Origin of the sequence: Lutimonas saemankumensis (assembly GCF_020171465.1) — a bacterium.
Lineage (GTDB): Bacteria > Bacteroidota > Bacteroidia > Flavobacteriales > Flavobacteriaceae > Lutimonas > Lutimonas saemankumensis.
The window spans coordinates 519,044-634,386 of record NZ_JAIUZR010000004.1 but is presented as its reverse complement, the minus strand read 5'-3'; the positions used below and the strand labels follow the sequence as shown (position 1 = coordinate 634,386).

Below are 115,343 nucleotides of genomic sequence, written 5' to 3'. Positions count from 1 at the left end.
CTTCATGGCGTCCAGCTTTTCAGCCGACTCTCCCGAACCTACGTCACCTTCAAAACTTACATTTGTATTATTGATATATGACAGTTCCGTTTTCAGTTTAAAGTGTTCACTAAAAAATGAAGATCCACTTCTCCAGTTGTACTGACTGCCAAAAAATTTCAAATAATAAGAAACCCCAAACGCAAGTGTAGCCTGGTTTGCAGCAGCAAATTCAGTGCTCAAACCCATATCAGTCTGAAAAGATGCCGGTCCAAAAAACACTCCAACTTCATGACTAAAACTAGTCTGCGCACGAGAATTCGTAAAAAAGAAGAACAGTAATATTACATAAAGTTTAGGTAAATGTTTCTTCATGGTTCAGTTAAAATTTATATACAATGTAGCACAAATATAAAAAAGAAAATGCTTAATTCTTTTTTTTATAAACAAAAAACAAAAAAAACAGAGAATTATTGTTCACGAAGCTCAATATTTGGGTCCCAGAATAATTCTTTGAACTTGACAATCTGATTTTTTTCGACCCTAATATTTTCATTTTCCAACAGTTGCTGCATTAGATTTGTTCCTTCAAAATGATGTTTTCCGGTCAAAATACCATTACGATTAACAACCCTGTGGGCGGGAATGGAATCATCTGTATGTGAAGAGTTTAAAGCCCAGCCAACCATTCTTGCAGATCTAGGTGCTCCCAGGTATTTGGCAATTGATCCGTAACTGGTAACACGGCCAAACGGAATCAATCGGGTCACCTGATATACTCGATTAAAAAAATTATTCTGTTCTGAAGAGATAGTGCCGGACATCCTAAATTATTTAATCCATAAACCGTAAGTTAATACTTAATTCGGAATTTAGTATAGGTAATTGATTTGCCAATTTCAAGATATTGATTTTCATAAAAAGTTTGAATGGCCGTTGCTTCCTCCGGAGGACTCGAACTGTTGTAAATATCATGATGGGCATAAAGGACTTCATGATTTCCTTCGTGCAAAAGCCCCAACAGATAGCCATGAAGAAATTCACTATCTGTTTTCAGGTGAATAACGCCTTCATTGGCCAAAATATGCTGGTATTTTTCGAGAAAGGGCCTTGTGATCAGACGGTGTTTGGTTCTCTTGTATTTGATCTGCGGATCTGGAAAAGTAATCCAAATTTCTGAGATTTCGTTTTCTCCAAAACAGGAATCTATCAATTCAATTTGAGTTCTTAAAAAAGCCACATTTTCAAGATTATTCTCAATTGCTGTTTTCGCACCTCTCCAAAAACGGGCTCCTTTTATATCAACACCAATGAAATTTTTTTCCGGATATTTTTCCGCAAGAGAAACCGAATATTCTCCTTTTCCACAACCTAATTCAAGAATAATTGGATTATTATTACCAAAAAAAGAATGCCATTCTCCCCTGATTGACAGTCCATCAAGAACTTCTTCACGACTTGGCTGAATGACATTTTTAAAAGATTCGTTTTCTTTGAATCGTTTTAATTTGTTTTTGCTTCCCAATTGGGTATGGTTTTGAATTCGGATTAGTCGGCGTTAGCCTTTCTGTATTTTCGAAGCTGGCCCAGCCAGTAAATGAACAAACCTGAAGTTATTACAAAAAGAACCATGTTGAACAAATTTGACATCCACCATCCATCTATTGACCTGATTGCCTCATACGGGTAGAATAATACCTCTGTAAAGAAATTTCCAAGGGCTCTGAAAAAATTATTTGAAATCATATTAAATTTTTTAAAATCAACTTTAACCTTAAGGCTTATGTTGTAAAAGTTTTTACATTAGCTTATTCTTAAATAATGGATAAAAACCATTATCTGAGCGGCAAAATTAAAAAATATCATCATGATTGCCAATTTTTTTAGCAAAACGAAGCCAATTAACTTTTTGTTGCTTTCAATATTGGTCGCCCTGATTTTTATCGTTGCTGTTATTAATTTGAATTCTGAGCCACTAAGCTTTTATCTTTTCGCTAAAAACGGACTTTTCCTTTTCTTTTCCATCCTTACCCTGTTTATTTTTAATTTTATTATTCGAAAAAACGGATTGACAGAAGATAATTCACTGGCAATACTTTTCTATATCTTAATGATCAGCTATTTTCCGGATATCTTTATGAACGATGGTTTATTTCTATCAAATTTCATATTGCTATTCGGTTTTAGGCGTATTTACAGTCTTAGGTCCTCAATAGAAACCAAAGAAAAAATCTTCGACAGTTCATTCTGGATAGGGATAGCCAGTCTTTTTTATGCGTGGAGTGTTCTTTTCATTCTTATCGTTTATGCCGGAATCGTAATATTCAGGAAAACGGACTGGCGCAATTTCATAATCCCATTGATCGGATTTATAACACCGGTTTTCCTTTCTTACACATACCTTCTAGCGTTTGATGACCTCGAACGTTTTTATAAACTGTGGGATTTTGAGTTTAATCTCGATGTTTCAATTTACGTTGAGGAAAAAATGATGGTGCCCTTAGCCTTGATAGGATTTTTAACCCTTGCCGCAATTTATCCAACAACGAAAAGATCTTTACTGGCAAAGATCGATTTCAAATCAACCTGGTCCTTACTGTTAACCCATATTTTGGTAGCTCTTCTGGTAGTCATCATTTCTCCTTTAAAGGACGGATCCGAGTTTCTTTTTTTATTCTTTCCCTTAAGTATTTTGTTCACGAATTATCTGCAGCTGATTGAGAGGTATTGGATAAAGGAATCGATCATCTATATTTTCATTATGACCGTATTTAGCAACTTTTTTTAAAATCAGAGTTTGTTTCCGAAGGCTAAATCACCAGCATCTCCAAGACCAGGAACAATATAGCCTTTTGAATTGAGTTTTTCATCGACTGTTGCAACCCAAAGATGAGTGTCTTGCGGAAAATGATTTTGAACAAATTCGATTCCTTCTTTGGCCGCAATTACTGAAACCAAATGGATCTGTTTCAACTTGCCAAGACTTTTTAAGGCCTCAAAGACAGCCACCAAAGAGCTTCCGGTTGCAAGCATGGGATCCGCCAGGATCAAGGTTTTTCCATCGAGAGAAGGCGAAGCCAGATATTCGACTTTTATTTCAAATTTCTCAGGACTACTATGTTTTCTGAATGCTGAAATAAAGGCATTCTCAACATGATCGAAGTAATTTAGTATTCCCTGATGAAGTGGTAATCCTGCCCTGAGAACCGAACAAAGAACAAGATTGTCCGCCAGAACAGATATGTTCTTGCTTCCCAGAGGGGTGATGACCTCTTTGTTTTCGTATGACAAGGATTTACTTAATTCGTAGGAAAGAATTTCTCCAATTCTCTCAATATTTCTTCTAAACCGCATTGAGTCCTGTTGAATCTTTACGTCTCTTATTTCACTTATGAAATGATTCAGTACGGAATTATCAATGTCTAAATTATGTATGGTCATTTTTGAAAGGTTCGATTGTTTTCAGTTCTTTCGAATTTTTTGATTCGAGCACCTACAATAATGCCGGAAATAAAAAATTCTTTGAGATTCTCGAGTAAAGATAAGAATCCCAAAGAATAATTTTTTGGATTTAAGAATTTATTAGCCGTTAATAATTTTTTCCTGATGGGCAATGGATTCCTGATGGATAGCTTTGAAAATTCTCTCGATAAATATTTTAGAAAGGCCTTGGTTTTTCCCCTGGTCCACTACCTTTTCCAGAATTTCATTCCATCTGGTGTTTTGAAGTACCGCAACATTGCTTTCTTTTTTGGCCTTTCCAATATTCTCAACAATTTGCATTCTTTCCGATAGGGTTTCCAGCAACTGTTCATCTTTTGCATTTATTTCACTTCTCAGGGCGTTTAATTTTGAAAGCGACTCTTCTCTCTCAAACCTGGGTTTTCTTACCTTGAGATCCTCCATAATTTCTACCAGTCGAGAAGGCGTAATCTGTTGCATAGCGTCACTCCATGCGTCATCAGGATGGCAATGTGTCTCAATGATCAGTCCATCCATTTTTAGGTCGAGAGCTGTTTGGGACACATCGAAAATACCTTCTCTGTTGCCACAGATATGAGACGGATCATTGATTATCGGTAAGGTTGGATACTTGCTTTTAAGGTCAATCGGAATTTGCCAGCTTGGGATATTTCTGTAATTCGATTTTCTAAATGAGGAAAATCCTCTGTGAATCGCCCCAAGGTTTTTAACTCCTTTTTTATGCAATCTTTCGATGGCGCCTATCCATAAGGCAAGATCGGGGTTTATAGGATTCTTAACAAGCACTATTTTATCTGTGTTGGCGATTGCATCTGCAATCTCCTGAACTGCAAACGGATTAACCGTTGTACGGGCACCGATCCATAATACATCAATATCAAATTCCAAAGCAAGTTTTGCATGTTGTGCGTTTGCAATTTCTACCGCAGTCATCAATCCAGTTTGTTCTTTTACCTTTTTTAGCCATGGAAGAGCAACAGCACCGTTACCTTCAAATGATCCAGGCCGGGTTCTTGGTTTCCAAACACCAGCTCTGAATACGGTGGCATCGGTATCTTTTAACTCGTGTGCAATTTCAAGCACTTGTTCTTCACTTTCGGCACTACATGGACCGGCAATTACCAGCGGATGAGACAATTCCATTTCATCCAACCATGTTCTAAAATTTTTATTTTCCATTGTCATTGTTGTTTAATTCCCGCCAATACGTCTTTGATTCTATTCGTATCTTCCATGATTTTTAAAACGTCTTCGGCTGATTTTCTAGTTAAAATATCTTTAAATTTATTTAAGTTCTTTATGTATTCTTCAAGTGATTTAAGCAAGTTATCCCTGTTTTGCATAAATATGGGGGTCCATGTTTCAGGGTTACTTTTGGCCAGTCTTACCGTTGAAGCAAAACCACTTCCGGCCATGTTAAAAATGTTTTTTTCGTCTTTTTCAATTTCAAGTACTGTTTTTCCCAGCATAAAAGAGCTGATGTGAGATAGGTGTGAAACATATGCGATATGAATATCGTGCTGAACGGCAGATTCCATAAAGACATTTTTCATTTTGAGTTTTTCGAAAAGGTCCCGTGTTTGTTCTATCTTTTCCCGACTGCTTAATTCCTTTTCACATATAATATTGACTTTGTCGGTAAATAGGTCATAAATGGCCGCCTGAGGACCTGAAAACTCTGTACCGGCTATCGGATGCAGTGCAACAAAGTTCTTCCTGTTGGGATGCATTCTAACTGATTCGCATACCTTGGCTTTTGTGGAACCAACATCAAAAACAAGGGCATTTTCATTAATAAGATCAAGAACTTTTACGGCTATTTCGGGAATAACATTTACGGGTACCGCTATAATGACAACATCCATTTCATGAATCTTGTCAAAAGCAATTTCTTCAAATATTATGCCTAATTCAAGAGCCTTCCTGATATGATCCTTATTCTTATCAATACCATAGATTGTGGCCCAGGTTGTTTTCTTCAATTCGAGGGCAAGCGAACCGCCAATAAGACCTAAACCAATGACAGCGACTTTTTTCATAGCTTTTCAAATTTGGTTAAACGAGATAAGACTTCTCTGATCTTGTCTTCAGAAAGGCATAGAGAAAATCGAATGTAGCCTTGGCCCTGTTCTCCAAAAACAGTTCCCGGAGTAACAAAAACGTCATGCTTGTATAAGATTTGATCGGTTAATTCTTCTGAGGTTCTATTTTCAGGAATTCTGGCCCAAACAAAAAGACCGGAGCTATCTTTGTCATAGGTACAACCTAAAAGATCGCAGATTTCCCAGATAACCTGTCTTCTTTTCTTATAGACTTCATTCATTTCTGAAAACCAGTCTCGAGAAATATTGAGCGCGGCAATAGCCCCTTTTTGAATCCCGAAATACATGCCAGAGTCCATGTTGCTTTTTACTTTTAAAATAGAATCCAAAAAAGTTTTCTGGCCCACTACCATTCCAACTCTCCAGCCAGCCATGTTGAATGTTTTACTTAACGAATTCAGTTCAATGGCAACATCTTTTGCACCTTTAACCGAAAGGATACTTCTTGGGTCATCATTTAAGATAAAACTATAAGGGTTATCGTTGACGATTAAAATACTGTGTTTTTTTCCAAACTCAATCAAAGCTTCAAACAAGTCTTTGTTTCCATTACTCCCGGTTGGCATATGAGGATAATTAACCCACATGATCTTTACCTTGCTTAAGTCGAGTTCTTCGAGAGCTTCTAAATCAGGCCACCAGTTATTCTTTTCTGCCAGTTTGTACTTTACGGGCACAGTCTCAATCAATTTGCTTACCGAAGCATATGTAGGATAGCCAGGATCAGGAATAAGAACGTGATCACCTTTATTGAGAAAAGCCATAGAAATGTGCATGATGCCCTCTTTTGATCCCATCAAGGGTAAAACTTCAGCATCAAATTTTAAATCAACATCATAATATTTCCTATAAAAATCAGACATAGCTTTTCTGAGTTCTGGAAGGCCCTGATAGCTCTGGTAACCATGAATGTCGGCTTCATAAAGAGCCCTGGTTACTGACTCCGGAGGGGAAAGATCAGGACTTCCTATTCCTAAATTAATAATAGGTTTGCCTTGTTCGATAAGTGACCTGACTTCTTTCAATTTGATGGAGAAGTAATACTCTTTTACGTCATTAAGTCTATTTGCAACAGGTATCATACGGCATTATTTTGATGGTATTCCCCAAGAATTTTTAAATGGGTAACTTTTTTTGAAATAAGATGAAGTGCGTTTTTATAAAGCACGAAATCATCAATAACAAGATCGATAAAAAAGGCATAATTCCAAGGTTTCTCAATGATTGGTAATGATTGAATCTTTGTAAGGTTCAAATCGTGCTTCCCAAAAATATCCAAAATTTCAGCCAGGCTTCCGGCATCGTGTTTTGTTACGAATTTTAGGGAGGCTTTATCTTTTACTTCACCCAGTTTACTGGGATGATACGGACTGTCATTGTTCTTTTTCAAGATGAAAAACCGTGTTGAATTATTCTTTATTGTCTGAATGTCATCAGCCACAATCTTAAGTCCGTACATGTCAGCTGCCAATTTACTGGCAATGGCCCCAACACCTTTAATGTTTTCTTTCTGGATCCTTCTTGCAACTTCTGCTGTATCCTTTTCCTCGATCAATTTTATTTCAGGACGTTCACGAAAAAACTTTCTGCATTGCAACAAGGCCATAGGATGAGACCAAACCTCTTTGATATCTTCCAGTTCCTGGCCATCCAATGCCATTAAATGATGATGAATATTGGTAAAATATTCTCCCTCGATGCTTAAATTGTATTCATCAATCAAGGCGTAATTTGGAAGAATTGCCCCGGCGATTGAGTTTTCTATGGCCATAACAGCACTATCCACCTCATCATTTTCAAGCAATGGAGGGATCTCAGTAAAAGACATGCATTCCACGAGGTCGATATCATTACCAAAATACTTATTGGCAACGATATGATGAAATGAACCCTTTATTCCTTGAATTGCTATTTTCATTGTTCCTCCCTGATCATAAAAAAAAAAGCCTCGAAAACGAGACTTAATATGTTATTATAAACGATCTATACATCAAAAGTCTCAGCCTTTATTTTGTAAAAAAATAAAAGTAAAACCAGTTTAATATTTGTACAGATATTGTCATTAAAATCAAAATTAGTCAGCAAATCTATGAATTAATTTGTCAATTACAAGAGTTTTTTAAAAAAGATTAACGATAATTCAAATATATTGGTGGGATTTGGGTTAAGAAATGATCCTTATCATGAATAATTAAGATAAATTTTATTTACTTTGCCCCGTTATTTAAGTAATTTTAAATGTCAATCGAAGTTGATTCCGTAGTAAAACAGTATGGATCCCAAACGGCTCTGAATTCTGTAAGTTTTCAAATTAGTACAGGAGAAATAGTTGGTTTCCTGGGGCCAAACGGGGCGGGAAAATCAACTATGATGAAAATTATCACAACCTATGTTGAGCCAAATAAGGGAACTGTTCTGGTCAATGGGTTCAGGACTAAAGATCAAAGCCTTGAAGTTAAGAAATCAGTGGGCTATCTTCCTGAACACAACCCTTTGTATCTTGATTTTTATGTAAAAGAATACCTTAAATTTCATGCTGAGATACACCGTATAGGAAATAAAAGAATAGAAGAAGTCATTGATAAGGTAGGTTTGGTTGATATAGGAGAAAAAAAAATCGGACAGTTATCAAAAGGATATAGACAACGAGTGGGATTGGCAGCTGCTTTACTCCATGATCCTGAAGTTTTAATTCTTGACGAACCCACAACCGGACTAGACCCAAATCAATTAAGAGACATAAGAAATCTGATCAAAGAAATTGGAAAGTCAAAAACCATCCTGTTGTCAACTCATATCATGCAGGAAGTAGAAGCCATGTGCGATCGAGTGATTATTATAAACAAAGGAGATATTGTAGCGGACGAAGAGCTTGAAAACCTGTTAAGCGGGCAATGCCAGACCATACTGGTTGAGTTTGACAAGAAAGTTGAGGAAGCTAAGATCAGAAAACTTGCTCATTTAATAGAATGTTCAAATCCCGAAGGAAATATTTGGAACCTGAGTTTTGAAACAGATGAAGATATGAGGGCAAATGTATTTGATTTTGCAGTTGAGAACAGATTACGAACCTTGGAGCTAAATCAGAAATCAACAAATTTAGAATCACTATTCCAAAGTTTAACCAATTAGAACCATTTAGAAAGAGGTAGAAATAATGAAAAAATATTTTTTTACAGCTCTTTTTTTGATTGTGGCAATTGCCTATTCTCAAGAAAAAGAAGCCACCGACACCAAAGATTTTTATTTAAAGAAGGGAAAAGGTTTTGAATTTCATTTTGATCAGGATAAATACATGTTCTACATTGATTTCCGCGGTCAGTTCAGAGCTTCTTATCCGCACCAGAACTTTCCAACCAACGAGGATGATTTTAGCGATGATGATATTAATATGGGTATTAGCAGGGCCAGGATCAAATTTGGAGGCTATGTAGGAGAACCTGGTTATAACTTTTATCTGGAACAGGATATTCGTGGTGGTAACCTTCTGGATTTCAGAGCTCAAATTGAAAAATTACCTTACTTAAAATTCAGAGTTGGACAATGGAAGGCAAGGTATTCAAGAGAAAGGGTTATTTCCTCAGGGAAACAAACCGGTTTGGAACGTTCCTTGATCAACAGAATATTTACAATTGATCGTCAGCAAGGAGTTTCCCTATACGGAAATCTTGATGGTGGGGGAGCGGCTAATTTCAACTATTGGGCAGAGATTCTTACCGGTAGTGGACGCGGAGGTGCCGTGGGGGATGATGAAAACCTGATGTATATGATGAGGCTCCAATGGAACCCGAATGGGAAAGAATTGGGCTTCTCAGGTTCGGATTTAAAATTCCATGAAAAATTTGTGGGTTCAGTTGCTATTGCCGGGGTAACCAATACTTCTAAATATACCAGATTCTCCACTAGTGGAGGTGGGCAGTTGTACGGATATGAACCAGGTGTGGACGGGCAATACAAAGTTGATCAGTTCCTGTTTGAAACTGCATTTAAATACAGAGGCTTAAGTTTCGATCAGGAATTACATTTCAAAAACATTGATGATAAAGTAAACCTGGAGGAAACCCTTTTGATTGGTAATTATTTTCAGGTAGGATATTTCTTTCATTATCTTTTTGATAAATTCCCTAAACCCCTGGAGGTGTTTGCCCGTCAGGCATTCTTTGATCCCAATGCAGATATTTCGAGTGATTTGAATTATGAATATACGTTTGGGTTAAACTGGTTTTTCAAGGGCCACAAAAATAAATTGACCATTGATTATTCATATCTCAAATTCAATCAATTTGACATTGAGGATAATGTAGACCACATGGTAAGACTTCAATGGGATGTATCAATTTTCTAGTGATGTGCCTCGTATAGTTTATATTTGCAAAAAATATACAACCCATGAAATTGTCTTCTGTACCTAAATTAAAACATGTAAACAGCGGAAACTTTTTTCTATTGGCAGGTCCCTGCGCCATTGAGGGTGAAGAGATGGCCCTTCGGATTGCGGAAAAAGTTGTGAAAATTACAGATAAGCTAGAGATTCCATATGTGTTTAAAGGCAGTTTTAAAAAAGCAAACAGGTCCCGCATAGACAGTTTTACAGGTATAGGTGATGAAAAGGCATTGAAGATACTGTCAAAAGTTGGTCAGGAATTCGAGATTCCGGTGGTAACAGACATCCACGAGGTTTCCGATGCACAAAAAGCTGCTGAGTATGTTGATGTTCTTCAGATTCCGGCTTTTTTAGTGAGACAAACAGATCTTGTAGTTGCTGCAGCAAAGACGCATAAGGTTGTCAATTTGAAAAAAGGGCAGTTTATGAGCGCGGAAGCCATGAAGCATGCTGTAAAAAAGGTTAAAGATTCAGGGAATGAAAAAGCATGGATTACGGACCGCGGAACGATGTTTGGTTATCAGGATATGATTGTCGATTTTAGGGGTATTCCTGTAATGCAGGAATTTGCACCAACTATTTTGGACGTCACCCACTCTCTTCAACAACCTAATCAAAGCAGCGGGGTCACCGGTGGTAAACCAGAATTGATTGAAACCATATCTCGAGCTGGTATTGCCGTGGGTGTTGATGGAATATTTCTAGAAACTCATCATGACCCTGGTATTGCCAAATCAGATGGTGCAAATATGCTGAAATTAGATTATTTGGAAGATTTGTTAAGCAAGCTGGTTTCCATCAGAAGGACAATTAATCAATTCTAATCATCTTCTGAATTCGCTTAGGAATATGGCTGCAGCCATGGCTACGTTGAGGCTTTCTGTTTTTTGAGTTTCACCAAACTGCGGGATAGTTAGTTTTTGCCGGATCATTCTTTTTACCTCTTCTGAGATCCCATTTGCCTCGTTGCCTAAAATAAGAACGGCATTTTCTTCCGGAGTTAGCTGGTAAATATTTTCTCCGTCAAGTAAAGTGCCATAGATCATGCGTGTTTCCAATCTGAGGTATTCAGCCAGATCCAGGTAACTGACGGATACTCTTGTCAAAGATCCCATACTGGCCTGGACAACCTTTTGATTGTAACAATCCACCGTATTTTCAGAGCAAACAATCTGCCTGACCCCAAACCAGTCGCATAACCTGATAATTGTTCCCAGGTTTCCCGGGTCATTTACCCCGTCAAGCACCAAGGTCAGACCCTCTCTTGTAAGATCTTTTTCAGAAGGAATTTTGAATATTCCAAAAACCTGGTTGGGATTTGTAAAATCGCTGATCATTGCAAGCTCTTTTTCCTCAATAATAGTGAGGTCCTTTATTTTAAAGGGGTTTTTATATGAGGAAGTTGCATAAAGTCTATGAAGCTCAAAAGCAGAAGCCAACAACTCTTCAACTACTTTGATGCCTTCCGCCAAAAACAGCTTTTCAGCCTGACGAAATTTTTTTTTCTTCAAACTTCTGATAAACTTAATTTGATTTTTGCTTAACATTTAAATAGTGTTACTTTTGAATAACTTAAAATACTGCGATTGCCATCTTCTACCACCAAAATACTGCTATTTGTATTGATACTAATACAATTGGTGTCCTGCAATAGTATTAAATATGTGCAAGAAAATGAAAAATTGCTGAAAGAAAATAAGGTACTTGTTAATGGAGAAAAAAACAAAGACCAGGAAATCAACAAATATCTTGCTCAAAAACCGAATCGAAGATCCCTCGGGATGCCGCTGTCTCTTTATTTTTATAATTTTGGCAACCCCGATTTTGAGATGACTTTTGATGAATGGATCCAGAATCATCAAAAAAAGTACGACCGCTATGAAAGATTTTTCTCTAAGAAACAAACTTACATTATTTACAGCAACAAGAAAGCTGTCAATAACTGGTTTTTAAATAAAGGAGAAGCTCCGGTAATTTTTGACGAAAGCAAAGCGAGGAAATCGGCAAGTACATTGAAGGACTATTATATATCAAAAGGGTTTTTTGAAGCTGATGTAAAATACGACACCCTGAGCCTGGGAGAAAAAGAAGTTTCGGTCAATTATAATGTCACTACAAAAACCCAGTATAGAATTGATTCCGTAACTGCGGATATTGAATCTCCTGTGCTTGATTCCATTTACAAAGCAAACTTAGACAAGACGTTTCTCAAGACCGGATACCCGTTTATTTTTGAAGATTTTGAAAGGGAAGAAGCCAGACTGGTAAGGTTATTCAGAAATTCTGGCGTTTATCATTTCAAGAACTTCAGTATGGGATTCTGGACAGATTCCATAAAAGAATCTTACATGAAAGATGTACTCCTGAAAATACCGGATCGTTTGATCACCAGAAATGACACGTTGATCAAAGAACCTTACAAAGCACAAATTGTTAAAGAGGTTAATGTTTACACGGATGCCACACCGGCGAACAGAACTAAAAAAGTTAAGGATTCTGCCACCTATAAAGGATACAGGTTCTACAGTTATGATAAATTAAAGTTTAAACCAAAGTATTTGGTCAACTCCCTGTTTATAACTCCCAACGGACTTTATAAGGACTCGGAAAAGGCACAAACTCAGAGTTATATCAGAAATTTACAAACCTTTTCTTCCTCAGTAGACATTGCGTACACGGAAAATGAGGACGAGTCTTTGACTGCGGACGTATATCTTACACCCTTGAAGAAATATGCCATAACCGTAGATCTGGATGCAACTACCTCTAATATAAAGCCCTTTGGTATTTTGGGAAAATTCTCTTTTCTGGGAAGAAATATGTTCAGGGGATCAGAAATTATGGAACTGTCTTTTCAGGGATCCATATTCAATCTGGCAGAGGACCCCTCGGACAGCAGGGGGTTCTTTAATGGTTGGGAAATATTATCGAGTGCCTCACTGAGGTTTCCAAGAATATTATTCCCTGTCAATACTGACAAGATAATTCCAAAATATATGGCTCCCACTACTAATTTTGACGCAAGTTTAAGCTTTCAAAAAAATGTAGGGCTTGACAGACAAACCACAACAGCAGGGATGGCTTATGGCTGGAAAAGTTCCAAGAAAGTGGCACACAGAGTCGATCTGTTCAATTTACAATATATAAAAAACCAGAATGTTGATAACTATTTTGTGATCTATAAATCGGAGTACAACAAACTGGTTGATGTTCAGGAATCAATTGGTGCTGATCCTCTTCCTGAAAATAAACAGGAAAATTATTTGGAAATTTTAGGTATTATGAATGATTTTCTTGCGGATCCGGATAATTCAGAACTATATCCGGATGAATATGATACTGTTTCAGATGTTGATGAAAGGCATGATATCTTGATTGAGGATTCCTTTGTACCTGCCATTTCCTACTCCTTTGTTTATAATACCCGGGAAAATATTAATGACAATGATTTTTCTTATTTCACCGCACGGTTGGTTTCGGCAGGAACCTTTTCCGAGTTGATATTTCCAAATAAAGATGAATTTGGGAGAAGAACTTTAAGAGATGTTCCTATTGCCCAGTACATCAAGACGGAATTTGAATATAAAAAGTACTGGGAACTCAGAGATGAGAATATACTGGTATTCAGAAGTTTTATCGGGGCGGCCTTTCCCTATGGTAATTCCTCTGATATACCTTTTAGTAGAAGTTACAGCGCCGGTGGTAGTAATGAGATAAGAGCCTGGAGAACTTTTGACCTAGGGCCCGGAGGGGAGCTCAATAATTTGGAATACAAGGTAGGGACGTTTAAATTAGTAGGAAACCTTGAATACCGATTCAAACTGACCAACAAATTTAACAGTGCATTGTTCATTGACGCCGGTAATATTTGGGATATCACAAATTCAAATCTTGTTAGTGAGGAAGGAAAACTGACAAGTTTGAGTTCTTTACAGTACACCGCTGTAGGATCAGGTTTTGGATTGCGGTATGATTTTGGATTTCTTGTATTCCGTTTTGATATCGGGTTTAAAACTTATGAGCCTTACCTTCCGGCCGGTAGCAGATGGTTTGTCAATTATAATTTTGGTAACGCGGTCTATAATATTGGTATAAATTATCCATTCTAATGCTAATATTTTCGTACTTTTGAGCATTAGTTATTTTAAATAAAATCAAATAAAAATGTCACAAAAAATCAAATCAGGAGTAGCTACCGGAGATGCGGTTCAGGAGATCTTCAAACTTGCCAAAGAAAAGAGTTTCGCATTACCGGCGGCTAATGTTATTAGTTCAAGTACCATAAATGCTGTTTTAGAAGCGGCCAAGGAATTGAATGCACCGGTTATTATTCAGTTTTCAAATGGAGGAGCTCATTTCAACGCTGGAAAAGGTTTGAGCAATGAAGGTCAGAAAGCTGCTATTGCAGGTGCTGTTGCTGGTGCAAAGCACGTACATGTTATGGCAAAGGAATATGGTGTTCCTGTAATTCTTCATACTGATCATTGTGCTAAGAAATTGTTGCCCTGGATTGATGGATTGCTTGATGCCGGGGAAGCTTTCTACAAAGAGAACGGAGTACCATTATTCAGTTCTCACATGATCGATCTATCTGAGGAGCCAATAGAAGAGAACATCGAGATCTCAAAAAAGTACCTTGAGCGCATGGACAAGCTTGGAATGACACTCGAAATAGAATTGGGAATCACAGGAGGAGAGGAAGATGGTGTTGATAACACAGATGTAGATGTTTCCAAACTTTATACTCAGCCTGAAGAAGTAGCTTACGCATATGAAGAATTACTAAAAGTAAGTCCTCGTTTTACAGTTGCAGCTTCTTTTGGAAATGTACACGGTGTTTATAAACCAGGAAATGTTAAACTGACCCCGAAAATTCTAGACAACTCTCAAAAGTTTATAGAGGAAAAATACAAAACCGACAAGAACCCGGTTGATTTTGTGTTCCATGGCGGTTCAGGTTCTTCCTTGGAAGAGATCAGAGAAGCCATTGGCTACGGGGTTATAAAAATGAATATTGACACCGACCTTCAATACGCCTATATGTCTGGGGTAAGAGATTATATGTCGGAGAAGACGGATTATCTCCAGGGCCAAATTGGTAACCCGACAGGAGAAGATTCTCCGAATAAGAAATTCTACGATCCAAGAGTATGGGTAAGAAAGGGAGAGGATGCTTTTATCACAAGAATTAAGCAGGCCTTCGAGGATCTTAATAATGTGAATACGCTTTAATTACAGTTAAATAAAATCGGAGTGGCCGGTATCGAGCCACTCCGATTTTTTTATTGATTTGCCATTTTCAGTTAATTTTTATAATCTTTGTCGGTTCAAATGACAATGTAAAACAGCTAACTATGAGCTCTTGGTTTAAAAGAAAGAATAAAGGGATCCAGACGCCAACAGACGAGAAGAAAGATACCCCGAAAGGACTTTGGTATAAAACACCCAGTGGAAAAATCATTGATTCTGATGATCTAAAGACACATCTTTATGTCAGCCCTGAAGATGGCTATCACGTTAGAATAGGAAGCGCCGAATATTTTGAGATACTGTTCGATGATAATAAATTTAAAGAACTGGATGCAAAGTTGTCGGCTAAGGATCCATTGAAATTTGAGGACACAAAAAAGTATACTGACCGAATCAAGGAGGCCCAAAAAAAAACGAATCTTCACGATGCAGTCAGAACCGCAGTGGGAAAGTCATTAGGTAAGGACCTAGTTATTGCTGCCATGGACTTTAGTTTTATCGGTGGATCCATGGGAAGCGTAGTTGGTGAAAAGATCGCACGCGCCATAGATTATTCCATTAAAAAGAAAATTCCGTTTTTGATGATTTCAAAATCTGGAGGAGCGAGAATGCAGGAGGCATCTTATTCGTTGATGCAACTCGTAAAAACATCAGCAAAACTGGCCCAGCTTGCAGATGCAAAAGTCCCTTATATTTCGCTGTGTACAGACCCTACCACAGGAGGAACTACAGCTTCATACGCCATGTTGGGAGATATCAATATTGCAGAACCCAATGCTCTTGTGGCCTTTGCAGGCCCGAGAGTTGTGAAAGATACAACTGGTAAAGATTTACCTGAAGGTTTTCAGAGATCAGAATTTTTACTGGAACACGGTTTTCTTGACAAAATCGTGGAAAGGAAAAAACTGAAAGAGCAGATAAACCTTTTCATTGATTTGATTCAGAACAACCCTATTAGAAAATAAAAAAAGCCTCCAATCAGTTGGAGGCTTTTTTTGAAATATAAGTTTCCAGTTACTTTTTTCTTTTACGTATTTGGATTTCTGTGGTTTGATCACCCACCGTCAGATAGGCCAGGCCATCACATTCTCCATTGCCGTAGTCTAAAACGGCATCCCCTTTGTCGCTGGATATTTTTTTGGTACCACTCACGATGAATTTACAAGACATTTCTCGTCTCAATGGTTTGGTAATCAAAACCGATCTGGATTTTCCGCCTCTTTTTTGAAAGCTACTCTCACCTGTTATGAGAAAAACATTATCAGACCAGATCATGTTTTCATTTCCTTCTATCCATTCTCTTTTCTTCTCTGCAGTCATTGTCATATAGCTATCATCTTTCCAGGTTACCTGAATGTTCTTGCTCACCGTTGAATAAGGATTCGTATTTTCTGTTCTACCAAAACGTTGTTTTGAAACCCTCCCTTCCATTTTTTTATCATTAAAATAGAAATTTTCATAGATCCTTGTAGTCATCATGGAGGCATTTTGAAGCATAAATCTGAACTTCATTATAATTTTTCCGGATAAGACATTTTCTTTTTCTGTAACGCATTCATCACCAAAATCAATGGTTATTGTTGTAACATTGGATGCAGTTTCAACAAATATATCAGCGCAATCAGGAATTCGTCGATTTTTAAAATCCTTAGTCAAGTCTTTTCCCAGGTCCTTTTCGTTTGTTGATTTCATTAAGAAGGACAGGCCCTCGGTCATTTCATCAATGGATTCTTCTGCATTCTCAATCTCCGTAAAGTCAGAAACCTCAGCCAGGCTGATGTCGGCCATGTTAGTTTCTATATCCTGACTGTCCGAGTCACAGCTTAATGTTGTAAAAAGAAAAAAGAATGATAGTGCTGAGATCCCTAAAATACTTTTACTGTAATATTTACTTTTCATAATAATTAGAGGTTTATATGAAACATTCAAATTTACAAGAATGTTTCGGTTAATATATGTTGTGACAGTAATTCGATACAATGGTTTAATCTGGCCACAAAAAAACTTATTCAATCAGTGCTATTGCTAATCAATTAAATAATAGTATCTTTGCCGCCTAATTAAATTATTAGTACATAAAAATTATTAATTTTAAACTTAATGTTAGCATGTATTTAACAAAAGAGAAAAAAGAGGAGATTTTTGCCAAGCACGGCAAATCTGCTGCAGACACAGGTTCTTCTGAAGGACAAATTGCCTTATTTACTTACAGAATCAATCACTTGACGGAGCATTTAAAGAACAATCGTAAAGACTTTAATACGCAGCGTTCATTGGTAAAACTGGTTGGTAAGCGAAGAGACCTTTTGAACTATTTGATCAAAACGGATATTACAAGATACCGTGCGATCGTTAAAGAACTTGGATTAAGAAAATAAAATCAGAGAGGCAAAGAGCCTCTCTTTTTTTTAGTTTTTTATTCATTAGGATTTGGAATAAAAGTTATTTAATTTCGTTAAAAAATCCAATATGTCATTCTTTGTGATAAAGAAATGGCGAACTAAAGTAATTCATTGGCAAACTATTGTCTCCGTCCGGAGATTCGACAACACAACTACAACAAGTTTAACCATGAATTAACTGATTTGCCTTATTGGGCAAATTCTAAAGAAAAATTATGATTCCAAAAGTTTTTAATGAGGTCATAGACCTTGGTGATGGAAGACAGATTTCCATCGAAACCGGAAAGTTGGCAAAACAGGCCCACGGATCGGTAGTAGTACAAATGGGTAACGCCATGTTGCTTTGTACGGTAGTATCAAATTATGAAGCCAGTCCGGTAGACTTTCTTCCACTAACAGTAGATTACAGAGAAAAGTTTGCAGCTGCAGGAAGATATCCAGGTGGATTCTTTAAAAGGGAAGCAAGGCCCAGTAACGATGAAATTCTTACCATGAGATTGGTAGACAGGGTTTTACGACCACTATTCCCTAAAGATTACCACGCAGAGACTCAGGTGATGATCCAGTTGATGTCACATGATGATGACGTGATGCCGGACGCTTTGGCAGGGCTGGCAGCTTCAGCCGCAATTCAGCTGAGCGATATTCCTTTTGAGACTCCTATTTCAGAAGTAAGAGTTGCAAGAATTGATGGAGAATTTGTGATCAACCCAAGCAGGGCTCAGCTGGAGTTATCTGACCTTGATATGATGATTGGTGCATCTTCAGATTCTGTAATGATGGTTGAAGGTGAAATGGATGAAATTTCTGAAGAAGAAATGGCAGAGGCGATAAAATTTGCGCATGAAGCTATTAAGGTTCAGTGTGAGGCACAAATTAAATTGGCTGAAGCATTTGGTAAGAAGGAAACAAGGGAATACGAACCTGAAGAAGAAAACGAAGAATTAGCTTCAAAAATACATGAAGCAGCATATCAGAAATGCTATGATATAGCGAAACAGGGAACCTCTAAACATGAGAGGTCAACGGCCTTTGCTGAGGTTAAGGAAGAAATCATGGCTTCTTTTTCTGAAGAAGAGCTTGAAGAGTTTGGGGGATTGATTGGAAAATATTTCGGTAAAGCACAGAAAGAAGCTGTAAGAGAACTTACCCTGTCAGAAGGCCTTAGGCTCGATGGTAGAAAGACTACGGAAATTCGACCAATTTGGTGTGAGGTTGATTATTTACCATCAACACATGGTTCGTCAATTTTTACAAGAGGAGAAACTCAGGCTTTGGCAACGGTAACTCTTGGTACCTCGAGAGAATCGAGTACAATTGATCTACCGAGTTATCAAGGTGAGGAAACTTTTTATTTACATTACAACTTCCCTCCATTCAGTACGGGAGAGGCCAGACCTTTGCGAGGGACTTCAAGAAGAGAAGTTGGACATGGTAATCTTGCACAAAGAGCTTTAAAAGGAATGATCCCTGAGGATTGCCCATATACAGTTCGTGTTGTGAGTGAAGTGCTAGAGAGTAATGGATCTTCGTCTATGGCAACAGTGTGTTCAGGAACCATGGCATTAATGGATGCTGGTATCAAATTGAAGAAACCGGTTTCAGGAATCGCAATGGGATTGATATCCGACGGAGACAGATACGCGGTTCTTTCGGATATTTTAGGAGATGAAGATCATCTTGGAGATATGGATTTTAAAGTTACGGGTACTGAAGACGGAATTACAGCTTGTCAAATGGATATCAAGATCAAAGGCCTGTCCTATGATATTTTGGTCAGCGCACTAAAACAGGCGAAAGACGGGCGATTACATATTCTTTCGAAGTTAACTGAAACAATAGCTGAACCTAATGCTGATGTCAAAGCTCACGCTCCGAAAATGGTTACCAGAACCATTCCGGGAGATTATATTGGTGCTTTGATAGGGCCTGGAGGCAAAGTAATTCAGGAACTTCAAAAAGAAACGGGCACAACTATTGTGATCAATGAAGTTGACGAAGACGGTGTTGTTGAGATCCTTGGAACGGAACAAGAAGGTATTGACAAAGTACTTGCCAAGATTAAGGCAATTACTTTTAAACCGGAAAAAGGAAGCGTGTACGAAGTAAAGGTTATTAAATTACTTGACTTTGGAGCAGTAGTTGAATATACTGAAGCACCAGGTAATGAGGTTTTACTTCATATCTCTGAACTTGCCTGGGAAAGGACCAATAATGTAACCGATGTCGTCAATTTAGGTGATATCATCGATGTTAAATATTTTGGGGTTGACCCAAAAACCAGAAAGGAAAAAGTTTCGAGAAAGGCTTTGCTCAAAAGACCTGAACGCGAAAACAGAAAACCTTCAAGAGACGGTAAGTAGTCTGTAAAACAAATAGTTATAGAAGGCCTCGAGATATTTCTCGAGGTTTTTTTATGATGTTTTGTAACATTTATCGAGAATCGTACGTATAACAAGTACACGACAAAACTTTTTAAACTAAAATTCCAATTTTTTAATGAGACAACTAAAAATAACTAAGCAGGTTACGAATAGGGAGACTGCTTCTTTGGATAAGTATTTGCAAGAAATAGGTAAAGTTGATTTGATTACAGCTGATATGGAGGTTGAACTTGCACAAAGAATTAAAGCAGGAGATCAGGTAGCTTTGGAAAAATTGACAAAAGCAAATTTAAGGTTCGTAGTATCTGTTGCCAAGCAATATCAGAACCAAGGGTTGACTTTACCTGATTTGATCAATGAAGGAAATTTGGGTTTGATCAAAGCGGCAAAAAGATTTGATGAAACAAGAGGATTTAAATTTATTTCATATGCAGTTTGGTGGATTAGGCAATCTATTTTACAAGCATTAGCTGAACAATCCAGAATTGTCAGGTTGCCATTGAATAAAATTGGATCGATCAATAAGATAAACAAGACTTTTGCCAGGTTAGAACAGGAAAATGAAAGGCCTCCATCGGCGGAAGAGATCGCAAAAGAACTGGATATGACCGTTAGTGATGTAAAAGAGTCTATGAAAAACTCCGGAAGACATGTTTCCATGGACGCACCTTTGATCGAAGGAGAAGATTCGAACTTATATGATGTATTAAATTCTGGGGAATCGCCAAATCCGGATAAAAGTTTGCTGCATGAATCTCTTAAAGTGGAAATTTTGAGAGCATTGGAGACACTTACACCAAGAGAAGCTGATGTGGTTAAATTGTACTTTGGATTAGGAGATGCGCATCCCATGACACTTGAGGAAATCGGGGAGACTTTTGATTTGACGCGTGAAAGAGTCAGACAGATCAAGGAAAAAGCAATCAGAAGATTGAAGCACACCTCGAGAAGCAAGATATTGAGAACATACCTTGGATAAAATGAAGAACAAATAGATTTTAAAAAGCCTGTGATTAATCGCAGGCTTTTTATTTTTTGTCTTAGTTTTGTAAAAATTTTGATTCATGTCACACATTATTGCACCTTCTATTTTGGCGGCAGATTTTGCCAACCTTCAACGAGATATCGAACTAGTAAACCGAAGTGAGGCGGATTGGTTTCACATTGATGTCATGGATGGGGTTTTTGTTCCCAATATTTCATTTGGTATGCCGGTAATTTCAGCCATCAAGAAACATGCTTCAAAAACCATGGATGTTCACCTGATGATTGTTGATCCAGACAGATATATTGCCGATTTCAAAAGAGTTGGCGCCGATATTTTAACGGTTCACTATGAAGCCTGCAGGCATCTTCACAGAACGGTTCAGGCCATAAAACAGGAGGGAATGAAAGCAGGGGTTTCTTTGAATCCACACACTCCGGTATCTGTACTCGAGGATATTATATCAGATCTTGATCTTGTGCTGATAATGAGTGTCAATCCGGGCTTCGGAGGCCAGAGTTTTATTGAAAACACCTACAAGAAAATAGCCCAGTTAAGACAGATGATCGAAAAATCTGGTTCACAGGCCATTATTGAGATCGATGGCGGGGTTAATGATAAAAATGCGGAAAAGCTGGTTGCTACTGGAGCAAATGCCTTAGTGGCGGGAAGTTTCGTCTTTCGAAGTGAAGATCCGGAACAAACCATCCATGACCTTAAGCACCTGAAGTACTAAAATTTTAATCATCGTCTGGTTTCAAATCCTTTATATTTAGTTGAATTGAGGTAATTCCATTCCAATGATTCTCCTCAATGGTAAAGGCAGCTTTAAAGGGTGCGCCTGAGGTGACCAGTTCATATTTTTCTGAAAGTCGGAACCCAATGGCATTATAGGTCTTTTGATCCGCTCCACATATGATGTTGAGTTTCAAATGATCCTGTTTTGCACCAATTTTTCGGGCATATCCATTATCGCGAAGGCCCCTGGCCATAAACACGGGCTTCATATTCTGCGGCCCAAAAGGCCCCATCTGTTTTAATATTCGATTAAATTTTGGTGTTATATCTGAAAGGTATATTTCCGAGTCAATTTCAATTTGAGGTTCCTGAGAGGCAAGTGGTATTTCCTTGGCAACAACTTTTTCAAATTCTTCCTTAAATGCCAGGTAATTTTCAGGTAAAAGTGTAAGTCCGGCTGCATATTTATGTCCTCCAAATTGTTCTATGTAATCACTGCATTGGTTCAGCGCCGCATAGACATCGTAACCTTTTACAGACCGCGCAGAAGCAGCCAGTTTATTTCCACTTTTGGTAAAAACTATGGTGGGCCTGTAATATTTTTCAATCAACCTAGAAGCCACAATTCCAATAACTCCTTTGTGCCAGGTATCTTTTCGGACCACGGTCGAGGATCTGGTTTCTTCTCCATTTTCCATGATCTGTGACAATGCCTCTTCAGTAATAGACTGATCCAATTCTTTTCTTTCTAAATTATAGGAATCAATGGCAGCTGCGTATTTCATTGCCCTGGAGAAATCATTTTCAGTTAGTAGTTCAACAGCATATGACCCGTGTTTCATTCTGCCCGCTGCATTGATCCTTGGAGCTATTATAAATACCACGTCTGTAATATTTAACAAAGGCTTCTTAACACCATGAAGCAATGCTTTTATCCCAGGACGGGGCTGACTATTGATAACCAGGAGACCATAATGAGCAAGAATCCTGTTTTCTCCTGTCAACGGAACAATATCTGCTGCAATTGAGGTGGCGACCAAATCGAGGGAGGAACTCAGATTCTCGAGTCCGTTCCCCTTTTTTTGCTCAATCGCCTGAATTAGCTTAAAGCCAATCCCGCATCCGCAAAGTTCATTATAGGGATATTGACAATCGCCCCTCTTTGGATCTAGAACGGCAACTGCCCCAGGAATAATTTCTCCGGGCCTGTGATGGTCACAGATTATAAAATCAATTCCTTTTTTCCTGGCATAATCAACTTTTTCTATGGCTTTTATACCACAATCAAGGGCAATAATCAGGCTGACTTCATTATCATCCGCATAATCTATTCCCGTATAAGAGATACCATAACCTTCCTTGTATCTGTCCGGGATATAGGTAGAGATTTTTTCATATGTCCTGCTCATATAATCATAAACAAGACTCACGGCAGTGGTGCCGTCTACATCGTAATCCCCGTAGATCATGATATGCTCAGAATTTTGAATTGCCTTTTCAATTCGCCGGACTGCTTTGTCCATGTCTTTCATTAAAAAAGGATCATGCAATTGGTCCAGGGATGGCCTAAAAAAATTTTTAGCCTCCTCAAAATTCTCTACACCTCTCTGTATCAAAATAGTACTTAAAACAGGATCTGTTCCCAAGGCATTTGAAAGAAGTTCAATTTTTTCTTTTTCAGGTTTTCTTTTTTCAATCCAGCGCATATATTCAGATTGGATTCACTATTTACAGGACAAATTCTTAAGTGAATATAATAGAATTTGCCGAATGGCAATGTTATATTTATAAATATCCAGAACCTTCATTAGTGAGATTTTCAAGGTACAGGAAAACTTCCTTCAACGATTCTTTTTTTTTTTGAATTCAAAGAAAATGGCCAAGCTTATGCTTGACCATTTTCGAGATTAGACAAAAGTATGATTAAATTAAATGAGGATCATATTATTCGTATTTAAGCGCATCAACTGGATCTGAATTTGCAGCCACATAGGATTGGGTGCTTACCGTTATCAAAGCTATGATCAAAGCAATCAGTGTCGCAAAAACAAAAGGAAGCAGAGGCATATCAATTTGGTATGAAAAATTGGACAACCAGTCCTTAGCCAACAAATATGAGATCGGCCAGGCAAAAATATTAGCAATCAGTACAAGTTTCATAAAGTCGCGGTTCAGCATATTCATGATCTGACCTACAGATGCACCCAGAACTTTTCTCACACCTATCTCCTTGGTTCTCTGTTCTGCAGTGTATGAGGCAAGACCATAAAGACCCATTGAAGAAATTATAATTGCAAGTATGGTAAGGTAGAGGAACATGGAACCAAAGTTTTCCTGTTGCTTCAAAAGTTCGCCAAACTTATCATCAAGGAATCTGTATCTGAAAGGATGCGTAGGCTCCAGTTTGTTCCATTCCGTTTCTATATAGGTTATTGTGGCGTTCATATCTTCAGGAGCTATTTTGAAGGCTGTAAACCAGACATTATTACTCACAGATAAGATCATAGGACGTATTGGCTGGTCGAAACCTTCTACATGAAAGTCTTTTACGATACCGATAATTTCACCGTAGCCTATATTACCTTCCATGTCTATAAAAGTTCCCATTCTTTTACCAATAGGGTTTTGGATGTTAAAATTATTGACTGCCGCTTCATTTAAAATATACGTTGGAATGGAATCATTATCCTTTTCCAAGTCGAATAATCGACCCTCTGACAACTGAATGTCAAGTGTTTTGAAAAAGTCAAAATCTACGAACATATTCCAAAGAGGGATCTGATCTTCGGTTCCTTCGAGAACATACATGTTTTGCCAGGGGTTATCTCCCGGAAAATAGGATGCACGTGAAACCCCATGAACATTGGTGTTTTTAAGAAAAATATCCTTGTAATTTCTGAAATTCTGCTGCATCTGGTCTGTCTGTATTGGTACGATCAAAACCTGATCTCCTTGGAATCCAATGTCTTTGTTGTGCAAATATGAAATTTGCTGGAAAATGATGATCATTCCAATAATGAGTATAATTGATGCCGCAAATTGAGTCACAACAAGAGACTTTCTAAGAAAAGCACCTCCCTTTGTTTTGGTTAAGTCACCTTTTAAAACTGAAACAGGTTTGAAGCTGGAAAGGAAAAATGCGGGGTAGCTTCCTGCAAAAATCCCGTAAAATAGTGTTACACCTACAGAAAATAGTACGGTTTGCCACAGATAATCATTGAAAAGGTTTAGCTCGGTTCCCATGACATTATTAAATCCGGGAAGAAATAATTCCACTAGGATAAAGGCAAGGAATAAGGCCAGTACACTTTGAATTACAGATTCAGTTAGGAACTGAACGATCAACATTTTTCTTGAGGCTCCTGTTACTTTTCTTACACCAACTTCCTTGGCTCTTTTACCCGATCTTGCCGTTGAAAGGTTCATAAAATTGATTCCGGCAATCAGGATGACCAAAACAGCTATTCCGATAAAGACATATACATAAATAATATTTCCGTTTTGCTGAATTTCCCATTGCTTTTGTGAATGCAAATGAATGCTGGTAATAGGCTGGAGCTGGTACTCAAAGGAGTTTCCTTGCTTGAAAAATTCTTCAATGTTAATTTTTAAAAAAGCTTCAACATTAGGCTCAATTTTTTTCATGAAATTAGCCTTCATTTTCTCTTCAAAATCGGCAAAATTTGTATTCTCCTTCAACCTGAAGTAAGTATAAAAATTATTGCTGATCCAGATATTTTCGATTTGATTCTGTGCCATGAACATGTCGAAATGAAAATGTGAATGTCCTTTAGGCTCTTTAACAATGCCTTTTACAATATAATCTCTTCGATTGTCGTAATTCACAACCTCCCCGATGGCACTTTTATCACCAAAAAGTTTTTTGGCGGTTTCTTCGGTCAGTACAATGGCATTGGGCTCATTCAAAGCCGATTCTGCATTTCCATGGGCGAATTCATAATCAAAAACTTTAAAGAAGGAACTATCTGCATATACTCCTTTTTGAATATAAACTTTGTTTTGTTCCTGTCTCATCATAATTTCCTGACGAACAGGCTGAAATCTTGTTGCCGTTTCCACTTCATTGAACTCTGTTCTGAAGGATTGGGCCATAGGGCTCGGAGATGAAGGTCCATCCATTTTTTGCCCCATCATGTCTGCCTTAATACCTGTGCGGTATATACGATCATACCCATGCCAGTGTTTGTCGTAGCTTGTTTCATCTTTTACGAACATAAAGACCAGAATTGTAATGGCCAATCCTAATCCCAGGCCGAGTATATTGATAAAGGCATATACCTTGTTTCTGCTAAGGTTTCTAAGGGCAACTTTAAAATAATTCTTTAACATCGTTGAAAAGTTTGATTAAACGGCAGCTTGACTCAGTTTGTTCCTTTTTTCAGAAACGATCTGACCGTCTAAAAGGTTGATAATTCTTTGAGAGTAACTCGCGTCGTGCGAAGAGTGCGTCACCATTACAATGGTAGTTCCCAATTCATTGAGGTTACATAGTAATTCCATAACTTCATTTCCATGTGAACTGTCTAGGTTACCGGTAGGTTCATCAGCAAGAATCAATGGTGGCTTGGTAACAAGCGCCCTTGCTACTGCAACTCTTTGTTGTTGCCCACCGGATAATTGCTGTGGGTAATGTGAAGATCTGTGTGAGATACCTATCCTATCGATGAGCTCATTTACGCGAGCCTTTCTTTCGGAGGAACTTACTTTTGTATAGATAAGAGGTAATTCAATATTTTCGAAAACAGTTAATTCATCAATTAAATTGAAGTTTTGGAAGATAAAACCGATATTTTGTTTTCGAACCGAAGAACGGCCTTTTTCATTTAAATTACTCACTTCCTTACCCAGAAACTCATAACTTCCGCTCTCAGGTTTGTCGAGCATTCCTAGTATGTTAAGTAGGGTTGATTTCCCGCAACCCGATGGTCCCATTACTGAAACAAATTCTCCTTTTTCAATTTCAAAGGACACCTTGTTCAGGGCTGTTGATTCTATTTCGTCAGTTCTGTAAACTTTGCTGAGGTTTTCTAATTTGATCATAATTTTAGTATTATTTGATTTCGATTGTTTCATAATTTTTAAAATCCTGGTAGGACGAGCTGATAAATCTTTCTCCAGCCTCAAGTCCTTCAAGAACCTGATAGTAACCAGGGTTATTGTTTCCAAGTTTGATATACCTTTTGTGCGCTTCTCCCTGATCGTTCAGAACAAAAACATATTGACCACCTGAGGCCTGGAAATAATTTCCTCTTGGTATCATCACGGAGTGCTGGGCCTTTGAAAGCTCTAGTCTGACCTGAACGGATTGACCTATGGTAATTGCCTCAGGCACTTCACCAACAAATTCCAATTCAATTTCAAACTGTCTGTTGTTAACTTCAGGAAGGACCTTTTTAACTTTTAGGTCAATCAACTGGCCATCAAAAGAAAATCTTGCAAGTTGGCCCGGTTTAACGGTGCTTAAATAGTATTCATCCACTCTTCCCTTTATCTTAAATCCTGATTGAATATCTATTTTTGCTACGGTCTGATTTCTGCCGTAAGATTCTCCAATAACAGGATCGAAAGATGATAACATACCGCTTACGGGTGCCCGAACTAGCATTTTTTCAATGTTTTCATGAATCAGTTCAAGGTTTCGCTGCATCATTTCAATGGATTTATTGATCTGCTCGATCTGAACTTTATTATCAAGACTGCTTTTTCTCACATTGTTACTCAATAGATTTCTTTTTTCTCTTTCATAGCGATAGCTTTCCCTTATATCTATAAAATCGTTTTTAGCGATTACATCTTTTCCATAAAGAATGGAATCTGTTTTATAGCGTCGGGTAGTTTCAGCAAGACTGTTTTCACTGTCAATCAGGGATTCGTCCAGATTTCTCTGGTCCTTCTCAAGAGATAATTTTAAATTTCTCAGGTTATTGATCTGTTCTACAATTGCCGTCTCCTGATTTAAATAGCCCAAGGTTGCTGTTGGGTTGCTCAGGTGAATCAATGGTGTTCCTTTCTCAACGAATACACCATCTTCAACAAAAATTTCCTTTACAGATCCTCCTTCCAGTGTGTTGACAAGAACCAGGTTTATGGGTTCAATATCACCATCGATCAATATCATGTCCTGAAACTGGCCTTCTATAACTTCCTTAACTGTAATTCTTGAAGCATCAGCCTTAAAGATTTTTTTGTTGAAAGATTTAAATCCAAAAAAAGCCAGTAACACAAAGAGAATGGAACCAGTGATATATGTAATCTTTTTTCTGGTCCATTTCTTTTTTTCAATCCTCTTATCCATACCAAGTTGTCTCATTTTTAGACATTCTGCTTTTTAAAGTTTGTAATTTCTGTAAGTTGACCACTGAACTCTTCTGCTGTTTCTAAAGAGTAGGTGTAATTCGTGACTTCTGCTTTCGGTTGTGGTGTTATATAATATCGTTTTCATATCTTTTAATTTAAGGGGTTTCAATTTTGGTTTCAACATTAATGCTACATAAGAATCGCTTCGAGAGCATTAATTATACTTATTACTATATTTATTAAAATACCTATCATAACTTTTGAATTTTGGGGTCTGCCCTTTTTAGTTCAATCTACGTGCCACAACTTTTACATTTTTTAAACCCCTGTAAAACAACTATTTAAGATTTTTACAAAAATTTATAAGTGTTCATTTTCGGACAAAACGTTGTTCGTTTTCGAACATTTCGTACTTTAGGCGAATAATTTATGCGTTGTGTAAAATGGCAAAAACAGATGCGACAATACTTATAATCGATGATGACGAGGATATTCTTTTGTCGGCTAAACTTCTCCTGAAAAAGCATTATTCAAAAGTTCTTATAAAAGACACACCCAAGGAACTGAACCAATTATTGTCTTCAGAGCCTATTGATGTCATCGTTCTGGATATGAATTACAGAATTGGTTTCAATGATGGAAAGGAAGGAATGTATTGGCTGAGGCATATATTGGATGTAAGGCCGGAGATGGTAGTTATTTTGATGACGGCTTATGGGGAAGTAGAATTGGCTGTCAACGCTATAAAAAAAGGTGCTTTCGATTTTATTCTGAAGCCCTGGACCAATGAAAAATTTCTTGCTACTATTCAAGCAGGACTTAAGTTAAGCAAAAGCCGTAACAAGGTAACGCTGCTTACGGGAGCAAAAGAAGTTCTGGAAAAGGATATTGATCAGAAGTTTGGCCCCATAGTAGGTAAATCAAAAGAAATGATGAAGTTGATGGAAGTGGTGGATAAGGTGAGTGTGACCGACGCAAATATTTTGATTCTTGGCGAAAACGGAACGGGAAAACAGCATTTAGCCCGTGAAATTCACAAAAGATCTCATGTGAAAGAAGGGCCATTTGTACATGTTGATTTAGGTGCCTTATCGGAGAATTTGTTTGAAAGCGAACTGTTTGGACACATGAAAGGGTCCTTTACAGATGCCCATGAGGATAAGCCAGGTAGATTTGAACTTGCAGAAAACGGAACCCTTTTTTTGGATGAAATAGGAAATCTTCCCTACAATCTGCAGTCTAAATTGCTTACGGTTTTGCAGGACAGAAAAGTTTCCAGGATCGGAGAAAGTTTGGAACGACCCTTTAATGCCAGATTATTATTTGCTACTAATGCTCCCTTAAAGGAATGGGTAGATGAAGGTAAATTCAGACAGGACCTGATGTTCAGGATCAACACTGTTGAATTAGAAATACCTCCGTTAAGAGTCCGACCGGAGGACATTGAGGAATTTGTTTTTCACTTTCTGGAAATATTCAAGCGCAAATACCATAAATCGAATCTAAGCATTAACAAGGACGCAATTGACCTCTTAAGGGAACACAGCTGGCCGGGGAACGTCAGGGAAATTCAACATACCATTGAGAGGGGTGTGATTATGTCAGACGGTCATGAAATTAGAATTACGGATTTCAACCTTTCTGCTGCTCCTCCCGCGGCTTCTTCCCCTGTGCATGAAATAGAAAACCTCAATATTCATGAAATAGAAAAAATGTTAGTGGAGAAAGCACTCGAAAAGCACGACGGAAATATTTCAAAAGCTGCAAAGGAACTGGGCCTTACCAGAGCGGCCTTGTACCGAAGACTGGAAAAATTTAATTTATAAGGATTTATATGATTAAAAGATTTACCATACAAGTTACCCTTCGAATTTTTATAATTCTTTTGTTCTGTGTTTTGTTTTCTTATTTTCTTGTTAAGAATTTCTGGTTCAGCAGCGCGGGAATCGCGGCTTTGATTATCCTGCAGGTTTATTTTTTGATCCGTTACGTGAACAACACAAATTATTCGCTGGTTAAGTTTTTAGACGCCTTAAAAACGGAGGATTATTCGGTTTATTTTTCGCCTACTAAAAAAGGAGATTCTTTCTCTAAAGTCTACGATGATTTTAACCTGATCATCAAGATCTTCAAACGAAATAAAATCGAGAAAGAGGCTCAGTATAAATATTTCAAATACATCCTTGAACATGTGAACCTCGGGATTATTTCAATTAAAAAGGAGGATTTATACAACCATCATTCAGCTTCTGAAATCTTGTTTTTAAATAAGGCTGCATGCGATATTTTACAACAACCCCAGCACAAATACTGGCATAGAATTGCATCAAATTTACCCTGGCTGGAGAGCGAGATCAAAAAACTGGAAAACGGAGGTAAGTCCCTGATTGATTTTGGAGATGATATCCAGAGAAAGCAATTGTCACTTGAGGTCATGGAAATTCAGTTGCTAAACGCTCCGTATTTAATTATTGCATTTCAGGATATCAGATCAGAGATCGAACAGAAAGAAATTGAAGCCTGGCATAATGTAATCAGAATTCTGGCTCATGAAATGCTTAATTCCTTTACCCCGGTGAGCAGCCTGGCTTCTACCATTAAAAGTATAACAGAAACAGAGAGCGGTGCCACAATCGGTTTGAATGATCTGGATAGTGAGGATATAGAGGATATTAATACAGCGGCATCTACCATAAAAAAAAGATCTGACGGATTGTTGGCTTTTGTCCAGGATTACCGCACAATTGCCAGCATACCGGTACCAAAAATGGAACCCGTCAATGTGAAAGGTTTCTTGTCCGAAATGGAGTTGCTTATGGCCTCGGCATCAAAAGAGGCAGGAGTTGAAGTCAGTTTACTTCCGATTCCTGCGAATGCCACTGTACATATGGATAGAAAGCTCATTGAACAAGTGATCATTAACCTTATCAATAACGGTCTTCATGCTTTAAAAGGAATTGAGAACCCATGGATTAAATTGAGCTGTCTGGTAGAACAGGACAAGAGTATAATCATGGTTTCGGACAATGGTAAAGGGATCGAGGAAAAAATATTGAATCAGATTTTTATTCCATTTTTTACTACTAAGAAGAATGGCTCGGGAATTGGCCTGAGTCTTTCCAAAAACATCTTAAAAAAACATGGAGGCAACCTTCTTGTGAGTTCTGAACCAGGAGTTAGAACTACATTTTCACTGATATTCAAGAATTGACAGGTTGCAATTTACGGGTCTTCAATCTTGATTTTTAATTCGTTAAAGTTTTTATAAAATTGTTAATTCGTCATTTTGGAGTGGTGATAAAATATAAATTTGTTGAAACGAACCCTCTGAAATGAAGTATTTTATCATTGCATTTGTCTTATTATTGTCGTTTTCTTGTTCTAAGAAAGAGAGCCAGCAAGGAACTAGTTTTAAGGTTGAAAAAGGTGAAAAACAAGAGAATACGGATATTGAAGTCTATGATTTTAATGAGCTTGAAAATTTCCTTAAATCAGAGGATGATATGTTACTCGTAGTTAACTTCTGGGCAACCTGGTGCAAGCCCTGCATTGAGGAATTACCCTATTTTGAAGCTCTTCAGGAAAATCATAAATCAAAAGTAAAAGTTATTCTTGTAAGTCTTGATTTTCCAAATAAACTGGAAAGTCAACTCAAACCTTTCGTGAATAGAAAAGAGTTGAAGTCACAAGTGATATTACTGGATGACCCTTACGAAAATGAATGGATTCCCAAGGTCGATGCTTCTTGGAGCGGAGCCATTCCTGCAACACTTATGATTTACAAGGATAAAAAGGCCTTTTACGAAAGGTCATTTACTCAGGAAGAACTCGAATACGAACTATCAGAATTTATAAAAACCTAATATTATGAAAAACAAACATTATATCTTGTTGTTGACCGTTATTTCCCTTTCAACAATAATCTCAGTATTTGCCTTCTCCGGAATTAATGCCGGGGTCTCAGATTTTATTTTTAGTTATAAAATAGGTGACAAAGCAGACGATTTCAGGTTAAAAAATGTAGATGGGAAAATGGTGTCACTTTCCGATTTTAAAGAAGCCAAAGGGTTCATTGTTATTTTTACCTGTAACACCTGTCCTGTATCTGTAGCTAACGAAGACCGAATCATTGAACTGAACAAGAAGTATAAAAGCAAGGGCTTTCCTGTTATTGCCATTAATCCGAATAATCCGGAGGTTTCAGGCGGAGACAGTTATGAACTTATGAAGGTCAGAGCCAAGGAAAAAGGATTTGACTTTCCTTATTTATTCGACGAAGGGCAAAAAGTTTATCCAAAGTATGGCGCGTCAAAAACTCCTCATGTATACGTGTTGGAGAAGCAAGACAAGGATCTGATCGTTCAATATATTGGTTCAATTGATGATAGTGCCAGAAATGAAGGAAGTGTGAAGACCAGATATGTTGAAAATGCAGTTGATGCCCTGTTGAAAGGAATGCCTGTAGAGTTGGCAAGTACCAAGGCAATTGGCTGTTCTATTAAAAAGTAACTCTTTTTAATTTAAGATATTTAAAAGCCCATTTTAAAATGGGCTTTTTTTGGATCAATTCTAAATGTCAAGATTATCCAGTAAATTCTCTTCAACTAGATTAGGAAGGGTAACCTTAAGATCCGGAGACCTGTCCATTTCTCTTTTGATAGCGAACAACGCCTCTTTATTCCTGGCCCAGCTGCGTCTGGCAATTCCATTATTGACGTCATAAAACAACATGGAACGGAGTTGTTTTTCTGCTTGCTGAGAACCGTCCAGTACCATTCCAAATCCTCCGTTACTCACTTCTCCCCAGCCTACGCCACCGCCATTGTGAATTGACACCCAGGTAGCACCTCTGAAACTATCACCAATGACATTGTGAATTGACATATCAGCTGTAAACTGGCTTCCGTCGTAAATATTACTGGTTTCCCTGAAAGGTGAGTCTGTTCCGCTTACATCGTGATGATCCCTGCCGAGAACAATAGGAGCCGAAATTTTTCCATCAGCAATGGCATCGTTAAAAGCAGAGGCAATTTTTGCCCTTCCTTCGGCGTCAGCATAAAGAATTCTCGCCTGCGAGCCTACAACCAATTTGTTCTTTTTTGCATTTTTAATCCAGATGATATTGTCATTCATTTGCAGCTGAATTTCTTTAGGGGCACCTTCCTGGATTTTTCTCATAACCTCCAAAGCAATCTGATCAGATTTATCAAGATCTTCTGCATTACCTGAGGTGCATACCCACCTGAACGGGCCAAACCCGTAGTCAAAACACATGGGGCCAAGAATGTCCTGTACATAAGTAGGATAAATGAATTCTCCTTCTTTTTCACCCATAATATCTGCTCCTGCCCTTGAGGCTTCCAGAAGAAACGCGTTCCCGTAATCGAAAAAGTAAGTTCCTTTTGCAGCATGCCTGTTGATGGCTGATGCCTGTCTTCGTAACGATTCCTGAACCAATTTCTTAAACCCATCCGGATCTTCGCTGATCATTTTGTTGGCATCATCAAAACTAAGTCCAACCGGGTAATAACCACCAGACCAGGGGTTGTGAAGTGAAGTCTGATCAGACCCCACATGGATAAAAATATTTTCTTTATCAAACCTTTCCCATACATCCACAACGTTCCCGTGAAATGCGATTGATAAAACTTCGAGATTTTCTTTTGCCTCTTTTACGCGCTCAACGAGCTCATCCATATCGTCAATAATGACGCTGGCCCAGCCTTGCTCATACCTTTTTCGAGCCGCCTTTTCATTGACTTCGGCGCATATAGTGATACATCCAGTTATATCTCCGGCTTTGGGTTGAGCTCCGCTCATTCCACCAAGGCCAGAGGTCAGAAACACCTTGCCTTTTGTGGTTTCACCTTCTTTGAGAATCTTTCTAAACGCATTCATCAGGGTAATGGTTGTTCCGTGCACAATTCCCTGAGGGCCTATGTACATAAATGAACCGGCAGTCATCTGACCGTATTGAGTAACACCAAGTGCATTGTATTTTTCCAGATCATCGGGTTTAGAATAATTGGGAATCATCATTCCATTGGTTACAATGACTCTGGGAGCCTTTTTATCAGAAGGGAACAAACCCATGGGATGGCCTGAGTACATATGAAGTGTCTGCTCCTCTGTCATCTGGCTCAAATATTTCATGCAAAGCAGGTATTGTGCCCAGTTTTGAAATACAGCACCATTACCACCGTAAGTAATGAGTTCTTCGGGATGCTGAGCCACGGCTGGATCAAGGTTGTTCTGAATCATGAGCATTATGGCCGCAGCTTTTCTGGATTTTGAGGGGTAGTCTTCGATGGGCCGGGCATACATCTTGTAATCCGGTTTAAAGCGATACATATAGATTCTTCCGAAATCTTTAAGTTCACTGAGGAACTCTTCGGATAATTCTTTATGCCAGGCTTTTGGGAAATATCGCAAAGCATTTCGGATGGCCAGTTTTTTTTCTTCTTTTGTTAAAATATCTTTCCTTTTAGGAGCTCTGTTTACTCCTTTGGGATAGGTTTTTTTACCAGGAAGTTGTTCCGGAACCCCCTGAATAATCTGATCTTTAAAGGTCATTGTATTTTTTTCTGAAATCATACGTCGTAGAAATTAATAGGATTCAAATAATTCGTCATAATCACCAAAGCCCTCGCAATGAAAAGCTACGGTCGATAGTAATTCTCTTTCCTTGATAAGTTCGATGGCTTTTTCAATATCCAGTGAAAATATTCTGTCTTCTGAAGCAAAACTTACACACTCTCTAATCGTATCGTGGACATCATCGAGCACTTCACTTGACAATAAGGGCTTTCTGAAATCAAAAGCCTGAGCCGCACAAAGAAGTTCAATCGCAAGAATTTTTTCGAGGTTATCAATAACACGCAGGGCTTTTCTGCCGCCAATTGACCCCATACTTACATGATCCTCCTGACCTAGTGAGGTAGGAATGCTGTCGGCACTTGAAGGGAAACAAAGTCCCTTATTTTCACTGACCAGTGCAGCTGAAGTATATTGCAGGATCATAAATCCTGAATTTAAGCCCGAATCCTCAAACAACAGCCTTGGGGTGCCTTCATATTTTCCTTCAAGTGAAAGGTACGTTCTTCTGTCTGAGATGCTGCCTAATTCGGCGGCAGCCAGACAGGCATAATCTAATGGGAGGGCCAGTGGCTGCCCATGAAAACTACCACCGCTAATGATCAGATCTTCGGATATGATTACCGGGTTATCGGTTACCGAATTCATCTCGGTTTCCACAGATTCTTTTAGATGTAACCAGGCGTTTCTTGAGCTTCCGTGTACTTGAGGCATGCAACGCAAAGAATAAGGATCCTGGACTTTGCCACAAAACATATGGGATTTTCCGATCTGGGAGTCTTTCAGGAATTGACTGATCCTTTGAGCCACATGAATGTTCCCCTTGAATGGCCTGGTCTTGTGAAGTTCTTCATGAAAAGGCATTTGCGATCCCATAAGCCCTTCGATCATCAGGCTTCCAATGATATCAGCATGAGAGAGGCAGTTGTAAAGTTTATCCACACACATCACTGCATGAGCCAAAATAAACTGGGTTCCGTTGATTAAGGCGAGTCCTGCTTTAGGATGAAGTTTTAAAGGCTCTAAATCGTGATCTTTTAATGCCTCTGAGGAATTCATGGTTTTATTTTTATACATCACTTTACCCTCTCCGATCAAGGGAAGAAAAAGATGGGAGAGAGGAGCCAGATCACCCGAAGCCCCGACTGATCCTTGCTCAGGAACAACAGGAATCACATCTTCCTCAATATGCCAAAGTATTCTGTCTAAAACAGCTAAAGAAATTCCGGAGTATCCTTGGCAAAGCGAATGCATTTTTAAGATGAGCATCAATTTTGCGAGTTCCTTATCAATGGAATCTCCGACCCCGACAGAATGACTGAGCAGAATCTTTCTTTGAAGCTCTGTGGTGTCATTTTTTGAAATGATCGTATCGCAAAGTGGCCCAAAACCTGTATTGATGCCATACACGGCCTTATCTTTTTTTACAGTTTCCAAAACAATATTGTGGGAGGCTGAAATTTTCTCTCTGGACTTGTTGGATATGCCTGCTTTTAACTCTTTTCGGAGTATAGCCAGTGCCTTACCGGTAGTCAAAGTATCTGATCCGTATTTGAACATGATTGCTGCTTTTCAATTGTATCAAATTTACGATTATATTTGATGCTTTATAATACCATTATTATCATAAATCAATAACTATGAGTTATCAAATAGAATTGAGACATATGAGGTATTTTCTGGCAGTTTCAGAAGAACTTCATTTTAGAAGAGCAGCTGAAAGGCTGTTTATCTCACAACCTGGACTAAGCCGTCAAATTAAACAAATGGAAAAAACCATGGGCATTGATCTCTTTGAGCGAAACAATCGTAAAGTCATTTTGACCAAGGCAGGAAGGTACCTACAGGAGGAGATCAAATTATTGATAAAACATCTTGATGACAGTATTGAACATGCTCAGATGATTCATGAAGGTATGGAAGGGCAGATTAGTTTTGGCTATGTGGGTTCTGCGATGCAAAACGTAATTCCCGAGTTGTTGCTGAAAATCAGGGAAGAGCACCCTAATGTACATTATTCACTAAGGGAAATGGAAAACCCTGACCAGGTTGATGCCCTGATGCGCAAAGAAATCGACCTCGCTTTTGTAAGGCTTGACAAGGTGCCCAAGGGGCTCGAAATAGCACCGGTTTTTGAAGACACATTTTCCCTGGTATTGCCCAAGGATCATCCTGTTGACCAAAAAAGTTTCAGTTCTTTGAGACGATTTAAAGAAATGCCTTTCATTCTTTTTGAGCAATCCTATAGCCCCGCCTATCACGAACAAGTAATGGAACTTTTTAAGAAGAGTGGTTTTCAACCTGTAATTTCCCATAACACCGTCCATGCAAGTACCATATTTAGACTGGTTGAAAATAATCTGGGCATTTCAATTGTGCCTACCTCCCTTCAATTGGGCTATGACATGAATGTAAAGTTTATCGAACTGGATAAGTTTAAACAGCGTACCCTGTTGTCTGTTGCCTGGAATAAGGACAACAGAAACCCAATACTCAATAGGATACTTTCAAAAATAATCCCGGGGAGAGAGTTGGAGGATATGGGGTAATGGTGACTATACAACTTCTGGAAAAAGTATAAATCAAAATCTCCTTCCCTAAAAGCCAATAGTTTTGTACATTCGTCGGAAAATTTAAAAGCATGGGAACCGAAAAACCAACCTTGGTGATCCTGGCGGCAGGAATTGGAAGCCGATACGGAGGATTGAAACAATTAGATACTTTTACCCCAGAAGGAGACACGATCATAGATTTTTCCATTTATGATGCGCTTCAGGCCGGATTTGGAAAGTTTGTTTTTATCATTCGAAAAAGTATTGAAAAGGATTTTAGAGCGGAGATTGACCCGAAGTTAGCTGGAAAAGCTGAGGTAGCGTATGTCTTCCAGGAACTGGACAGAGTACCCGAAAAATATTTCAATCCTGATCGTGTCAAGCCCTATGGGACGGGCCATGCCATGTTGATGGCGAAAGATGCTGTAAAAGAAAACTTTGCCATTATTAATGCGGATGATTTTTATGGTAGAGAAGCTTTTGTAGAGATGGCTGCCTATTTGCGATCTATTGATAAAAATTCACATGATTTTGGCACCATGGCTTACCTGCTGAAAAATACCATTTCTGAACACGGATTTGTCTCAAGAGGAGAATGTGCTGTAAGCGAGGACGGATATCTTACAAATGTTGTTGAGAGGACTCATATTGAAAGAATTGACGGTGTTTTAATGCGCAAGGATGATAACGGGAGTTTTATTCCAATTGATGAAGACACTGTGGTTTCAATGAATTTCTGGGGATTTACGCCGAGATGCTTTGAGTATACTGAAAGCCTGTTTGAAACCTTTCTGGAAGACAATAAGGACAACCTTAAATCGGAGTACTACATTCCTTTAATTGTCAATGGCTATATTGAGAATGGAACTGGATCGGTAAAGGTACTTACTTCGGATGCCAAATGGTTTGGAGTAACGTATAAAGAGGATAAGGAATCTGTTCAGAAGGAGATTCAGGCCCTGAAGGAGAAAAACGTATATCCAAGACATTTATGGTAAAATGAAGTCAATATCTGAAGATGTTTTTAAGTTCTTCTTACCGGAAGAAAACCTGGTTTCAGCAGAGGAATTGACATCGGGGCATATCAACGACACCTATCTTGTTAAAGGCGCTTCAGATAAAAGATATATTTTCCAAAAGATCAATAAGGATGTGTTTCCGGATGTTCCCGGCCTGATCATGAATAAGGTTCAGGTAAGCCGGCATTTGCATAAAAAACATACTCATCTTCCCGTATCTGAGAGGGAAAGAAGGGTTTTGACTTTTGTGCGATCCCATCAAGGAAGCTATCATTATTGGGATAAGAACGGAAATTACTGGAATGTTACTCTTTTTGTTGAAAAGAGTCAAAATTTTGAATCGGTGGAGGATAAATCAATTGCCTACGAAGGAGGCAAGCTCTTTGGATCCTTTATAAGGGACACAGAAGATTTTGATCCGGGCAAACTCATCGAAGTGATTCCAAAATTTCATGATATGTCTTTCCGATTTGATCAATTTGATCAGGCTCTTAAGGATTCCTCGGCGAAGCGCAGAGAAAGAGCTAAAAATTTGATCGAAAAAGCCCTTGCCTTAAGAACCGAAATGCAGCTTTTGGAAAACTTAAAAGATGATGGAGCAATCAGGATCAGGGTCACACATAACGACACGAAAATATCCAATGCCTTATTTGACCATGATGGAAAAGGTTTGTGCGTCATTGATACAGACACCATCATGCCCGGAATCATTCACTATGATTTTGGAGATGCGATAAGAACCATTTGTAATACAGCCCGGGAAGACGAAACCAATTTGGATCTTGTCAACTTTAACAAGGAATATTATGATTCCTATTTAAAAGGGTATCTGGAGGCTCTTGGAAATTCAGTTTCAGCGATGGAAAGGAAATATTTTCCACTGGCGGCCAAGACCATGATCTTTATAATGGCTCTTAGATTCCTTACAGATTATCTGAATAATGATGTCTATTATAAAACCAGCTATCCGGAACACAACCTGGACCGGTCAAAAAATCAATTTAAACTAATCGATTCTTTTGATTCGGTAATGGGAAAAGTATCCTAAGGCTGTCAGGATCTATTCCTGTTTGCTCCTGATCATAGTAAGCACCATTTTGAATTTTTGGATTGCCTTTAGTGCATGGGGTATATTTGCCGGCATTACAATGGATTCTCCCTTTTTTACAGATGCCGGGTGGCCATCGATCGTAATTTCAGCTTCTCCTTCAACAATGTGTACCAAAGCATCAAACGGTGTGGTATGCTCACTTAACCCTTCATCCTTATCGAAGGCAAAAAGTGAAATATTTCCGTTGTTTTTTTTCAGTATATGTTTACTGACAACAGCATTTTCTGCATAATCAATACTTTCATTAAAATTAAATTTTTCTCCTTTTTTGAACTCGTTTGCTGCCATATCGATGTTGTATTTATTGGAATGACAAAAATAAGATCTTGAGTCTTTAAATAAATGATATTTGTCACCTGGAGGATTAATATTGGATTACTGGCGTGATCCAGAGAAGATCCTCTTCTGCAAATACGATCCCGAGAGCTCCGCTCCTTTGGGATTTTTTGCTTAATCCCCTTAAAAGTGTAAACACTTTACGGGTCTAAAACAAAAAATCCCAGTGCCTGCGGCACCGGGATCGTATTCGATGTGGGTCATACTGGATTCGAACCAGTGACTTCTACCCTGTCAAGGTAACACTCTAAACCAACTGAGTTAATGACCCTTTATTCGTTTAAAAACGAGTGTCCAAAACTACAAATATTTTTGATATTTAAGGTTCAATCCCAACTACTTTTTGCCGGGTTATTTCTGGGAGGATTATTTACACTTTCAAGCAGGTTTTCCACTCGCCATTCACTTAGCTGTTTTATTCGGTTAAGGACATTGGCAGTCACCCGATTGTGCACTGCTTCCCATAAAGAACTTAGAAACCTTCGTTTTCCCTGCCATTCTTTTCGGCCAAAGAAATTGAAACCCACTCCAAAAACCAACTGTGATTTGGATGTCTCCCCCATTTCCGGAATAGAGGACCGGACATAGATGGCTAAAAACCCTATTGGATATCCTCCTGAGCATTCATAAAGCACATAGCGGGCATTGTCAAAGTCAAAATTATCCGGAACATCTTTTACTCTGACCGCTTTTAACAGAAACAATGGAATCAACGGTAATCCAAAGAAACTTTTCATCGATTTGAATGGATATCGTTTCCAGCCAAAAGGAAGCATTCGAATGTTTTTGAAATCATTATTAATTCGATCCACATTAGCGATATGGTTTGGCCAACAGCGCGGATTGCCGTCAAAGAGTATTAACTCATTGAAGATATTATTTACCGGGGCATCAATTCCAATTTTATTGATGTTTAACACAGAGTATTGATCGGAATCAATACCGATTCTTTGTATGATCCTGTTGTTGTATTGGTAGCGCTCTTCTGATGTATCAAATTTGATAAATGTATCATATTTTGGTTTATTTATAAAGAAGTTCGCAATATCTGATAGAATCCCTCTGCTGGGCATAGGAGGTTTTTTCTCAGAAGTATGTTCTTTAGAATTCATCTGTTGTGAATAGAGTATTAAGTTACCTATAAAATAAATGTTAATCAAGTGTGATGTTTCATAATGTTATTTTTATAATTTAGTTCAAGAGATGTGAAGCTTGATGAAACAAAATCCTGAGGCCTGAAAAGGTTCGACCTGACAATTTCTAAATTTATCCTATGTTCAATACCAAACCACGGATCCTGTTTATTTTTGTAAGTCTACTTTTGATTAGTATTCCTCTGTTGTCTCAAAATCAACAAGACTCAGTATCAGTCAAGACCCCTTTTCGCAAAGGCAGATGGATTACGGGACTTTCAGGATCCATTAGCTCAGGGTCCAATAGTCTTAAAAGCAGCAATTCTGGCATTAACAGGAACCAGTATTCCATTGATTTCCGGACTGGGAAATTTATAAAAGATAGATTATTAGTAGGCGGGCTTATATCTTTCTCAAGAGACAAATCAGACGAATTTGTGAAACGAACTGCAGAAACCCTTTTTGCTGCACCAATGGTAATGTGGTATTTGGCAGATGGGGAAAAAGGCTCCTTATTTTTGAATGGCGCCGGGGGATATGTAAGTTTCAGGGATGAATCAGGACTTGCCCAGGGGGAAGACCCCCCTCTAATTCTTATCGACGGAAATGGATTTGGAATTCTGTTAGGATTCGGATATTCCTATGTTTTGCATGACCGAGTGGTTTTTGGGCTTGGCCTGAATTACAATAATTCGTGGTTGTCCGCTGATGTGACTGAAACCCCTGAAAATAAAAAGTCAAAGGAGAACTTCACGGTTGCAGACCTTTCCTTTTCGTTTGGGTTTAGTGTCATTCTTGATAAATTCTTTTTTTAGATGAAATTACGAGTAAAATTTTTTATGTTTCTTTTCCTGAGTACAACTCATATTTTTTCTCAGTTTTCAGAGGAACCCTATGTTCCTATTGATTCTATTAAAGCCAAAAAGGTAAAGATCATTGGCCTTCCCATTGCATTTTACACGCCTGAAACCAACGTTGGATTTGGAGGGGGAGGACAGATATTTCTGCTTCAGAATTCTAATAAATACAATTTTCGAAAGTCCAATATTCTTGTGAGTGGAATCTATACCTTGAATAATCAGCTTCTCATTGATATCAATCCCGAAATATACCTGATGAAAGGAGATTATCTCCTTGACATGGCATATCAGTTCAAGATTTTTCCGAACTCCTTTTGGGGAATTGGTGGAGATACCCCTGATGAGAATATGGAAAGTTATAATATGACTTCCAATGAGTTCTCTGTGGCATTTATCAAAAGGTTACCACCCTTCCTGAATTTCGGTTTTGAATATTTTTTCAATGACTATGATATTACGGAAGTCGAAGAAGGAGGTATATTGGACGAGGGTGATGTTTTGGGTGCTGAAGGAGCCAGAATCACAGGGCTGGGAGTGATCTTCAACCAAGATAAACGGAATAATAACATATCTCCCAGCAAGGGCAATTTACTTCAGTTAAAAGCACAATTTTCAAGCCAGAATTTTGGAGCCAGCTCAGATTTTAACAGGTTCACTTTTGATGCAAGGGTCTTTGAGAAGGTTGGAAGGTCCAATGTGCTTGCCTTTCAGCTTTATTGGGAAGGGGTTTTTGGAGATGTACCATTTCAGGCCAAGTCATGGTATGGAGGAGGATCAAGGGCTAGGGGATACTTTCGTGGTCGATTTATAGATGACCTTCTGTATGTGTTTCAAGCGGAGTATCGATATAAATTTCACCAGAGATGGAGCGCTGCCGGATTTTTACTTGCCGGAGAAGTATCCGACAGGGTGGACAATTTTTTTCAAAATATAAAGCCGAGTGTTGGAGGAGGTATAAGATATAAATTCAATAAGAGTCAAGACACGCTACTTCGTCTGGATATTGGGGTTGGAATTGACGGAAACAGCGGATTTTATTTTGGAGTCAATGAAGCTTTCTGATTATTTGAAGGATAAGAAAAATATATAATATCTTTTAAATAGGTTTAAAATAGACCAAAATATGATACGGGTTTCTCAATAAAACTATAAATATGATTGAATACATTAAATATTTAGGCCTCATAGGAGTTCTGGGATTAGTTCCGTTTAAGTTTAAGATTCCGAAGGAAACTGATGGAAAAAAAATGCGCCTCCTTGGAGTATTGGGGCTGCTTGGATTACTGGGTATCTGGATAGGTCCTCTTGCGGCTTGTGGAGCATTTGGTGCATTCAGTTTGTGGAATCATCCGAACACAATTTTATCTAAATCCTCTTACCTGGGCTTTTTAGGGTTTATTGGTATTCTCACCTTTCTTTTTGTTTAGTTTGTTTGAACCAGAAAAGGACTAAAGGTTTCAGTCAATTATCACACCAATTTTATCAAATCCTTCAATTAAATGATCGACGAGAGTATCTTCTCTAATGTGAATTTTATGAAGGTACCTTCCACGTCTTTTAAAGTCTGGTCGCAATTTCAGCAGATTCTTCCATTCCTTTTTTGCCTCTTCTATACGTCCTAATTGTGCTAATGGAGGAATTCTGTACATGGGCCCCATGAAAGTTCCAGGCAATTGGAATCTACTAGCCTCTAAGCATGCATTTTTATAATCTCCATTTCTATAATGATTTAGGCAGCGGACCCCACTATACCAAGAGGGAATAAATACATTATCTTCGTATAGGTTGTCAATTAACTCTTTGCCAAACTCCCATTCACCAAAGAGAGAAAACCACATACCAAATAATCCTATTCCCATAGGGGTGTTGGGTAGCCACTTTTGTCCTTCTTCGAACAGTCGGTTCAAACGATCCCTTTCTCCATAGTAAAAGCTTTTGCTGGCCAGGGTAGTAAAAGCCAATTTATGGTTAGGGTTTAAGTTATAGGCCTTCTCGGACAACTCCCCCATGGTGACGTAGGCTTGCTCTGCTCCTGGTAAATCTTGAGAGTAAACGGTAGAATTGACGCTGGCTACAAGAGCATTGGCCAAAACAGAATTTGGCTCTTTTCCAATAAGGTCATAGGCTAGTTCATAAGACTCCTTAACGGATTCTGGAGTCAAGATAGTTTGGGCATGATAATGTTTTAAGAGAAGTTCCTGTTCATTTAGAGAAGCAGGTTTGCTGGCTAACAGAATTTCAAATCGTTTTTTATTCACACGACCATAGGCACCACCAAGGTTACCAGCAATATCTTTACTTACTTTTTCCTGAATTTCAAACATGGCGTCTTCATCTTTGTTGAAAACACAGCTGCTGGCCCAAACTTTTTCATTCTCCGGCACATGGATCAACCGAAAGCTTATTTTGATTTTTGATCCGATCCCTGCCAACTCCCCAAGAACCAGGAATTTGACACCATTTGCTTTTATTTGGTTCATAAGCGCCTCCTCAGAAACCGAACTATCCGGTTTCTTATTGATCCCGACCACTTTCAATTCATAGTATTTGGTCAAAACATCAGATAGTTCATGTGCAAATCCGAAAGCAAGATAATCGAGCTCTTCACTCCTTGAAAGGTTTTTAAATGGCAATACTGCGATAGAGTTTTCGCTCGTCTCGATGTCCGAAACCTGACTTGTTCTGATATCCTTTAATTTAGTATCTCTTTTAATGACAGTCGGACAATATCTCCCTTTTGGAATTTCAATTATTATGGGATCATCTTGTCCTTCTTCCAGGTAATAGATTTTAAGAGATCTTCTCAATCGACCTGCGTAGATCCTTACAAGAGTGTTTTGATCGGGGTCAAAATGCTCACCTTGTTCCAGCAGTTCAATAGCAATGGTATAACCTTTGAGCCGATCCCCTCTTCCTTTCAGGTACTCTTGCACGAGATAGGTCAAAAACTTGACCATAAGTGGTTTGCTGCTGAATTCCTTACTCTTGCAAATTCGTGACAGCTCTTTATGGACTTCATCCTTTTGAATATTTCCTTTTTGGCATGTTTCCATGTCTGATTTTAATGTTTAAAGTTACCGTAACACACGGTGTGTTACTAACATCATCTTCATTTTGTTACGACTTTTGTAGAACAATATACAAAATTACAATGCAGCAATATCAAGAACAAATTTGAATTGCCTCTTAAAAAATTGATTTTTCAGAAAGTAAGGAAGTCATCGAGCTTCTGAACTTGAACTATGCAATTTTTAATTTGTAATACTCAAAAGAATTCAAAGTTTCAATCAATAAAATAAATTACCATGACCAAACTATTTTTTAAGTTATTCTTAAATTCATTCATAGTTCTTTCATTTCTCCCCTGTGGTGCGCAAAATTCCTCAGATATGAACACAAATGTCTTGATTGCAAACGGGATTTCTCCAAGAGTCCTTGATTTTGCAGCGAACAGTGCTCTTCAGGATGGTTGGTTTAAAGAGAATGTGAAAGTGAAAGTAAGCTATTTGGGAAATGAAGAAGAATATTTTCTTCAGTCGATTTATGATCCTTCCTATACTGAGGGCCTTGATATTAGGATGGTAATTGACAGTGAAAATTCTTCCAAGAAGAGTAACAAGTTATTGAAAGAATCGATTAAGAACCTTCATCACTTCAGCAGACTCGTCGAGCAATATTTATACGATGAGACAACTATGAAAATTTTGAAAAATGAGGGAGGAGAAATAGTGGTTGAATATTTTTACAGAAGAATCTCAGTTGATCCGAGTATGACTCATGTCAAAAGGTTGAAGGGAGAGGTCTACCTGAAAAACGGGGAGCTGGAAATGGTCAAATTAACGAATACTCGGCCATTGAAAAAGGGAGTAGACAACTATGTGAAGATGGTGCATTTTGAAAAAATCCCCAATGGAATTGGGCATTTTGTCTCAAAGGCAGAAGAGAGTTATCAAGTCAGTCAAAAAGGAGAACCTTTGACGTTGCGGATAGAAACAGAAACTTTGACTTATGGCGAAAGAGATGGCGAAGTATTGTTTAACTCACAATCAAAAGAGAATGTGAGTATGTTTGAGAAACCAGACACATTGACGGTTAAACTAGGTGGAGTATTGCCATTTTTTGGAAAACCTGCAGCAAAACTGGGATATCAGTTACCCAGACCTGTTGGGGTGAGTCTCTTAACGCATGGTCAATCCCAAGAGTTACAATTTACAGGATTATCACTTGGACTGAATGGTGGAGATCTTGTCGAATTGGATGGGGTATTCTTACTGGAAGAATCGAGTTTAACACAATCTACATTGACTTACATCGCAAGGGCCGACGTTTGGATCTTTCCTTTCCTTAATGTAATGGGATTGGTTGGTCGAGCTGAAAACAATGTCAATGGGAATCTGGTGCTTACAGACGAAATCAAAGCCCTTCTGGAATTATTGGGACAGGATGTTCCGGATGCATTAAATCTCAATGTAGATGCTACGGCAAATTTGATAGGTGGAGGGGCCACCATGGCAGCAGGAATAGAGGACATTAACTTGACACTGAATTATCAATACTTAATCGCTGATGTGCCCGATGTGGGAGCTCGAACAAATGCGCAGACGCTAACCGCAATGATAGGTTATATGTTGCCTTTCGGAATGAATATTATGGCAGGTGCACAGGGACAATTTTATGATACTGAAATAGGTGGATCTATTAGTATTGGGGAGGATCAAACCCTTGATTATCTCGTGGATTTCGAACCAAGAAACTGGAATTTCTTTGGTGGAGTTTATAAAGGATTTGCAAAGCACTGGGAGATTACCCTTCAGGCTGGTATTGGTTCCAGGAATTCACTTACAGCAATGTTAGGATATCGATTCTAATTAAATCAAAAAGCACCCATTTTTGGATATCAATATAACTAAAGAGAATGCAAAAAAAACAAAAACAAATTTGGATTGAATCTTTGAAAATTGAATTTCCGGAATACAAGGAGGTCATCGAGACGCTCAACTGGGAAATAGATCATTATATAGAGCTTATCGAAGATTATCATATCTGCAAACAACAAATTAAAAAGTTGGAGGAGAAGAACGGATCAATTTTATTCCTCAAATTTAGTCAAGCCCAAAAGGACCTAGCAGAGGAAATCCACAAGATGCTTGCTTCCAGAAAACCGGAGTAACGATCAAATGTCCTCACTTTTTAAGAGCACTAATTTTTAGTCATCGATCAATTCAGTCAGGAACACAAATCAAAAAGAACCAATAAATAAGAAACATTATGAAACAATTAAAAGCAAATCAGTACACGCACGAATATGTTGCGGACAGGCTTCAAATTCAAGATTTAGGCACTCGATATGCCGTAGGTGTTGACCGTAGAGAATGGGATATCCTACGTTCATGTTTTACAGAAGATGCCATGATTGACTATACAGCGATGGGAGGTATAAGAGGCAATGTAGATGGTATTATTGACTTCTTAAGTACAGCTTTAGTGCCATTTGTAGGCCACCAGCACTTTATGCTTAATCATGAGATTGACATCCAGGGAGACAAAGCAATCGGTAGAGTTGGGTTCTATAACCCAATGCCGATCCAAACTGAAAATGGCGTTGTATTCTACATTTGTGGTGGTTGGTACATTGATGATTATGTGCGTACCGAAGATGGATGGAAAATCGCTGCTCGTAGCGAAGAGATGTCATTTGACACTTCAAAATTTCCAATGCTTCAGAATTTTCCTGAGCCAGGTCAACCATTAGAAAGTAATGAGTCCGTTCAATCCAAAGAAAGAAGAACTGCATTTAAAGAAAAATTCTACAAATAAACTATCAATCATGAAAATTGAGAAAATGTTAAAAAGTATTTCAATAGGAAAGAAAGTCCTTGTCATTGGTGGTACTGGTTTACTTGGCTATCATACTGTTAATCACCTTATTGAAAATGGGCATTTTCCTAGTGTTTTAACCTTACCTTCAGACACATCCAAGCCTTTTCCTCAATCAGTTCCTATGCACTATGGTAACATATCTGAAATGAGTGACAGCCAGCTTCAGTCATTAATGAAGGGGTATGATTGGCTAGTGTTTAGTGCCGGAGGGCATGATACTTATCCTCTTCCAAAAGATGAACTTGAAACGCTATTAGAAGAAATTAATGTTGTTTCTACAAAACGAGTAATGGAAGCAGGTCGTTCAGCAGGAGTGACTAGAGCCGTTATTTTTGGTTCCTATTTTGAATATTTCGCCAGAGCGTGGCCAAGTTTAAAAATGGCTGAAAAACACCCATACATAGCCAGTCGTATACGTCAATCAGAAGTTGCATTTGATCTTGTTACAGATGATTTTGGTGTAGTGGTTTTAGAATTACCATATATCTGGGGTACTATGCCTAACCGAGAGCCACAATGGAAAGATTTGATTCATACCTTAAGAGGAGACGGAAAAACAATCAATTACGAAGGTGGTGGTACCATCATGACAAGTGTACTTCACGTTGCTGAAGCAGCTTTAGGAGCATTGGAAAGAGGAATCTCAGGTCACCGTTACCCTGTTGGAGACCAAAATGTAACATGGACTGAACTCATTTCTAAAATTGCTGAGATTGATGGTGTAGAAAGAGAAATCAATACCCTAAGTCATGATCAGTTAATGGTAACAGCTAAAGAAAATCAAAATAAACTTGATGAAGCTGGTTTGGTTACTGGGATAAACCCGGTCTCTTATGTTCAGATCGCAAGTGCTAACGCATTTTTCGATCCGGAACCAACGCGCATTGCCCTTGGTCTTACATCTGGTGGACTGGATGAAGCGATTAGAGAACAGGTTAAGATGGTTCCAATCGATAATAATTAACTGCCGAGAAAAGAAGGTCTCCGATTAATAATTTTCGAAGGAAGACTTCAATAAATGAATTAACAACAATCAAAAAATAATAATAATGAGTACTAAAGAAAGAACATTGAACAGATTTGAAGGCAAAAAAGTGTATTTAACAGGTGCTGCATCAGGTATTGGTCAGGCCACAGCTATTCGTTTGGCATCCGAAGGAGCTTCTCTATATCTTACCGATTTGAATGAGGAAGGATTAGCTGGCACTGCTGAACAATGCAAAAAGTATGGTGCAAAAGTAGTTACCGCTAAATTGGATGTCTCTAGCCAGACTCAGGTAAAAGCTACTATTGCAGATTGCACCAAACAATTGGGAGGAATTGATGCGGTATTAAATATAGCAGGTGTCCTCTTAATTGAGCATTTTGAGAAAACAACACTAGAGCAGTTTGACTTTTTAGTGAATATAAATATTAAAGGCACTTTCATGGTTTGTCAAGAAGCTATGCCACACCTACTTGCATCAGGTGGTAACATTGTAAACTGTAGTTCATCTTCAGCTTATTGTGGTGTAGGGTATGGAGTGCTTTATGGTGCCACAAAAGGTGCAGTGAGCGCTATGACCAGAGGGATTGCCGTGGAATTTGCTAAGAAGGGTATCAGATGTAATACTATTATTCCCGGTGAGGTGTCCACTTCAATGACGGCTCAACCAGCTATGCCTGATCCAGAAAGTTTAGATTTCTCTCTAATGTCCCGTGGAAACCCGCTTACTGGTCAAGCCGCAACCCCAGATCAGATTGCAAGTGTTATTGTAATGTTGGCGAGTGAAGATGGTGCATACATAAACGGTGCAGAGATCCGTGCTGATGGCGGAGGTCTTTCATAATTCAAGATTCATAAGATGTTCATTAAAATATTTTCAGGGGTCTATGGTCATTGACCCTTTTATTATTTTGACCTTTAAATCGGAGTAAAGGTGAAATCTAAACTTAATATAAATTCAAAGCTCCTATCAAGAGTTCTCCTTCTTTGATAAACTCGGGAAATGAGCTCTACTCACATTTGCTTTAAAACAAAACAGTAATTACAAATTATAAAAATGATAGAATATATTCCAATTTTAGGTGCCGTAGGATTACTAGGATTAATTTCATTTGTAAAAAAAGTTCCAAAGGAAACATCTGGATCAAAAATGCGAGCATTAGGTGCTTTGGGTCTGCTTGGATTACTGGGTATCTGGATAGGTCCTCTTGGAGCTTGTGGCGCATTTGGAGCATTCAGTTTGTGGAATCATCCAAATAGAACCTTGGCAAACCTGGCTAAACTAGGTTTCTTAGGTACCATTGGACTAGCTACTTATTTAATACAGGTATTGAACTAGAACTTAAAGAACAATTTTATTTGGAACGATTTATTTCTTGGAAATCCTTCCTTTAAGCTTTGCTTAGTCGAATTCCTTAGAAATAAAAAAAGCCTTCTGAACATTTCGAGGGATTAGCTGCGCTGATCCCTGAATGGTGCGCCTAACAACAAAAAAGAAAATACTGCAAAGCAGCATGGTTTTTATTTCTTAGAAATCCTTCCTTTAAGCTTTGCTTAGTCGAATTCCTTAGAAATAAAAAAAGCCTTCGGATGAAGGCTTTTCTTTTTTGTTGTGGAGCTACGGGGATTCGAACCCCGGACCTCTTGACTGCCAGTCAAGCACTCTAGCCAACTGAGCTATAGCCCCGGTAAATTTAAGAACGCAAATTACGACATTCCTTTTAAAACAAGCAAAGGAATCTTGCTTTCAAAATCAACTTTTTTCACGCGGTCATCTTCCCAGAGCTTTTTAAAGAACCCTCTTTTTCTTCGTATCACGCAAATCATATCCGGGTTTTCTTCATGTAAGAACTCCAGCACTCCCTGATAAACAGTTGCATTTGTTGTTGGAACCAATTTACTGATATGGCTTTCCAGGGTTTCATTCAGTTCCATGTCTTTTGCTTCCAGTTTGGGCGTTTTTACCTGTAGAAGATTGATCGTTGCACTAAACTTCTCTTTTATATTTATCAAAAGATCCAGGGTAGAAACAGATTTTATCGACCCCGATTTAATGGTCATTAAGATCTTTTTCATGGGTTTAAAGGCCACTTGAGAAGGTACGATCAAAACCGGAACTTTCGTGTCCTTAATTATATTTCCTGTAATTTTTCCAACAAAAATGTTTTCATCAGCCCCGTCATTCTTGGTAGAGGCTATGATCAGGTCTATATTCAGTAATTTATTCAGTTGTTTTAAGGTATCAATGATCGAATATCCTTTTAGGGTACTTGTCATGATATCAACATTTTTTTTATCAACTTTTTTCAAATGATCCTTTAAAATCGCTTTGCTGTCCCTTTCCATGATCTGATCCACATTAAGGATGCCTCCACTGATCTTTGGACTGCTGTAAACATGAACCAAGTATATTTTTGCATCAAAAACCTGTGCAAAATCAATTGCGTATTGTAAGGTGTTCGTGGCATGGTCATTACTGCCAATAGGAACCAAAATATTTTTCATGAGTTCTTGAATTAGAAATAAGGAAAGTTAAAAATAAATAAAACTTCCAAGTTTTCACCAGGAAGTCTTATTTATTTGGTCATCTTCGATTTTTAGTATCTGTAGTAATCAGGTTTAAACGGACCCTCAACTTTTACCCCAATGTATTCTGCCTGATCGGGTCTGAGTTCTTCAAGTTCCACACCTATTTTTGCCAAATGAAGTCTTGCTACCTTCTCATCCAGGTGCTTTGGAAGCATATAGACTTTGTTTTCATAATTCCCAGCATTGTTCCAAAGTTCGATCTGTGCCAAAGTCTGATTCGTAAAAGAATTACTCATCACGAAACTAGGGTGTCCTGTTGCACAACCTAAGTTAACAAGCCTTCCTTCAGCAAGCACAAGAATTTCATTCCCGTCAATGTTATACTGATCTACCTGGGGCTTGATCTCAACTTTGGTTGATCCATAATTTTCGTTTAACCAGGCCATGTCAATTTCATTGTCAAAATGCCCGATATTACATACAATGGCTTTGTCTTTAAGGGCTTTGAAATGACGGGCCTGAACAATATCCTTATTGCCTGTAGTTGTGATCACAATATCTGCTTTCCCCACAACATTATCCATTTTCCTGACTTCAAATCCTTCCATTGCGGCCTGAAGCGCACAAATCGGGTCAATTTCAGTTATAATCACCCTTGCACCCGTTCCTTTAAAAGAAGCTGCAGTACCTTTTCCAACATCACCATACCCTGCCACAACGACAACTTTACCTGCCATCATCGTATCAGTAGCTCTTCTTATGGCATCAACGGCACTTTCTCTACAACCGTATTTGTTATCAAATTTAGACTTGGTCACAGAATCATTCACATTGATTGCCGGCATAACCAAAGTTCCTTCTTTCATTCTGTCATACAATCTGTGAACCCCTGTTGTGGTTTCTTCAGAAAGACCGCGAATTCCTTTTACCAATTCAGGGTAACGATCAAAAACCATATTTGTAAGGTCACCTCCGTCGTCCAGAATCATGTTTAAAGGCTTTTTGTCCTCACCAAAGAACAGTGTCTGTTCTATACACCAGTCAAATTCTTCTTCAGTAAGGCCTTTCCATGCATATACCGATATTCCAGCTGCGGCGATTGCGGCGGCAGCCTGATCCTGCGTGGAAAATATATTACATGAACTCCAGGTTACCTCAGCACCAAGTTCAACTAAAGTCTCAATAAGAACTGCAGTTTGGATCGTCATATGCAAACATCCTGCAATTCGGGCTCCTTTTAGAGGTTTTTCACCTTTGTACTCTTCCCTTAAACTCATTAGTCCGGGCATTTCAGCTTCGGCCAAATGAATTTCTTTTCTACCCCATTCTGCAAGGTTGATATCTTTAACCTTATATTTCACATAAGTTGATGTTTCTGAACTCATAATTTTTATATTTGTTTTCGGCGGTAAAAATACAAAATAGATTTTAAAGATGTTATGGCACTTTATAAAACCATTAATTCAGAAGGTGGAACTGCAATTTATGTTTGGAAAATAGAAGAGTCTTTAGCGGAATTAAAGGACGGGCTTCAATTGACTGAGAATAGTATCAACAGGATAAAGGGCATGAAATCTGAGTTGCATCAGAAAGGGTTTTTAAGTGTCAGGAATTTGCTTGTTCTTGCCGGATATGAAGATGCAAATCTGCGATATAATGAATATGGCAAACCACTTTTGAACAATGGTAAGCATATTTCAATAACACATTCGTTTGAGTTTGCTGCCATTTTGATCAGTGATCGGGAAGCAGGTGTGGACATTGAAAAAAACAGGGAAAAGATCGTTAAAATTCAGCATCGATTTGTGAATACGGAAGTTGATTCGCTCTCAGATGAAGATCTGGTAAAACAGCTTACGGTTATCTGGGGGGCTAAAGAGTCCATGTACAAAACCTATCCTTATGGGGGCCTGAGCTTTCATGACCATATCGGCATAAATCCGTTTTTATTTGCCGATGGTAGGTCCTCTGGAAGAGTTATCTTTGGAAACTGGAAAAAGGAATACGAAATTAAATTTGAGTTTTTCAGGGAAGGATTCACCTTAGTCTATGCCATTGAAAAAGTCAATTAAAAGCAGAATCATAAACTAAATCCAAATCGTGCATTGCACTTGAACAGGAATGAGGATATACAATCAAATAGTCACTTCGAGTAGGAATGGGAGAAAGCTGTTGGCCATCTTGCTGGACCCTGATAAAGTAGACGAAAGCCATTTGGAGCCAATTTTTAACAGGATCAGAAATACTTCTGTTGATATGATCTTTGTTGGTGGGAGCAGTGTTCAGGAAAAAATGACCGACAACCTGGTTCTTAAAATCCGTAATTATTCTGAATTACCAATTGTATTGTTTCCAGGAAATTATGAGCAAATCTCTGATCATGCAGATGCCATTTTGTTTTTATCGCTAATTTCCGGAAGGAATCCTGAGTATTTAATTGAACAACAGATCAAAGCAGTACCTCAATTACAAAAATCAAATCTTGAGGTCATTCCGACGGGATATATTCTCATCGATGGAGGAAAGGAAACAGCTGTTCAAAGAGTTAGTGAAACTAAGCCAATCTCGGCGAAGAATGTGGAGGAAATAAGTCAAACTGCCTTGGCCGGTATGTACATGGGTAAAAAGCTTATTTATCTGGAAGCTGGGAGCGGGGCCCTGAACCCTGTTTTACCTGAGGTTATCAAATCTGTAAAAGAGACCCTTAATATCCCTTTGATCGTTGGAGGTGGAATACGTTCAAAATCGGCCTTGGAACAGGCTTATGAAAATGGTGCTGACCTGGTTGTAATCGGAACTGCATTTGAAGAAAATATAGAGTTTTTAGAAAAAAATTTGAACAATGAACATATCTGTTGATATATCCATGTATCCTCTTCATAAGGATTTTGAGGAACCCATTATTAACTTTATAAAATCTTTAAGGACATCCGGATTTCATATTGAGGAAAACGGTTTGAGCACTCAAATATTTGGAGCGTATAAGGAAGTAATGAACTTTTTAAACGAGAATATCCATAGTGCCCTGTTGGATGAAAAAAATTGTGTTTTTGTATTAAAAATAGTCACTGACGACCGCAGACATCATGCAGCAGATTATTGATTACTTGTTTGAACAGTATCAGGATTACCATTACTTAGATATTGTTTTAGAGATTGTCGCCGTTGTTTTTGGATTTTTATCTGTTTGGTTTTCCAAACAAAACAAGGTTCTGGTCTTTCCGACTGGAATGATCAGTACTTCTATTTTTGTATACCTTTTGTTTCAATGGGGTCTTTTAGGTGACATGATGATTAACGGGTATTACTTTATCATGAGTGTTTACGGATGGTATATTTGGACACGAAAAGTTGACGCATCTCACGTAACACCTATAAGCAGAACCACTTCTTTAGAAAAAAAGAAGTCGGGACTGATCTTTTTAGCCACCATAATATTTGTGTTTATTGTCTATTATTACAACGATAAATGGACGGGCTGGACTGCCTATGTTGATACGGTTACCACTGCTATATTCTTTGTTGGAATGTGGTTAATGGCAAAAAGAAAAATTGAAAACTGGATTTACTGGATTATCGGGGATGTTATTTCTGTACCCTTGTATTTATATAAAGGGCTTGCTTTTACAGCTTTTCAGTATCTTGGCTTTACAATTATCGCTATTTATGGATATCTGGCATGGAAAAAGCACTTGAACAATTACCAATAAATTTAATCAAAGTAGTCTTGTTTGGTCCCGAATCAACGGGTAAGACAACCATGTCAGAACTTCTTGCCAAACATTACAATACGGTCTGGGTTCCTGAGTATGCACGTGAATACCTTCAAAACAAATGGAACAATGAGAGGAAAACCTGTGAAGATACTGATTTACTGCCTATTGCCAGAGGGCAGATAAGACTTGAAAACGAATTGGCTCTTAAGGCGGATAAAGTGCTTATCTGTGACACGGATCTTTTAGAAACCAAGGTGTATTCTGAGGAATATTATGGAGGAATTGTTCATCCGGAACTGAATTTGTATGCCCTCAAAAATCAATATGACCTTTACCTGCTTACGAATATTGACACGCCGTGGGAGGCAGACGATTTGAGAGACCGTCCTGAACAGCGGGAGGAAATGTACAAAGCATTTGAAAATGCCCTGATCACAAATAACCGCCCGTTTATCCGATTGAACGGAGACATTAAAACAAGGTTTAAAGTAGCTGTAAAAGCTATTGATGAATTAATGAACCAACGGGATAATCTGAGTACCTATTCAGGGAGTCTCTAAAATAATCTAGATTCTAAAAAAGATGGATACAGATCTTATTAAGGAAGAAATAGAATATACAGCCGTAAGATCTGGCGGTCCGGGAGGGCAACACGCCAATAAGGTTTCATCCAAAGTTGTACTGACTTTTGACTTGTATCATTCAATGGCCCTGAACGGTTCGGAAAAAATTAAGATATCTGAAAGGTTGTCCACAAAACTTAATAAACAGGGAAAACTGATTCTAACCTGTGATCAAAGCAGAAGTCAGCATAAGAACAAGGAAACAGTAACCCATCGATTTTTAAAATTAATAAGCAGCGCATTAAAAAGTGAAAAAAAAAGAATTCCTACCAAAATTGGACGACTTAAAAAAATGAAAAGGCTGGATGAAAAGAAAAGGCATTCTTACAAAAAATCACTGCGTCAGAAGCCAGGGCTTGATTAAATCAAAATTTCATTTTTTAATTGGTTATTGTTGCTTAAATTTGCGGCAATCTTAAAAGGGGTGCCAAATATCGGCTGAGATTAAACCCGTTGAACCTGGAACAGGTAATGCTGTTTAGGGATGGCTATTCATAAGAAATGAATGGTAGTTTAGAAAGAATCGGATCTTACCTCTTTAATTCGATTATCATCAATTAAATATCCTTTAAGGAATAGAAAATGAAACAGTTAACTGTAATTTTCATCTTGTGCTTGTCTACGGTTGTATGGGCACAGGAAAAAAGTATTTTAAAAGACACCATCAATTTGGACGAGGTTCTGGTAAAGGCTACCCGGGTTGATGAAAAAGCACCTTTTGTTCGAAGTAATGTAACCAAAGAAGAAATAGAATCAAGAAATCTCGGTCAGGACATACCGGTATTGTTGAATTTTCTTCCGAACGTTGTTTCAACTTCAGATGCCGGTAACGGAATTGGTTACACAGGTATTCGTGTTCGGGGAAGTGATGCAACGAGAGTTAATGTAACCATCAATGGTATTCCGCTAAATGATAGTGAGTCACATGGCGTTTTTTGGGTTAACCTTCCGGATTTTGCAACTTCAACGCAGAGTATGCAGCTTCAAAGAGGTGTGGGTTCTTCGACCAATGGAGCAGGAGCATTTGGGGCAAGTCTGAGTTTGTCAACCAATGGAATAAGAGATAATGCCTTTGGAGAAGCAAGTTTTTCGGGAGGTTCGTACAATACTCTAAAGGCCAATGTTCAGTTTGGATCAGGCGTTATTGGTGCAGAAGGAGGTTGGCAGTCAGAATTTACAGGCAGGGTATCCACAATTCAATCTGATGGTTATATTGACAGAGCAACTTCAGATCTTAGGTCTATTTACCTGTCAGCTAGTTTTTTTAATGAAAACACCTTGATAAAGGCCCTGGCCTTTGGAGGCCATGAAATAACCTATCAGGCCTGGTATGGAATTGATCAGGAGACTTTAGAGACGGACAGAAAGTATAATCCGGCCGGGGAAATTTACGATGAAAATGGAGAGTTGGTTGGGTTTTATGACAATCAGGTTGACAATTATAAGCAGGATCATTATCAGTTGCATATCAACCATGATTTTGGGAATGACTGGACAGGGAATCTGGCTTTTCATTATACGTATGGAAGAGGATTTTATGAGCAGTATGAAAATGATGCTGACTTTTCCGTATACGGATTTGATCCGATCAATGTAGACGGTGAGGAAATAAGTTCCACGGACCTTGTACAGCGAAAATGGCTGGATAATGATTTTTACGGAACTACCTTTTCGGTTCTAAAGAATTTTGAAAATGTCAATGTTATCATTGGAGGAGCGTTCAATAAATATGACGGAGATCATTTTGGGGAGGTTAAATGGGCCAAATACGGCAGTGAGATGATCAACCAGCGTTTTTATGACAATACAGGCGAAAAGACAGATTTTAACCTTTATGCCAAGGCAGATTATGCTTTAAATGAGCGATGGAGCCTGTTTGGTGATTTACAGTATCGCAATGTGGATTACAAGGTTGAAGGAATTGATGAGGGGCCGTTAGAAATTTCGATAAAGGATGAAAATAATTTTTTCAATCCTAAATTTGGTGTTAGTTATTTTCTCGACAAGAGTAATTTCTATTTGTCTTACGCCAAGGGAAACAAGGAACCCAAAAGAGCGGATTATCTGGCTAACCCTGATGTAAAACCAGAATCTTTAGATGATTTTGAACTGGGATGGAATTATAATGCTGAAAATTTCAGGCTTAGAACCAATGTTTATTATATGAACTATATCGATCAGCTTGTGCTGACAGGAAATATTGATGATGTAGGAAACCCAATTGCGGACAATATTGGTAAAAGTTACAGACTTGGACTTGAAATCGATGCGGTGTTTAGATTCAGTGAAAAATTAACCTGGCAGCCTAATCTGGCGCTAAGTACCAACAAGAATATTGATAAATATTATGAGTTTGACGGTGAGCTGGTGAATTTTGGAAATACCGAACTGTCATTTTCTCCAGGTGTTATAGCAGGAAGTAATATTAGATTTGAGCCTTTGGAGAAACTACAGTTCAGCTTGCTTTCAAAGTACGTTGGTGAGCAATATATGAGCAATATAGAGCTAGAGGAGTCTAAACTTGATGCCTATTTTGTTAATGACTTTCAAGTCAGTTATGAAATCATTACCAATAAGCTTTTTAAATCCATCGTGTTTAGCGGCCTTGTAAATAACCTTTTTAATGTGAAATACGTTTCTAACGGATATTTTTATACCTATGATGATACCTGGACGGACCCTGATAATGTAACAACAATAACCGGAGCCGGATATTATCCGCAGGCCGAAATCAATTTTCTGCTAGGGGTTAACCTCAGGTTCTAGAAGATCTACAAGGGCTGCAGGGATGAGCGGATAATGGAAAAACGATTCTTGACTGGAGCATGGATATTATGTCAGGGAAATGAAATGCTCCAGATTCCTCTTAAGTCTCCCTCGCTAAACCCCGTGGCGAGATCGTTGGGATAAAACGACTTTATTATGGAGTCAGCTTGTTTTGAGACCTCCTTGTCAAGGCTTCCATGACACATAAGGCACTTTTTTTCAACCAGTATAGGTGCATAATAATGGGGTTTGCCCGATTCATCCAATTCAATAATGGCTTCAAGGGAAGCATTTTTATTTATCCTGGAGGAATACTTTTTCAAAACCTTTAGTTCCTCTTCATTGGGTTTGTTTAACGGATTTCTGGTTTTTAGGCTAGTCCTTTTTATGGTTACTTTCTCGGTTTCTGATACTTTTGAGGTAAGTGGAATGGCCGCCGTATTACAATACTCCACAGCCAGCGGAATACCACCTTCTTTCATTTTTGACATGAGATTTCCAGATAGTTCTTTTGCTGTTTTTTGAACAATTAGATTTCCTCTTTCTTTAAAGAGTCCAGCTTCTTTCTTGGTCAATTTTTTAGAACAGGAATATAAAACTATTGACAGAAGCAGAAGAAAAACATACCGGATCATTTCATTTAATTATTTAAAGTTTTATTTTACGGTTTTCAGCCCTTCGTCTTCCCATGCAGTAATTCCACCTTTCAGGTCATAGATTTTTTCAAACTCCATATCCTCTATCATCTTTGCGGCACTGTTACTTCTGCCTCCTTTTTTACAGTAGAGGTAAATTTCCTTACCTTTTTCAAGGGCAGCGATTTGTTCTTTAAAATCATCGGATCTCATATTGATATTGATGGAGTTCTCTATATGACCTGAAGCAAATTCTTCTGGTGTCCTCACATCAATCAGGAGGATTGAATCGTTTAATTTGTGAAGTTCCTTAGCAGTAATCAGTGAAATTTTTGACTCTTCCACCTCGCTCATTCCAGATTTGGTTTTTTTATCCTGGCCACATGAAGACAGTATTCCACTAAAGATCAAGGCAATAAAAACTATTTTTTTTAAGTATTTCATCATTCAAATAATTAGATTATCATTTACAATGATACGAAAAAAGGGAGTGATTCACTCCCTTTTGAACTATTGCTTAAATCAAATTTACAAGAGGGTCGTAGGACAAACGTAATCTGTCAAAGGAGCGTCAGTTTCTTTTAGGTCCTTGAATCCACCTCTTACATCCGTTACCTTTTCAACGCCATTGGCCTTGAAAATTGAGGCTGCTACCAATGAACGATATCCACTGGCACAGTGAAGAAAGTATTCTTTTTTAGGATCTATTTCAGCAAAATTCGAATTGATGAAATCCAGAGGGAAATTTTCTACACCAACAACATGCTCCGACAGATACTCTGATTCTTTTCTCACGTCTAATGGTTTTTCCATTTCACCTTTCGCGAGTTTCTCTGCAAAAAGATGAGCAGAAATAGAACCTATCGTGTCTACTTTGAAACCATGGCTTTTCCAGTTTGCGATTCCCCCTTCCAAATACCCAAGAGTATTATCATAACCTACTCGTGAGAATCTTGTTACAATTTCATTTACCCTGTTTTCACTATCTGCAATAAATATAATTTTTTGGTTAATGTCTTTGATAAGAGCTCCAACCCAAGGTGCGAAACTGCCATCAATACCTATGTACCAGGCTCCAGGAACCGTTCCTTCCTCAGCATATAATTCTTTACTACGCGTGTCCACAACAAGAATATCCTTCTGTTCACTCATCTCTTTAAATGTGGCTGCATCAAGAGGAGTCGTCCCTTTGTGAAGAATGTCTTCAATACTTGTATTGATCGTTTTGTTCATTCTTACATTATTAGGGAAATACTGTGGTGGTGGTTTTAGACCGGTTGTTACCTCATCTATAAATTCCTCTTTGGTCATGTCTGCACGAAGTGCATAATTGGTTTTCTTTTGATTACCCAGGGTGTCAAAAGTTTCACTACTCATATTTTTACCACATGCCGAACCAGCGCCATGATTTGGATAGATAATGATATCATCAGGTAGTGTCATAATTTTATTTCGCAATGAGTCATACAAGTAACCAGCCAGATCTTTTTCTGTCAGTTTACCTTGCTTTACAGCTAAATCAGGTCTTCCCACATCACCGATGAACAGGCAATCGCCAGTACAGATATAAGGCGTGTTTCCTTCCCCGTCAGTAATCAGGTAAGAAGAAGATTCCATAGTGTGCCCCGGAGTGTGTAATAAGGTTATTTTACCTTCCCCAAGAGGGAATTCTTCACCATCCTTAGCATTGTATATATCGTATTCTGCAGTCGCATTTGGACCGAAAACTATTTTTGCTCCGGTTTTTTGAGCCAGGTCATATTGCCCGGAAACAAAATCTGCGTGAAAATGAGTTAAGAACACATATTTAATTTTCGCATTGTCAGCCTCCGCCATTCTTAAATAAGGTTCAGTTTCTCTCAGTGGATCAATGATTGCAGCCTCTCCATTTGACTCAATATAGTAGGCCATTTCAGCAAGACATCCTGTAAATAATTGTTCAACTTTCATCATTTTTTGTTTTAAATTTACTCAAAGTTAAGCAAAGGATTATTATCATATGTAACTCTTGTTACCTGAAATATTTTTTATTTTAACGATTCGATTGTTTCGTATATTCCTGATAACTATACCGTTTCGGTAATTCAAAGCAGTTTTCTTTATAGCAATCTACTGCTTCCTGTATACTCATAAAGCAATGATCGTACCGAATTTTTTTCATCAGTTTTGACTTCACTAAAGTATCTCTTACCGGACCTTTTAATCCAGAAAATACGATGGTAATACCTTTTGCGGTAAAATAATCATGAATCTCCTCGAGCGCATAAATTGCACTACTGTCAAGTGCATTCAGGCTTTCTCCGTCAATTACCAGAAGCCTGAGATCATTTCCTTTTTCAGACGAAAATTCCTTGAGCTTATCTTTGAAATATTGAGTATTTGCAAAATACAACTGGGCGTCAAATCTGATAATAAGAATTTCTTTATGAACGATCACATCTTTAAAGCGCCTGACATTTCTGTAGAAATGAGTACCGGGGACGTTACCCAGAACAGCGATGTGGGGTTTGGTTGTTTTGTAAATCAGCATAACCAGAGAGAGAATAATTCCAAACATAATCCCTTCCTTGATCCCAACAAAAATGGTTACCATTAAGGTACTGTTCAAAATAATGAGGTCTCTTATATTGTAGGTCAATATTTTTTTGGGCATGGAAAAATCCAGCAGGCCATAGGCAGCAACAATAATGATTCCTGCAAGTACGGCTTTGGGTAGATAGAAAAATGCCGGTGTTAAAAACAGTAATGACAAAGCGATGACCATGGCCGCAAATAAAGAAGATAAAGGTGTCTTTGCTCCGGATTGGTCATTAACCGCAGACCTTGCGAAACCCGCTGTGGCTGGATAGGTTTGAAAAAGGGATCCCACCATGTTGCCAAATCCAAGGGCAATTAATTCTTTATTTGCATCTACTCTGTAACTATTGTGTTTTGACTCAATTGATTTGGCTATTGAAATGGCTTCCATAAAGCCAATTAGTGCAAGTGTCAAAGCCAGTCCTGAAATTTCCTGCATCAGATCGGTATCAAAAACCGGGATGATAAACTGAGGCAAACCGGCTGGAATCTCACCTAATATAACTACCCCTTTTCCATCCAGATCAAACATGTATACGACTAGAATTGAGAGAATAACCGCTATCAATGCGGCAGGAATCCGATTATTAAGTTTCTTTATTCCAACAACCAATAGTATCGAGATGATTCCTATCAATGCTGAGTAGAGATGCATGTTATTGAATTCGTTAAAAACTGCCTTTATCAATTCCTGAAGCTGGTTACTTCTGTTTATTTCAACGCCAAGCAAATTGCCAATCTGATTCATTCCGATGATTATGGCAGACCCTGATGTAAAACCACTGATTACAGGTTTTGACAGGAAATTCACCAGAAATCCCATACGGAATATCCCGAAAATCACTTGAAAGAACCCAACCATAAAAGCAAGTAATATAGCTAAAACGATAAAATGTTCGGATCCAATCGTTGCCAGTGTGGCAATCCCTGAAGCCACGATCAACGAGTCCATAGCTGCGGGCCCAATGGCCAGTTGCCTCGAAGTCCCCAGAAAGGCATAAACCACTTGCGGTATTAAAGCCGTATAGAGGCCATAAATAGGAGGTAGCCCCGCAATAATGGCATATGAAATTCCTTGTGGTATAAGTATGACTCCAATGGTAATACCTGCAAAGAGGTCATTTTTTAACCAGCTCAACTGATATTCTTTGAGCCATTGAAGAAAAGGAATATGCTGTTTTAAACGCATAAGACACTAGTAATAAAGGTATTGAGAAGTTATTGTATAAATAAAACTGCAGAATTTAACATTCGTGAAAGATACGAACTTTACAGGTCTCACAAATGTTTTTGTCCAATTTGGAATAAATATCACTGATCGCCGAAGGTTTGTCAGGGTAAAAATTTTCTTCACCAATTTCGTTTCGAAAGCCTCCTTTCTTTAGAATTTGCTGACTGACAATTTTCAAACCGCTAAAATAAATTCCGCCTCCTCGATCCTGCCATTTTTTTGCTTCATAAGCGAGCCAACTTGCACCGGATAGATCGATAAAGTTAATTCCCTTGGCAATGACCAACACATGCTTTACTTCGCCTTTTTCATAAAGATTTGAAAAGAATTCCGACACCACCTCCAAAGCACCAAAATAAATAGAACCATCGATTCGAACTATTTTTAGCTGAGGACATTCCTTTACTTCCGGATTTCTAATAATATTGATAAAACGATGAGCTTTAGTGGTTCCAAGAATCGCAATATTAGGTTTAGCCGTTTTTTCGAGATAGAAAAACAGAGAAAGCCCGATTCCGGAAAACAGGGCAGTTTCCAGTTCAAAAAATAATGCCCCAAACATCGTTGTTCCCAAAACAATGATCTCGCGACCGCTGCTTTTTAGAACCTGATGAATATGATGAAAATCGATAAGGTTATAACCAACCAAAAGAATAATTCCGCCCATAGCGGATTTGGGAAGGTAGGAAGCATAAGGTGAAAAAAGCAAGAGAACAATCATCAAAAAAACGGCGGCAAAAATGGCAGATAAGGGAGTTTTTGCTCCTGCCTGATAATTAACACCTGATCTTGTGAAGGAACCGGATCCCACATAGCTGGAAAAAAAACTGGCTATCATATTTGACAATCCCTGTCCTTTGAACTCCTGATTTCCATCTATTCTTTGGTGAGATGACAAGGCAATTGACCTGGCGATGGCAACGGCTTCAATGAGTCCAAGTAAGGCCAGGGTTAATGCTCCGGTACTAAGTTCCTGAATATTGGTAAGAGAAAATGCAGGAATACTAAACGGGGGTAAATTTGAGGGAATTGTACCGATGTTTTCTATCCCTTTTGCTTCTCCCCCTAGTAAAAAGGCCAAAATACTTCCAAGAATCATTGCAATAAGCATATAGAACCTGGAAAGGGGGCGAATATATTTCTTGATGATAATTGCAATCACCATGGTTCCAATAGCAACCGTAAAAACATACCAGTTGGTTTGTTCAATGTTTGATATGATCGTTTTCAGAATGGTATAAAACGAACTTCCTCTTGGAATTTCCATTCCAAATACATGTTGTAACTGCTTAAAAGCAATCAGGACCCCGGCACCCGCAGTAAAACCTATGATCACAGAATGCGACACAAAATTTACGAGTTTTCCCATTCTTGCCAGTCCCATGGCAAACTGAATCAATCCAGCCATAAAAGTGAGCACAAGGGTGAGGGAAACATAGGTTTCGATTTCAGTCATAGGGTCTGCCATTTCACTTACCGTGGCAAAGACTACAATAGAAATGGCAGTGGTAGGTCCGGAAATCAAGTGATATGAGGATCCGAACAAAGCAGCAATGATTGGAGTAATCATAGCCGTATAAAATCCATAAACTGGTGGGAGCCCTGCAATAATGGCAAAAGCCACAGCCTGAGGAATAACAATAATGGTACCGGTCAATCCGGCAACTAAATCATCTTTCCATGACTTTTTTGCCTGTGGTAACCATACGAGAAAAGGAAATAATCGTTGTAACATTACTCAGAATTACAATAATCTATAAACAGCATTACTTCTTTTAAAAAGGTAAAAAAAGGCCTCTTTGCAAGACAATTTTCCAACATAGACCAGGCCTATGTTTTTTGCTGAATATATAGAAAGGAGAGACTTTGCTCTCCTTATTTTATTTTTCCTGATGCATTTAGATTTGCTCTTCATTGAAGAGCTCTATCAGCGCTTCACTTGATGGTCTTGGCGCGCTAGGGGTAACAATGTTACCTTCTGGGTCGATAAGAATAAAACGAGGAATACCGTTAATTTTATAGGCTTCCACAAATTCAGATTTCCAACCATTAGGAGCGAACAACTGAATACCTCCTAATTCTTTTTCTTCAACCATTTTTCTCCAATCTTTATTTGCCTGTTCCCATGACCCTCCATGTGATCTGTCATCATCTATAGAGACACTTACAAAAGCAATATTCTTATCGTGGTACAATTTTTCAACTTTTTTCAAAGATGGTATTTCAGCCTTACATGGTCCACACCAGGTTGCCCAGACATCAACATAAACATATTTTCCTTTAAGATCTGAAAGAGAGGTTTTACCACCTGAAAAATTTTCGTAATCCGTGAATGTAGGAGAGGCAGCTCCTTTTGGAAGGTCCCTTTTCATTGCAAGATCATTATTGATATACCTTCTATACGAATTCAGCATGGGCTGAATTGTTCTGATACTGTTATTTACCACTGAGGTATCGATTGCTTTGTCAGAATTATAAAATTCTGTAAGTTGATTTTCTATTGAAGAAAATTCTTCTTCTCTGGAAACTGAGTCCATTGCCATTAGGGCATCAAGATCTAATAATTCTTCCTGAAGCAAGGCTTTTTTAGCCAGGAAATTACTGTGTTCTGCACCAGTTCCTGAGTATTTTACTGTTTCATCAAACATCTTGGTGTCCAGTGAAATAACAAGATCAAATCCGTTTTTCAAAAAGATCGAAGTAGATTCTCCCCCGTCATAAAAGTTATAGGTACCCGTTTCTACCTTCAGGGTATCTGAAAAACTTCCGTTTTCATCAACAGGAATAGTTTTAGAATAGGTCCTGCTTCTGATCACTACCGAATCGCTATTTTTGTCCGTAATCTGTCCTGAGATTGTAACGTAATCCTTGGGTTCATTTTGACAGGCTGCAAGGACTATTACAGCCAGTAGATATACAATTTTTTTCATTAGTAAGCTTTAAATTAAAATTCTAAAGCCAAATATAGAACTAATTATAGATTTCAGATTTATTTTTTCTCATCTTTTATATAATAAGTGGATTCATCGGGTTTAAAAGCACGCTTAAACCAAAGAGGCCTTCTTAAGCCATCGGGGCCAGGCGCCGGCCTAGTCATGGATAACCACTCTTTATAAACTTCATGAGACTTATTTGTATCGACAAAAATATCGCCGTAACTGTCATCGGGACCCGGTTTTTCAATACGTACCCTTTGATGCCAGGTATGCATTCCACTTATCGGATCAGGATGAACCGCATGTGTTATGTTCTGATGAACTCCGCCGTCTTTCCAAAAAATTCTCTTTGAATCTTTGTCATCAGAATCAAAAGGCTTTATCCCTCTTTTTGTAGTCATTTTCCACTCTCCCTTGGCTTCGTTTTTAATGTCAACTGTATTGGTTGCCCATCGGTTTCCGATAGTATCCTGCTCACGGCGCCATCTTCCAATATGATGAGAACAGGCTACAACTCCTGGTTTCATTGACTGAGTAACCCAGACCTTATCTACAAAGTAACCGATATCTGTATTCATCTTAACCAGATCACCCGTTTTAAAATTCCATTTTGCTGCATCATCAGGGTGCATCCAAATAGGGTTTCGGTTAGAGATTTCCACCAGCCATTTTGCGTTTCCTGATCGGGAATGAATAAGGGTAGGTAAACGGAAAGTAGGTACCAGGACATATTCACCATTTGATTTATCAAGCACCTCATTATGGATATGACTCTTTATATATTGTGGAATTGCGTATTCGGGCCAGTTCCAGTCTACCATGGTTTGAGAATAAAATTCATTTTTCCGCGAGGGCGTAGGAAAACCAACCATAGCTTTGCCCTGGATCATCACCCCGATATCTTTTCCATTTTTTCGGATGACTCCCGTGTCTTTGTCAACAACAGAATCTTTGAGTTCTTCTTTCGTCAAAAGGGTTTCATTCTTTTTATAGGACTCTCCTTTTTCAATTTCAAAAGCACCGTACTTTGACATATATTGAAATTCGGTAAGACCCTCTTTTTTAGCAGCCTCCGGTAATCCTTTGATGCGCTCAAAAATATATTGGTAATATTCTTCAATTGTTATTTTTTTACCGGGCCTGTAAGGAGATTCAAAATGTTTTCTGATACCCATGCTTCCATCAGGGTCAATGCGCCAGCTCAACTCGATCCAGAATTCATCTTCTTCCCATACTTCGCCGGGATTAGCTTCATAAGTATATTCCACCGGTGAACCATTTCGGCGCGCAGCTTCCCTTAAAACCGGCTGCCTGAATGCAACCCAGGTTCCTCCATGAGTAGCATAGGAATTGATATCATGTCTTTCCGCTGCCAGACCCATGGGCAGGACAAGATCTGCAAAAAAAGCAGTCTCGTTCCAGGTAGGAGTTAGGGCAGTGTGCAGGCCAAACTTCGTTTCGTCCATAAACATTTCCATCCAGGTAAATCCGTCAGGATAGGTCCATACGGGATTAAAGACCCTGGAGAAATAGACGTCCATTTTTCCTCTTCCTTCCTTGAGGAAGTGCGGGAGCAACTGACTCATTTCAAAAAATGCAAGAGGGTATTCTTTGGGAAAGTGTATCTCATTCCATTTTTTCTGGGGTTTGGGAGGATTGGGAACTTCCGGTTTAAACTTGTTCCATGAATTTGGCGAAGTTCCTCCTTTTGCCCCAACGGCTCCAGTGAGTACCGTGAGAAAATGAAGACATCTGGCTACAGCCCAGCCCCCTAAATTGGAAGCACCTGCACTTCTCCAGTTGTGACTTGCAAAACGCTCTCCTGCTTCACCTATCTTAACAGCTATTTCTCGTATCATTTCTGCTTTGACCCCGGATTCTTTTTCAGCAAATTCAGGTGTGAATTCCTTGTATTCTTCTTTCATCGCCTCAATGAAATTCTCAAATACCAGCTCTTTATCAGGGTGTTTGGCTTTTAAGTATGCTTCCCAGTTGGTCCAGTTTTCAAGATAGGCTCGGTTGTATAGATTTTTCTGAAGAATAATGAGTGCCATTGACAGTAAAACAGCAGCTTCTGTTCCCGGATAGGAAGGAAGCCAATAGTCACTCATGGAGGCCGTATTTGACAATCTTGGATCCATTGTGGCAAGTTTGGCACCTTTCATTTTTCCTTCAATGATCCTCTGGGCATGTGGATTAAAATAATGTCCGGATTCAAGATGTGCTGAGATCAACAATATAAATTTGGCTTCAGCGTGATCTGGGGATGGCCTGTCGTAACCATACCAGATATTGTATCCAAAACGAGCTCCTGAAGAGCAGATATTGGTATGAGAATTATGTCCGTCAATTCCCCAAGAAGGCAGAACCCAGTTCATAAACCCCTCATGCCCTGGTCTTCCAACGTGATAAGCGATCTCATTATGCCTATCTTCTTTCAAGGCTTTTCTGATACGTTTTGCAATTGTATCCAGCGCCTCATCCCAGGAAATTCTCTCCCATTCCCCATCACCTCTTTTACCCTTTCTTTTCAAAGGGAAGAGTATTCGGTCTGGGTCTGTGATCTGATTAATAGTTGCAGGCCCCTTTGCGCAGTTTCTGCCCCTGCTTCCGGGGTGATAAGGGTTGCCTTCAAATTTTTTAATTTCCCCCGAAGACTTGTCTATAAAAGCCGTTAAACCACAGGCGCTCTCGCAATTGAAACATGTAGTGGGAACAATTTGATAATCCGTTTTTTTCTTTTTCGGCCAGGCTTTGGGATCATACTCGATCCAGTTATCCCATTTTTCCGGAGGTGGAAAATTTTCGTACATAGCAGCCACCTCTTCATCACTGAAGTGACGCATGTCTTGATCGTGTTCTTGATAACCTTCCTTGTGAAGATCAGGAATAAGGCCAATTTTCTCTGCCAGATTCTCTATAAAAGATGCCTTCTTATAGCCCATGTTTTTGATTTAAAAGTTTAAAATACTTCAGTCTGTAGTTTATGTGAATTCATTTAAGCAAGAGGTATTCGTTGCGGTGCCTCCACCCATATTTTTTCAGTTATATAAATCCCGATCAGGATCAAAACTCCTGCAATAGCAAGAGTTATTGCCCCCGGCACAAAGATGATCAGCAATAGCGGCACGATGTTTCCAAGAATAACAGTTCCAAACCAAAACAGTCCGCGATATTGTTCTTTCAGAATCATGGACACCACTTTTTTCGCAGCTTTTGTTGGGTGTGTAATGGTGAGCTCGCTTACCAATGTCAGCAGGTTGATCACTAAAGAAACCCCGATTACGCTTCCCAGAATTTCCATCCAGATTTCAGGTTGGAAGACAACAGCGAGGATGGCAAAAACGGCTGCACCGGCCAGAACACTGTGAACCAGCATGTGAAGGGGTAAGGTTGGACTTTGCCAAAAATCTCTACCCTTGGCCTGAGCAAAAAGGAAGGCCGTATAAATAGCTAAAATCACACCGAAAACTCCTGTGAGCCCAAGAATAAAAAATTCAGGAATACTCCATTCTAAAAAAGTAGCTACGCCCCAAACAGTCATCAGCAAGCCAAAAATTGAAATCGTATATCCTCCTTTTACCAGCCATGAATTCCATTGAGGACGTAAAAGAACATTCAGAAATCTATCCGGACGATCTAAATCCATCACAAGAAACAGTCCGGTCAATCCAAGAAATCCCAGAGAAAGCCCTACAGAAATAAGCTTTGTTGTGGAAGAGATCTCATAACCAAAAATGATTGCCATCAAAGGGATCAAAAAAGCTCCTGCAGCGATCGCTTTAGTTGTTACATATGCGGATACTTCCCAGCCCCATAGAATTCCTTTATCCGGAGTATCGTATACACGCCTGGCTTTTCCATTGAGCACATCAATATAATTTGGATTTTGCATTTCTTTTTTCTGATATGCGGCCTGAAGATCATTATCAATACTCATTTGCAAAAGATTGATGTCGTCATTGGTATTCATTAGTTTTTCAGCGGCCTTGGCGTAATGACCAACTCCCCGAGCCTGAGAATTCCACAGACCTGGACCCGATCTTGCCGTGGTATCAGGATCAAGAGATTGGTAATCACCGTTGATGTAAAACAAGTTAGGGTTCGTACCTTTTTCCGGTTTTCTTACCATTACCTGTTCCCTTGCAAGTAAGGTCGCAATTTCAGTATGCGGATTATCCATGTCGCCCGCAATAATGGCGTGTTCAGGACAAACATCTACACATGCCGGTGCCCTTCCTACTTCTACTCTGTGCGCGCAATAATTACATTTTGCAGCTGTTTTGTTGTCAGGATCAATGTACAGGGCATCATAAGGACAAGCCTGCATACAGGATTTACATCCTATGCAACGGTTATTGTCAAAGTCAACGATTCCATCCTCTCTTGTGTACAAAGCCTCAACCGGGCAGATTTCCACACAGGGTGCATCAGTACAATGATTACATCGCATGACAGAAAAAATTCTTCGGGTATTTGGGAATACTCCTTTTTCGACTTGTTTTACATAGGTTCTGTTAACCCCTATGGGAACATCATGTTCACTTTTACAGGCTGTGGTGCACGCATGACAACCAATACATTTTCTGTTGTCAATAATAAATCCGTATTTCATATGCGCAATGGCTTCTTGTTAATTAAACTTCTGATAAAGAAGGCGTAAAGAACGAGTACAAGGATCGAAAAGGAAAGTCCGGGTACAGTTACTCAAATTTAGTGAAAAGCCACGGTTGGGTTGTAACATTAGTTACTTAAGTTACATAATATCATTCGAAGGTATTTATTGATTCTTCTGAGTTAATTTTTTGCTCTTGACTGTATTAACTATTTTTGTCAAAACCTAACTATGGAGATTAAGATACTGTTCTTTGGTATATCCAAAGACCTGGCTGGAACAAACAGCACAAACTTTCAAATCGAGAAAGATATTTCAGTTAAGGATGTTAGAGAATTACTCTTAAGAAACTATCCTTCATTCAGTTCGATGGATACCTTTTCTATTGCTGTTAATGAAAGTTATGCCGAAGATGATACACAAATCAATAATAATGACATAATCGCGGTTATACCGCCCGTAAGCGGAGGGTAAAGAATGAGGAACAACAGAATTTTTGTTAAACTTACCGAGGAAGCATTGTCGCTTGATGAATGTTATGAGTTTGTTCGGGATGAGGGCTGTGGAGGGCTTGCATTTTTTGTGGGAACAGTTAGAAACCGAACTGAAGAAAAAGAGGTTTTAAAGCTTGAATTTTCAGCCTATGATCCAATGGCCGTTAAGGAAATGAGTTTGATTGCCGTGCAGGCAGTAGAAAAGTTTGGTGTGCACAGGCTGGCATTGCATCACACAAAAGGAGTACTGGCAATAGGTGAAGTTCCTGTGATCGTGGCTGTATCTTCAGCGCACAGAGAAGCGGCTTTCAAAGCGTGTCAGTATGCTATAGATACCTTGAAGAAAACTGTACCGATCTGGAAAAAAGAATACTTTGAAGATGGAGAGGTATGGGTCAATGCGCATCCCTGATTAAATAATTTCCATTTTTTTAAGTAGAAACGACGCATTCATGTTTTTGCAAACCCCATCTTTCAATTTATAGTCAAAGAACAATTCTTTATTTCGGATTTCAGCATCAAAATACTTGTTTTGAACCTGATCAAATTTTTTCTCAATTTCACATAAACTCAGGTCATGTGTGGCAATGATTCCGGAGGACCCGGAGTGAACCAGTATTTCAACAAATTTTATAGATCCAAGTGCCTTGTCTTTGCTGTTTGTTCCCTTTAGGATCTCATCGAGAATAACAAAATACGACTCTTTTTTCATGGATTCCACTATAAATCTCAATCGCTTTATTTCAGCATAGAAGTACGAGTCATCATCCTTAAGAGAGTCACTGGTTCTCATACTGGTAATTAATTTAATTGGACTGTATGCCATACGTTTTGCACAGACCGGAAGCCCGACATTTGTCATCACCAATGCTAAAGATACCGTTCTTAAAAAGGTACTTTTACCGGCCATGTTAGCCCCGGTGATAATATGAAATTCTTTATCGTTTATTTCATAGTCATTTGAAACTCGCTGGTCCCTGCTTATCAAGGGGTGACCCAGTTCCCTGGCCTTCAAAATTTGATTCGTATCCACGATGGAGCTGAAATTATGATCGGGATGATTAAAAACATAATTGGATAAAGAGATCTGAGAATCAAAGTAAGCAATCACCTCAAACCATTGATCAACCTGATGCCGGTATTTTGAAATCCAAGAATCTATTCTGTTCGTATTTTTTATGTCCCATAATAGAAATCCATTCCCGAGAATTCCGAAGAGCATGTTATTTCTTTGATCAAAAGCATCGAGTATTTGTGAAAATTCTTTAAAAATTTCTGAGGCTTTCTTATCAGTAGAGTGTATTCTGTTTTGTTGCTCCCTGGCGAGAACGGCATTTAATTCAACCGATTCAATCTGGCTTAGTAGAGATTCGTATTGTTTAAAGGTATTTTTGATCTTGCCCGAAGCTTCATAAAGTGTATTTATTCTTTTAAAATAAGGTAAAGTGATCAGTAGACCTGCAAAAAACCATATTACAAGGAGGTAAAAAAAGTCCGGGGATAGTGCCGTGAGGATGACAAAAATGAGAGAAAGAGAACTAAATATCAGCGTCAAATATTTCATGAACCCTGGAAGAAACCTTTTGTGATTCTTTATCCAAGAAATGATGTCTTCAGGATTTGTTTCATTTTTGACCATTCGGGCTTTAGCCAGAAAATGTTGTCTCCAGGATACTTTTTGTGCAAGCTCTTGAACAACGAATTGTTTTTGTTTTATCTGTTCGACTTTGTTTTCAAGAAGCAAGGATGCAAGTTTCGATGTACCTGACCGGGTTGCTGTCCTATTCATAAATTGGAAAAATGACCCCTGGCCAAAAAGATCAATGTCGTTACTGTAGTAATGACGGGGATCCGAAAATTCTATTCCAGAAGGGAAATGATGAAATTCTCCCTGTAAAATTTCAATTTCCTCGAGGTTTATATTTAACAAATGCAAAGAGAGTTTCCTTTTTTTTTGTAGCTTTTGATATTTGAGAACCAGCATCAAAAATAAAACAGATCCCGGTCCGATCACCGTTAAAAGAATCAAGGTACGTTCGATCAGATAATAACTCGAAATCAACAGGATCAGGAACAGTCCCGTCCTCAGAAGCCCTATCAGTTTTAGTTGTGATTTCAAGGTGTTTCCAATTTGTTCCAATCTTCGTTTTTCTGACTGGTAAAAGGATAAAGGATTTTTTATTTCAGACATTAGGTTTATTTGGCGAATTATTATTTGAACAGGTCTTAAAAAAAGATTTTACATGAACCTGTCAATCCCTCCTTTGAGACTTAAGACATTCATCTCTGGAAATTCTTTTTTAATGCGTTTTGTCGCTAAATAACTGGAGATACCTTTATGGCATACCACAACGATATCATGATCATGGAAAGGCTGAAGCTTTTCAGGATCAAATTTCTTTAATGACATCCTGAGGTCCACTTCAAAAGGGTGTTTTACCTCCTCATTTTCAATAACGGATAGTATCATAAGACTTTCTGAGCCCAGCCTGCTTTTCAATTCAACACCTTCAATCAACAAAACCTTTTCCTGGGGCTGGCAAGCGGGGTCAAAATAGGGTTCTGACTCATAGAAGGAATCAATTTTTGCTTTTGAAAAGCCGCGTTTGAGATTCATTTTATATTGAGAATTATCAAGGGTGTTGTAAATGAGAATACTGTTAATAAGTGGCTCACCCAGTCCGGTTACAATTTTAATCACTTCATTGGCCTGCATCAAACCGATGATTCCAGCAATTGGATTCAAGGTTCCTATCTCTGAGCAATTAGGTACAGGATTCTTTGGCATTTGTGGAAATGCATCCCTCAAATTGGAGGATCGGCCACTTTCGGTTTCTAAATTGAATACCCCTACATATCCATCATGCTTGTATAAAGATCCATAAACCAGTACTTTTTCATTGAGTACAGAGTAATCGTTCAAAAGGTACTTGGTCGATAAGCTATCCGTACAATCAACTATAATCTGATAATCGGATAATTGCGAATGTATTGTTTCTTTGGTTAAGGCCCGATTATCGATACTGGTTTTTACATACGGATTCAATAATGAGATATGCTCTGATAAAACTTTAGCTTTACTTTCTCCTACCTGGTCCAAATGATAAAAAACCTGTCGATGAAGATTACTTTGATCTATTTGATCATAATCGATAAGATGAATATGCCCGATTCCGCTCCCTGCCAGATATACGGCAGCGGCACTTCCCAATCCGCCACAACCAATAACTGCGATTTTGGCCGAATTCAATTTTTTCTGACCCTTGAGCCCTAATTCGGGAAGGGTAGTTTGACGGATATACATTTTCTTTTTCGTCTCTTCCATGGTCATTCCACTTATTTTTCTAAATGCTTTTTGACCATAGAAAACTCTTCGGGTGTATTTACATTGACAATATAGTCATCATCTACTTCAACAATTTTCACATCGGAATTGATCAAAACTTTTCGAGGACATGAGATTCCCATAGCCATATATTGTAACAAAACAGAATACGATCTTGGTTCCCAAATTGTAATCAAAGGTTCTGGAAAACGCTTGTTTTTACCTTTTATAGCGGTGGCAACTTTACTTGGATCCCTTTGTTCAATTAAATGTCGAATCAATTTTTCATCTGCATAAGGAAGGTCGGTGGCTAAAACAAGCCATGCATTATTTGGATCGTATTGAAATGCTGAACAAATTGCTCCAAAAGGCCCCAAACCAATAAATTTATCTTCAATGATATTATCTTGTTTGATTTCCTGTTCCTTTCTTACGGATAAATAGGATTTTAAATTAAGTTTCTCCAGCATTTCCAGGGAATATAAGCGCTGAGATTTTCCAAAATAATCGAGCAAGCCTTTATCTTTACCCATTCTCTCGCTCTTTCCACCTGCAAGTACCAAACCGTTAAGAGTTGCTGCACTATTATGAATCAGTTCTTCAACATGTGTACTGATATTATCAAGATCATGTATCGAATAGGTTTTTAAATTTTCAATATCGGGATGCTTTTCTTTTAAAAAATCAAAAATTCTTGAGTTGTGATTCAAATTGATCAAAAACGCAATTTCATTGATTTGATCCAGTCTTTTAAGTATAGAAGCCTCTTTATCCGGATCAAGAATAAGGATTTGCTTGTTGCCCAGGAAATGGTTGCCATTGATAAAAACCAAGTCATAGCCTGAGAATAATAATTTATCTGTATAGGGGTTTTTGATAAAATCAATACCTACTTTTAAATCACCGGAAGAATGAAAGACATATTCATCATAAACAGGCGCCTCAACATTTTTATCGTGAGAAGCATCCGCATAGGCAATTTTGTAATTCGATTTTAATCTTGATGAAACTTCGCTGACAAGATCTTTGATCAAAGAACATTTAGTACCGAGAATTGAGAGTTCAAAAGAGCCTATTTCTCCATATTGTCGACGCGTTAGCTTTGCGTGTTTTTCATGTTTTTTCATAGACCTGTTTCAAATTTTAGTTGCATCATTTTTCAATCGCTAAAATAATCAATATTGATTACTTGATAGGGTGCCTCTGTAATCTTTCTTTTCTATTGAAATGAGTCTTAAAATGTCAAAATTAGTCACCAACCAGGAGCATTGCCTGTAAACAAAAGCAATAGGAGATGAGGCACTTATGGAATTTATTGTTGAGATCAGTTTTGAAGCTAAGTTACAGATAGATTCGATCTTAACAGATTAATAAGTTTAATTTGAGTTTCAACAGAAACTGTATTCGGATCATTCTATTAAATCCATCAGGGTCTTTTCTGCCGGTTTTATATTTTCTACTGACTGCGGAGTATATCAGATTTACCCCCTCTTTTTTCGAGAAGTTTTACTTCCTTAATGATCATTTTCTGAGAGATAGCTTTGCACATATCGTAGACGGTCAGGGCAGAAACACTAGCTCCTGTAAGGGCCTCCATCTCTACGCCGGTTTTACCTTCCATTTCAACCCTGCAAAGAATTCTGATTGCCTCTTCGGAAATAATTTCGATATCAATCTTGATTCCATCAAGAGGCAAGGGGTGACACATTGGGATAAGTTCAGCCGTTTTTTTAACCGCCTGTATCCCGGCGATTACTGCCGTTTGAAAAACAGGGCCTTTCCTGGTTTGGATCTCATCCTTGTTCAGGAGTTTAATAATATCCTTACCCAAGAACATAAGGGCCTCTGCTGAAGCCATTCTTTTGGTAATTTTTTTACCACTGACATTAACCATTTTTGGCTTATTGTTCTCATCAATATGTGAAAATTTATTCAAAGCTCCTCTTTTTAATATCTATACTTAACAATTGGAAATATTTCTCCTTTTTTAAATAAATCCTTATTCGACGGCAACTCTAAAAAAGCGTCATTCAGAGTCAGATTAGCCAGATCTCCGGAGCCGTTACCGGCAACCGGTTTTGCCATCAGGCGCCCTTCTTCATTGTTAATTTTCACCTGAAGAAAATAGGTCAATTCTGGTTTAAATGAAAAATCATCGGCTAAAACAGCATAATGCTTATGATCAAAATCAAGACCCTGACTTTTCTGAAACCAGGGCATAAAGTATTTCAGGCAGCTTACAAAGGTTGAAACAGGATTTCCCGGAAAGGCAAAAATGGTAGCCTTTTTCTTTTTTCCAAACCAAAAAGGCTTTCCCGGTCTTTGCTTCACTTTGTGAAAGTATTTTTCTACTCCCAATTCATCAAGGACTTCGGGTAAAAAATCAAATTTTCCCTTACTTACAGCGCCACTGAACATCAGAACATCAAATACCTCCAGTAAATGGGCAATTTGATTTTTCAACAGCGTTTTATCATCGGTAATATGAAAAACAGATGTCTCGAGATTTTCATTTTCTAATAAGGCCGACAAGGTATGCACATTGCTTTTCCTAATTTGGAATGGTTCCGGAACCTGATCAACGTTTACCAATTCATCCCCGGTAGAAATAATTGCAATTTTCGGGTTTCTTGCCACTTTAACCTTGTCTTTTCCCACAGTGGCCAGTACTCCGATTTCAGCAGCAGAAATTTTTGTATTTACAGGTATCAATTCTTCTCCCTCTGCATTGTCCAACCCTTTTTTATGGATATTCTGGAAGATTCTTAACTCTTCAATATTGACCTTGGCTATGTCATTTTCTATTGTGATCAGCTCATAGGGAATTACGGCGTCAGTACCAATGGGTAACATGGCTCCTGTCATTGCTTCAAGACAGTTTATTTTATTTTGTAAGCTTAGCTGTTTACTTCCCGCTGCCTGAACATTTTCAATAGGAAATTCTCTTAGTCCCTCATCAAATGATTTTGAGTTTATGGCTATTCCATCCATACTTACCCGATCAAATGGAGGGAGGTCCCTGTCAGCCTTTATTGACTCTTTTAGAACCCTGCCTAGAGAATTAGTGAATTCCACTTCTTCGATGCCAAAATCTTCAGTCTGGCCCAGAACCTTTCTGAGGGCCTCAGAGACAGGAATAAGAGATACTTTTTTATCCATAGTTTATTATCCTCCAATAGTTGACATACTTTCGGAAACATTTTTACTTTTTCTATTTGCCTCAGCCACAAAACCATTTTCAGGTTTCTTTTGAACAGTAGAAATAAATAGGTTCTTTAGGTCTTCGTCGCTGGCTCCAGCTCTCAAAAAATCTTTCAGGTTAAAAACGCCGTCGTCAAACAAGCAATTTTTGAACATTCCAGTTGCCGTAATCCTTATTCTGTTGCAATCGGAACAAATACTTCTTGTATACGCTGGAATAATTCCAAAAGACCCTTTATAGGATTCAATTTTGAAATTTCTGGAAGTTGAAGACGGATCGGATTCCAAAGGTTGAATGCTTTTGTAATCAGATCTGATGTGGTCAAGGATTTTTGTGAAATCCCAAAGTTCATCCACTTTCCTTATCCCTTTTCCGTTAAAGGGCATTTCTTCTATAAATCGGACCGAAACATCCTCGTTTTTCGTGAGTTCAACAAAATCAATAATTTCATTGGTATTGAATCCAGACTGTACAACGACATTGAGTTTTAATCTCATATCACTCATTAAAAGATCCTTATAGGTTTGTTTTACTTTATCGAAAACATCACGACGTGTAATTTGGAAAAATTTCTCCCTGTTTAAACTGTCAATACTCAAATTAACTGATTTGATCTTTGTTTTTTCAAGTCTGTCTATATAATTTGAGATGAGTGCCCCATTTGTGGTTATATTGATTTCCTTTAGCTTATCGTTAAAGGACAGGGACTCAAGAAAATTAACAAAATCCTTTCTCACAAAAGGCTCTCCTCCTGTCAGCCGTACTTTATCAACCCCAAGTTCACTTAAAACACGGGTAATTCGATACATTTCCTTATAAGTCAATAACTCTTTCCGGTCAACAATATCAATACCTTTTGCAGGCATACAGTATTGACATCGAAGATTGCATCTGTCAGTTACAGCCAATCTCAGGTAAGAAATTTTTCGTCCGTATTGATCAATTAATTGATTCATATATAATTCGGCAAATAAACTGCTAAATTTACAAAAAAGACTTCAGTCATCGTTTTGATTTGAAAGAATAGTGAACTCCTGGTTCGAATTAATGAGGAAGGCGGTGTTTAACGGCATGGTAAAGAAAGGCTCCAAGATGAGCCCCAAATAGAACAACCAATATGGAAACTACTCCTTTCCCCACAAGAATATACATGGGTCCGGGACATGCACCACCGAGAGCCCATCCGAACCCAAAAATAATTCCTCCTAACAGGTTTCTCGAAATACCTTTTTTCTTTGGTTCAACAGTAATCGGGTTTCCATAAAGAGATTTAATCCTTTCGTTTTTAAACAAATAGATCAATATAACTCCTATAGCCACAGCTGATCCTATTACCCCGTACATATGAAAAGACTGAAGTTTAAACATTTCATAAATACGGAACCACGATATGACTTCTGCCTTGCTCAGGGTGATTCCGAATAAAATTCCAACCAACAAATATTTAATAAATCTCATCTTAAACGGTTTAAAAAACGTAAGGTAAAATTAGCCAGGTCATGATCAAACCTCCAATAAAAAATCCTCCTACAGCAATGAAGGACTCCATTGAAAGACTGCTTAACCCAACGATTCCATGACCCGAAGTACATCCTCCGGCATATCTTGATCCAAATCCTACCAGTATACCGGCAATGATCAGGATCAGGAATCCTTTGACGGTTAACAAGGCATCAATGCTAAAAATTTCATCAGGCAAGTAAGTTGATCCGGCATTTTGAATTCCAATTTCAGATAGCGCAACTACAGTGTCCGGATTTAATGCTACCGTATCATCTGGGGTAAGCCATTGATCAGCTATAAACCCTCCAATTATAAGACCGACAACAAAGGTCAGGTTCCACCAATTTTTTTTCCAGTCGAACCTGAAGAAATCGACAAATTTACCGGCTCCTCCCATTGCGCATACACTTTCGAGATTTGAAGAAACACCAAACTTCTTTCCGAAAAAGAACATCAGAAACATACAAAATGCGATGATGGGACCAGCTACATACCATGGCCATGGTTGTAAAATAAAATCCATAATAAATCCAGGTTAATTCGTAAAAATATATTTTTCAGTACTGTTTCAGGTAACAAATGTTACATTTTAAAAATCCAGTACTTCTATTTTATTTCGAAACAATTTGATTCTACCCTCATTTTCAAGCTGTTTAAGCAGCCTGGAAACTACAACCCTGGAAGTATTCAGATCTACAGCAATTTCCTGATGAGTCGTAGTCAATTCGGTACTTCTCATAATCTGAACTTTATCGACAAGATACTTGAACAGACGTTCGTCCATTTTCAAAAATGCCAAGGTGTCAATGGCTTCCAGCATTTCGTTTAGACGTATATCATAGCTGTCAATTACAAAACTTCTCCATGAAGCGTATTTAACCATCCATTCTTCCAGCTTTTCCACCGGTATAAAAATCAATTCAGAATCTTTTTCTGCAACTCCCCTGACTTTACTTTTATGACTTTGAAGGCCACTGCCAAAGGTTATTGTGCAAGTATCTCCACGTTCTAAAAAATAAAGTACAATTTCCTCCCCTTTTTTGGTTTCTCTGCTGATCTTGATCGCTCCTGTAAGAATTAAAGGAATCTGATGAAAGGTGTCACCTATATCGAGAAGTAAATCATTTTCCTTGACCTTTTTGTAGGTTCCGACCTCAGCTATTTCATCCAGTAATTCCGGTTCGAAAACCACACTGTAATATTCTTCCAGTTTCTCTCTGATCATTTTTTTGATTGTTTAGGTGTGAAGTTAGTAATTATTTGAGTTTCTCGCGGATATAACTGCTAATAATTTCGGTTGCTCCCGTGTTATTTTTAATGAACAACTTCGTGATATCTCCAGTTTTTTCTCTCAAGCTCTTGTCTTTAATCAGCAGATTCATTTTATTCAGAAAATCTGATTCATCGTTTGCAACCAGACAGCCTCCCAGGTCAACTAAATCTTTGGCCTCTTCGAATTTTTCAAATTCCGGGCCAATGATCAATGGAATTCCGAACACAGCGGGTTCCAGGACGTTATGCACCCCATCTTTATCGAAGCCTCCTCCTACATAAGCCAAATGGCCGTAGCTGTAAATTTTAGTCAAGATCCCAACGGTGTCGGCTATAAAGACTTTTGATTCAGAGGAAAATATTCCTTCCGAGTACAAACTGGTTTTACATGTAAAGGATTCTTTTAATCTAAGGATATCTTTTGGAACAATATTATGGGGTGCTACAACCATACAAACGGCTTCATTTTGATTTTCATTCATGAATTTAGCCAAAATTTTTTCATCCTTGGGCCAGGTACTTCCGGCAACAATTACAATTCGATCTTTAACAAAATTATCAAGAAATTTCAAGTGATTATCCTGCTCTAAAATATTTGAGACTCGGTCAAACCGTGTATCTCCACTGACACTGATATTTTTGAAACCAATCCCATCCAGGAGTTTTTGAGAATCTTCATTCTGCACAAAAAAATAAGTAAATGCCTTTAAAGATTGCCTCATCCAGTTCCCATAGGACTTGAAAAACAATTGATCCTTTCTGAATATTCCTGAAACAAGTAAGGTTTCAATTTTAAGAGACTTCAATTCCTTTAAAATATTTGGCCAAAATTCATACTTAACAAACAGGGCAATACTTGGATGTACTAATTGAACAAATCTTTTTGCATTTGACTCGGTGTCGAGAGGCAGATAAACTACCAGGTCAGCTCCTTCATAGTTCTTTTGGACTTCGTATCCTGAAGGAGAAAAAAATGAAAGTACTATTTTGTATTCGGGTAAGGACTTTTTGAGGCTTTCCAGCACAGGTCGGCCCTGCTCAAATTCACCCAGGGAAGCACAATGCATCCAAATTGTTTTTTCTTCTGAAGAAACACCTTTTCTAAGTATTGAAAATGTTTCCTTGCGCCCTTGCACAAAGAGGTTAATTTTTTCGTTGAATAAAGCGATGATACGGACAGCAATTCCAGTGAAGAAAATCGCGAAATTATAGAGGTATCTCATTTGGAGGCTAAATTAAAAATTTAGGGGTAGAGCGCGTAAAATATTTGTATTTTTGTCTGGCTGTAGCCAAATTTAAGAATTAAATTATACTCAAATGAAGAAAATTCAAATGGTTGACTTGCAAAGTCAATATCAGAAAATCCAGCCCGAAATTGATGCTGCTATCAGCGAAGTTGTTGCATCTGCTGCCTTTATCAACGGACCGGAGGTAAAAAAATTTCAATCGGACCTGGAGTCATACCTTGATGTGAAACATGTTATTCCATGTGCCAACGGAACGGATGCCCTTCAAATAGCAATGATGGGACTGGGATTAGAACAGGGAGATGAGGTAATTACGGCTGATTTTACCTTTGCTGCAACTGTTGAGGTAATTGCCTTGTTAAAATTAACTCCTGTTTTGGTAGATGTTGATCCTCATTCCTTTAATATCGATCTGGAGGCCTTAAAAAAAGCCATAACTCCAAAGACGAAAGCAATTGTTCCTGTCCATCTTTTTGGACAGTGTGCCAATATGGAAGCAATTTTAAAAATAGCCAAAGAGCACGACCTATACGTCATAGAAGACACTGCTCAGGCCATTGGGGCAGATTATACCTTTAGCGACGGAAGTAGCAAAAAGGCTGGTACGATTGGCCATGTTGGAACCACTTCTTTTTTTCCATCGAAAAATTTGGGCTGCTACGGAGACGGAGGAGCTATTTTTACAAATGATGACGACCTTGCTCATACCTTAAGAGGAATTGTCAATCACGGCATGTATAAAAGATATTACCATGATGTGGTTGGTGTGAATTCCAGGTTAGATAGCGTTCAGGCAGCGGTACTTAGATTAAAACTTCCTCACCTTGACGATTACTGTAGCGAACGAAGAAAAGCTGCCAAATACTACAATCAAGGCTTTAAAAGTAATCCCAACATAGTTACTCCGGTTACTGAAAAATGTGGAGAGATCTGCGACACCTGCAATTGTCATGTATTTCACCAGTATACCCTCAAAATTACAAATGGTAAAAGGGATGCCTTACACCAGCATCTTGTAGAAAAGGGAATTCCTAATGCAATTTACTACCCTGTTGCTTTGCATAAACAAAAGGCCTATCAGGATGATCGCTATAAAGAAGAGGATTTTGCAGTAACTAATGAACTTGTTAAAAACGTGATCTCCTTACCTATGCATACTGAACTGGAAAAGGAACAACAAGATCTTATTATCAATACTATTTTGGATTTTGTTCAGTAATCTATCCGTGATGCATTAGCTAACAAAAGGATTAGCCATGAAAAAAAATAAGATTTTAGTAACAGGAGGCCTTGGATTTATTGGTTCCCATACGGTTGTGGAATTGTTGAAAGAAGGATATGAAGTTGTAATTATCGACGATCTTTCAAATACGCGTGTTGAGGTTCTGGATGGAATAAAGGCGATTTCTGGTGTAAGCCCCGAGTTTGTTAAACTGGATCTTAAGGAAAAGGAAAAGGTCCAATCTTTTTTTAAGGATTACAAAATTGACGGAGTGATTCATTTTGCTGCTTCAAAGGCTGTAGGCGAAAGTGTTGAAGAACCTTTAAAGTATTACGAGAATAATATCGCAACATTGGTATATCTCTTGCAAAGTATGTCAGAGAACAAGGTATTAAATTTTATTTTTAGTTCTTCCTGTACCGTTTACGGACAGGCTGATGAATTGCCTATTACTGAAAAGGCTCCCGTCAAAAAGGCGGAATCTCCCTATGGCAATACAAAGCAAATAGGGGAAGAAATTATTGAGGACACGACTAAAGTAACCGACCTCAAGGCGATTGCATTGAGATATTTTAACCCAATTGGGGCTCACGAAAGTGCCCATATTGGAGAACTTCCATTGGGAGTCCCGCAAAACCTGATTCCTTTTGTAACCCAAACCGCTGCAGGTATTCGTAAAGAGCTTGCGGTTTTTGGTGATGATTATCCTACTCCGGATGGCACAGCGATCCGAGACTATATTCATGTGGTGGATCTGGCCCAGGCACATATTTGCGCCTTACAAAGATTACTGGAAGGTAAGAATAAATCACAAATGGAATTTTTCAATGTGGGAACCGGAAAGGGTAGTTCTGTTCTTGAGGTAATTAAGGCATTTGAAGAGGCCAACGGAACAAAAGTTAACTATAGGATTGCGGGCAGACGTGAAGGAGACATAACGGCCGCCTACGCTGATACTGAACTGGCAAACAAAGAGCTTGGATGGCATGCTAAATTAGGCCTGAAGGAAGCTCTATCTTCGGCCTGGAAATGGCAGTTAAAACAATAATGGCAGATTCGGTATATGGAATAAATAGAATGATTTATGAATAAAATTAAAAAGAAAATATTGATCACCGGGGGAGCCGGTTTTATAGGTTCTCATGTGGTCAGGATGTTTGTGAACAAATACCCTCATTACAACATTTATAATCTGGATGCACTTACTTATGCAGGGAATCTTGAAAACATAAAAGATGTTGAGGATGAGCCTAATTATGAGTTTGTCAAAGGGGACATTAAAAATATTGATTTCATCAATTCTTTATTTGAGGAAGTTCAGTTTGATGCCGTTATTCATTTGGCCGCAGAGAGCCATGTTGACCGATCCATAACGAATCCGAATGATTTTATAGAAACCAATGTACTGGGAACTGCAAATCTCCTGAATGCATTCAGAGACAGTTGCAGGGGGAATTTTGAGGGGAAATTGTTTTACCATGTTTCTACAGATGAGGTTTACGGATCACTTGGAAAAACAGGACTTTTTACGGAGACTACCCCTTACGATCCACAATCGCCTTATGCGGCTTCAAAAGCAGCATCGGATCACCTGGTTCGTGCTTATGGAAACACCTATGGCTTACCTTTTGTCATAAGTAATTGCTCGAATAATTACGGGGCCAATCAATTTCCGGAAAAGCTGATTCCACTTTTTATCAATAACGTTAAACACTCGATACCCTTACCGGTTTATGGAGATGGTAATTATACCAGAGACTGGCTGTATGTTGTGGATCATGCCATAGCCATAGATGAAATATTTCATCGTGGAAAAGAAGGAGAAACGTATAATATTGGAGGCTTTAATGAGTGGACCAATCTGAATTTGATCAAACTTCTTTGTAAGCTGATGGATGAGAGATTGAAGAGGCCCGAAGGAAGTTCAGAAAAACTGATCACTTTTGTAAAGGATCGTGCAGGTCATGACCGTCGCTATGCCATTGATGCCGGGAAATTAAACCGTGAATTAGGATGGAAGCCTTCAGTTACTTTTGAGGAGGGGCTGGCTTTAACCTTGGATTGGTACCTCTCTAATGAGAAATGGCTGGAAGGTGTAACCTCAGGATCTTATCAGGACTATTATAAAAAGATGTATAGTCAGGTTGATAAAAAAAGCTAGAAGTCAAACTTGTATTTTACACCACCCAGAACCTGCAGGCCCTGAACCTTAAAATTGGTATAAACCTGATAGTTATCACTTAAGATATTATTGACATTCACAAAGATGTCGAATTTGTCATCAATGGTATAAACACCGTTCAGATTGATATCGAAATAAGCCGAATTTGTAATTCTGATGTTTGTGTCGGGAATGATGGACAGCTCATCCTTACGGTCGGTTGAAAAGAATAAATCGGCACCGGCTCTCCATTTTTTCCTTGTGTACTTGGCGAGAAGCGTGGCTTTTACCAATGGTAAATTCCAGGCGTGCTCTTCGTTTTTAAGGCTATAGGAATTAAAGTCAATATTTCCCCCAAATTTAAATTGCTGAAACAGGTCAAAAATGATTTCACCATTAAAATGAATGGTATTCACATCGTCATAGACAACCTGAAAGGAATTTCCGGCCTCGTAACCTTCGGCAACTTCATTCGAGCCGTCGGTAAGCGAAGGATTCAACCTGAATAATGCTTTGTTCTCTTCATTGATATAAGCTGCCTTTAGGTTGAATCGAATTTTTGAATTTAACAATCCTTTGATTCCTGCATAGGCGTTATACTGTTGATTGGTTCTTTGAATATATAAGGTTGGAGAGACAAAAGGATTCTCTGAAACAAAATTCTTATAGCTGTTTTGATTCAGATCACCAATTACACCTGCATAAGCGATTAGTACCTCTTCACTAACGTTATAGGAAGCTGTAACGTTGGGATAAATATAGAACTTGCTTCCTTCAAAATTGTTCGTAATGCTGTAATATAGCCTGGCTCCTATATTTAGCGTAAGGTTGTCCCTTAACACCTCAAAATTCGGACTGAATCCCAGATTGAAGTAGGTATAATCTATATTGTCAATTTGAAAAAAATCATTTTCAAACTTTCCATTTAAAAATTCCAGACTTATTTCAGAATACATGAGTTCCTGTCCAATAGGAAAGTCGATTACAGAATTCAACTCAACATGATTTTCTCCACTTTTATATTTGTCTGAAAATCTGCTGATAGAAACATCTCCTGAATGAAATAAGGCATCTACAAATTCAATATTTCCACTGACGAAAATATCTGTAAAAGATTGCCTTTCATCAATGGAGTTTAGGGTTGATTCTGAATATGAAATCTCATCAGAAAGACCATACCAGTTATTTGATAAATACGACATTCCCCCTTTTATGTTCCAGTCAAAGGTTCTTTCAGATTGTTTGTAAAAAAGGTCGGCATCAAATCTTTTGAAATCATCGTTCAATACGATTCCATCAATACCTCCTCCAGAGGAATGATAGTTAAGGAACCCTCCAAAATCATTGTATTTTGAAGAATTACTATGAGCAAAGATCTCTATCAAAGGGGTACTGTAACTACCATACCCAACGGAGATGAAGTTATTATAAAAACGTTCCTTAGGAACCCTTTTAAGGGTCTTGGCCTTTCCTTTGGCCGGCGTAAAGGTTGAAGCAACCGGAACTGAATTTATCGAATATGTAATTTCCTTTTTTCCTCCCAGGTCTATACTGTCGACCACCGGTTCTGCATTTATTTTGTACGCTTCAGAAACCGTGGGAGAAAATGGTTTTACCACATTGACCTCTTCCGTGGTTATCCTGTCCTTTTTCTTCTTTTGAGAAAATACTGTGCCACTTATCATAAGTATCATGAAAAATAGGATGATTCTGATCATTGGAAAAATTCTGATTTCACTTATTCTTTTTCAATTATAACCGAGGAATTGGTTTTTGCTTCCTTTTCTTTTATTTTAATGAGTTCACTTCTGGAGGCTTCAACAATATCATCAAATTCCGAAAACTTATCTATGACACTCTCCAGTATGTATGTTGCCTGATAGGCATCCTCTAATTCGTAAAAATTCTTTGCCATAATCACAAGGCCCTTTCCACCCCAATATCTGTAAGGCGAATAATCTGAAGCTAATTTTTGAACGGAAACATTTGAAAGTTTGTAATTCCCTTCTTCATGCTTAAAGAAAGCATCATAGTAGATAGCTTCTGCTTTTAGCTCACCCGTGGCGTTTTCCTCAACTTGTTTGAAAGCGGCTCTGGCCTTTTCCAGATTACCGGTTTCAAACGCCGATCTGGCTATAATTATTTGAGCATCAGAAATGATATTAGAATCTGTTTTTGGTTTCATCGAAATTTTTTCAGCATATTCAACTGCGAGTTCGAAATTCTTTAAGGCATAATTACCTTTCATTAAATTGCTTTGAGCAAAAATTATGTTCGATTCATTCTCGGCTTGAATCTCTAATCTTTTTAACCACTCTAAAGCCTCTTCCCAGTTTTCTTCCTGAAGATAGAATTCCGCAACCTTAACCAGGGACCTCTCTGTGTAAGGAGTTTTTTCTTTGTCAAGTATGAACTGGTAATGAGGAATGGCTTTTTCATTTTCATTCAACCTGCTCAGGGCATCCGCCTGATAGAAATGTGCGGTAAGCGCATTGGACCCTTTTGGAAAACGTTCGAGATACTTTTGAAAGGATTCAACCGACTTTTCCAGGTTATTACTGAGGTAGAATTGCTCAGCAGAGGCAAACATGGTATTCTCAATTTCCTCATCGGTTATATTTACAAAGTCCACATTCCTTATGAATTGCTCATACGCATCCACACGGCCCTGCTGCACGTAAATTTGTTTAGCATTTGCCACAGCTTCCTTCGCCTCCTCGGTTCCGGGATAATTGTTCACCACCAATTTGTATTTGGCCAAAGCTGATTCATTTTGATCATTGTTAAAATATACCAATCCTTGTTTAAGCAAGGATTTAGGAACCAGTGAGCTCATCGGATAATATTCCACAACCTGATCATAGGCCTTTAAAGCATCTTCTGTTTTATTTATTTTAACATAAGAATTTCCCAGTTCATAAAACGCATCATCACGCAAGGTTGATTTAAGGTTAGTTTTTGTAAAACTGTTCAACGAATTTATTTTTTTCTCCGTGTCTCCCATATAGCCGTAACAAAATGCAATTTGCAACTGAGCGTAATCGACATCACTTTCATTTGCAGAAATGACTTTTTCATATGGAGGAATTGCTTTGAAATAATTGCTGAGTGCAAAATAGCAATCTCCAAGCCTTAAATAACTATCAATGATCAACTCTGAATTTTCAGATGATGCAATAAATTCATTAAAATGTCCTCCTGACTGGCTGTAATCTTTCAATTGAAAAAAGGTGTAGGCCAGATGATACAGTAAAATCAGGTTTTCCTTGGTTTCCCTGGCTTCATCCAGGTCTCCAAATCTTCGGAAGGAGTTAAGGGCCTGATCATATTGTTTCAATCGATAGTAGGATTCTCCTCTCCAAAACAAAGATCTGGCCTTATATACCGAATTTTCAGATGTTTCAATGGCCAGATCGAAGTTTTTTATAGCTTCGGTATAATTCTGCCTTTTAAAGAGCTGAGTCCCGTATAAAAAGGCAACCTTATGGTAACTTTCTTTATTCTTTGCGTCTGAATTTTTCAAATAGTTCAAGGCGCCTTCGTAATCATTCTCATTTAAATATGCACTGATCAAATAATCTTTAACCTCAGACTGATCGAAATCATCTGGATAAGCTGCCAGATATTCCTGAATCACTTCCGCAACACTTTTGTACGGATTGCCGATTTCATAACTTAATTTTGCGTAATTGAGCCAGGCATCCTTTTTTATTTTTTCATCATAGCTCATTTGTTTGGCATTTCGGAACGCATTAAGAGCTTGTTGTTTTTTATCACTTTTCAAATAACACTCCCCTAGATGGTAATATGCGTTTTGTGACACCGAGTTATTCCCATCAATTATTTTGGTGAACCATGTCATGGCCTCTTCATAATCTTTTTGCTGATAATAGGCATAACCCAGAAGATAATAATCCGTATTGTTCCATTTACCTTTTTTTCCCTCATAATCCAGAAGATAAGGAATAGCACTCTCGAATTCGTTTAGGTTGAAGTAGCTTTCTCCGACTATTTTGGAAAGTTCAGAACGCTGGATTCCATTTGATTCTTCGAGAAGTGGTTTTGCAGCATCAATGGCCTCCTTAAATTTTCCTGTTTTGAATTTAATATTAGCCATATAATATGGAATGTCATCATCAAAATTTTGATCATCAGCAACTTGATTCAGATATCTGTCCGCTTCATCATAATCATCTTCCTGATAAGCCATATACCCGTAATAGTACTTGGCCTGTGATCCAAATTTTTCTGAATTCAAAAGTCTTGAAAAGTATTTTCTACTGTTGGCAAAGCTGCCGACCGCAAATAAGGCATAAGCTTTTCTAAAGTTGAACTCTTCCTGATTATAAAGCGTTAAGCTGTTTTCATTTATTTTATTAAACCATTTTAAAGCATAGGCATAACTTCTGTTGTTGAAATAATAATTTCCCACTTCAAGAAATGCGTTATTTCTTTTGGTGCTTGTGGGGAATTTCTCAAAAAAAGAATTCATGAGGTCATCTCCGTTTTTCTGCTTTAATCTAATGGCACAAAAAGCTTCGTAATAATAGGAACGCGCTTTTAATTCTGAAGCTTCGTCAAAGGAGGTTTTGATTTTTTCAAAAATGAGCTGAGAAGCCACATAATCTTTACTCTCATAAAGTTTCATTGCATGATTGAAATCAACAAGATCATGGGTATAAATAATTGATTGCTGAGAGAACCCATTTAAAGAAGAAACCAAACCAAGAAAAAGGATTATTTTTAGCAAATTCATTGCGTGAGAATCGAGATAAAAATCAAAAATAGTACTTACATTATTTAGCTAACGCGAAAAAAAAAATAAATTGTCAAATTGTTGATTAGTTGCCCGTATTGTTGAAAAGTAACAGTGATTTTTTAATTTTTCCGATTATTCGTTCAGTAAAGAATTCATGAACTGGTTAAAGTCATCCACAAATTCCTCATAGTAAATACCTGTGGCAGGGCCAGAGAAACCAGTATGAATCCTCCTTACTTTGCCATTTTTATCGATAATTATTGAAGTTGGAAAAGATATTACCTTGTTCAACATCGGGAGTGATTCTGAGGCTGATTTTGTGGATGAGGTACCGGCGATTACAAAATCATAAGGAACATTCATTTTTTCCTTCATCGTCACAACCCTTTCTCTTGCGTAATCGAAGTCAGGCCTTATTTCATAGGCGAGTCCCAGAATCTCAACTTCTTCTGAATTGTTTTTTCTATACCAGTCAGACAAGAAACGGGTTTCATCCATACAATTTGGGCACCATGTTCCGAGGATCTGAAGAATGACAACCTTGTCCTCAAATTTTTCATCTTTTAGCGAGATCAGGTTCCCATCGAGATCCGGAAAAGAAAAATCTATTTCATCATATCCCTCTTTGAGATAGGTCAAACTATTTGCATCAGGTAATCGGGCACCGTCATTTCTGACCGACACAAAATTTTTGTAGCTCGTTTTTCCTGACCAGAATTCTCCTTTTAAGATACTGTCATTTTCTTTATGCACTTTGAATTTATAAATGTGATTTCCATCAAAGCTGTACAGGTGCATCGTGTCCTTTTCAACATACCCGTCTAAAAATCTGTAATCACCCGTTTTACTCAAAAACGTTCCATTTAATCCGGTAGAATCAGATTTAAAAATTCCTATTGCAGAAGTCGTTTTACCTTTTACATCCTTGAATGTGGTTTCCCATGTACCGTCGAACTCATTGGATACTTTTTTATTGTCAAATCTACCTTCTTTTCCATATACCGCCTTAAAAGGTAATACATACCCTTCTGCATAGTTCTTGCTGTAGGATCCTGAAAGTTTTTCCTGATCGATTTTCGCTTTTATGCTAATATCAAAAATATGCATATCAAAAAACAGAGAATCCCCGAAAATATCAATTCGATCAATTTTTAGCTTTTCCTTTCCATTTATGAGAAGAATCTCATAGGCACCATCAGCCTTATTGACTTCAAAATTGAAGGGAATACTATTTCCCTGTGCAATAATTTCTCCTCTCCACGTTCCCGATTTCAAACCTAATTCCGGCCTTTTTTCCTCACAGGAAAAAGAAATTATTATTAAAGCAAAAAGACTGAAGATTTTGAGTCTGTAGAATTTTATATAAATATTATCAGTAATCATAAAAGACGAAATTTAGATCTTGATTTCTCTATTTTCTTTTTAAGACGCTAAGATGGGTCAATCCTCTCAATTTTCAAGAAATAATTGTTTAAAAACTTTGTTAAAAGATAAATAAAACCTTCGAATTCAACTTTATTATTTCAAATTTATGCGTTAAGTTTGTTCCTCTTAAGATTTCATCGTCATTAATAGATGACCTTTAATGAAGTCTAGATCACTTCAAAAAAAGTAAAATGCTTCAACTTAAGAATGCAAACATATTTCAAAGAGAAAACCTTATACTTTCGGATATTAATCTTGAGATTAAAAAAGGCGATTTCAATTACCTGATTGGAAAAACAGGAAGTGGGAAAAGTAGTTTGATGAAAACACTTTACGGAGACCTTCCACTGCAAGATGGAAGCGGATCCATTGTAGGGTTTGACCTAAAGAAACTCAAGGAAAAAGAGATTCCTTTTTTAAGACGTAAAATAGGAATAGTGTTTCAGGATTTTCAATTGCTAAACGATCGTTCTGTTCATGAAAATTTACTTTTTGTTTTGAAAGCTACAGGATGGAAGGGCAAAAATCAAATGGACGCCAAAATAAATGAGGTACTGGAAAAAGTGGATATGAAAACAAAAGGTTTTAAGATGCCTTACCAGTTATCCGGTGGTGAGCAACAAAGAATAGCAATTGCCCGCGCCTTGCTGAATACACCTGAAATGATTTTGGCCGATGAGCCTACAGGAAACCTTGATCCCAAGACCTCTGTTGAAATCATGAATGTTCTGGAAGAAATAAATAAGGCAGGAATTACAATACTGATGGCCACTCATGATTATGCCTTGATATTGAAATTCCCTCATAAGACAATCAAATGCGAAGGAGGTAAAATTTTTGAAGTAGTTTAATGCTGTATTAAATTTATAAGGATTTTTATATTCTTTTTATTGTTGTACAATTCAAGTTGTTTTTTTCTTTGGGCCAGCAATTCTTTGGTGTAATTTGAATCGATTATTTTTAACAATTCAGTAATAATTTGATCCGTTGTATTAGCCTCAATGCAAAGGGGTTCCAGGCCTGAACCATGGATCATTTTTTGATTTGCAATGACATGCCTGCTTTGAAAAAGAGCATTTATCAGTTTAAGTTTCACACCTGATTTATTTCTGGTAAAAAAAACATTCACCTGAGCTCGATGGAATAATTCCCTGAGTTGGGCATCATTTTTCAATTCAATGAAACTAAGGTTTCGATATGCATCAATTCGGGAAAGAAGTTTAGTATTATCAGTTTGGCCTGCAATGATAAATGGAAAATCAATTTTTTTGAAAATGTCAATAAGATATAAAGCTGTTCTAATATTGTCTTTAACCTTCAGGTTACCATGATAAAGACCAAAGTAACCTTTTTTTGATAGTTCGTGCATTTTTTCACTTGAGTGAAAAGCGGGCAGTAACTTAACTTTTTCTCCATACTTTTCTGATAAATAAGCGCTGTCTGTGTTCGAAATAGGTAAAATGAAATCTACTTTGTTCAATATTTTTTCGTATCGCTTTAATCGTGAGCTTTCAATCCTGTAAAAAATTCTTTTAAACAGATTGTTTTCAGATTTCATGAGTTCCTGATAATATTCGTGTTCAATATTGTGCATTCTTACAAGCAACTTCCGATCTTTGAAAAGATCTTTCTTGATAATAAGCGTAGTATGAAGGCCTTCGAAGAGAATAGGAGCTTTCACCTTTTTCAGGTTTTCAATGAGTTCTTCACTCTTTCTTGATTTAACAATATACGGGAGAAGTCCTAACCCGTTGATGGGGCTCGTTTTTCTCCTGTAATAATAAACTTCTTTACAATAATCGGTCAAAACTGGCTGCGGCTCCCGGCCGTAATGGAAAATGTGGAGGTGTATTTGATAACCTTCATCTGATAACAGCTTTATCCTGTAGAAGCTATCGATTACACCTCCGTAATCGGCAGGATAGGGAACATCAAAGCAGATGATGTGAATCTTTTTATCTAATGTTTTTGACAACATTTTTCAGTTTAATTTTTTCGTTGTTCCAGTTTAAGTTATTTGCTGCAACTTCTAAATTTTTCAAATATGATTTTTTGTTTTTGACTACGCTTACAATGGTAGAGGCCAATTCCTGAGGGTCTCTGTTTTTAAGTACTTTTCCAATTTTGTATGAAGATACTAAATCGCTTAGTAAAGGCAGATCAGAAACAATAATGGGAATTCCGCCGTGGATATAATCAAAAACCTTGTTAGGAAGACAATATCTGTAATTCAGGCCCAGATCTTCTTCCAGGCTCAAGCCTACGACCGATTGTTTTGTATGCGTCTTTAATTCCTTTGGATTTAATCTGCCTGCAAAACTTATTTGTTCGTCAAGGCCTAAATCAAAGACCCGCTGCCTTAAATGATCTGAGATATCACCATCGCCAAAAATGTTCAATTTATAATTCGGCAAAAATTGCATGGCATCTATCATCAACTCGATTCCTCTGCCAAGGTTCAAGGAACCTTGATAGATGATTTTATTATTCTTTGCGGACATGCTACGGGTTTTGTGATCCAAATTCAGAACCGGTATGGGAACATTTCTGATTACCGTTATCGGAACCCCGTATTTGGCAGAGTAAAATTCAGCTATTTTTCTGTTTACGGTAATAACGTTTTTTAATCTTGGAAAGATGAATTCCTCCAGTTTCATCCAAAAATTCCTCACATGGTTGCGTGATATTAACTCAGGCACTTCTGTAAAAAGCTCGTGGCTGTCATATATGAGCGGGGTGGCAGTCAACTTACTTACAAGGTAATTGGGTAATAGGGTATCTAAATCGTTGGAATAGAGTATTTGTTTCCTGGAAAACAGCAGTGTCAGGAATAATCTGAAATTTAGTTCTGCATAAAATAAAAATCCCTTATGAATTAAAAGTGAAAATCGCTTCACCTTAATCTGTTTATCACACGGGACATCTGTTTTGCCACGCCTTCCAATCAACAATATTTCGAACCCCAATTCGTTAAAACATTCACAGGTTCGATGAATACGCTGATCTGTGGCCAAATCATTAGAGGCGGATATGATAATTCTGTTCAAATATGGGAGGATTAGAGAATATTAAAAACAGCGATATTAGTTGACAAAAACAGCGTGGTAAATATATTAAATATTATATTTGTTCGTTCATTCAAAAGTAGTTAAACCACTATTGTTGATAAAAGTTTTAACCTATGAATTTTAGTCAAAATCAAGATAAGTGTGAGTGGTTTGCCATTTTCACGAAGCCGAGGTCGGAAAAAAAAGTATATGAGCGCATGCAACAGCATGAAATTCATGCTTTTCTGCCAGTTGTGAAGACGGTAAGACAATGGAGTGACAGAAAAAAAACTTTAGAACTCCCCCTGATACCTTCCTATATTTTTGTTTATATGGAGGAAAAAGACCTTTATAAAACCTTGCCCATTCAGGGAACGGTAAGTGTTTTGAAGCATCTCGGCAAACCTGCCAGGATCAGGCCGGTAGAGATAGAAAACCTTAGGATATTAAGTAGTAATTCAGAAAGTCATGAGGTTTCAAACTGCATTAATGTAACCGCTGGGGATGATGTTGAAGTTATAAATGGCCCGTTTATGGGGCTTATAGCTACTTGCATAAAGGAAGGAAGCAATCACAGAGTTGTGGTGAAAATTGATTCCCTTGGAAGTTGTTTTAATGTCAATATTCCACTGAGTTTTTTGAGAAAATTAGAGAAGAAAGAATTTATAAAAGCATAAATTAATGAATATAGCGGTTGTTGGTTCAGGCTATGTGGGGCTGGTAACAGGAACATGTTTTGCTGAAATGGGAAACACGGTTACCTGCATCGATATAGATAAAGGCAAAATCGATAAACTAAAAAAGGGAATTATTCCAATATATGAGCCGGGACTGGAGTCAATGGTCATAAGAAACGTTGAAAACGGAAGTCTTCATTTTAGCACTAAGCTCGAAGAAGGATTAAAAAAATCGAAAGTCGTTTTTATAGCGGTGGGCACACCCATGGGTGAGGATGGTTCTGCAGACCTCCAATATGTTTTGAGCGTTGCGCGTGAAATAGGGCAGAAAATGACCCATCCTTTGATCGTCGTGGATAAGTCGACTGTTCCTGTGGGAACTGCAGATAAAGTAAAAAAGGTGATTGAAGAAGAACTTGATTCGAGAGGGATTAGAATAGATTTTGATGTGGTTTCGAATCCTGAATTTTTGAAAGAAGGTGCTGCTATACAGGATTTTATGAAGCCTGACAGAATTGTAGTTGGAGCAGAAAGTCCGAAAGCCTTTGAAGTCATGAGAGATCTTTATGCACCTTTTACGCATAATCATGACCGTATGATCGAAATGGATGTTCGCTCAGCTGAAATGACGAAATATGTGGCAAATGCAATGCTGGCAACAAAAATCTCATTTATGAATGAGATTGCCAATATTTGTGAATTAGTAGACGCTGATGTGAATCAGGTAAGAATAGGAATAGGATCAGATTCAAGAATCGGTTACAGTTTCATATATCCGGGAAGCGGATATGGAGGTTCATGTTTTCCGAAAGATGTTAAGGCCTTAAAGAAAATTGCCGAAGATAAAGGATATCAGGCGGATTTGATAGCTTCAGTAGAAGATGTTAATGACAGGCAAAAACTTGTCGTTGCGGAAAAGATCATCCAGCGTTTTGGTGAGGATCTTTCAGATAAGACCTTTGCCCTTTGGGGACTGGCGTTTAAACCTGGGACCGATGATATGAGAGAGGCTCCTGCTATATATATTGTGAAGGAGCTGGTGAAAAGAGGAGCTCGAATAAATGCTTATGACCCGAAAGCCATGCATGAGGCAAGGAGTTTTTATTTAAAAGACACACCAAATGTAAGTTATTATAATTCTAAATATGAAACCCTGGGGGAAGCGAATGCGATGATTTTACTTACGGAATGGAAAGAGTTTCGTTCTCCTGACTTTGAAGAATTGAAGAAAAATTTGATCGATCCGATAATTTTTGATGGAAGGAACCAATATTCTCATTTAAGACTTGCATCTCGAGGATTTGAATATTATCAAATTGGCAAAAAACCCGAAATTTTGGATGCTTAACAGTCTTTGAATGAATAAAATACATTTGGATAGTTAAAATAAATAAGTATATTCGTTATTAAAAACCCCTCGTTATGAAAAAAATTATTCCCTTCTTTCTATTCATTGCATTGCTGTTTTCTTGCGCAACAAAAGATGATGTAGTTTATTTTAATGGTATGGATAGTGCCGATAATTCTATCGGACTGGACAGTTACTCTCCAACCTACCATATTGATGACGAACTTGTCATAATTGTTAATGCTATGGATCCCGAAGCAGCAAGACCCTTCAACAAATCATCTGTTAGTATTTCTCTTGACACACAAGATGCCAGAGGCAGAGAAAGAATTCAAACATATAGGGTAGATCCTGACGGTAATATTAATTTTCCTGTACTTGGAATGCTTAAAATTGCCGGTCTCAATCGTGCCCAGGCCACTAAAATGTTGCAAGATAAATTATCCGATTATATCAAAAACCCGATCGTAGATATTGAAACTGTGAATTATCGAATAACTGTTTTAGGTGAAGTTAACCGTCCTGGAACTTTTACGGCTACTAATGAACGAATTACCCTTATAGAGGCAATATCACTTGCTGGTGATCTCACGATTTATGGGGAAAGAGAAAACGTATTGGTCATTCAGGATTATGACGGGAAGAAAACATATACAAGAGTTAATTTAAAATCAGATAATTTATTTGAATCTCCGGTTTATTATCTTAGCCAGAATGATGTTGTATATGTTGAGCCAAATAAAACAAGGGCGAGGAATTCAGCCATTGGTGCCCAAACAGGAGTTGTACTGAGTTCACTGGGCTTGTTAATCTCTATGACTGCACTGGTAGTAACCATATTGAACAATCAAAATTAAAAAAAAGAGCTCTTAAGAGCTCTTTTTTTCTTTGTATCTGACCACGGTTGTTATCTCGGCAAATTGTCGAAACATTTCCATAACCCCGCAATATTTGTCTGCGGAAAGCTTTATCGCCTTTTCTATTTTATCTTTTTTAAGGTCCTTACCAGAAAAGATGTATTCCAGCGTAACTTTATCATAGAATTTAGGATGTTCGTCTGTCAGTTCTCCTGAAACATTGATTTCCATATCTTCTACTTCTGCTCTCATTTTTTTGAGCAGGGAGACCATATCCATACCTGTACAACCTGCAAGAGAAGTCAGCATGAGGGCCTTTGGCCTAACCCCTTTGCCTTCACCACCCGATTCAGCCGCAGCATCAATTTTGAAATTACCCCCTAAAGTGTCTGCATTAAAGAGCATTTTACCCAGCCATTGTGTTTTTATTTCCTGTGTCATATGATTTTTAATTTATATTTTATGAATGTTTAGTAATAGGTTTCAAATCAATAAGTTTTACTCCGGTTCCCTTAAGATCTGAATATACAATTTTACCATATTCCAGCGATACTCCTTCTGCAATATCCTGTCGAAGCAAAACGGCACCGTCCATATCTACATAATCAAGTTCAGGAACCAAATGTGCAATTGCTGAAATTCCAACCGAAGATTCGGTCATGCAGCCTACCATTTTCTTCATTCCCAGTTCTTGAGCACGATGAAGCATTCTTCTTGCAGGAGTCAGCCCGCCGCATTTTACAAGTTTTATGTTGACGCCATGAAATAGTCCAAAACAGTTTTCAATATCAGATTCTTTTTGACAGCTTTCGTCTGCCACTAAAGGTAAAGCGCATTTTTTATATAAATGTCTCATGCCATCCACCTCTTCCGCGGGAAGGGGTTGCTCCAGAAACTCCACACCAAGATCTTTTAGAGCAAGAGCATTACTCAGGGTCTCCTCTACGCTCCATGCACAATTTGCATCAATTCTAAATATGGCATTGGTATGTCTTCTCAGGGCCTTGATAATTTTCAGGTCTTCGTGGGTCCCAAGCTTGATTTTATAGATGGGCCAGGGAGTATCTTTCATTTTTGAAAGCATATTTTCAATGGTATCTATTCCTATAGTAAAATTGGAAAGTATATTATTTTCAATACTATACCCCCAAAGTTCATATAATTTTTTGTTTTTAAGACGTGAATAAAGATCATTGTAGGCAATGTCCAGGGCGCACAAAGCAAATAAATTGTGTTTTAAAATCGGATACATCCTTTCCCAAAAGGTTTCAGGGGTTTCAGGAGTTTTAAAAGTATCACATTCAATTTCCCTCTTGACCCCAAGAAGATCCCTGATCATATCTTCTAACTTATGCTTGTAATAGGGATTTTCAGAGGCTTCTCCGTATCCCGAGATGTTTCCAACTTTCAATTCCACAACCATCACTCTTTTATGGTCAAAAGACTGTCTGGAAATCCTAAAGGTATGGCGGAGTTCTAAATTATATGTACGAATAATAAGTTGCATAAGGACCGAGGAAAATCGTTTTTATTTTTTATCAGCTCCTTTAAGGATGATCACAAATTCACCTTTAGGAGGATTTTTTAGAAAATGCTGTTTGATGTAACTGATCTTTCCCCTTAAGGTTTCTTCAAACATTTTGGTCAGTTCCCTTGAAACAGAAACCAAGCGATCTTCTCCGAAATACACAGCGAACTGATCCAGCGTTTTATTCAATTTATGTGGAGATTCATAAAAAATGATGGTCCTGGTTTCTTCTGCTAATTTTTTCAATCGTGTTTGTCTTCCTTTTTTAAGAGGAAGAAATCCTTCAAATACAAACTTATCACTCGGAAAACCACTATTCACAAGAGCAGGGACAAATGCTGTTGCTCCCGGGAGGCATTCTACTTCAAGGCCTTTTTCAATGCAGGCACGTGTGAGCAGGAACCCGGGATCTGAAATTCCCGGAGTACCGGCATCGGTAATCAGGGCGATTTTTTCACCACCTGCGATCCTGTCAGTGATTCTTTCAGTCATTTTATGCTCGTTGTGCATGTGGTGAGACATCATAGGGGTTTCTATACCGTAATGTCTTAACAATTTTGATGAGGTTCTTGTATCTTCTGCGAGAATAAGGTCCACTTCTTTCAATATCCGTATGGCGCGCAACGTTATATCCTCCAGATTACCAATGGGCGTGGGTACTAAATAAAGTTTTGAAGTATTATCCTGATCGGAATCCACGAGTTTCATTTTTTACAAATATAATTTTTAATTCCTTCCTGACTGAAGATATTCCTTCATTTCTATTTTGAATACAAGTTATTTGAAGATAAAAAAGAGGTGATAAAAATTATTTTAAATTCATTGAATCTCATACTTATATACTAAATTTGCACCTTCAATAAAAAGAGCAGGAAAATGTACAGAAGTCATAATAACGGAGAGTTAAGGCTGGAGCATGAGGGAATGGAAGTTCTATTGTCTGGATGGGTTCAGAAAGTCAGGGACAAAGGGTTCATGGTCTGGGTGGATCTTCGTGACAGATATGGGATAACTCAGTTAATTTTTGACAGTGAAAGAACGGATTTGGAAATTGTAGAGAAGGCGAGAAGCCTGGGAAGGGAATTTGTTATCCAGATCAAAGGTAAAGTTATTGAAAGAGAGGCCAAGAACGATCAGATACCAACCGGAAATATTGAAATACTTGTTGCTGAGCTGAACATCTTGAATGCGGCTAAAGTACCTCCGTTCACCATTGAGAATGAAACTGATGGCGGTGACGAATTAAGAATGAAGTACAGATATCTCGATATCCGAAGGAAACCGGTTCGCGATAATTTGATATTTCGTTCAAACGTTACCATGGAAGTCAGAAATTATCTTTCGAAGCAAGGTTTTATTGATGTCGAGACACCTTATCTGATCAAATCTACTCCTGAAGGGGCGAGGGATTTTGTTGTGCCTTCGAGAATGAATGAAGGACAGTTTTATGCATTGCCACAATCTCCTCAGACCTTTAAACAGTTGCTCATGGTAGGCGGGCTTGACAAGTATTTTCAAATTGTCAAATGTTTCAGGGATGAGGATTTAAGGGCAGACAGGCAACCTGAGTTTACTCAGATCGATTGTGAAATGGCATTTGTGGAACAGGAAGATATCCTCAATACCTTTGAAGGATTGGTTAGACATCTGTTAAAAGAAATAAATGGTGTTGAGGTAGCTGATTTTCCAAGAATGAGTTACGAAGAGGCCATAAAGACCTATGGAAATGACAAACCCGACATCAGGTTTGACATGAAGTTTGGAGAATTAAATGATCTGGCACAGGGAAAAGGATTTGGAGTTTTCGACTCTCAGGACCTTGTGGTAGGAATAGCCGTTCCGGGATGTTCTGAGTATTCAAGAAAACAGCTTGACAAGATTATTGATTTCGTGAAAACCCCTCAAGTGGGTGCCAAGGGTCTTGTCTGGGTAAAATACAACGAAGACGGAACTTTTAAATCTTCAGTAGATAAATTCTTTGATCAGGAACAACTTAAAAGCTGGTCAGAGAGGTTGGGAGCTTCAACCGGAGATTTACTTTTAGTGATGGCCGGGGAGGCCGATAAGACGAGGACACAATTGAGTACGCTAAGAATGGAGATGGCTGAACAGTTGGGATTGAGAAAACCGGACGAGTTTGCACCGCTCTGGGTAGTTGATTTTCCATTATTGGAATGGGATGAGGAAACAGAAAGGTATCACGCCATGCATCACCCTTTTACTTCTCCAAAGCCTGAAGACCTTGATCTGCTTGATACAGATCCGGGTAAAGTTCGCGCCAATGCCTATGATATGGTGCTGAACGGAAATGAAATCGGCGGAGGCTCAATACGAATTTTTGATAAGGAAACCCAATCGAGGATGTTTGACCTCCTTGGATTTTCAAAGGAAGAGGCTCAGGAACAATTTGGGTTTTTGATGAATGCATTCGAATATGGGGCACCACCGCATGGAGGACTGGCTTTTGGTTTGGACAGGCTGGTTGCCATTTTAGGTGGCCAGGAAACAATAAGAGATTTTATTGCCTTTCCTAAAAACAATTCCGGCCGAGATGTAATGATCGAAGCACCTTCCAGGATCGATGAGGATCAGTTGAAAGAGCTAAATCTGAAACTGAATTTAAAATAAATTAAGCGTTAAAAATCCGAAATGTATATTTCGGATTTTTTTGTGCTTGGTTTATAATTGCTACTTTTATTCACTATTAACTTTTTCATGTACCATTTGATCAATGCCAACCCTAAAAAAGCTTAGAAAAAGATTTTTTAAATGGAGATATAAACATATCACCAACCAGCAGTTTATCTATGCATTGAGTATTTTGGTGGGTTTTTTGGCCGGCCTGGGAACAGTGATCATAAAAAACCTTACGCATTTTATCCAAACACTTCTTCAGGGTAAAATAATTGTAGATTATCATCACAGCCTGTATTTTATTTTTCCTTTGATCGGTTTGATCCTTGTTTATCTGATACAAAAATATTTTATCCGCAGAAAGATAGGCCATGCCATTCCGTCAACCCTCTTTTCATTGTCCAAGAAAAAAGGACTGATTGAAAGATATAAGATGTATGCCTCCCTTATAACAGCTCCCTTGACGGTTGGATTTGGAGGTTCTGTCGGTTTGCAGGGTCCTGCAATTAACACGGGTGCGGCTGTGGCTTCAAATATTGCACAATACTTTCATATCAGTGCGAGAAACAGGTCATTATTGATCGGATGTGCTTCGGCAGGAGCCGTTGCCTCCATGTTTAAGGCCCCTATTGCCGCCGTAATATTTGCGGTTGAGATTTTCAGTCTCGATCTTGCTTTTGCCTCCATGATTCCTTTGTTGCTGGCTTCAGTCTCGGCCGTAATCACTTCTTACCTTTTCCTGGGATCGGAAATTCTTTTTACTTTCGAGATTCAAGACAGGTTTTCAATAAACGATATTTTATTCTATGTGGTTTTAGGAATAGGGTCAGCTGTAGCTTCCGTTTATTTTTCGAAGATGTATTTTTGGATCACGGGACTTTTTGACAAAATAAAGGGAGATGTAAAGAAACTGTTTATTGGAGGGATTATCATTGGCATCTTATTATTTTTTATTCCACCACTTTACGGGGAGGGTTTTGATCTGATCAATAATCTTTTACGGGGAAATCATATGAAAGCAATAGGAAGCATTCCGTTTGCCCAGGTAGTTGAAGAAAATATCTGGATGATCATTCTGCTTCTGATCGGTATTACAGTATTTAAAGCAGTTGCGATGACAGTGACCTTTTCTGCAGGCGGGGTAGGAGGAATATTCATTCCGACGCTTGTTATGGGAAGTGCACTTGGCAATGTCTACGCCAAGGTCGTAAACAACCTGGGCTGGGACTTTTCAATTTCTGAATCAAACTTTACACTCATCGGAATGACCGGCCTGATGGCCGGGGTGCTGCATGCTCCGTTGACGGCTATCTTCCTTATTGCAGATATAACAGGCGGATATGAATTGTTTGTACCCCTGATGATCGTTTCGGCCATTTCTTTCTCGCTGACCAGATATTATGTATCGAATTCCATTTATACTATGGAACTGGCAAAAAAAGGAGAATTACTCACCCATAATAAGGATAAGAATGTGTTGATGATGATGGAAAAAAGCAAACTCATCGAAAGAGATTTTGTCAAGATCAAACCGGAATACAATTTGGGGGAGATGTTGAATAGAGCCGTCACAAAATCAAAGAGAAATATATTTCCTGTCGTGAATGAAAAAAATGAATTTCTGGGAATACTGCTTCTTGATGATATTCGGAACATCATGTTTGATCAAAACATGTACGACAAGGTCCGGGTGGAAGAACTTATGCACAGGGCCCCCGATATTATATTTCATGAAAAAGACAATATGGAGGCTATTATGGAGAAATTCAAGCAAACAGGGGCCTGGAATTTACCTGTCGTAAAAAATGGAGAATACCATGGTTTTATTTCCAAATCCAAGTTGCTGACGGCATACAGAAGGCAATTAATAGAGGTTAGTCCTTGAAGTATGCCTTGAGAACATCGGGGAAGTCTGTAAATCCACCATCAATTTCCATTTCCTTGAATGAAAAATTTAAAAGATCCTCAAAAGTTTCAAAATTTGGATGCTCATCCGCTCTGAATGTATAGGCATGGATCTTAAGATTAAGGCCCCTGCAGCGCTCTATCAGGGATTTTTTCTCTGTTTCGGTCTTGCCATGTGCATAAAGGATCAGCTGCTCTATGGAAGGCCCTATGGCATCTGCATATGAGCTGTAAATTTCAAGATTTTCGAACCCTTCAGGCAGTTCTATCAGTTGGGTAAGAAACAGATCGGAATCCAGTTCTTCTCTGATTCTTCTCAGCTCCACAGCATCAAAGCACTGTAAAATACAGGGATCAGATTTCTTTGAATACCCAAAGGAATCCAAAACCTTTAAAACAATACTTGAAATTTCTTTGCCATTTTTTTTATGAAATCCGGGTTTTTTAATCTCAGGATAAATCCCAATGTTCTTGCCGGTACTTTTGTTCAATCCCTGGATCATGGAAATCTCTTCAGAAAGTGTGTGCAGCCTGAAATCAGATTCCTCCAAGGGGTATCTGCCGGGGAAGACTGCTTTTTTGGTACCGAGATGAATTCGTTCATGAACCGAGAGTAATTTTAATTCGTTTAAAGTAAAGTCGATCACATAGTAACGGCCATCTGAGCGATTTCTTTCGGGAAACACCTTTTTGACGTTGGTTACCTCTTCCAGAAAAATATCATGAATTACGATGGGAACATCGTCTTTACTAAGGACTATATCCTGTTCAATATAATCTGGATTCATGGCAAAGGCCATTGCCTTTGACTCCATTGTATGCTCTGGTAAATATCCGGAAGCGCCTCTGTGGGCAATGACTATTTTTTCAGCAAATTGATCTTTAGGCATGGTACAGTTGCAAAAAAGTAACAAGGCAAATATTGGAATGAATTTCAAGACATGGATGGCATTAAAATTTATTAAGCTAAAGATAAGACATTTTGTAAATTTGCAATTAAACAGAACACTTCATGAAATTAGCTTTAAGAATATTACTTTTTCTGACAATATCTTTGATTGGATATGGCTATTATTTAAATTATGAAAATTCGGGTCACGGTGAGAAGTTTATAGGAATCGGGGTACTTATTCTGGCCTTTGTGTTAATGCCTTTGTTTATTTATCATCGCTACAGAAATAAAGACCTGAAGAATTATTCGATCAAGGATTTTTCCAAGTTGCACAAAAAGGATGAAGAAGATTAATTCAGGTTTCTTTTTTCGATAAAGAAGCGAGTCAGAATTTCACCGCACTCTTTTTCAAGTATCCCGCTAGTAACTTTCGTCTTTGGATGAAGAGAGGTCCCAAAGTGTTTGTATCCGCGTCGCGAGTCAGATGCTCCAAAAACGATTTGGTCAATTTGGGTCCAGTAGCTTGCTCCGGCACACATCTGGCAGGGTTCAAGCGTTACATAAAGCGTACATTTTCTAAGATATTTGCCTCCCAGGTAATCGGAAGCAGAGGTAAAGGCCTGCATTTCTGCATGGGCTGTGACATCATTAAGTGTTTCTGTCAGGTTATGGGCCCTTGCAATAATTTTATCCCCAATAACTATGATGGCCCCTATCGGAACTTCATTTTTTTCAAAAGCGAGTTCAGCCTCCTGGAGAGCTTTTTTCATAAAATATTCATGGTTGAAAGGGCTTTCCATATCAGAAATCAGTTTTAACGGCTTTGAAACCTTCATTAAATTCATCAAGTATCTTTTGCATCACCTGGGGATCCTTATTGGTATAAAAAATGCGATTAATTTTTCCATGATCCAAATTCAGCATATCCTCCTGTTCCAGAATTACTTTGGTTTGTCTCGCTATGGCTTCACCTGAATCGAGAATTATAACGCCTGAGCCCACAATTTCTTCAATCTGATCGGTGAGAAATGGATAATGGGTACAGCCCAAGACCAAATGATCGATGTTTTTATCCATCATGGGTTTTATATGTTTCTTCAAAAGATTGGTCATCTCTTCGGAATGCATTTTTCCACTTTCGATAAGAGTTACAAGGCCTTCCCCCACCTGTTCCACAACCTCTACACCTTTGGCAAACCTTTGTGAAGTTTCAAAAAGCAAATCGCTTTTCAAAGTGCTTTTCGTGGCAAGAATCCCAACAATTTTTGTCTTGGAATTGAGAGCGGCTGGTTTTATTGCGGGCTGAACCCTTATAAAAGGAAGGTCATAGTGTTCTCTTAGATATTTTACGGCATTTGTGGAAGCTGTATTACAGGCAACAACAATTAATTTACATCCCTGAGAAAGTAGAAATTCAGTGTTTTTTACACTGATATTTATGATCTCTTCTTTCGTTTTTTCTCCGTATGGTGCATTTTTGCTGTCGGCCAGGTAAATAATATCCTCATTAGGCAATAGCCTATGAATCTCTTCATATATGGTTAATCCTCCTACTCCAGAGTCAAAAATTCCGATGGGGTTACTACGCATGGCACATATGAAACTTATTATTTTGGCTCCACCAAAGATAATCGTAGTTTTGCATTGGTGAGAAAAAAAAATTTAGAAAATATCAACAATTCAGGCGATCTTAAAAAGCTGTCGCTGGATGAACTTATTGATCTCTCGGGAGAGTTAAGAGATTTTATTATTGATATTGTTTCGGTAAAAAAGGGACACCTTGGCGCGAGTTTAGGTGTTGTGGAACTGACCATTGCTTTGCACTTTGTATTTGATACTCCGGATGATATTCTGATCTGGGATGTTGGTCATCAGGCCTATCCGCATAAGATTCTTACCGGAAGAAGAGATTCCTTCCATACGAACAGGGAACTTGGCGGGATCTCCGGATTTCCCAAAATAGAGGAGAGTCCTTATGACGCCTTTGGCACCGGCCATTCTTCAACGTCTATTTCGGCAGCATTGGGAATGGCGATAGCTTCAAGACTGGACGGAAATCTTCAACGGAATCATATTGCTGTTATCGGAGATGCCAGTATAGCCAGTGGAATGGCTTTTGAGGGCTTAAATCACGCTGGTGTAACCAAATCCAATTTACTGATCATTTTAAATGATAATGAAATGGGTATTGACCCGAATGTAGGGGCACTGAAGAATTATCTTACCTCCGTAAAAAAGGGAATGGATGCCCATCAAAAAAATATTTTCGAGGCGCTTGATTTCTCCTATTCAGGACCTGTAGACGGGCATGATATGCAGTCTCTGATCGAGGAGTTGGATCGTCTTAAATCCGTTTCGGGCCCTAAATTACTTCATGTCATCACAACAAAAGGTAAAGGTCTGAGTAAAGCTGAAAAGGACCAGATCACCTATCATGCCCCCGGACTCTTTGACAAGGAATCGGGAGAGTTAATTCTTGAAAGTGAGATGGAGATGCCTCCTAAATTTCAGGATGTATTTGGTCTTACTTTGGTTGAATTGGCTGAAGTTAATAAAGATATAGTAGGTATTACACCGGCAATGCCAACAGGTTCGTCGCTGAAATTTATGATTGAGAAGTTTCCAAACAGGGCATTTGATGTTGGAATTGCAGAGCAGCACGCGGTCACGTTGGCAGCAGGATTGGCTACTCAGGGTAAAATTCCATTTTGCACTGTTTATTCCACGTTTTTACAAAGAGCCTACGATCAGATCATTCATGACGTTGCTTTGCAGAATTTGCCTGTTGTATTTTGTATAGACAGGGCAGGCCTTGTAGGTGAGGACGGGCCTACTCACCACGGTGTTTTTGACATCTCATTTTTGAACTGCATACCCAATATTTTTATTTGTTGCCCTATGGATGAGATGGAATTGAGAAACATCATGTACACGGCACAAAAGGGTCTTAATGGGCCTGTTGCCATAAGATATCCACGGGGGAGAGGAACTCATACGGACTGGACAAATTCTTTTGAGTTGATTACAATAGGAAAGGGCAGAATAATTAAAGAGGGTAAGAACCTTGCCATACTGACGGTTGGCCCGGTTGGGGAGATCGTAAGGGAAATTTGTCTTGAATCTGAGTTTGATTCCTTGGGACATTATGACATGAGATTTGTAAAGCCACTTGACCATGAGATTTTGGAAGAGGTCTTTTCGGAGTACCAAAAGGTAATTACAATTGAGGAAGGTGTTTTGTCGGGTGGATTCGGCTCCTCTGTACTGAGCTATAAAAATGAAAACCGAATCAATGATGTGCTGATTGAGACCCTCGGATTTCCGGATGAATTTTTACAGCATGGAAATGTATCTGAATTGTATAAAATATACGGTTTGGACAAGGATGGAATAAAAAGGAGTATTCGTAAGCTTCAAAATATCGATAATAATTAAATTTGCATTTCTGTTTCGTTCAGATGAGTAAAACCATTAAGATACTTTTTTTAGCCCTCTTTTTCATCACTTCGGCAAGAGCTCAGATAAAAGATTCTGTTGATGTTAAAATAGCAATTGATACAATGGCTTTGGTCCAGAGTATAGACAGTAGCTATCTGCAAAGGCCTTTGTATCCTGAAGAAGATAAAATGCTTGATAGTTTGCAAGGATCAATTCCGGAACAGCCTCAAATGATCAGTGTTGAAAGAGCGCTTTTAGATTCCCTGCTGAGCCCCTATTACAATATTGAAATCGATTCGACCAAGGAAAATGATTTGGGCAGGTATATTGTCATTACACCAAAATATCGCATGACAATTGACCCTTATAGTGGTGATACGTCCTATGTACCCATACCGAAAAAATTAGATTATTTTACCCAGCTCAAATCGGTTGGAATTGACACTGTGGGGTTTTATAATGCTATTGAACTCGTACAAATCAAAAGGACAAAAAAAGCTAGAGACCCGGTTTGGTGGAAGCATGAGAACAGTGTGGGATTGGATCTGAACGAGGTCGCATTCGTAAACTGGAACGCCGGTGGACAAAATTCCATTTCAGGATTGTTCAAGGTTTTCTTTGCCAGAAATTATGAAAAATTATACACCTTGTGGAACAATGAAATTTCGGCAAGATATGGTTTGAATAACCAGCAGAATACCGGATTGATAAAAACTGATGATGAAATCAGGATATCATCTTCTTTTGGCTACCGAAAAGATACGATTTCAAAGTGGTATTTTTCATCTCAGTTCAACTTTAGAACGCAGTTCACTGATGGATATAAGGAACCTGATGATGAGGACCCTATTTCGAGATTCTTTGCTCCGGCTTATCTACATTTAGGGATTGGTTCAAAATACTACCTCAAAGATGATTTATTTTCAATTTATATGTCCCCATTAACATTAAAGGCAACGTATGTTTTTGATGAAAAACTTTCAAACGAAGGGGCCTTTGGAGTTACACCCGGCGAAAATTCAAGACATGAGCTGGGAATTCTGATCAGGTCAAAATGGGAAAAGGAGATATTTAAAAATGTGGCCATGGTCAATGATCTGGAGTTGTATACGGATTATATCAATAATTTTGGCAATATAGACGTAGATTGGGTACTGAGCTTCCAGTTTAAAATCAATAAGGTTTTTCAGGCGAGTTTCAGGACACATTTAATTTATGACGATGATATTAAAATCAAGGAAACAAACGAAGACGGTGAAGTAGAGACTCTCGGAGCCCGGGTACAGTTAAAGCAACAGTTGGGAATTGGAATTATCTATAATTTTTAACCCAGGTCCAGTCCTTTTATTTTTTTGTGTAACAAAATGGCGTAGCTGTCTGAAAAGTTGGCAACCAGATTGCAGATACTCAAAATTCGCTGATAAAGGTTTTCTGGTGTGTTTTTATACTTGTCAGGCAGCAGCATCAATATGAGATTGTCATAATTGGAAAGGCAATTCTCATGCTTATGATTTACCGCTGTTATGAAGACATTGAGAAGGTCTGCAATTACCTGGTATCCTGCAATTTCTTTTTCGACCACTTCCTGGCTCTGATAAATTTTTTCGACGCTGATTTTAATGATATCGTTAATCTGTGCCTCATATTTACATTTATCAAGAAGGGAAAATTGAAATTCTCCTTTCAGAATGGCGGATTCGTTTTCAACAAACATTCTCGCAGCTTCCTGAATTAAATTTCCAATAGCGAGAGCTCTTAAATAACTTATTCGATCCTGGGTGTTCTGAAGTGAATTGTACTTCTTGGTGTTGATTGTATCCCTCACGAGATTGATGAGATATTCAAGGGCATAATCTTCCGAAATAAGCCCCAAGTTGATCCCGTCTTCAAAATCAATTATAGTGTAGCAAATGTCATCTGCGGCTTCAACGAGGTAAGCCAGAGGGTGTCTTACATAGGAAACATCATTATTCTTACCGGTTTTCTTAAGGCCTAATTCCTCAGCCAGCTCTTTAAAAAAATGAAGTTCGGACTGAAATACCCCGTATTTTTTGTCAGCAATATTGGTACTCGGCCTTTTAGGCAAAGACTCTTTTGGATATTTGATAAAGGCCCCTAAAGTTGCGTAGGACAATCTCAATCCTCCCTGAATATTATTGATAGTCTCACAAAGTATTTTAAAGCCATTGGCATTACCTTCAAAATCAATTAGATCCTGCCATTGCTTTGGGTTCAGTTCGTTTTTGAATTTTTGTCCATTGCCGGACAGAAAAAATTCTCCAATTGACTTTTCACCACTGTGACCAAAGGGTGGGTTACCAATATCATGTGAAAGTGCCGCAGCAGCTACAATGGCTCCAAAATCATTGGATCGGTATCCTTTTTCTTTGAGTTCAGGGTATTTTTCAAGGACATGCCTTCCTACTATCCTGCCAAGAGACCTGGCCACCACAGATACTTCAAGGCTATGGGTTAATCGGGTATGCACGAAGTCTGTTTTCGACAAAGGGACCACCTGTGTTTTATCCTGAAGGCTACGAAAACTGTCTGAAAATATGATGCGGTCAAAATCAACTTCAAATCCCAGTCTTGTCTCATCCTGATCGATGCGTTTTCTTTGTTCAGTGTCCCCAAACCTTTTCAAAGAGAGTAATTTTTCCCAGTTCATATGCTTCATTTAAGTGCCGAAAGATACATTTTTTTAAAGAGTTTTTATGGTATAAATTATGCGGCTGTAAGGTTTTTTTGAAGTATCGTAAGCCGAGAAATCAGTTGCTTTAGATAATCTTTTAATTATTTGTAATTAATTCTTAATTCTGATTATATTTAGAACCTAATTAGACCTTAATAAATATGGAAAATATCTATTTCTTAATGATTATTGCATTGGTCATTCTGGCCATTGCTGATCTGGTTGTTGGAGTAAGTAATGATGCCGTTAATTTTTTGAATTCTGCACTAGGTTCAAAAGCAGTTTCCTTTCGTACAATTATGATTGTAGCAAGTATCGGGATCGCATTTGGGGCCATTTTTTCCAGTGGTATGATGGAAGTGGCAAGAAAAGGGATTTTCGTCCCTGGTGAATTTTACTTTAATGAGATCATGATCATTTTTTTAGCAGTGATGATAACCGATATTCTGCTGCTTGATTTCTTCAATACTTTGGGCATGCCTACTTCAACTACGGTTTCAATTGTTTTCGAGTTATTGGGAGCCGCTGTTGCCATGGCACTGATTAAAATTGGAACTGCCAACGGTTCTTTTGGGGACGTTCTGAATTATATCAACACCACGAAAGCCACGGAAATAATTTTGGGAATCTTGCTGTCTGTAGTAGTTGCATTCTCAGTTGGTGCCATTGTGCAGTATATTTCAAGAGTTTTGTTGTCGTTTAACTTTGAGAGAAAAGCGAAATGGGTTGGTGCCGTTTTCGGAGGATTTGCACTTGCGGCCATTACGTATTTTATTTTTATTAAAGGGTTGAAGGGTACAGATTATTACGCCGAAATTAAGCCCTTGATAGAAGGCAAGACCATGATGATCGTGGCTGTTAGTTTTGTGATCTGGTCCCTGTTGTCTTACCTCGTGGTGACCCTTTTCAAAATGAATATCTATAAAATCATCATCATTGTTGGAACCTTTGCTCTTGCACTGGCTTTTGCGGGGAATGACCTTGTCAATTTCATTGGTGTTCCCATTGCTGCATGGCAGTCTTATGAGGCATGGAATGCATCGGGTATTCCGGCCACCGAGTTCAGCATGGATGTTTTGAGCAAAAAAGTACCGACGCCTACTTTGTTCTTAGTTGGTGCGGGATTGATCATGGTAGCGACACTGTGGTTATCGAGCAAAGCCAAAACGGTTGTAAAAACTTCCATTGATCTGTCAAGCCAGGAAGACACAAAGGAGCGTTTCGAGCCTCATTTTTTATCCAGGAACCTGGTGAAGTTTACGATGTTGGCTTCTGAATACACGAGCACGATAGTTCCTGATTCGGTTCTAAAGAAGATAGAGGATCAATTTAAGAAGCCCGTTATTAAGCTTGCAAAAGATAAAAAACACGAGTTGCCTGCTTTTGACATGGTACGGGCAGCGGTGAATCTAATGGTGGCCAGTGTATTGATTTCTATTGCCACATCAATGAAACTTCCTTTATCCACTACCTATGTTACTTTTATGGTAGCCATGGGGACATCTCTTGCCGACAGGGCCTGGGGTAGCGAAAGTGCTGTTTACAGGGTAGCGGGTGTATTGAATGTTATTGGAGGTTGGTTCTTTACGGCAATAGTTGCATTTATTGCTTCAGGAACCGTGGCCTATTTGATACATTTAGGTGGCCCAACAATGATTGCTGTATTGCTGTTGCTGGCGGTTCTTCTTTTGTCGAGAAATTATATCAAACATGTGCGGGAATCGAGAGAAACCAGAACAGAGGATAGTTTGAGCAAGGCTGAAAGTAGTTCAATTCAGGGTGTAATTGAAGAGAGCGCCGATAATATTTCAAAAGCTTTAAAAAGGGTGGGAAAAATCAATTCTGCAGCCATTAAAGGTTTAATCAGCCAGGATCCGAATAAGTTGAGTAAAGCAAAACAATCTGTTGTTAAACTGGAGAATGAAATTGAAGACCTGCAAAATGATATTTTTTACTTTATCAAGGATCTTGATGATTCTTATCTGGGTGCAAGCAAGTTCTATATCGATGTGATAGGAAGTTTGCAGGACGTTGCTCAATCATCAGGTCTTATCGCTAAAAAAAGCCATAAACATGTTCAGAATCATCATAAGGCATTGAAGAAAAAGCAAACTGAAGAACTACTTACCATTAATGATAAGTTAATCACTTTGTTTAAAGATATCAGCGAAGTATTTGACTCGAGAAACTTTGACAAGATTGTACCTGAGATTATAGAAAGCAAAAAAGCACTTTTGGAAGAAGTTAAGCTGTCGATTCAAAAACAGGTTGAAAGAACGAGAGAAAGTGATTCTACCAGCCCTAAGAATACCACTTTGTACTTTATTATTCTGCTGGAGACTAAAGACCTGATCATGGCTTGTATTAATATTCTTAACTTGTATTATGACCAGCATGATCACAGCAATTAGGCAAACATAGTTGCTAAACGGATTAAAGAGACGATTCTATTCTAAACTGGTTCAAGGATACTGTCTTTTTCACCGTAAAGCAACTGACCAACTTCTATTATTTTTTGTATCATTTCGTTTACGTTGTCATGATCATTAACCAAAGAAGATGCCATGTAGGTTGTAATCAAATTTTTCCTGATGAGGTTATTGATGCTCTTGTTTTCCATTTTGGACTTCTCTTTTGATTTGTTTTTTAATGCAACAAGTTTATCATAGTGTTCCTGCCTGCTTTCATCTTCTTTGAACATGTAAACGGCTCTTAAAACTTTTACAACTCTCCTTCTGAATTTGTTGTATTCTTTTTTGATATATACATTATCAGAATAAGTATAAACGCTAATATTTCTTCTAAGCTCTTTTACATCCCTGATGATCTCCACCATTTTTCTGTTAGCAATTTTTATTTCGGAGATTCTTTGATGCTGTTCTTTGCTCAGTTTAAGTTCAGATTGTGCTATGGTGGCAAATTCGAGAATTTTGCCATAAATTGTTTTTACCTTGTGCATGTAAAGGTCCCTAATGTCAATTTCAATCTCACGTTTGGATTTCTTAATGAGATCCTTTGATTTCAATCTTGACAATATATCAGAGCGATGGATGTTCAAGGAGTGAGTTACAATTTCAAAAATGGCATTTTCAAACAAATATTTTGTTTCGGATTCCAGCGAAGTAATTGCCGTAGGAGCGAATTCAAGAGTAGCACTATTCAAATATTTGGGTTCATCAATATCTTTTGCCCCCGATTCCTTCACTATTTTGATAAGTAAAGATTCGAGTTTTTTGATGAAAGGAATCATGATCAGTACACCAAGGATATTGAATATGGTGTGAAACAGAGCAAGCTTTAAGGTATAGTCATCGCTGGCAATGCCTAAAACTTCTGAAAGTTGATTGACCAGGTTCGCTAAAGGGTAGATACAAGCCAGGGCCACAAGTCCGGTGACAAGATTGAAAACTAGGTGAGCCAGGGCAAGTCTTCTACCGGCAATATTTGTACCCATTGATCCGATCAAGGCGGTGATGGTCGTACCAACATTGGTTCCTATTGCCAGAGCCAGAGCGTTTTCATATTCAATTTGACCAGCAGACAAAGCCGTAAGAATCAAAGCCAGGGAGGCACTACTTGATTGCAGAATTGTGGTGATAAAGATCCCTATACCTGTGTAAATAATTACACCTAAAAATCCAGGTACGGCATAAACGGTAAGGTTAAAATACTGGCTAAACACGTCAAAGCCTTCTTTCATGTAATGTATTCCGAGAAAAAAGAAGCCCAAACCCGTTAATACATTTCCGATTCCTTTCATCGTCTTCTTCTTTTGGAAAGAAAAGATGATTCCAAAAATCAACATGGGCATAGCCAATACGGAAATTTTGATTTTTAATCCAAACCCTGCAACCAGCCAGGCTGTGGCCGTGGTACCAATATTGGCACCGAAGATCAAGCCGATTCCTCCGGCAAGACTTATCAGTCCAGCACTAATAAAGGATATAGTAATTACAGAAACTAAGGAGCTGGATTGGATCAGGGCTGTTACAAGGGCACCCAGGGAGATACTTTTGTACAGTTTGTTAGTGGCCTTTTTAAGGATCAACTTTAAAGGCCCCTTTGTAAATACCTTAAATCCTTCTTCAAGGGTAATCATTCCAAAAAGAAGAATCGATACGCCTGCGGCAATGGTCTTAAAGTTAGGATTAAAAAACAATAAACCCGCCAGAAGCACAAGAACAATTAAAAAGATCCATCGTTTGATCATAAAACCTAAATTATACATAAACTTACTAATAAGGGCCAAACTTTACAACCTTACATGAATATAAGTTAACCATAGATTTACGTATTGATTATGATTCGTTAACAATAGGTTAACGTTGAAGTGATTTAGAGTAATTTTCTTTGTGGAAATATTTTTCGATGAAAAATTTATTTCTGATTTTCTTATTTCTTACGGGATGGGCAGCATGTGCCCAGGGCGTTGTTGTAAAGGGAAACGTACTTGACGGCGATTTTAATAATGAGCCTTTGGCATTTGCCAGCATCAAAGTTAAAGGGCTGGGTATTCATGCCGAAACTTCACTATCAGGGAATTTTGAATTGGAATTGCTTGAAGGCAACTATGATCTGGTTATAGAATTTATTGGTTATGAACCTGTGGAGATCAGAAACATTGAGGTTAATGAAGAAAAGGTAATTCTGAAACCAGTTATTCTTAAAGCCAGAGGGCCTGAATATGATCTGGCATCTGCCTTTAAAGGGATGTCGTCATCGTCATCGGATGAATGAACTTAAAGATTTTGACATTAATAATGTATGTCACAAAATAAAAAAAGGAATCTATTTAGATTCCTTTTTTGTTGTTTAAGATCCGCACATCAGGCAGTCATCTGGATTTTCTCTTGACTTGATGATCATTTCCTTGAGTTCGTCACCAGTTAAGGGTTTCTCCTCAACCGCCCCGGCCGGAAGCTTTTCTTCAGTTTTTTTAGAAACCGTGAATTGAATAGCGTTTACAGCGGATTTTGTTCTTAGATAATACATTCCTGTTTTTAGGCCCGATTTCCAGGCATAGAAATGCATAGATGTAAGTTTGGAGTAGTCAGGGTCCTGCATAAATAAATTCAGGGACTGAGACTGGTCTATAAAATAGCCTCTGTGACGAGCCATATCAATGATATCTTTCATGCTCATTTCCCAAACTGTTTTATACAGATCCTTAAGATCCTGTGGAATAGATTCAATATGCTGAATAGATCCGTTAGCTCTCATGATTTCTTCCTTCATATCATTATTCCAGAGCCCCAGTTTGACCAAATCTTCCAAAAGATGCTTGTTTACCACAATAAACTCCCCTGACAATACTCTTCGGGTGTAAATATTTGAGGTATATGGTTCAAAGGCTTCATTATTACCAAGTATCTGTGAGGTAGAAGCTGTAGGCATCGGGGCTACAAGAAGCGAATTTCTAACGCCGTGTTCCAAGACATTTTTTCTCAGTTTTTTCCAGTCCCACCTGCCACTTAGGTCATCTTCACTGATATTCCACATGTTAAATTGAAATTCACCTTGAGATATTGGAGATCCTTTGAAAGTAGAATAAGGTTCCTTGGCTTTAGCCAGCTCCATAGATGCCGTCAAAGC

Annotated in this window: 104 protein-coding genes and 2 tRNA genes (2 of these 106 running past the window's edge); 50 read left to right on the top strand and 56 right to left on the bottom strand. The window is 38.3% G+C overall.

Translation table 11 applies throughout. The features are described 5' to 3' along the window. The 4 genes from LCM02_RS10595 to LCM02_RS10580 form a co-directional block, all read right to left on the bottom strand. Window positions 1-354 carry the start of a THC0290_0291 family protein gene (locus LCM02_RS10595; protein WP_224929313.1) on the bottom strand. 438 nt of this gene lie to the left of the window's left edge, so only the first 354 of its 792 coding nucleotides appear in the window; its start codon is at window positions 352-354; its stop codon lies beyond the left edge, outside the window. 95 nt (window positions 355-449) lie between these two features. After that, window positions 450-803 (bottom strand): MGMT family protein, encoded by a 354-nt coding sequence (locus LCM02_RS10590; RefSeq protein ID WP_224929312.1) that lies wholly within the window; start codon window positions 801-803, stop codon window positions 450-452. A 29-nt stretch (window positions 804-832) separates the two neighbouring features. After that, complete coding sequence (gene trmB / locus LCM02_RS10585) at window positions 833-1,504, bottom strand: tRNA (guanosine(46)-N7)-methyltransferase TrmB (protein ID WP_224929309.1); 672 nt, start codon at window positions 1,502-1,504, stop codon at window positions 833-835. A 23-nt stretch (window positions 1,505-1,527) separates the two neighbouring features. Next, a complete protein-coding gene (locus LCM02_RS10580; protein ID WP_224929306.1) occupies window positions 1,528-1,725 on the bottom strand; it encodes a DUF6341 family protein in 198 nt (65 codons plus the stop codon). Window positions 1,726-1,846: 121 nt separating this feature from the next. On the opposite strand from LCM02_RS10580, the gene LCM02_RS10575 reads away from it, so the two are divergent. Further along, window positions 1,847-2,767, top strand: a complete 921-nt coding sequence (locus LCM02_RS10575) for a DUF6427 family protein (protein WP_224929303.1) — start codon at window positions 1,847-1,849, stop codon at window positions 2,765-2,767. Window positions 2,768-2,769: 2 nt separating this feature from the next. Here the strand turns inward: LCM02_RS10575 and upp are convergent, their stop codons facing one another. The 5 genes from upp to LCM02_RS10550 all read right to left on the bottom strand — a co-directional run bounded on the left by upp (window position 2,770) and on the right by LCM02_RS10550 (window position 7,482). Next, entirely contained in the window at window positions 2,770-3,420 is a 651-nt protein-coding gene (gene upp / locus LCM02_RS10570; protein ID WP_224929300.1) for a uracil phosphoribosyltransferase, read from the bottom strand. Between the two features lie 141 nt (window positions 3,421-3,561). Next, on the bottom strand, window positions 3,562-4,641 hold the full coding sequence (locus LCM02_RS10565) for a bifunctional 3-deoxy-7-phosphoheptulonate synthase/chorismate mutase type II (RefSeq protein ID WP_224929296.1): 1,080 nt from the start codon (window positions 4,639-4,641) through the stop codon (window positions 3,562-3,564). A 2-nt stretch (window positions 4,642-4,643) separates the two neighbouring features. Then, window positions 4,644-5,501: a prephenate dehydrogenase gene (locus tag LCM02_RS10560; protein WP_224929293.1), complete on the bottom strand. Its 858-nt coding sequence runs from the start codon at window positions 5,499-5,501 to the stop codon at window positions 4,644-4,646. After that, a complete protein-coding gene (locus tag LCM02_RS10555; RefSeq protein WP_224929289.1) occupies window positions 5,498-6,646 on the bottom strand; it encodes a pyridoxal phosphate-dependent aminotransferase in 1,149 nt (382 codons plus the stop codon). Before LCM02_RS10555 ends, LCM02_RS10560 begins: the two co-directional genes overlap by 4 nt. Continuing rightward, window positions 6,643-7,482: a prephenate dehydratase gene (locus LCM02_RS10550; protein ID WP_224929287.1), complete on the bottom strand. Its 840-nt coding sequence runs from the start codon at window positions 7,480-7,482 to the stop codon at window positions 6,643-6,645. The genes LCM02_RS10555 and LCM02_RS10550 overlap by 4 nt, the downstream gene beginning before the upstream one ends. 320 nt (window positions 7,483-7,802) lie before the next feature. On the opposite strand from LCM02_RS10550, the gene gldA reads away from it, so the two are divergent. Genes gldA through kdsA form a run of 3 tightly spaced genes read left to right on the top strand, consistent with a single transcriptional unit; the run spans window position 7,803 to window position 10,772 of the window. Further along, the gene (gene gldA, locus LCM02_RS10545) at window positions 7,803-8,696 is read left to right on the top strand and encodes a gliding motility-associated ABC transporter ATP-binding subunit GldA (protein ID WP_224929284.1); all 894 of its coding nucleotides are present in this window, start codon (window positions 7,803-7,805) and stop codon (window positions 8,694-8,696) included. Window positions 8,697-8,721: 25 nt separating this feature from the next. Continuing rightward, on the top strand, window positions 8,722-9,909 hold the full coding sequence (locus LCM02_RS10540) for an OprO/OprP family phosphate-selective porin (RefSeq protein ID WP_224929281.1): 1,188 nt from the start codon (window positions 8,722-8,724) through the stop codon (window positions 9,907-9,909). A 44-nt stretch (window positions 9,910-9,953) separates the two neighbouring features. Further along, window positions 9,954-10,772 carry a 3-deoxy-8-phosphooctulonate synthase gene (kdsA, locus tag LCM02_RS10535; protein ID WP_224929278.1) on the top strand — a complete coding sequence of 273 codons (819 nt, stop codon included), beginning with the start codon at window positions 9,954-9,956 and terminating at the stop codon, window positions 10,770-10,772. Here kdsA and LCM02_RS10530 read toward each other — a convergent pair whose 3' ends face one another. Beyond that, window positions 10,773-11,495: a TrmH family RNA methyltransferase gene (locus LCM02_RS10530; protein ID WP_224929273.1), complete on the bottom strand. Its 723-nt coding sequence runs from the start codon at window positions 11,493-11,495 to the stop codon at window positions 10,773-10,775. A 39-nt stretch (window positions 11,496-11,534) separates the two neighbouring features. Between LCM02_RS10530 and tamL the strand changes: the two genes are divergently transcribed. From tamL to accD, 3 genes are all read left to right on the top strand, one after another. Beyond that, the gene (tamL, locus tag LCM02_RS10525; protein WP_449566803.1) at window positions 11,535-14,057 is read left to right on the top strand and encodes a translocation and assembly module lipoprotein TamL; all 2,523 of its coding nucleotides are present in this window, start codon (window positions 11,535-11,537) and stop codon (window positions 14,055-14,057) included. Between the two features lie 55 nt (window positions 14,058-14,112). After that, on the top strand, window positions 14,113-15,180 hold the full coding sequence (fbaA, locus tag LCM02_RS10520) for a class II fructose-bisphosphate aldolase (RefSeq protein WP_224929267.1): 1,068 nt from the start codon (window positions 14,113-14,115) through the stop codon (window positions 15,178-15,180). 122 nt (window positions 15,181-15,302) lie between these two features. Continuing rightward, on the top strand, window positions 15,303-16,163 hold the full coding sequence (accD, locus tag LCM02_RS10515) for an acetyl-CoA carboxylase, carboxyltransferase subunit beta (protein ID WP_224929264.1): 861 nt from the start codon (window positions 15,303-15,305) through the stop codon (window positions 16,161-16,163). 49 nt (window positions 16,164-16,212) lie between these two features. On the opposite strand, the gene LCM02_RS10510 is transcribed toward accD, so the two are convergent. Next, window positions 16,213-17,097 carry a hypothetical protein gene (locus tag LCM02_RS10510; RefSeq protein ID WP_224929261.1) on the bottom strand — a complete coding sequence of 295 codons (885 nt, stop codon included), beginning with the start codon at window positions 17,095-17,097 and terminating at the stop codon, window positions 16,213-16,215. Between the two features lie 209 nt (window positions 17,098-17,306). Here LCM02_RS10510 and rpsO point away from each other — a divergent pair, with 209 nt between their 5' ends. The 4 genes from rpsO (at window position 17,307) to rpe (ending at window position 21,705) form a co-directional block, all read left to right on the top strand. Next, the gene (gene rpsO / locus LCM02_RS10505) at window positions 17,307-17,576 is read left to right on the top strand and encodes a 30S ribosomal protein S15 (RefSeq protein ID WP_224929258.1); all 270 of its coding nucleotides are present in this window, start codon (window positions 17,307-17,309) and stop codon (window positions 17,574-17,576) included. Window positions 17,577-17,815: 239 nt separating this feature from the next. After that, window positions 17,816-19,963, top strand: a complete 2,148-nt coding sequence (locus LCM02_RS10500) for a polyribonucleotide nucleotidyltransferase (protein ID WP_224929255.1) — start codon at window positions 17,816-17,818, stop codon at window positions 19,961-19,963. A gap of 136 nt (window positions 19,964-20,099) precedes the next feature. Then, window positions 20,100-20,963 (top strand): sigma-70 family RNA polymerase sigma factor, encoded by an 864-nt coding sequence (locus tag LCM02_RS10495; RefSeq protein WP_224929252.1) that lies wholly within the window; start codon window positions 20,100-20,102, stop codon window positions 20,961-20,963. A gap of 85 nt (window positions 20,964-21,048) precedes the next feature. Then, window positions 21,049-21,705: a ribulose-phosphate 3-epimerase gene (rpe, locus tag LCM02_RS10490; protein WP_224929247.1), complete on the top strand. Its 657-nt coding sequence runs from the start codon at window positions 21,049-21,051 to the stop codon at window positions 21,703-21,705. 4 nt (window positions 21,706-21,709) lie between these two features. Here rpe and recJ read toward each other — a convergent pair whose 3' ends face one another. From recJ to LCM02_RS10470, 4 genes are all read right to left on the bottom strand, one after another. After that, on the bottom strand, window positions 21,710-23,413 hold the full coding sequence (gene recJ, locus LCM02_RS10485) for a single-stranded-DNA-specific exonuclease RecJ (RefSeq protein WP_224929244.1): 1,704 nt from the start codon (window positions 23,411-23,413) through the stop codon (window positions 21,710-21,712). 238 nt (window positions 23,414-23,651) lie between these two features. Continuing rightward, window positions 23,652-26,057, bottom strand: a complete 2,406-nt coding sequence (locus LCM02_RS10480; RefSeq protein ID WP_224929241.1) for an ABC transporter permease — start codon at window positions 26,055-26,057, stop codon at window positions 23,652-23,654. Between the two features lie 15 nt (window positions 26,058-26,072). Continuing rightward, on the bottom strand, window positions 26,073-26,768 hold the full coding sequence (locus LCM02_RS10475) for an ABC transporter ATP-binding protein (RefSeq protein WP_224929238.1): 696 nt from the start codon (window positions 26,766-26,768) through the stop codon (window positions 26,073-26,075). A gap of 10 nt (window positions 26,769-26,778) precedes the next feature. After that, entirely contained in the window at window positions 26,779-28,038 is a 1,260-nt protein-coding gene (locus LCM02_RS10470; RefSeq protein WP_224929233.1) for an efflux RND transporter periplasmic adaptor subunit, read from the bottom strand. Window positions 28,039-28,468: 430 nt separating this feature from the next. On the opposite strand from LCM02_RS10470, the gene LCM02_RS10465 reads away from it, so the two are divergent. The 4 genes from LCM02_RS10465 (at window position 28,469) to LCM02_RS10450 (ending at window position 32,534) form a co-directional block, all read left to right on the top strand. Further along, the gene (locus LCM02_RS10465) at window positions 28,469-29,851 is read left to right on the top strand and encodes a sigma-54-dependent transcriptional regulator (protein WP_224929230.1); all 1,383 of its coding nucleotides are present in this window, start codon (window positions 28,469-28,471) and stop codon (window positions 29,849-29,851) included. A gap of 8 nt (window positions 29,852-29,859) precedes the next feature. Next, window positions 29,860-31,236: a sensor histidine kinase gene (locus LCM02_RS10460; protein ID WP_224929227.1), complete on the top strand. Its 1,377-nt coding sequence runs from the start codon at window positions 29,860-29,862 to the stop codon at window positions 31,234-31,236. A 121-nt stretch (window positions 31,237-31,357) separates the two neighbouring features. Beyond that, a complete protein-coding gene (locus tag LCM02_RS10455; protein WP_224929224.1) occupies window positions 31,358-31,888 on the top strand; it encodes a TlpA family protein disulfide reductase in 531 nt (176 codons plus the stop codon). Between the two features lie 4 nt (window positions 31,889-31,892). Next, entirely contained in the window at window positions 31,893-32,534 is a 642-nt protein-coding gene (locus tag LCM02_RS10450) for a thioredoxin family protein (RefSeq protein WP_224929221.1), read from the top strand. Between the two features lie 60 nt (window positions 32,535-32,594). Here the strand turns inward: LCM02_RS10450 and LCM02_RS10445 are convergent, their stop codons facing one another. Both LCM02_RS10445 and hutH read right to left on the bottom strand, forming a co-directional pair. Next, window positions 32,595-34,598: a urocanate hydratase gene (locus tag LCM02_RS10445; RefSeq protein WP_224930214.1), complete on the bottom strand. Its 2,004-nt coding sequence runs from the start codon at window positions 34,596-34,598 to the stop codon at window positions 32,595-32,597. A 33-nt stretch (window positions 34,599-34,631) separates the two neighbouring features. Next, window positions 34,632-36,179, bottom strand: a complete 1,548-nt coding sequence (hutH, locus tag LCM02_RS10440; RefSeq protein ID WP_224929218.1) for a histidine ammonia-lyase — start codon at window positions 36,177-36,179, stop codon at window positions 34,632-34,634. An 80-nt stretch (window positions 36,180-36,259) separates the two neighbouring features. On the opposite strand from hutH, the gene LCM02_RS10435 reads away from it, so the two are divergent. From LCM02_RS10435 to LCM02_RS10425, 3 genes are all read left to right on the top strand, one after another. Then, on the top strand, window positions 36,260-37,168 hold the full coding sequence (locus LCM02_RS10435) for a LysR family transcriptional regulator (protein ID WP_224929215.1): 909 nt from the start codon (window positions 36,260-36,262) through the stop codon (window positions 37,166-37,168). 92 nt (window positions 37,169-37,260) lie between these two features. After that, window positions 37,261-38,169 carry a sugar phosphate nucleotidyltransferase gene (locus tag LCM02_RS10430; RefSeq protein ID WP_224929212.1) on the top strand — a complete coding sequence of 303 codons (909 nt, stop codon included), beginning with the start codon at window positions 37,261-37,263 and terminating at the stop codon, window positions 38,167-38,169. 1 nt (window position 38,170) lies between these two features. Next, on the top strand, window positions 38,171-39,238 hold the full coding sequence (locus LCM02_RS10425; RefSeq protein ID WP_224929209.1) for a phosphotransferase enzyme family protein: 1,068 nt from the start codon (window positions 38,171-38,173) through the stop codon (window positions 39,236-39,238). 12 nt (window positions 39,239-39,250) lie between these two features. Here the strand turns inward: LCM02_RS10425 and LCM02_RS10420 are convergent, their stop codons facing one another. The 3 genes from LCM02_RS10420 to LCM02_RS10410 all read right to left on the bottom strand — a co-directional run bounded on the left by LCM02_RS10420 (window position 39,251) and on the right by LCM02_RS10410 (window position 40,749). Beyond that, window positions 39,251-39,589 carry a cupin domain-containing protein gene (locus tag LCM02_RS10420; RefSeq protein WP_224929206.1) on the bottom strand — a complete coding sequence of 113 codons (339 nt, stop codon included), beginning with the start codon at window positions 39,587-39,589 and terminating at the stop codon, window positions 39,251-39,253. Window positions 39,590-39,833: 244 nt separating this feature from the next. Further along, window positions 39,834-39,908 (bottom strand) — tRNA-Val (locus LCM02_RS10415). 55 nt (window positions 39,909-39,963) lie between these two features. After that, window positions 39,964-40,749, bottom strand: coding sequence for a hypothetical protein (locus LCM02_RS10410; protein WP_224929203.1), 786 nt, complete (start codon window positions 40,747-40,749; stop codon window positions 39,964-39,966). A gap of 161 nt (window positions 40,750-40,910) precedes the next feature. Here LCM02_RS10410 and LCM02_RS10405 point away from each other — a divergent pair, with 161 nt between their 5' ends. The 3 genes from LCM02_RS10405 (at window position 40,911) to LCM02_RS10395 (ending at window position 43,057) form a co-directional block, all read left to right on the top strand. Next, on the top strand, window positions 40,911-41,585 hold the full coding sequence (locus tag LCM02_RS10405) for a hypothetical protein (protein ID WP_224929200.1): 675 nt from the start codon (window positions 40,911-40,913) through the stop codon (window positions 41,583-41,585). After that, the gene (locus tag LCM02_RS10400; RefSeq protein ID WP_224929197.1) at window positions 41,586-42,692 is read left to right on the top strand and encodes a BamA/TamA family outer membrane protein; all 1,107 of its coding nucleotides are present in this window, start codon (window positions 41,586-41,588) and stop codon (window positions 42,690-42,692) included. 92 nt (window positions 42,693-42,784) lie between these two features. Then, a complete protein-coding gene (locus LCM02_RS10395) occupies window positions 42,785-43,057 on the top strand; it encodes a hypothetical protein (protein WP_224929194.1) in 273 nt (90 codons plus the stop codon). Between the two features lie 30 nt (window positions 43,058-43,087). On the opposite strand, the gene LCM02_RS10390 is transcribed toward LCM02_RS10395, so the two are convergent. Further along, window positions 43,088-44,683 carry a hypothetical protein gene (locus LCM02_RS10390; RefSeq protein ID WP_224929191.1) on the bottom strand — a complete coding sequence of 532 codons (1,596 nt, stop codon included), beginning with the start codon at window positions 44,681-44,683 and terminating at the stop codon, window positions 43,088-43,090. Window positions 44,684-45,019: 336 nt separating this feature from the next. On the opposite strand from LCM02_RS10390, the gene LCM02_RS10385 reads away from it, so the two are divergent. From LCM02_RS10385 to LCM02_RS10360, 6 genes are all read left to right on the top strand, one after another. After that, on the top strand, window positions 45,020-46,498 hold the full coding sequence (locus tag LCM02_RS10385) for a hypothetical protein (protein WP_224929188.1): 1,479 nt from the start codon (window positions 45,020-45,022) through the stop codon (window positions 46,496-46,498). Between the two features lie 47 nt (window positions 46,499-46,545). Beyond that, window positions 46,546-46,800, top strand: coding sequence for a hypothetical protein (locus LCM02_RS10380; RefSeq protein ID WP_224929183.1), 255 nt, complete (start codon window positions 46,546-46,548; stop codon window positions 46,798-46,800). A 98-nt stretch (window positions 46,801-46,898) separates the two neighbouring features. Continuing rightward, the gene (locus LCM02_RS10375) at window positions 46,899-47,447 is read left to right on the top strand and encodes a nuclear transport factor 2 family protein (protein ID WP_224929180.1); all 549 of its coding nucleotides are present in this window, start codon (window positions 46,899-46,901) and stop codon (window positions 47,445-47,447) included. A 10-nt stretch (window positions 47,448-47,457) separates the two neighbouring features. Further along, window positions 47,458-48,474 carry an NAD-dependent epimerase/dehydratase family protein gene (locus LCM02_RS10370; RefSeq protein WP_224929177.1) on the top strand — a complete coding sequence of 339 codons (1,017 nt, stop codon included), beginning with the start codon at window positions 47,458-47,460 and terminating at the stop codon, window positions 48,472-48,474. 85 nt (window positions 48,475-48,559) lie between these two features. After that, entirely contained in the window at window positions 48,560-49,339 is a 780-nt protein-coding gene (locus LCM02_RS10365; RefSeq protein WP_224929174.1) for an SDR family NAD(P)-dependent oxidoreductase, read from the top strand. Between the two features lie 306 nt (window positions 49,340-49,645). Further along, the gene (locus tag LCM02_RS10360; protein WP_224929170.1) at window positions 49,646-49,834 is read left to right on the top strand and encodes a hypothetical protein; all 189 of its coding nucleotides are present in this window, start codon (window positions 49,646-49,648) and stop codon (window positions 49,832-49,834) included. Between the two features lie 274 nt (window positions 49,835-50,108). On the opposite strand, the gene LCM02_RS10355 is transcribed toward LCM02_RS10360, so the two are convergent. From LCM02_RS10355 to ahcY, 3 genes are all read right to left on the bottom strand, one after another. Beyond that, window positions 50,109-50,182 (bottom strand) — tRNA-Ala (locus tag LCM02_RS10355). A 20-nt stretch (window positions 50,183-50,202) separates the two neighbouring features. Continuing rightward, window positions 50,203-51,000 (bottom strand): universal stress protein, encoded by a 798-nt coding sequence (locus tag LCM02_RS10350; protein ID WP_224929167.1) that lies wholly within the window; start codon window positions 50,998-51,000, stop codon window positions 50,203-50,205. A 92-nt stretch (window positions 51,001-51,092) separates the two neighbouring features. Continuing rightward, the gene (ahcY, locus tag LCM02_RS10345) at window positions 51,093-52,409 is read right to left on the bottom strand and encodes an adenosylhomocysteinase (RefSeq protein ID WP_224929164.1); all 1,317 of its coding nucleotides are present in this window, start codon (window positions 52,407-52,409) and stop codon (window positions 51,093-51,095) included. A 54-nt stretch (window positions 52,410-52,463) separates the two neighbouring features. Between ahcY and LCM02_RS10340 the strand changes: the two genes are divergently transcribed. The 7 genes from LCM02_RS10340 (at window position 52,464) to LCM02_RS10310 (ending at window position 58,129) form a co-directional block, all read left to right on the top strand. After that, window positions 52,464-53,096, top strand: a complete 633-nt coding sequence (locus tag LCM02_RS10340; RefSeq protein WP_224929161.1) for a 4'-phosphopantetheinyl transferase superfamily protein — start codon at window positions 52,464-52,466, stop codon at window positions 53,094-53,096. Between the two features lie 49 nt (window positions 53,097-53,145). Continuing rightward, a complete protein-coding gene (locus LCM02_RS10335) occupies window positions 53,146-53,883 on the top strand; it encodes a geranylgeranylglyceryl/heptaprenylglyceryl phosphate synthase (RefSeq protein ID WP_224929157.1) in 738 nt (245 codons plus the stop codon). Then, complete coding sequence (locus LCM02_RS10330) at window positions 53,867-54,127, top strand: hypothetical protein (RefSeq protein ID WP_224929154.1); 261 nt, start codon at window positions 53,867-53,869, stop codon at window positions 54,125-54,127. The genes LCM02_RS10335 and LCM02_RS10330 overlap by 17 nt, the downstream gene beginning before the upstream one ends. After that, a complete protein-coding gene (pnuC, locus tag LCM02_RS10325) occupies window positions 54,111-54,734 on the top strand; it encodes a nicotinamide riboside transporter PnuC (protein WP_224929150.1) in 624 nt (207 codons plus the stop codon). Before LCM02_RS10330 ends, pnuC begins: the two co-directional genes overlap by 17 nt. Beyond that, complete coding sequence (locus tag LCM02_RS10320; RefSeq protein ID WP_224929147.1) at window positions 54,704-55,300, top strand: AAA family ATPase; 597 nt, start codon at window positions 54,704-54,706, stop codon at window positions 55,298-55,300. Before pnuC ends, LCM02_RS10320 begins: the two co-directional genes overlap by 31 nt. Before the next feature lie 22 nt (window positions 55,301-55,322). Next, the gene (arfB, locus tag LCM02_RS10315) at window positions 55,323-55,727 is read left to right on the top strand and encodes an alternative ribosome rescue aminoacyl-tRNA hydrolase ArfB (RefSeq protein WP_224929144.1); all 405 of its coding nucleotides are present in this window, start codon (window positions 55,323-55,325) and stop codon (window positions 55,725-55,727) included. 218 nt (window positions 55,728-55,945) lie between these two features. Continuing rightward, window positions 55,946-58,129, top strand: a complete 2,184-nt coding sequence (locus LCM02_RS10310; protein WP_224929140.1) for a TonB-dependent receptor — start codon at window positions 55,946-55,948, stop codon at window positions 58,127-58,129. Window positions 58,130-58,200: 71 nt separating this feature from the next. On the opposite strand, the gene LCM02_RS10305 is transcribed toward LCM02_RS10310, so the two are convergent. From LCM02_RS10305 to LCM02_RS10270, 8 genes are all read right to left on the bottom strand, one after another. Beyond that, window positions 58,201-58,764 (bottom strand): Tll0287-like domain-containing protein, encoded by a 564-nt coding sequence (locus tag LCM02_RS10305; protein ID WP_224929136.1) that lies wholly within the window; start codon window positions 58,762-58,764, stop codon window positions 58,201-58,203. Window positions 58,765-58,785: 21 nt separating this feature from the next. Beyond that, window positions 58,786-59,208, bottom strand: coding sequence for a rhodanese-like domain-containing protein (locus LCM02_RS10300; protein WP_224929133.1), 423 nt, complete (start codon window positions 59,206-59,208; stop codon window positions 58,786-58,788). An 84-nt stretch (window positions 59,209-59,292) separates the two neighbouring features. Further along, the gene (locus LCM02_RS10295; RefSeq protein WP_224929130.1) at window positions 59,293-60,714 is read right to left on the bottom strand and encodes an MBL fold metallo-hydrolase; all 1,422 of its coding nucleotides are present in this window, start codon (window positions 60,712-60,714) and stop codon (window positions 59,293-59,295) included. A gap of 82 nt (window positions 60,715-60,796) precedes the next feature. After that, on the bottom strand, window positions 60,797-62,530 hold the full coding sequence (locus LCM02_RS10290) for a SulP family inorganic anion transporter (protein ID WP_224929127.1): 1,734 nt from the start codon (window positions 62,528-62,530) through the stop codon (window positions 60,797-60,799). A gap of 55 nt (window positions 62,531-62,585) precedes the next feature. Next, complete coding sequence (locus LCM02_RS10285; RefSeq protein WP_224929124.1) at window positions 62,586-64,307, bottom strand: SulP family inorganic anion transporter; 1,722 nt, start codon at window positions 64,305-64,307, stop codon at window positions 62,586-62,588. Window positions 64,308-64,470: 163 nt separating this feature from the next. After that, window positions 64,471-65,502, bottom strand: coding sequence for a TlpA disulfide reductase family protein (locus tag LCM02_RS10280; RefSeq protein ID WP_224929121.1), 1,032 nt, complete (start codon window positions 65,500-65,502; stop codon window positions 64,471-64,473). Between the two features lie 59 nt (window positions 65,503-65,561). Then, on the bottom strand, window positions 65,562-68,453 hold the full coding sequence (locus tag LCM02_RS10275) for a molybdopterin-dependent oxidoreductase (RefSeq protein ID WP_224929118.1): 2,892 nt from the start codon (window positions 68,451-68,453) through the stop codon (window positions 65,562-65,564). A 53-nt stretch (window positions 68,454-68,506) separates the two neighbouring features. Next, a complete protein-coding gene (locus tag LCM02_RS10270) occupies window positions 68,507-70,123 on the bottom strand; it encodes a 4Fe-4S dicluster domain-containing protein (protein WP_224929115.1) in 1,617 nt (538 codons plus the stop codon). Window positions 70,124-70,354: 231 nt separating this feature from the next. Here LCM02_RS10270 and moaD point away from each other — a divergent pair, with 231 nt between their 5' ends. After that, window positions 70,355-70,597, top strand: a complete 243-nt coding sequence (moaD, locus tag LCM02_RS10265) for a molybdopterin converting factor subunit 1 (protein ID WP_224929111.1) — start codon at window positions 70,355-70,357, stop codon at window positions 70,595-70,597. Between the two features lie 3 nt (window positions 70,598-70,600). Continuing rightward, a complete protein-coding gene (locus LCM02_RS10260) occupies window positions 70,601-71,029 on the top strand; it encodes a molybdenum cofactor biosynthesis protein MoaE (RefSeq protein ID WP_224929108.1) in 429 nt (142 codons plus the stop codon). Here the strand turns inward: LCM02_RS10260 and LCM02_RS10255 are convergent, their stop codons facing one another. From LCM02_RS10255 to LCM02_RS10210, 10 genes are all read right to left on the bottom strand, one after another. Beyond that, window positions 71,030-72,808: a MutS-related protein gene (locus LCM02_RS10255; protein WP_224929104.1), complete on the bottom strand. Its 1,779-nt coding sequence runs from the start codon at window positions 72,806-72,808 to the stop codon at window positions 71,030-71,032. A 48-nt stretch (window positions 72,809-72,856) separates the two neighbouring features. Then, window positions 72,857-73,942 carry a HesA/MoeB/ThiF family protein gene (locus tag LCM02_RS10250; protein WP_224929099.1) on the bottom strand — a complete coding sequence of 362 codons (1,086 nt, stop codon included), beginning with the start codon at window positions 73,940-73,942 and terminating at the stop codon, window positions 72,857-72,859. An 11-nt stretch (window positions 73,943-73,953) separates the two neighbouring features. Continuing rightward, window positions 73,954-75,069, bottom strand: coding sequence for an NTP transferase domain-containing protein (locus LCM02_RS10245; RefSeq protein ID WP_224929096.1), 1,116 nt, complete (start codon window positions 75,067-75,069; stop codon window positions 73,954-73,956). 329 nt (window positions 75,070-75,398) lie between these two features. Then, the gene (moaC, locus tag LCM02_RS10240; RefSeq protein ID WP_224929093.1) at window positions 75,399-75,878 is read right to left on the bottom strand and encodes a cyclic pyranopterin monophosphate synthase MoaC; all 480 of its coding nucleotides are present in this window, start codon (window positions 75,876-75,878) and stop codon (window positions 75,399-75,401) included. An 11-nt stretch (window positions 75,879-75,889) separates the two neighbouring features. Continuing rightward, window positions 75,890-77,101 (bottom strand): molybdopterin molybdotransferase MoeA, encoded by a 1,212-nt coding sequence (locus LCM02_RS10235; protein ID WP_224929088.1) that lies wholly within the window; start codon window positions 77,099-77,101, stop codon window positions 75,890-75,892. A 6-nt stretch (window positions 77,102-77,107) separates the two neighbouring features. Then, a complete protein-coding gene (gene moaA / locus LCM02_RS10230) occupies window positions 77,108-78,100 on the bottom strand; it encodes a GTP 3',8-cyclase MoaA (RefSeq protein WP_224929085.1) in 993 nt (330 codons plus the stop codon). A gap of 88 nt (window positions 78,101-78,188) precedes the next feature. Next, window positions 78,189-78,602, bottom strand: a complete 414-nt coding sequence (locus LCM02_RS10225; RefSeq protein ID WP_224929079.1) for a DUF6691 family protein — start codon at window positions 78,600-78,602, stop codon at window positions 78,189-78,191. A gap of 10 nt (window positions 78,603-78,612) precedes the next feature. Continuing rightward, window positions 78,613-79,170 carry a YeeE/YedE family protein gene (locus tag LCM02_RS10220; protein WP_224929076.1) on the bottom strand — a complete coding sequence of 186 codons (558 nt, stop codon included), beginning with the start codon at window positions 79,168-79,170 and terminating at the stop codon, window positions 78,613-78,615. A 66-nt stretch (window positions 79,171-79,236) separates the two neighbouring features. Continuing rightward, complete coding sequence (locus LCM02_RS10215) at window positions 79,237-79,872, bottom strand: Crp/Fnr family transcriptional regulator (protein ID WP_262902506.1); 636 nt, start codon at window positions 79,870-79,872, stop codon at window positions 79,237-79,239. A gap of 31 nt (window positions 79,873-79,903) precedes the next feature. Further along, window positions 79,904-81,142 carry a 3-deoxy-D-manno-octulosonic acid transferase gene (locus tag LCM02_RS10210; RefSeq protein ID WP_224929073.1) on the bottom strand — a complete coding sequence of 413 codons (1,239 nt, stop codon included), beginning with the start codon at window positions 81,140-81,142 and terminating at the stop codon, window positions 79,904-79,906. Between the two features lie 94 nt (window positions 81,143-81,236). Between LCM02_RS10210 and LCM02_RS10205 the strand changes: the two genes are divergently transcribed. Genes LCM02_RS10205 through rfbB form a run of 3 tightly spaced genes read left to right on the top strand, consistent with a single transcriptional unit; the run spans window position 81,237 to window position 84,549 of the window. Continuing rightward, window positions 81,237-82,385, top strand: a complete 1,149-nt coding sequence (locus LCM02_RS10205; RefSeq protein ID WP_224929070.1) for a DegT/DnrJ/EryC1/StrS family aminotransferase — start codon at window positions 81,237-81,239, stop codon at window positions 82,383-82,385. Between the two features lie 37 nt (window positions 82,386-82,422). Continuing rightward, the gene (galE, locus tag LCM02_RS10200) at window positions 82,423-83,436 is read left to right on the top strand and encodes a UDP-glucose 4-epimerase GalE (RefSeq protein ID WP_224929066.1); all 1,014 of its coding nucleotides are present in this window, start codon (window positions 82,423-82,425) and stop codon (window positions 83,434-83,436) included. Between the two features lie 36 nt (window positions 83,437-83,472). After that, complete coding sequence (rfbB, locus tag LCM02_RS10195) at window positions 83,473-84,549, top strand: dTDP-glucose 4,6-dehydratase (RefSeq protein ID WP_224929063.1); 1,077 nt, start codon at window positions 83,473-83,475, stop codon at window positions 84,547-84,549. Here the strand turns inward: rfbB and LCM02_RS10190 are convergent. From LCM02_RS10190 to LCM02_RS10180, 3 genes are all read right to left on the bottom strand, one after another. Next, on the bottom strand, window positions 84,546-86,267 hold the full coding sequence (locus LCM02_RS10190) for a TonB-dependent receptor (protein ID WP_224929059.1): 1,722 nt from the start codon (window positions 86,265-86,267) through the stop codon (window positions 84,546-84,548). The genes rfbB and LCM02_RS10190 overlap by 4 nt on opposite strands. A 20-nt stretch (window positions 86,268-86,287) precedes the next feature. Further along, window positions 86,288-89,305: a tetratricopeptide repeat protein gene (locus tag LCM02_RS10185; RefSeq protein WP_224929056.1), complete on the bottom strand. Its 3,018-nt coding sequence runs from the start codon at window positions 89,303-89,305 to the stop codon at window positions 86,288-86,290. Between the two features lie 135 nt (window positions 89,306-89,440). After that, on the bottom strand, window positions 89,441-90,691 hold the full coding sequence (locus LCM02_RS10180; RefSeq protein WP_224929053.1) for a peroxiredoxin family protein: 1,251 nt from the start codon (window positions 90,689-90,691) through the stop codon (window positions 89,441-89,443). Window positions 90,692-90,924: 233 nt separating this feature from the next. On the opposite strand from LCM02_RS10180, the gene LCM02_RS10175 reads away from it, so the two are divergent. Continuing rightward, the gene (locus tag LCM02_RS10175) at window positions 90,925-91,584 is read left to right on the top strand and encodes a cell division ATP-binding protein FtsE (protein WP_224929050.1); all 660 of its coding nucleotides are present in this window, start codon (window positions 90,925-90,927) and stop codon (window positions 91,582-91,584) included. On the opposite strand, the gene LCM02_RS10170 is transcribed toward LCM02_RS10175, so the two are convergent. Together LCM02_RS10170 and LCM02_RS10165 are read right to left on the bottom strand one after the other, a co-directional pair. Then, complete coding sequence (locus tag LCM02_RS10170; RefSeq protein ID WP_224929047.1) at window positions 91,581-92,708, bottom strand: glycosyltransferase family protein; 1,128 nt, start codon at window positions 92,706-92,708, stop codon at window positions 91,581-91,583. The two genes, LCM02_RS10175 and LCM02_RS10170, sit on opposite strands and share 4 nt — an antisense overlap. Beyond that, on the bottom strand, window positions 92,689-93,780 hold the full coding sequence (locus LCM02_RS10165) for a glycosyltransferase (RefSeq protein ID WP_224929044.1): 1,092 nt from the start codon (window positions 93,778-93,780) through the stop codon (window positions 92,689-92,691). The genes LCM02_RS10170 and LCM02_RS10165 overlap by 20 nt, the downstream gene beginning before the upstream one ends. A 134-nt stretch (window positions 93,781-93,914) precedes the next feature. Between LCM02_RS10165 and LCM02_RS10160 the strand changes: the two genes are divergently transcribed. The 3 genes from LCM02_RS10160 (at window position 93,915) to LCM02_RS10150 (ending at window position 96,662) form a co-directional block, all read left to right on the top strand. After that, window positions 93,915-94,457 carry a UpxY family transcription antiterminator gene (locus LCM02_RS10160; protein ID WP_224929041.1) on the top strand — a complete coding sequence of 181 codons (543 nt, stop codon included), beginning with the start codon at window positions 93,915-93,917 and terminating at the stop codon, window positions 94,455-94,457. Window positions 94,458-94,461: 4 nt separating this feature from the next. Continuing rightward, window positions 94,462-95,805 carry a UDP-glucose dehydrogenase family protein gene (locus tag LCM02_RS10155; protein ID WP_224929038.1) on the top strand — a complete coding sequence of 448 codons (1,344 nt, stop codon included), beginning with the start codon at window positions 94,462-94,464 and terminating at the stop codon, window positions 95,803-95,805. Window positions 95,806-95,879: 74 nt separating this feature from the next. Next, entirely contained in the window at window positions 95,880-96,662 is a 783-nt protein-coding gene (locus LCM02_RS10150) for a polysaccharide biosynthesis/export family protein (RefSeq protein WP_224929035.1), read from the top strand. A gap of 12 nt (window positions 96,663-96,674) precedes the next feature. Here the strand turns inward: LCM02_RS10150 and LCM02_RS10145 are convergent, their stop codons facing one another. The 3 genes from LCM02_RS10145 to rsmI are packed head-to-tail and all read right to left on the bottom strand — an operon-like array spanning window position 96,675 to window position 98,889. Continuing rightward, complete coding sequence (locus LCM02_RS10145) at window positions 96,675-97,103, bottom strand: OsmC family protein (protein ID WP_224929032.1); 429 nt, start codon at window positions 97,101-97,103, stop codon at window positions 96,675-96,677. A 19-nt stretch (window positions 97,104-97,122) separates the two neighbouring features. Beyond that, complete coding sequence (locus LCM02_RS10140; protein WP_224929028.1) at window positions 97,123-98,169, bottom strand: dipeptide epimerase; 1,047 nt, start codon at window positions 98,167-98,169, stop codon at window positions 97,123-97,125. A 21-nt stretch (window positions 98,170-98,190) separates the two neighbouring features. Continuing rightward, a complete protein-coding gene (rsmI, locus tag LCM02_RS10135) occupies window positions 98,191-98,889 on the bottom strand; it encodes a 16S rRNA (cytidine(1402)-2'-O)-methyltransferase (protein WP_224929025.1) in 699 nt (232 codons plus the stop codon). A 177-nt stretch (window positions 98,890-99,066) separates the two neighbouring features. Between rsmI and aspS the strand changes: the two genes are divergently transcribed. Together aspS and LCM02_RS10125 are read left to right on the top strand one after the other, a co-directional pair. Further along, window positions 99,067-100,818 (top strand): aspartate--tRNA ligase, encoded by a 1,752-nt coding sequence (aspS, locus tag LCM02_RS10130; RefSeq protein ID WP_224929022.1) that lies wholly within the window; start codon window positions 99,067-99,069, stop codon window positions 100,816-100,818. Between the two features lie 103 nt (window positions 100,819-100,921). Beyond that, complete coding sequence (locus LCM02_RS10125; RefSeq protein ID WP_224929018.1) at window positions 100,922-102,709, top strand: chloride channel protein; 1,788 nt, start codon at window positions 100,922-100,924, stop codon at window positions 102,707-102,709. Here the strand turns inward: LCM02_RS10125 and glpQ are convergent. Then, on the bottom strand, window positions 102,699-103,643 hold the full coding sequence (gene glpQ, locus LCM02_RS10120; RefSeq protein WP_262902514.1) for a glycerophosphodiester phosphodiesterase: 945 nt from the start codon (window positions 103,641-103,643) through the stop codon (window positions 102,699-102,701). The genes LCM02_RS10125 and glpQ overlap by 11 nt on opposite strands. Before the next feature lie 98 nt (window positions 103,644-103,741). On the opposite strand from glpQ, the gene LCM02_RS10115 reads away from it, so the two are divergent. Continuing rightward, window positions 103,742-103,975, top strand: coding sequence for a hypothetical protein (locus LCM02_RS10115; RefSeq protein WP_224929011.1), 234 nt, complete (start codon window positions 103,742-103,744; stop codon window positions 103,973-103,975). Here the strand turns inward: LCM02_RS10115 and LCM02_RS10110 are convergent. Further along, the gene (locus LCM02_RS10110; RefSeq protein WP_224929007.1) at window positions 103,972-104,421 is read right to left on the bottom strand and encodes a nucleoside deaminase; all 450 of its coding nucleotides are present in this window, start codon (window positions 104,419-104,421) and stop codon (window positions 103,972-103,974) included. The two genes, LCM02_RS10115 and LCM02_RS10110, sit on opposite strands and share 4 nt — an antisense overlap. Before the next feature lies 1 nt (window position 104,422). After that, window positions 104,423-105,211: a glutamate racemase gene (murI, locus tag LCM02_RS10105; protein WP_224929004.1), complete on the bottom strand. Its 789-nt coding sequence runs from the start codon at window positions 105,209-105,211 to the stop codon at window positions 104,423-104,425. A 57-nt stretch (window positions 105,212-105,268) separates the two neighbouring features. Here murI and LCM02_RS10100 point away from each other — a divergent pair, with 57 nt between their 5' ends. Next, window positions 105,269-107,056: a 1-deoxy-D-xylulose-5-phosphate synthase gene (locus LCM02_RS10100; RefSeq protein ID WP_224929001.1), complete on the top strand. Its 1,788-nt coding sequence runs from the start codon at window positions 105,269-105,271 to the stop codon at window positions 107,054-107,056. Between the two features lie 23 nt (window positions 107,057-107,079). Continuing rightward, the gene (locus tag LCM02_RS10095; RefSeq protein ID WP_224928997.1) at window positions 107,080-108,387 is read left to right on the top strand and encodes a DUF3078 domain-containing protein; all 1,308 of its coding nucleotides are present in this window, start codon (window positions 107,080-107,082) and stop codon (window positions 108,385-108,387) included. Here the strand turns inward: LCM02_RS10095 and LCM02_RS10090 are convergent. Continuing rightward, on the bottom strand, window positions 108,384-109,727 hold the full coding sequence (locus tag LCM02_RS10090) for a deoxyguanosinetriphosphate triphosphohydrolase (protein ID WP_224928992.1): 1,344 nt from the start codon (window positions 109,725-109,727) through the stop codon (window positions 108,384-108,386). The genes LCM02_RS10095 and LCM02_RS10090 overlap by 4 nt on opposite strands. 185 nt (window positions 109,728-109,912) lie before the next feature. Here LCM02_RS10090 and LCM02_RS10085 point away from each other — a divergent pair, with 185 nt between their 5' ends. After that, window positions 109,913-112,162 (top strand): inorganic phosphate transporter, encoded by a 2,250-nt coding sequence (locus tag LCM02_RS10085; RefSeq protein ID WP_224928991.1) that lies wholly within the window; start codon window positions 109,913-109,915, stop codon window positions 112,160-112,162. Between the two features lie 41 nt (window positions 112,163-112,203). Here LCM02_RS10085 and LCM02_RS10080 read toward each other — a convergent pair whose 3' ends face one another. Beyond that, the gene (locus tag LCM02_RS10080; RefSeq protein WP_224928986.1) at window positions 112,204-113,979 is read right to left on the bottom strand and encodes a Na/Pi cotransporter family protein; all 1,776 of its coding nucleotides are present in this window, start codon (window positions 113,977-113,979) and stop codon (window positions 112,204-112,206) included. Between the two features lie 140 nt (window positions 113,980-114,119). Between LCM02_RS10080 and LCM02_RS10075 the strand changes: the two genes are divergently transcribed. Then, complete coding sequence (locus tag LCM02_RS10075) at window positions 114,120-114,488, top strand: carboxypeptidase-like regulatory domain-containing protein (RefSeq protein WP_224928983.1); 369 nt, start codon at window positions 114,120-114,122, stop codon at window positions 114,486-114,488. Window positions 114,489-114,563: 75 nt separating this feature from the next. On the opposite strand, the gene LCM02_RS10070 is transcribed toward LCM02_RS10075, so the two are convergent. Beyond that, window positions 114,564-115,343, bottom strand: partial view of a ribonucleoside-diphosphate reductase subunit alpha gene (locus LCM02_RS10070; protein WP_224928980.1) — the end only. The gene runs 1,623 nt beyond the window's last position; only the last 780 of its 2,403 coding nucleotides appear in the window; its start codon lies off the right edge, out of view — the gene reads right to left on this strand; the stop codon is at window positions 114,564-114,566.

Coding starts and splice junctions, on each gene's coding strand:
- LCM02_RS10215 (WP_262902506.1), bottom strand. CDS start 79,872: ATGATCAGAGAGAAACTGGAAGAATATTACAGTGTGGTTTTCGAACCG.
- LCM02_RS10360 (WP_224929170.1), top strand. CDS start 49,646: ATGCGAGCATTAGGTGCTTTGGGTCTGCTTGGATTACTGGGTATCTGG.
- LCM02_RS10340 (WP_224929161.1), top strand. CDS start 52,464: ATGGCACTTTATAAAACCATTAATTCAGAAGGTGGAACTGCAATTTAT.
- LCM02_RS10495 (WP_224929252.1), top strand. CDS start 20,100: ATGAGACAACTAAAAATAACTAAGCAGGTTACGAATAGGGAGACTGCT.
- LCM02_RS10430 (WP_224929212.1), top strand. CDS start 37,261: ATGGGAACCGAAAAACCAACCTTGGTGATCCTGGCGGCAGGAATTGGA.
- LCM02_RS10225 (WP_224929079.1), bottom strand. CDS start 78,602: ATGAGATTTATTAAATATTTGTTGGTTGGAATTTTATTCGGAATCACC.
- LCM02_RS10235 (WP_224929088.1), bottom strand. CDS start 77,101: ATGGATAAAAAAGTATCTCTTATTCCTGTCTCTGAGGCCCTCAGAAAG.
- moaD (WP_224929111.1), top strand. CDS start 70,355: ATGGAGATTAAGATACTGTTCTTTGGTATATCCAAAGACCTGGCTGGA.
- arfB (WP_224929144.1), top strand. CDS start 55,323: ATGGATACAGATCTTATTAAGGAAGAAATAGAATATACAGCCGTAAGA.
- ahcY (WP_224929164.1), bottom strand. CDS start 52,409: ATGAGTTCAGAAACATCAACTTATGTGAAATATAAGGTTAAAGATATC.
- LCM02_RS10095 (WP_224928997.1), top strand. CDS start 107,080: ATGAGTAAAACCATTAAGATACTTTTTTTAGCCCTCTTTTTCATCACT.
- LCM02_RS10410 (WP_224929203.1), bottom strand. CDS start 40,749: ATGAATTCTAAAGAACATACTTCTGAGAAAAAACCTCCTATGCCCAGC.
- LCM02_RS10580 (WP_224929306.1), bottom strand. CDS start 1,725: ATGATTTCAAATAATTTTTTCAGAGCCCTTGGAAATTTCTTTACAGAG.
- LCM02_RS10575 (WP_224929303.1), top strand. CDS start 1,847: ATGATTGCCAATTTTTTTAGCAAAACGAAGCCAATTAACTTTTTGTTG.
- accD (WP_224929264.1), top strand. CDS start 15,303: ATGAGCTCTTGGTTTAAAAGAAAGAATAAAGGGATCCAGACGCCAACA.
- LCM02_RS10475 (WP_224929238.1), bottom strand. CDS start 26,768: ATGATCAAATTAGAAAACCTCAGCAAAGTTTACAGAACTGACGAAATA.
- LCM02_RS10420 (WP_224929206.1), bottom strand. CDS start 39,589: ATGGCAGCAAACGAGTTCAAAAAAGGAGAAAAATTTAATTTTAATGAA.
- LCM02_RS10500 (WP_224929255.1), top strand. CDS start 17,816: ATGATTCCAAAAGTTTTTAATGAGGTCATAGACCTTGGTGATGGAAGA.
- murI (WP_224929004.1), bottom strand. CDS start 105,211: ATGCGTAGTAACCCCATCGGAATTTTTGACTCTGGAGTAGGAGGATTA.
- LCM02_RS10190 (WP_224929059.1), bottom strand. CDS start 86,267: ATGATCAGAATCATCCTATTTTTCATGATACTTATGATAAGTGGCACA.
- LCM02_RS10075 (WP_224928983.1), top strand. CDS start 114,120: ATGAAAAATTTATTTCTGATTTTCTTATTTCTTACGGGATGGGCAGCA.
- recJ (WP_224929244.1), bottom strand. CDS start 23,413: ATGCGCTGGATTGAAAAAAGAAAACCTGAAAAAGAAAAAATTGAACTT.
- LCM02_RS10180 (WP_224929053.1), bottom strand. CDS start 90,691: ATGATTACTGATAATATTTATATAAAATTCTACAGACTCAAAATCTTC.
- LCM02_RS10540 (WP_224929281.1), top strand. CDS start 8,722: ATGAAAAAATATTTTTTTACAGCTCTTTTTTTGATTGTGGCAATTGCC.
- LCM02_RS10375 (WP_224929180.1), top strand. CDS start 46,899: ATGAAACAATTAAAAGCAAATCAGTACACGCACGAATATGTTGCGGAC.
- LCM02_RS10380 (WP_224929183.1), top strand. CDS start 46,546: ATGCAAAAAAAACAAAAACAAATTTGGATTGAATCTTTGAAAATTGAA.
- rfbB (WP_224929063.1), top strand. CDS start 83,473: ATGAATAAAATTAAAAAGAAAATATTGATCACCGGGGGAGCCGGTTTT.
- LCM02_RS10290 (WP_224929127.1), bottom strand. CDS start 62,530: ATGCGTTTAAAACAGCATATTCCTTTTCTTCAATGGCTCAAAGAATAT.
- LCM02_RS10510 (WP_224929261.1), bottom strand. CDS start 17,097: ATGAAAAGTAAATATTACAGTAAAAGTATTTTAGGGATCTCAGCACTA.
- LCM02_RS10465 (WP_224929230.1), top strand. CDS start 28,469: ATGGCAAAAACAGATGCGACAATACTTATAATCGATGATGACGAGGAT.
- LCM02_RS10255 (WP_224929104.1), bottom strand. CDS start 72,808: ATGTCTGAAATAAAAAATCCTTTATCCTTTTACCAGTCAGAAAAACGA.
- LCM02_RS10450 (WP_224929221.1), top strand. CDS start 31,893: ATGAAAAACAAACATTATATCTTGTTGTTGACCGTTATTTCCCTTTCA.
- LCM02_RS10370 (WP_224929177.1), top strand. CDS start 47,458: ATGAAAATTGAGAAAATGTTAAAAAGTATTTCAATAGGAAAGAAAGTC.
- LCM02_RS10305 (WP_224929136.1), bottom strand. CDS start 58,764: ATGATCCGGTATGTTTTTCTTCTGCTTCTGTCAATAGTTTTATATTCC.
- LCM02_RS10080 (WP_224928986.1), bottom strand. CDS start 113,979: ATGTATAATTTAGGTTTTATGATCAAACGATGGATCTTTTTAATTGTT.
- LCM02_RS10270 (WP_224929115.1), bottom strand. CDS start 70,123: ATGAAATACGGATTTATTATTGACAACAGAAAATGTATTGGTTGTCAT.
- LCM02_RS10435 (WP_224929215.1), top strand. CDS start 36,260: ATGAGTTATCAAATAGAATTGAGACATATGAGGTATTTTCTGGCAGTT.
- LCM02_RS10140 (WP_224929028.1), bottom strand. CDS start 98,169: ATGCAACTTATTATTCGTACATATAATTTAGAACTCCGCCATACCTTT.
- LCM02_RS10155 (WP_224929038.1), top strand. CDS start 94,462: ATGAATATAGCGGTTGTTGGTTCAGGCTATGTGGGGCTGGTAACAGGA.
- upp (WP_224929300.1), bottom strand. CDS start 3,420: ATGACCATACATAATTTAGACATTGATAATTCCGTACTGAATCATTTC.
- LCM02_RS10210 (WP_224929073.1), bottom strand. CDS start 81,142: ATGAGATACCTCTATAATTTCGCGATTTTCTTCACTGGAATTGCTGTC.
- LCM02_RS10220 (WP_224929076.1), bottom strand. CDS start 79,170: ATGGATTTTATTTTACAACCATGGCCATGGTATGTAGCTGGTCCCATC.
- LCM02_RS10285 (WP_224929124.1), bottom strand. CDS start 64,307: ATGTTACAACGATTATTTCCTTTTCTCGTATGGTTACCACAGGCAAAA.
- LCM02_RS10400 (WP_224929197.1), top strand. CDS start 41,586: ATGAAATTACGAGTAAAATTTTTTATGTTTCTTTTCCTGAGTACAACT.
- moaA (WP_224929085.1), bottom strand. CDS start 78,100: ATGAATCAATTAATTGATCAATACGGACGAAAAATTTCTTACCTGAGA.
- rpsO (WP_224929258.1), top strand. CDS start 17,307: ATGTATTTAACAAAAGAGAAAAAAGAGGAGATTTTTGCCAAGCACGGC.
- LCM02_RS10310 (WP_224929140.1), top strand. CDS start 55,946: ATGAAACAGTTAACTGTAATTTTCATCTTGTGCTTGTCTACGGTTGTA.
- LCM02_RS10125 (WP_224929018.1), top strand. CDS start 100,922: ATGCCAACCCTAAAAAAGCTTAGAAAAAGATTTTTTAAATGGAGATAT.
- LCM02_RS10550 (WP_224929287.1), bottom strand. CDS start 7,482: ATGAAAATAGCAATTCAAGGAATAAAGGGTTCATTTCATCATATCGTT.
- kdsA (WP_224929278.1), top strand. CDS start 9,954: ATGAAATTGTCTTCTGTACCTAAATTAAAACATGTAAACAGCGGAAAC.
- hutH (WP_224929218.1), bottom strand. CDS start 36,179: ATGTTCAAATACGGATCAGATACTTTGACTACCGGTAAGGCACTGGCT.
- LCM02_RS10405 (WP_224929200.1), top strand. CDS start 40,911: ATGTTCAATACCAAACCACGGATCCTGTTTATTTTTGTAAGTCTACTT.
- LCM02_RS10425 (WP_224929209.1), top strand. CDS start 38,171: ATGAAGTCAATATCTGAAGATGTTTTTAAGTTCTTCTTACCGGAAGAA.
- LCM02_RS10275 (WP_224929118.1), bottom strand. CDS start 68,453: ATGGGCTATAAGAAGGCATCTTTTATAGAGAATCTGGCAGAGAAAATT.
- galE (WP_224929066.1), top strand. CDS start 82,423: ATGAAAAAAAATAAGATTTTAGTAACAGGAGGCCTTGGATTTATTGGT.
- LCM02_RS10565 (WP_224929296.1), bottom strand. CDS start 4,641: ATGGAAAATAAAAATTTTAGAACATGGTTGGATGAAATGGAATTGTCT.
- pnuC (WP_224929150.1), top strand. CDS start 54,111: ATGCAGCAGATTATTGATTACTTGTTTGAACAGTATCAGGATTACCAT.
- LCM02_RS10530 (WP_224929273.1), bottom strand. CDS start 11,495: ATGTTAAGCAAAAATCAAATTAAGTTTATCAGAAGTTTGAAGAAAAAA.
- LCM02_RS10085 (WP_224928991.1), top strand. CDS start 109,913: ATGGAAAATATCTATTTCTTAATGATTATTGCATTGGTCATTCTGGCC.
- LCM02_RS10145 (WP_224929032.1), bottom strand. CDS start 97,103: ATGACACAGGAAATAAAAACACAATGGCTGGGTAAAATGCTCTTTAAT.
- LCM02_RS10335 (WP_224929157.1), top strand. CDS start 53,146: ATGAGGATATACAATCAAATAGTCACTTCGAGTAGGAATGGGAGAAAG.
- LCM02_RS10590 (WP_224929312.1), bottom strand. CDS start 803: ATGTCCGGCACTATCTCTTCAGAACAGAATAATTTTTTTAATCGAGTA.
- LCM02_RS10320 (WP_224929147.1), top strand. CDS start 54,704: ATGGAAAAAGCACTTGAACAATTACCAATAAATTTAATCAAAGTAGTC.
- LCM02_RS10115 (WP_224929011.1), top strand. CDS start 103,742: ATGAAATTAGCTTTAAGAATATTACTTTTTCTGACAATATCTTTGATT.
- LCM02_RS10250 (WP_224929099.1), bottom strand. CDS start 73,942: ATGGAAGAGACGAAAAAGAAAATGTATATCCGTCAAACTACCCTTCCC.
- LCM02_RS10300 (WP_224929133.1), bottom strand. CDS start 59,208: ATGAAATACTTAAAAAAAATAGTTTTTATTGCCTTGATCTTTAGTGGA.
- LCM02_RS10395 (WP_224929194.1), top strand. CDS start 42,785: ATGATTGAATACATTAAATATTTAGGCCTCATAGGAGTTCTGGGATTA.
- LCM02_RS10160 (WP_224929041.1), top strand. CDS start 93,915: ATGAATTTTAGTCAAAATCAAGATAAGTGTGAGTGGTTTGCCATTTTC.
- LCM02_RS10330 (WP_224929154.1), top strand. CDS start 53,867: ATGAACATATCTGTTGATATATCCATGTATCCTCTTCATAAGGATTTT.
- LCM02_RS10365 (WP_224929174.1), top strand. CDS start 48,560: ATGAGTACTAAAGAAAGAACATTGAACAGATTTGAAGGCAAAAAAGTG.
- LCM02_RS10150 (WP_224929035.1), top strand. CDS start 95,880: ATGAAAAAAATTATTCCCTTCTTTCTATTCATTGCATTGCTGTTTTCT.
- LCM02_RS10205 (WP_224929070.1), top strand. CDS start 81,237: ATGAAGAAAATTCAAATGGTTGACTTGCAAAGTCAATATCAGAAAATC.
- LCM02_RS10175 (WP_224929050.1), top strand. CDS start 90,925: ATGCTTCAACTTAAGAATGCAAACATATTTCAAAGAGAAAACCTTATA.
- LCM02_RS10445 (WP_224930214.1), bottom strand. CDS start 34,598: ATGACCTTTAAAGATCAGATTATTCAGGGGGTTCCGGAACAACTTCCT.
- LCM02_RS10460 (WP_224929227.1), top strand. CDS start 29,860: ATGATTAAAAGATTTACCATACAAGTTACCCTTCGAATTTTTATAATT.
- LCM02_RS10385 (WP_224929188.1), top strand. CDS start 45,020: ATGAACACAAATGTCTTGATTGCAAACGGGATTTCTCCAAGAGTCCTT.
- LCM02_RS10390 (WP_224929191.1), bottom strand. CDS start 44,683: ATGGAAACATGCCAAAAAGGAAATATTCAAAAGGATGAAGTCCATAAA.
- LCM02_RS10185 (WP_224929056.1), bottom strand. CDS start 89,305: ATGAATTTGCTAAAAATAATCCTTTTTCTTGGTTTGGTTTCTTCTTTA.
- LCM02_RS10280 (WP_224929121.1), bottom strand. CDS start 65,502: ATGAAAAAAATTGTATATCTACTGGCTGTAATAGTCCTTGCAGCCTGT.
- LCM02_RS10245 (WP_224929096.1), bottom strand. CDS start 75,069: ATGAAAAAACATGAAAAACACGCAAAGCTAACGCGTCGACAATATGGA.
- LCM02_RS10555 (WP_224929289.1), bottom strand. CDS start 6,646: ATGATACCTGTTGCAAATAGACTTAATGACGTAAAAGAGTATTACTTC.
- LCM02_RS10480 (WP_224929241.1), bottom strand. CDS start 26,057: ATGTTAAAGAATTATTTTAAAGTTGCCCTTAGAAACCTTAGCAGAAAC.
- aspS (WP_224929022.1), top strand. CDS start 99,067: ATGTACAGAAGTCATAATAACGGAGAGTTAAGGCTGGAGCATGAGGGA.
- LCM02_RS10470 (WP_224929233.1), bottom strand. CDS start 28,038: ATGAGACAACTTGGTATGGATAAGAGGATTGAAAAAAAGAAATGGACC.
- LCM02_RS10260 (WP_224929108.1), top strand. CDS start 70,601: ATGAGGAACAACAGAATTTTTGTTAAACTTACCGAGGAAGCATTGTCG.
- fbaA (WP_224929267.1), top strand. CDS start 14,113: ATGTCACAAAAAATCAAATCAGGAGTAGCTACCGGAGATGCGGTTCAG.
- LCM02_RS10295 (WP_224929130.1), bottom strand. CDS start 60,714: ATGAAAGTTGAACAATTATTTACAGGATGTCTTGCTGAAATGGCCTAC.
- gldA (WP_224929284.1), top strand. CDS start 7,803: ATGTCAATCGAAGTTGATTCCGTAGTAAAACAGTATGGATCCCAAACG.
- LCM02_RS10090 (WP_224928992.1), bottom strand. CDS start 109,727: ATGAACTGGGAAAAATTACTCTCTTTGAAAAGGTTTGGGGACACTGAA.
- LCM02_RS10560 (WP_224929293.1), bottom strand. CDS start 5,501: ATGAAAAAAGTCGCTGTCATTGGTTTAGGTCTTATTGGCGGTTCGCTT.
- LCM02_RS10455 (WP_224929224.1), top strand. CDS start 31,358: ATGAAGTATTTTATCATTGCATTTGTCTTATTATTGTCGTTTTCTTGT.
- rpe (WP_224929247.1), top strand. CDS start 21,049: ATGTCACACATTATTGCACCTTCTATTTTGGCGGCAGATTTTGCCAAC.
- LCM02_RS10350 (WP_224929167.1), bottom strand. CDS start 51,000: ATGAAAAATATTTTGGTTCCTATTGGCAGTAATGACCATGCCACGAAC.
- LCM02_RS10110 (WP_224929007.1), bottom strand. CDS start 104,421: ATGGAAAGCCCTTTCAACCATGAATATTTTATGAAAAAAGCTCTCCAG.